Below are 115,343 nucleotides of genomic sequence, written 5' to 3'. Positions count from 1 at the left end.
CTGAAAAGGCTGACTTCAAAGGCATCTTAGATTCTTTAACTAAGAAAGAAGCTCCAAAGGAATCTTCTGAAGAAGTTAAAATGCCAGACAAAGAAGTTGTATCTGCAACAATCTCAGGAATTGATATTCTTGAAATTGAAGATGCTGTTCAAGCTTTATGGAAAGAAAATATATACGCTGAAAGCGGTATGGGCTGTACTGGTCCAATCGTTCAAGTGTCTGATGCAAACTTAGATAAAGCATCACAAATACTAAAACAAAATGGTTATATAGAATAATTCTATAGGCTTTTAAAAAGATGTGTGATTTTTCACACATCTTTTTTTTGAGCTGTTTTAAAATTTTTCCCTAATTGTTTTTTCCCTACTCTTCTTTCCCACTAAAAAAACCTCAGATTAAAAGTTTATTCAAACTAATAATCTAAGGTTATCTTCAATTAAATTACTCTATTATATTTCTCCATCTCCAACCGTATGTTTCACTTGCATTACATACAATAACGAAAGCTAATGGGTCTATTTCTTGGATGTATTTTTTTAACATAATAAAATCTCTGTTGCTTACAACTGTTTGAACGATTTCTTTTTCCATGCCTGAATAAGCACCCTTTGCTGTGTAAATGTTAGCAGATCTTGTAAGATTGTCTACTAAGAATTTGCTTACTTCATCAGGCTTTGATGTGGTAATCGTGCAAAGTTTTGATGTATTCATCCCATTAATAGTAAAATCTATTATTAAACCGTTAAGTACAGTACCTACAAGTGAGTATATAGCTATTTCTGTTCCGTAGGCATACCATGCTGATAATGTGATAAGGAAATCCACCATCAAACATCCTTTACCCAACTCAATTCCCAAGTATTTGTTCAATATCTTAGCGAATATGTCAGAGCCGCCTGTTGAGGCGTAATTATTAAGTACAATCCCTACTCCTGTTCCATAGATCATTACTGCTGCAATCAATTGAATCATTTTTCCTTCAAACAATGGTTTTTCCATCGGAAATAAAATATCCAAAATCCACACCAATAAACTAAGTCCCAATGAACAAATTATAGTTTTAAGTCCAAATGCCTTTCCAAGCATGATAAATCCTACAATAAATAAAACCGTGTTGATGATAATCAAAATAGGACCCGTCGAAATAGGAACGAAATTACTTATTACAATTGCCATACCAGCTGCCCCACCTAATGACAATTTATTTGGTGCCAAGAAAAAATGAATTCCCAATGCAATAAGGATTACGCCTACTGCCATCATAATCACGCTTTTTCTTTTATTTCTCTTTTCTAAAGCGTCTAAATCAATCATATTATCCCCCTAGTATTTTATGCAATAATATTATAACAATTGAATATACAATTTACAACGATATATTCATTGATTTCTAATAAATATTTGATAATTCTAAATTACAAAATATCTATAAATCTTTCTATTGGCAGTCCTCGTGCCTTGTCCCTAATATCCAATGAAAGCTTCAGTAGTTCTGTAGTCTTCAAACTAGCATACTTTGCCGATTCAAAAATCGATTTGTTTTCTGAATACTGACTTATGAATAACGCTGAAAACAAATCCCCCGTTCCCGCATAGGATGTGTCGATGTATTCATAATAGATTTTATCTGATACAAAATGCTCATCCATACAGAAAACAAAATGCTCATCATTTTCTTCTACGCTTGTAATAACGGCATATTTGGCGCCCATTTGTATAAGTTTTTCTGCCACATCGTTAATCGGTTCATCCATCTTACTAGTTATCATTCTAGCTTCAGTTTCATTTGGAATAATTACTGTAGCTACGTCGATAAGTTTTCTAAAATTTTCAATGTTATCTTCGTCCAATCCATTGTACAGTTTGCCATTGTCTGCCATAATAGGATCCACAATAACATCTGGTGAGTTTTTTTGTTTTGCGATAAAATCTTTGATTATGTCCACTTGTTCTAAACTATATAAAAATCCAGTAGCTATCAAATCAAAGCTAAAATCCAATTCTTCCCAAACTTTTGTAGCTTGTTTCATGTATTCTGTCGTATCTAATATAGCAAATTTGCCGTAATCCAATGTGTTACTTACAACAGCCGTTGGCAGATTAAAAACGCTTTTACCTTTGTTGCTCAAGACAGGAATCATACAACTAAGAGCGACTCTCCCATATCCTGGCATATCGTTGATTAGTAATATATCTTTCATCTTCTCTCCTCCATCTAATTATAACACTAAAAGCGTATTTGTATATCAAATAAATCTTAATCATTTTGTAGATTTTCAAGCTCTGAAAAGCTCAAATTTTCTCAATTTTTTGTGATATAATATCAGGTGGAAATAAGGAGGGGCTTATGTTCAATTTTAATATAGAAGAGCACAAATTTAAATATATACATTTTATAGGAATCGGCGGAATATCAATGAGTGGTATAGCTGAATTGTTGAACCATTACGGATACAAAGTTTCTGGGAGCGACAGAGAAGAATCCGACGAAACTAATAGACTAAAAAGTCTAGGAGTTGAAATATTTATCGGACAAAGAAGAGAAAATATCAAAAATCCTGACTTAATAGTATACACTGATGCAATCTTAGACGACAACGAAGAATTAATCGCTGCAAGAGAGCTTGGAGTAGACGTGGTAAGTAGAGGAGTTTTCCTTGGCGCACTTATGAGAAATTACAAGTACTCCATTGGAGTTAGTGGATCTCACGGTAAATCAACTACAACATCAATGATCGCGAAGATTTTAATCGATGCAAAAGTGGATCCATCTATACTTTTAGGTGGAAAATTAGACGAAATTCAAGGCAATGTTCACTGTGGAAATAGCGAATACATGCTTACAGAAGCTTGTGAATATAAAGCAAATATTCTCAACTACTATCCTTCAATGGCTATTATTTTGAATATCGATGAAGATCACTTGGATTACTATAAAGATTTGAACCACATTGTTGCAACATTCATTGGCTACATGAAAAACTTGGACGAAAATTCCAAAGCGATTATAAACATAGACGACAAAAACTGTGAACCATTACTGTCTCATATCAAAGGAGAAATCATAACATTTGGTATTGACAATGAAAAAGCTGATTACAACGTCCACGATATAACTTTTAATGAAAATGGCAATCCTACTTTTGTAATTTCATCTGAAAAATTCGACAAAGACGAAGAATTCTCACTTTCTATAATTGGACGTCACAACATATACGATGCAGCGGCTGCGATTATCGCATGTTACGAATTCCACATCGATATCGACACTATAAGAAAGAATATGAAAGAATACCAAAATCTTCATAGAAGAATGGAAACTGTAGGATTTTACAAAGGTTGTGAAATAAAGACCGATTACGGCCATCACCCTACTGAAATCAAAAATACATTGAAAGCATTAGATGAGCACAAAAAGGGTAAATTCTACTGCGTATTCCAACCCCACACTTACTCAAGAACTAAGATGCTATTGGATGATTTTGCCAATGCATTCTATGATTGTGATGAGGTTATAGTAACTGAAATATACGCTGCAAGGGAAAAATTTGACAGCAGCATTCATTCCACAGATTTGGTCGAAAAACTAGTTAAAAATGGCGTAAATGCAAAATACTACAAAACTTTTGAAGAAGCACGTGATTATATTCGTTCTAAAGTTTCTGACAATGACATGGTCTTGACTACAGGTTGTGGAAACCCTGATGTTCTTGCAAAGATGATTGTGGAATAATATGTGTACAACAATTATTGTAGACTATCCACAAGGCTCTGTGATGGCGCGTACACTTGATTTTGAAGTACCTTTGGAATACAACATGATTTATATTCCAAGAGGCTTTCATTATGCTGACGATTTGTATCACAAACCAATGCGTTCGAAATATAAAATGATGGGAATGTGTTTTAGAAATCTGTACCCTATCAAAGACGGTGTAAATGAATATGGACTGTGCGGATGTACGAATATGTTTATCGCGAATAATTTGTTCAGCAATCACCCAATTGAAGGAAAAATAAACACAAATTCACTACATTTCATGAATTTTGCGCTAGGAAATTACAAAACAGTTGAAGAATTGTTAAACGATTTGGACAATATTCACCTAGCTAACAAAGATATTGACGGAAATTCTGTGATATGTCCTGATTTCCACTTTATGTTTGTCGACAGAACTGGTGATTCAACGGTTTTAGAATACAAAAATCACAAATTGGTCCCATGTGGAGACAATCCTAAGGTGATGACTAATTCACCAAAATATTCTTCGCACGTTAAAAGATACGAAAAAGCAGTCGGTGATCTGTCCAAATTCAATCAGATAAAAGATTTGACGGGAGCTTATGATCCTGTAAGTAGATTCATCAGAGCAAAATACATCCTGTCAACTCACAAGAAATCCAATAATGTTAATGAAGCATATTCATCAGCATTCAGCATCTTAGAGCCTCTAAAAATCACTGAGGGCTTCTTTAAGAACGATTCACATGATTACTATACATTTACTAGGTATATCAGCGCATTCGACACACAGACCGCTTCTATGGCTGTTAGAACGCATTCCAATACTCAAACGTATCTGATAGATTTTGATGATATTCCTAATGAAAATGAAATATACTCATATTATTTTGAAAACAAATTAGAATTTAAAAGAATTAATAAAGGATAGGCTTGGCTGCCTATCCTTTTGGTTTAGCTTTCATAAAATACAACAATCTTCAAAAAAATAGAAGCTATTTTGTAATTAACAAAATGCTTCTACTTTTAATCAATTATGCATTATATTTTTCCATATCTAAATCGTGTTGCATAGCTGCTACCATAACACCAGTAGATCCACCTGCGTGAACGTTAGTTGAAGTACGTGCCATATCTGCAACACCTTGGATTGGGCTTAGTACTAAAATCATTTCAACTGGTAATCCCATTGTAGCAAAGATTGCTGTAGCTTGAATTGTTCCTGTTCCTGGTACCCCTACTGTTCCCATTGAAGCGAACAAGCATGAACCAACCATGATTAAATATTGAGTAGCAGAGAATGGAATATTAAGCGCATTGATTGTAAACATCGCTAATAAAATTGGCCATACTGCTGCACATCCTGGCATACCAAATGTAGTACCAATTGATGCTGCAAATGATGCAATTTCTGTTGGAGTTCCCATCTCTTCTTGTTCTTTAATATTTGCTGGCAAAGATCCAATTGAACTTTGTGTAGTGAATGCTATCAACCATGCCGGGAAGAATTTGCGTTGGAACTTGAATGGATTGATGTGTGCAATCAAGCTCATCATAGCTGATGTAGTGATGAATGTGTGGAACAAGCATGCTACATAAACCATTAATAATAAGAATAATAATGATTTAACAAATGATAAATCCAATGTAGCTACTTGGTTAGCTAATAAAGAAAGAACTGCATATGGAGTGAATTCGATGATTTCTCCAATAATTTTGTTCATTACTTTGTTACCAGCTTCTACAAAATCTAAGAATGGTTTGATTTCTTCTTTATTATTGTATCTAAGTACAACTATACCGATGATAATTGCGAAAATTACGATAGGTACGATTTTGTTGTGACTCATACTGTCAATAATGTTTTTAGGGAAGAAACTTACAAATACGTCTGCAAAAGGTGGAACTTCCTTAACCTTATCTGCAACATCCATTTTGATATTTGCATTCATTCCTATATTTACTAATTTACCTAAAATTATAGACAATATAGCAGCTAAAACATTGTGTAAAGCTAAAATTATAATTGTTTTGCCACCCATTGATCTTAATTTTTCTGAGCTTTCCAAGGATGCAACTGTAGTTATAATTGAGAATAATAATAGTGGAATTACAAATGCTTGTAATAAACTTGAAAATACACGACCAAATATTGCTACATAGTCAGTGCTTCCTTTGAAAATAAGTCCTACTATAGCACCCATTGCTGTAGCTAATAAAATTCTGATCATGAATGAAGTACCTTTTTTCTTCAAACGATCGATAACTACGCACAATGCGAAAGCTACAGCTAAAGCGATTAAGCTTTTAATCATTTCAACATCTCCTTTATATATTTTTGTCACACTAATCTTATCATATTGTCTTATATTAGACAATGATATTTAATTAGTGCTATCGTTTTCATTATTTTTTATTTATTGTATTATTCAATATATCAATTTTCCCTGTAAATTCAAACATTTATTAAATTTTTCCAAAATTTACAAAAATTTTAATTTGACAAAAATTTTAGAATAATTTTATAATTCTCACTTATTATCGTTAATATATCAACGTTTTTTGTTTGTTTTACTTAGAATTGACATTTCAAAATATTATTTCATTTTTGTAATATATAGGTTTTCTCAATAAAAAAGACCGATGTTAAACATCAGCCTTATCTTTCCCATCTACCTCGTTTGTAAATTATAAATCCCACAATTACTGTCAATCCATTTGACACTAACATCGATATCCAAATTCCTGTAGAGCCAAGATTAGTCAAACTCTTCAGTATCATAATAAGTGGAAGGCGAAGAACCCATAATCTTGCAAGTGACAAATACATTGTAAGTTTTGTTTTTCCAACACCTTGGAAGAAACCATTAATCGCTGAGAAATACCCCATGAAAAATGTAATTATCGCTGAGAAGTACATGTACTCACTCGCTTGTCTCCAAAGTTCAATATCTGAACGATCTTTTATAAATATGGATAGCAATTGATCTTTGAAAAGCAAAATAATAATCGCAGATGCAAGTGAGAAGAATGTTATGATTATATTTGCGCGTTTGAAAATATCCTTGCTTCTTTCTTTTTTTCCCGCTCCAATATTTTGTCCAGTGATTGATGTAAGAGCCATTCCAATTCCTATAGCGCCTTGGTTGAATATATCAGACAATCTGTTGCCCATTGAAAATGCAGCAAGTGTCGTTGTGCCGTATGATTGAATAAATCCATTAAGAACAGTGAATCCAATGGCCTCTCCACTTGATCCAAGCGAAGCTGGAATTGCAATCGAGAATATGTGTTTGATTATTCCCATATCAAGTTTGAAGTTTTTAAAATTAACTTCGATTTCAGATTCTTTTTTGACAACTCTTACAGCAAATACAACTAATAAAACTTTGGATAAAACAGTCGCCCATGCAGCACCTGCAAGTTCCATGTTAAGTCCTGGAATTCCCAAAACATTATCAAAAATAAAGAACGGATCTATAACGACATTTGTAACGGATGATATTGTCGATATAATCGTCATTGATTTAGTTCTTCCTTGAGAATTCAGTATAGATTGATATCCAAAAAATATCATATCAAACAAAAGCCCAACAGAGTTTATCGCAAGGAATATGTATGATTTGTACTCAAAGCTTCCTGTCGCTCCCATCCATCTTACAATAAATGGTGCGGTAATTACGCCTAGAATACTGAAAATTACTCCAAGTACTGTCGTGAGAATCAAAGTATGAACAGCATAAACTGAGCAGTCTTTTAATTTTCTTGCTCCAAGTCTTTGACTCATTAAAGAAGTAGCTGCCACACTTACTCCAAGGCCCACTGCTATAAACAAATAAAGCACCGGCCAAGTAAAAGATGTCGCAGCATAGTCTTCCGAGCTAATTCGAGCTACATATATTCCGTCAGTTATACCATAAAGGGTTTTGATTAGATTACTAATCATCAATGGGATACTTAATTTAAAAATCACATCCGTAATATTTCCGTTTGTAATAAATTCTATGTTACTTTTTTTGTTTCCCATCCACTCGCCCCCTATTAATTTATAATTTAAAATATCCTATTCCAAATAATCCTGGTCCAGTATGAATACTCAATGTAGGTGCAATTTGTCCTTCATAGTAGAACTTTGCTCCTTCAATTAAATCTTTCATACTATCCTTCGCTATTTCCATAGCATTTTTATTGTCGCCATTTAATAAAACCAAGTAATAATCCTTGATACCATTTAATTCTTTTTTCACTATATCAATAGCGTGGTTGATGTTTTTCATTGTACCACGATTTTTTTCTACTGTATAATATTCTCCGTCTTCATTACAAGATATTATAAGCTTCAAATTTAATAAATTACCAACGATTCCAGTGATTTTACCAATTCTACCACCCAATGTTAAGTATTTCAATGTATCCAAAGTAATGACTGGAACTGAATCTTTGATTTTGGATTTCATGGTTTCTATTATAGATTCTAACGAAAATCCTTCATCGATTAATTTTCTGGCAAAAATGGCAAAAAATCCTGTTCCGATAGAAATATTTTTTGAATCAAATACTTCCACTTCTACATCTTCCACTTGGTCTTTTGCTAACATAAAAGCATTGTACATCCCACTTAATTTTGAAGAAATTGAAATGCAGATTATCTTGTCAAATCCCTTATTTTTAATTTCATTTAATTTATTAACGACATCTCCAATTGATGGAATGGAAGTTTTTGGAACTTCTCTATCGATGTTTTCGTATATATATTTAGGTTCAACAGTGTAATCATCGTAGGAAACATCCGAATAGTTTATTTGAAGTGGCATCAATTCGATGCCGTATTCTTCAGCTATTTTTGGTGTGATTTCACTACCTGAATCTGTTAAAATTGCGATTTTTCCCATAATATCTCCTAATTAGTCAAGGCTATTAAAATATTCTCTTACTTCTTTTATTTTTCCACAAGTCATCTTGCCTTCTGGACAACTTCCTTTAACACAACCTGGTCCTGCTTTTTTGAAAATTTGTGGACACACTTTTTTCGCTTCGATAAGCATTAGTGTCGCCATTTCTCTGATTTCCCATTGTGCTCTTTGACAACATCTAGCTTCAAAGAAATGCAACAGTTCACGTGCATTCATTGTCATGACAATTTTTGTCTCAGTCGCATTTGAAAACACGTATCTTGCATCTTCAATGGAACTTTTTTCTGACATTGATTTTGCTTTTTTCTCATCAACTCCAGATTCGATTAATTTGTCGTATTCTTCTTGTATCAGAATTTCTGTAAGTTCATTGTAAGCATCAATTGTCTGTTTCATGTGGTTTTCGTAGATTTCTAAAGCCTTTGGATTGTTTTTTATTTTGGGAGGAATAATGTATTCGTAATTATTCGCTCTCACATATCGTTGTGATTTTTGAGAGAAACTCGCTAATCTGTGTCTGACCAATTGGTGGGTCAAAGTTCTAGATACACCCTCAATTGCAAAAGTAAAACTAATGTGTTCGACTGGTGACATGTGTCCCAAATCCATTAATTTATCTATGAAATTTTCTACATTTTCCTCAGTTAGTCCTTCTTCAATCTCCATAACAGAACTGTCTGAATAGCAAAGTTTTGCACTTGATGCGACAAGTTTTTGTGCATCAGGAGTGTATCTAATTAGATTAACCTTCATTAATTACTTCTCTCCCATATAACTCCATCTCTTGTGTCTTTCAACACAATTCCCATAGATAAGAGTTTGTCTCTTATTTCGTCTGCCTTTTTGAAGTCTTTTTCTTTTCTAGCAGCATTTCTTTGTTCAATCAAATCTTCAATTTCAGAATCCAAATCATCGTCATCTTCTTTGAATAAAATTCCCAAAACATAAGAAATATCATCCATCAATTTCTTAGCGTCAAGCAAGATATATTTAGATGTATTTTCATTGTAATTTTTGTTGATATATTTAATGAAATCAAACAATACACTAATTGCATCTGATGTGTTGATGTCATCATCCATAGCTTGTTCGAATTTTTCTCTGAATGTTTTTATATTATCATCTTTTTCTTCTTTTTCAGAAGAGTTTTCCAAAATTCTATTCAAAAATTTCTTAGCCGTGTACAATCTTTCAAGAGAATTTTTCGTAGCTACTAATGTGTCGTGACTAAAATCAATTGGATTTCTGTAGTGAACTGATAACAACCACAATCTGATAACTTCCAAATCAAATTCCTTTTCTATGTCCTTTAACAAGAAAAAGTTATTCTTTGATTTGCTCATTTTTTCCTTGTCTACAGTTATCATTGAGTTGTGTAGCCAATAATTTGCAAAGTGAGCCCCAGTGCATGTTTCTGATTGAGCGATTTCATTTTCGTGGTGTGGGAATTGCAAATCTTCTCCACCAGCGTGAATGTCAATAGTGTCACCCAAAATTGATTTACTCATTACAGAGCATTCCAAGTGCCAACCAGGTCTTCCCATTCCCCATGGACTTTCCCAAGCTGGTTCACTTTCTTCTTTTCTCTTTTTCCACAAAGCAAAATCCATTGGATTTTTCTTTTCGCTGTTGACATCAATTCTTGCACCGGCACGTAAATCATCTATATTTTTCTTAGATAATTTGCCGTAGTCTTTTGCTTTTGTGATATCGAAGTACACATTGCCATCGACATTATAAGCTGCACCTTTGTCTTCCAAAGTTTTAACGAATTTAATCATTTCGTCGATATATTCAGTAGCTTTTGGATGAATTGTGTCTTCTTCATCGAAATTAAGTCCCGATACATTATCCAAATAAGCTTGAATGTATTTCTTAGTGATTTCTCTGAAATCTATATCTTCGTCTTTTGCTTTATTGATAATTTTGTCGTCGATATCAGTGAAGTTGCTTACAAATTTAACATTATATCCTTTGTAAATAAAATATCTTCTCAAAGTATCAAATACCACAATAGGTCTTGCATTTCCAACGTGAATATAATTATAAACAGTAGGACCACATACGTATATACCGACATTTTTTTCTTTTATTGGTTTAAATTCTTCCTTTTTTCGTGTCAGTGTATTGTATAACTTCATATCTTCTCCTATCTATTTAAAGCTTTGTTTATCCTATCTAAAACTTCTTGTTTGCCTAAAACTACCATAATAGAATCCAAGTCTGGTCCATGAACATTTCCAGTAACCACAGCTCTTGTAGTCATCCACAAATCCTTACCCTTGATTCCTGTTTTCTTTTGAACTCTCTTCATAATTCCTGATGCAAATTCTTTTTCGATTTCATCAACTGATTCGACTTCTTCTTTTAATGCATTCATTAATTCGTCTAATTTTTCGTAGTTTAAGAATTCCTTAGCATCATCATCCATTTCGTAATCCTTGAACAAGAATTCAACTTTTTCAGTAATCTCTGCCAAATAATCCAATTCTTCTTTGAATAATGAAGCAATTTCTAATAATTTGTAATCTGGATAATCTTCAGAAATCACACCATCTTCAACCAAGTATGGTTTTAACATTGATGCTAATTTTTCGTTTTCTATTTCTTTAATATAATGTCTGTTGATCCAGTTTAATTTTTCTGTATCGAAAACTCCGCCAGATTTCGAAACTCTACTGAAATCAAATTTGTGTTCCAATTCTTCCATCGACATAATTTCTTGGTTATCTTCACTTGACCAACCTACTAGTGCTAGATAATTGTCGATGGCTTCTGGTAAATATCCTTTTGTACGGAAATCTTTAACTGCAACGTCATCATTTCTCTTAGATAATTTCTTACCTGATTTGTTCAAAACAACTGGTAAGTGAACGAATTCTGGAACATCCCATCCGAAACATTGATACATATACACATGCTTTGCTGTTGAAGAAATCCATTCATCACCACGAACAATGTGAGTAATTCCCATCAAATGGTCGTCAACTACAACCGCAAAGTGATAAGTTGGAAATCCGTCTGATTTTATCAAAACTTGATCGTCCATATCATTAGTGTTGAAAGTAATCTTACCTTTAATCGCATCGTTAAATGTGATTTCTTTGTTTTCAGGAAGTTTCAATCTAATAACATATTCTTCGCCATTTGCAATTCTTTTTTTAGCATCTTCAATGCTAATTCCTCTGCAAAGTCCGTCGTATTTTGGCATCAAGCCGTCTGCTTTTTGTTGTGCTTTTACTTGGTCCAATCTTTCTTTTGAGCAAAAACAATAATATGCGTAACCTTTTTCGATTAATTCGTCGATATATTTTTGGTACAATCCTTGTTTTACTCTGTCAGATTGAACGTAAGGACCACATTCACCAACTTCAGTTACTTTGCCTTCATCATCAAGGACAACACCTTCGTCTGGATCAAGCCCTGCCCATTTCAATTGTTCCAATAAATTTTCGATAGCACCGTCAACATATCTAGTTCTATCAGTATCTTCAATTCTCAAAAGAAATTTTCCGTTATTTCTTTTAGCATACAAATAATTATATAAAGCTGTTCTAAGTCCACCAATATGCAAAAATCCTGTTGGACTTGGAGCAAATCTTACTCTTACTTCACTCATAATATCCTCCATAAAAAATAAATTTAACTTATTTTATTATATCACAAATAGCCAAAATCAGCATTTATAAATAAACTCAACGCAATTATTTCGCCAAGTTTTTTACCCAAATTTTCTTTCCAACCAAATACAATCCCAAAACAACCTTGTACAAATCAATCACAGAAATTATCAAATACATCAACACGACATTTAAATCTGTAAATTTTGCCAATAAAAACGAAATTGGATACGAAATCAAAACTATTCCTACAGAATCAAAAAGTAAAGTCAGTACAGTTTTGCCACCGCTTCTGAGCGTAAAATATGACGCATTGTACAAAGCAGATATCCACAAAAATGCGCCACCAACCCTAAGCATATTTGTCGCCATCAATTTTACATTATCAGTTGTATTGTAAAATTCTGGAAAAAGCGGCGCCAAAATAATCAACACAATTCCAACTACAAGTGCCAACATAAATGAGAACACAATTAATTTCCTGTCGGTATCTACAGCCTCATCTACATTTCCACTTCCCAAAAGTCTACCTACCATAATCGAAATACAATCTCCCATCGCCAAGTTAAAAACGATGAAAAGTCCTATAATTGTTTGAGAAATATTGTAGGCCGCCAACGCTTCAATACCTCTTGTTGAATAAGATTGTGTAATCGCAGCAATCCCCAAAGAATACAAAACTTCATTGATAATCAAAGGAATTCCCGCAACAGTTATGTTTTTGAAAAGACCTGTATCTATGTGGAAATTCTTGAAAAAATTAGAATAAAATGTGAATCTAAATTTATTCTTGTTTGCAAAATAAATAAACAATGAAAGTTCAACAAATCTTGAAATAACAGTCGCAATCGCAGCTCCCTTTGGTCCCAATGCTGGAAATCCTAAAAGCCCAAAAATCAAAACCAAATTGAACGCAAAATTCACTAAAACAGTAATAATCGACGTTATCATCGGAAGTCTAGTTTCACCATTTACCCTCATTGAAGAAGAAATCGACTGGGAAAAAGCAAAAGGAATAAATCCAATAGTCATTGTTTTTGTATAATCAAGTGCAAATTTCATAGTTGTAGCAATGTTTTTTGCAGTATCTGTGTCTGGATTCATAAATAAATACAATAATTTCTCGCCAAAAACCCAGAAAATTAAAACGCTAATCACGGAAACTATAAAAGATAACACCACATCAAAATACAAACAGTTTTGTACGTTCTTGTAATCTTTTTTACCTGCAAATTGTGCCGCAAAAATACTAGCTGCTGACACGAGACCGAAAATTGCCAAGTTGAACACAGTAATCAATTGGTTTGCCACAGAGACTCCACTCATAGCAAAAGTTCCAGTCTGTCCAACCATAATATTGTCCAACATATTTACAAACGATGTAATAAGCTGCTGAATAATGATTGGAATTGCTAGTACCAATACTCCTTTGTAGAAATTTTTATCCCCAAAAAACTTACTTTTCTTTAATGCTAAATTCAATCTATCCCTCCTTCAAATTTTTAATATAATAATAATTGCAAAGCTTATTCGTTCCATCGAAGTTTTCATATAAATGTTCACCGTAAAATGTGAATCCACATTTTTCAATAACTCTTATACTTCTATTATTTTCAACAAAACAGCTGCAAGAAATATAATCGTAATCCAAATCCTCAAGCAAATGATTGGTAAAACTCTTCACAACCTTCGTCATAATCCCGCGATTCCAATAATTTTTGTTCAAACTATATCCGATTTCAACCCCAGTCTTATCTTCAAATTCTGGCTGTTCATACAAATAATCGTCTTCGTACACTCCAATCATTCCTATTAGTTTGTCTTCCAGAAAAATTCCGTATTCTAATTTTGAATTTATGAAATCTTTTAAAATTTTCTTAGATTGTTTGATGGATTTGTGTGGTTTCCATCCTGCAGATGGTCCCACCTCTTCTTGAATAGCGTATTCATGAAAATCATCCAAATATTTCATCTCCAACGCTTTTATTTCTATATCTTCACATTTTAAAATAAAATTTTCGTACTTCATTTGTATCTCCAAAATTTTTCAATCTATATAATAATATATCTTTAAAAATTTTAAGTCAATCGATTTTAAGCTCAATTCTACAATCAAAAAAGAGCCCTTTCGGACTCTTCATTTAACAAATTTCTAAGAAATTTTATTTTGTTTTAATTCCAAATTTTTCCATATCTTCATCAACTTCTCCTATTGGAGCAATTCCAAAATTTTCTACCAAAACATTGGCTACATTTGGAGATAAGAATGCAGGAAGAGTTGGTCCGAGATGAATATTTTTAACGCCTAAACTCAAAAGTGCAAGTAGTACGATTACTGCTTTTTGTTCATACCATGCAATGTTGTAGCTAATTGGCAAATCGTTGATATCATCAAGACCAAAAGCTTTTTGTAAAGCTTGGGCTATTACAACTAATGAATATGAATCGTTACATTGACCTGCATCTAATACTCTTGGAATTCCATTGATATCTCCTAGGTTTAATTTGTTGTATCTGTATTTTGCACAACCAGCTGTCAAAATAATTGTGTCTTTAGGCAATGCTTTTGCGAAATCTTCGTAATAATTTCTACCTTTTTGTCTTCCGTCACAACCAGCCATTACTACAAATTGTTGAATGTCTCCATTTTTAACAGCTTCAACAACTTTGTCTGCCAAAGCTAATACTTGATTGTGTGCAAATCCACCGACGATTTTTCCGTGTTCAATTTCTTTTGGAGATTCACATTTTTTTGCAAGTTCTATGATTTCTGAGAAATCTTTGTGACCATTTTCATCTGCTACAATGTGTTTCATTCCAGGATATGCTGCAACGCCAGTTGTAAATACTCTGTCTTTGTAAGAATCTTTAGGTGGAGTTATACAGTTAGTAGTCATCAAGATTGGACCATTAAATGATTCGAATTCTTTGTCTTGTAACCACCAAGAATTCCCGTAATTTCCTACGAAATTATCGTATTTTTTGAAAGCTGGATAATAATTTGCAGGTAACATTTCGCTGTGAGTGTACACATCTACTCCTGTGTTTTGAGTTTGTTCCAAAAGCATTTCCATATCTTTCAAATCGTGACCGGAAATCAAAATTGCAGGATTGTTTCTAACTCCGATGTTTACTTCTGAAATTTCTGGATTTCCGTATGCAGATGTATTTGCGCTATCCAAAAGTGCCATTGCAGCTGCACCATTTGATCCAGTTTCTAATGTAAGAGCTATCAAATCTTCTACGGACAAACTATCGTCCATTAACTTTGCTAACGTACTTTCCATAAATTCGTCGACATTGTCGTCAAATTTTCCCAAAACATTAGCGTGTCTATTGTAGGCTGCCATTCCCTTCAATCCATAAGTAATAAGTTCTCTAAGACTTCTTTTGTCGTCATCCAAAGTATTTAACACGCCGATAATTTGTGATTTCAATTTTAATTCATCATCGTTTTTTTCGTTATACAAAGCTGCCTTTGACAAATTTTCTTTGTCATCTAATCCTTCGATTAATTTTTGGTTCAAATCGATAGTTTCTTTTACTTTTTCTAATAAATCTTCGTAGTGGAAGTTTGCATTAGTTATCGTAGTAAACAAATTATTGTTGACATAAGAATGTAGGTTTTTGATATCCTTGTTTTCTTTTCTCATTCTAGTTAGGATTTCTCCCAATCCTTTTGTAACCCATACCAACAAATCTTCGATGTTTGCTACATCTGATGTTTTACCACACACACCTCGTTTTGTACATGCAATGTTTTTTGCAGTTTCTTGACATTGATAACAAAACATTTCTTCATTTTTTTCAATAGTTTTTTCCATTTTCTTTCCTCCTGATTTTTTTCTAACTTATGATTTAATTATAGTTAATCAAAAGTATGTGTTTCTGTAACATAAGTTACATTTGTTCATTACAATAAGTTTTCCAACTCAACTCTATCTTTAATTTTAATTTCAGATCCATTTAATTCAATAAGTCCACTATCTTCCATGTTCAATAATTCTCTTGATAACGAAGGTCTGGTCGTTGCCATAAAATCTGCCATCTGTTGTCTTGTCATTCCAGTGTTTGATACGTTCTCTTTTTCTGTTTGAATTAAAAAAGTTGCGATTTTTTGCCTCAAAGAAAAACTAGACAACAACCTCACTTTGCTATTTAAAAAAAATGCCTTTTCTGCAAGAATCGTTATAAGATTGGTCATAATTTTATTTTTAATCGGAGTTGAGCTTTCAGATATATCAAAAAAACTCACAGGAATTTCAAGAATTTCGCAATCAGTATTGCACACTAACGTAAAATCGCTGATTTTATTCAAATACGAATACACCTCAGCCATTACTTCTCCATGATTTTTGAAAATATTCACCACAGTGTTTTTCCCATTGATATCTGTCTTTTCAAGACTTAGCTTTCCACTTTTTAAAACGTAGATTTTATTGCAAATATCTCCTGGGGAAAATACGTACGAATTTTTGGTGTATTTATTTATTATCGAATTTGATTCAATGAGAAATTGTTCAAATTCTTCTTCTGTAAAATTTTTAAAAAGTTTTGATTTTATCATTTAATCACCATTATTTTTATACCCAATAATTTTATAAATACACTAAAAAACGCACCAGAATTTTCATTCTAATGCGTTTTGTTTTAAGCGTATGGTAAATATTTTTTGTCGTTTGAATTGTATTTTGAGATTTCAACTGCTGCAATTGGATTAATTCCCAACGATTTTATGGCTTCCAATGTGTTTTTGATTTCTCCTAATCTTGAATCGTCTTTCTTGTAAAGTACGATTGCGTTTTGAATGTCTTTTGTCAAATCTGTAAGGTCTACTTTTTCTGAAATTGGACTTACAGCGGTAATTTTCTTATCGAAATTTGAATTGTATGCCTTAGCTAAATTTGCTGTGTTTTGATCAAAACTAAATACACCAACATTATCAAAACTATCTATTCTTCTGTTCAATAAGCTCAATGCGCTATTTGAATTTTCGTTGTAATCATTTGAAAGTACGCTAACTGTTTCAAGTCCCAATTTGTTTTGCAATTGTTCTTTGCTGAAAATATTAGGATCTTTGTAATAAGAAGCGAATGCATATGCTAAACCGATTAACATTCCCAAGAACAATCCTATTGCTGTGTCAATTTTATTTACAAGTTGTTTGATTTTCTTCTTGGCATTAGGTGCATCAACGACTTGAATGTTATCTTTTTTCATCGTTTTTTTAGTCAAATCTGTAATAGCTTTTAATGATTCTTCCAATACTTTGTTAGTTTGTTCAGCGCTTTCACTTGAATATTCCATTTCAATAATTGATGTAGACGGAACGCTTTTTACTTTCAAATCTTTCCTTAAATCAGAAGAGCTAACACCATTTCCTACTTTTTCTGCTACTGTATCCAAAACAGAATTTGATTTAATCAATTGTTCAACATTTGAAACCAATTGTGTATTAATCATTGCGTCTACTTTGGAAACAACTGCTCCTTCTTTTTCAAAATCTTCTGGACTTCCCACCATTATTGAAACCTTAGATGAGTAAGAGTCCTTTCCCAAAACATTATTAAAAACATTTGTCAATAACGCACACACAAGCATTATTATTATAATGTGTGGCAATTTTCTAAGTATTGCTTGCCACGCTTCTTTTAAATTTAATTCTTCCAAGTTTATATCTCCTTAACTTTTTTATCTCTTTTACTCAATAACCACATTAAAAATATGCTCATTATCAATCCGTGATATAGAAGTCCTGTAAGTAAATCTACACTAATTAGATTGAACACAGGCACAATAGTTATTGCTATTGCTACCCATAAAGGCATTTTTTTGTATGAGATTTCATCCATAATTCCAATTACCCAACCAGTTATTGCAGAATAAGTTAACATTCCGTAAAAACCAAAGTTAGCGTATCCATTTGCAATGAATCCAGTATTTACCCAAGTATTTGGATGACCGTAATAAATCATCGAAATCAATGCTTGTATTGGATAATTATATGGATACAATCTTCCTCCAAATACCCAAGATTTGTCTGTCAAATACACGAAATCAATATTTTTGAATGCATCATAATATCTAAAATGATTATCTGCAGTTACCATGAAAACACGTCTTACAATTACACTTATCGGTTGCCAATTGTCGGTTATCATATAAAAAGCTAAGCACAAAAATGTAAGTCCTGCCAGTCCCATAGTCATTAAATTTCCAGTGTATTTGTTTCCCTTTACGATAGCTATGAAAATTACCAGTACTGGATAAAACAACATTGATTTATGTGAAGTAAATCCAAAGAAAAATACTTGGCAAATCAATGTGATTACAGTTCCTAATTTTTTTCTATCCCAAAGGCAGAACACCAATAAAGTTGGGTTGATAATTTTACCATACCAGTTCATAAAATATGCAAATGGTCCCGGAAAGATTACTTCCGCGATTTCCCTTCTAGTGTCGTAAACTTTTCTAAAATCGAAATTCAAATATTTTAGTCCGCCTCGCATTATTATCCAAGCAAACATCAATATTCCCACCAGTGCAAAAGCATAGACTATGAAATTTTCATTGATTTTTTTATCCGAAAAAGATAATCTCAATTTCGGTGAATAAGCGAAAATTTGCATAGTATAAAACGATGCTATCAACATGTACATATATAATCTGGAGAAATCCTTATAAGGATATATATTTAAACATGGTATGATTATCAAAACATAAAATAGCATCAGATAAAAATCACTGACTCTCTCTACTTTATGCCTTATCGTATAACACATTATCACAACCAAAGCGTATGATTCTATCAATTTGTAAATATTTAAATTGTTCACAAGCCCCATGTACGAAAACAACGGACTTATTGCATAAGAATAACTCAAATCCAAAAACAATTTAAACATCAATGATAAAAACACAAAAAACCCTTTTGATTGGAACAATGCTTTTATATCATCAGTCATAAATTCCCCTTTTCATTTTTTTACTAAATTAGTATACCATAATTAAACGCGATAATAAACTAATTTACTTTATTTTTAGGGATTTCTCCGTTTTTAAATTGCATAATATTGTTAAAAGTAAATTCACCCATTTGAACTCTGGCAAGTTTAGTTGCATTTCCCAAATGTGGAGCCAACAAAATATTCTTAGCATTTCTCAATTCTTCTGAAATTTTAGGTTCAAATTCGTATACATCCAAAGCACAACCAGAAATTTTCTCATCGTTTAATGCGTTTATCAAATCTTGTTCGCTAATAACTTTGCCACGTGATGCGTTGATAAGATATGCTGATTTTTTCATTTTTGAGAATGCTTTTTCATCTATTAAGTGATACAATTCGTCGCTATAAGCTGTGTGCAAAGTAATGACGTCGCTGTTTTCAAGTAAATAATCTAACTCTACTTGCTTTGCGCCTTCAACTTCTTTTTTGCTACGATTGTAGAATATCACATTCATATCGAAAGCTTTGGCTTTTCTCATAACTTCTGTCCCAATTCTTCCAAGTCCAATTATCCCCAAAGTTTTTCCTTCCAAAGTTTCTCCCAAACCGTACACGGGCTTCCATCCTTCAAATGAATCGTCATAGCAGTCAGAATTCATTTTTGTAATATTTCTTAGTAAATCTATAATCAAACCAAAAGTCAATTCTGCAGTTGATTTTGTCGATGCAGATGCAGGTGCGTTTGTAACAATTATTCCTTTTTCTTTTGCGTAATTAATGTCCACATTGTCAAAACCAGCTCCGTAATTTGCAATTATTTTCAAATTTTTCGCTGCATCGATGATTTCTGAATCGATTTTTTCACTCAAAGGACATACCAAGGCTTCTGCATCTTTTATTCTAGTTTTCAATTCTTCTTTTGACAAAAAATCCAAACTATCGTGATAATCTACTTCAAAATTCTCTTCGTACTTTTTAATAATTTCTTCAGGGATTCTATTAGTAATCAAAACTTTCATTACATATCCTCCATTCTTATCGTAGTCATTTTCCTATTTTCAAACATCGCCATATACTTTGCATCTACGCTTTTTAATAATTTGAAAGCATCATCAAAGTGATATCTGTAATAATTTTCATAGTGCGCATCGCTACCAACTGAGAATAATTTGCCCTTCATTTTTACGTATTTTTTGAGCGCAAATGTGTAATACTCTAAGTTGTCATATTGGTACACACTTCTTGTGTTAAGCTCCAATGCTTTTTCATCATTAATGAGTTCTGCAAAAACTTTTGTCAAATACTCATCCACAATATCCATATTTTTAGATTCCAATCTGTTAAGTCTCAATGCGTAATCAATGTGAGTTAGAACGTCAAAATCTTTGAAATTATTCACAGCTTCCAGCATTTTTTCAAAATAATTTGTAAGAAACTCCCTTTGAGAATAATCTTCTGGCTTTGGATTCATAAAATCTTTGTCATCGTATTGATGAACTGACAGAAGTTGAATGTCATAATCTCTGTTACTCACATTTTTTTTGATTTTCTCCAAGTTTTCTTTTGTGTAACCTATTTCTATTCCTTTTAAGATTTTTTGTGAACTTTTTTGGTTGTGTTCTTCAATCACTTTAACGTATTTGTCGTAATCGATGTCCACATCCTCAACTCTACCATCATTATAGGTAAATCCATAATCCAAGTGTTCTGTTGTGACGATGTCGCCTTTTACAAGTTTCAAATAATTCTCGAATTTTTCTTTACTATCAAATGAAAATTCTGTGTGACAATGTTGATCTCTATAATACATATTACTCCTTAAATTAATGAAAAGATGCTAAATTTAGCATCTTTTACAATTATCCTTCTACTATTTTAATACCGCTGGATGCTCCGATTCTCTCTGCTCCATTTTCTATCATAGATAAAGCTTCGTCTCTAGAATGAATTCCACCACTTGCTTTTACCATAGCTCTGTCTCCAACAGTATCTTTCATCAATTTGACATCTTCCACTTTTGCTCCACCTGTTGAAAAACCTGTAGAAGTCTTCACGAAATCAGCTCCACATTTTACAGAAATTTCGCAAACTTTTTTCTTTTCTTCATCAGTTAATAAACAAGTTTCGATGATTACTTTCAAAACTTTTCCTTTTGTAACATCTCTTACAGCTTGGATGTCCTTTTCGACATAATCGTAATCTTGTTCTTTTAATTTGCCGATATTGATAACCATGTCGATTTCATCTGCTCCATCTTCGATTGCTGTCTTTGCTTCAAAAGCTTTTGATTTTATACTCATAGCACCAAGTGGAAATCCCACAACAGTGCACACCAAAACGCTTGAATTTTCCAAAGACTTTTTAACGAAAGATGTATAGCAAGAATTTACGCACACGCTTTTAAAATCGTATTTGATTGCTTCATCACAGATTTTTTTGATGTCAGCTGATGTAGCATCTGCTTTTAATAAAGTGTGGTCGATATATTTATTTAATTCCATATTATTCACCTAATTCCAATGCTATTTCCATCATTTTTGTAAATGATGTTTGTCTTTCTTCAGGAGTAGTTTGCTTATCTGAATGGAATGAGTCAGAAATTGTCAAAATAGTCAAAGCTCTTGCGTTGTTGGCTTTTGCTGTCAAATACAATCCGTAACTTTCCATTTCAACTGCTAACACGCCCATTTTTTCCCATTTTTTCCATTCTTCTGATTTTTGGTTGTAGAAAATATCTGCAGAGAACACATTTCCAACGTGAACGTCGATGTTTTTTTCTTCTGCAACATTTACTGCTTTTCTCAACAAATCATAATCGCAAATCGCTGAAAAAGTTCCTTCCAAGTCGAATTGGTGAGCAAAATTTGAATCTGAACAGCTTCCCATTGCTATTACGACATCGTACAAATCAAGGTCTTTGCTATAAGCTCCAGCTGAACCGATTCTGATAAGATTTTCAACTCCGTATTCGTTGATAAGTTCGTAAGAATAAATTCCTATAGATGGAATTCCCATTCCAGTTCCCATAACAGAAATTTCTTTGCCTTTGTATTTTCCAGTGTATCCGAACATATTTCTAACTGCGTTGAATTGTTTTACATCTTCCAAGAAATTATCTGCGATAAATTTCGCTCTTAATGGATCTCCTGGCAATAAAACTGTTTTTGCGATATCGCCTTTTTTCGCTTCGATATGTGGTGTTGACATAATTACCTCCTAATAATTTACAATGACAACATCAAAAATTTTTCTTATATATTTTTGATTGCATTTTTCTTCTTAAACTGATTGTAACATTATTTCCACTTAAATAAGAGAGAAATCTTGTTTCTCTCTTATTATATCATCAATTTGAACATTTTTGCTATTTTTCAAATCCTGGAACTAATAATCCGTAGTTGCCATCTTTTCTTTTGTAAACTACATTTACATTATTAGTTTTAGAATCTAAAAATACGAAGAAATCATGGTCAATCAATTCCATTTGCATGATAGCTTCTTCCTTGTCCATTGGTTTTATTCCGAATTCTTTTGTTTTTACGATTGTACCATTTGGAATTTCTTTGTCGCTATTATCTTCAACGGCTTCAAATCTAATGGAGTTACTTTCTGTAAATCTCTTTTGTAATTTTGTTTTGTGTTTTCTGATTTGTCTAGCAAGTACATCTTCAACTTTGTCTATTGCAGTTTTGATATCTTCGTTGGATTCTTCTGCTCTTAATACAACTCCTTTATCTAAAACCATTGTGACTTCAACTCTGGCTTTGTCCTTTTCTTTCTTGAAAACTACACGAGCTTGTTGTTCATCGTGGAAATATTTATCTAACTTGTGTAATTTAGTTTCTGCCATTTGTTTCAAATCATCAGTCAATTTGATATCTTTTGTTACATAATTGAGTTTCATAAAATTCCTCCTGTTTTGCGAATTAAGAAATAATTTTCTTATTCTATATATACCCAATTTATGATTTTGCAAACGATACTAATCACTAAATCCAAAAAATCAAAAAAACTTCCCCTTACAAATTTTCATTTGCTCTGGGGAAGTTTTTGTTATTTGATATATTTGTCGATAATGTTGATTACTTCTTCGATTTTTTCATCTGCATTATCATTTTCTATTGCATGTTTAACGCATGTTCTCATGTGTCCATTCAAAATGTCGATGTTCGCTTTTTTCAATTGACCAATACAACTTAAAATCTGAGTGGAAATATCCACGCAGTATCTGTCCTCTTCAATCATATTTACAATCGCATCGAGTTGTCCACGAACTGTTTTGATTTTTTTGAGGGCTTTTTGTTTGTGTTCACTCATTATTTAACGGTAGCCTCAAATCCTATTTCATCAATAGCTTTGATGATATCAGCTTCATTAAAATCGCCTTCAACTACTACTTTTTTATCCTCCAAACTTACATTTACATCTGTAACTCCATCTACTGATTTACAAGCTTTTGTCACTGATTCTACGCAATGATTACATGACATATCCAATACTTCAAATTCTTTTTTCATTATTTTTCCTCCTTAAAATTTTTAATTCTCAACGAATTTGTAACTACAGTTACAGAACTAAACGCCATTGCAGCTCCTGCTATCATTGGATTCAAAAATCCAAACGCAGCAATTGGTATTCCAATAACATTGTAGAAAAACGCCCAGAACAAATTTTGTTTTATCGTTTTTATTACTCTGTGACTTAATCTAATCGCAGTGTTAACTTTATTCAAATCTCCATTTATGATTGTGATGTCACTTGCTTCAATCGCGACATCTGTACCAGTTCCAATCGAAAATCCAACATCACTTGTCGCTAACGCTGGTGCATCGTTTATTCCATCTCCAACCATTCCGACTTTTTTGCCCTTATTTTTCAATTCTAATACTTTATCTGATTTGTCTTTTGGCAAACATTCAGCAATAACATGGTCGATATTCGCTTTTTCTGCAATATGTTTTGCAGTATTTTCGCTATCACCAGTTATCATATAAACATCTATATTATCTTCTTTTAATTTTGCAACAGCTTTTGGTGAAGATTCTTTTATTTTATCTGCAATCAAAATATATCCGTAAAATCCGTCGTTTTTCCCAACAAGAACGACTGTATTTCCTTGAGATTGATATTTTTTAATATCCACATTGACATCAATATTATTGTCTCTCATCAATTTTTCATTGCCAATGTAGTAATTATCTCCATTTATTTTAGCTGAGAGTCCTTTACCAGTTATTGAATCGAAATCTTCAACTTTATAAAAATCGGAACCATTTTTTTCGAATTCTTTAACTACTGCATCTGCTAATGGATGCTCAGAATTTTTTTCAATTGAGGATACAATTTTCAAGAAATCCGCATCTTCTGATTTGTAATCTACAACTTCTGGCTTTCCATTTGTTATTGTTCCTGTTTTGTCCAAAATAACTGCATCTATTTTGTTCGCAGTTTCCAAAACTTCTGCGCTTTTTATCAAAATTCCTAGCTCTGCACCTTTTCCGCTTCCTACCATAATAGCCGTAGGAGTTGCAAGTCCCAATGAACAAGGACACGCTATTACAAGAACTGAAACCGAGTTTAATAATGCTCTGTCGAATTGTTTTGTCACAAAATAAGTGATGACAAATGTAATCACTGCGATTGCAATAACACTTGGTACGAAAATAGATGAAATCTTGTCTGCTAGTCTTTGAATTGGAGCTTTGTTGGATTGTGCATCTTCCACTAATTTTACAATTTGACTTAGAACTGTATCTTCGCCAATTCTTTTCGCTTCAAATACAAATGATCCGTTTTTATTAATCGTAGAACCAATACATTCATCTCCGACTTGTTTTTTCACTGGCATTGATTCTCCAGTAATCATTGATTCATCAACCGAAGAACTTCCCTCAACTATTATTCCGTCGACGGCGATTTTTTCTCCTGGTTTTACGAGAATTTTATCGCCGACCATTACATCTTCGATGTCTGTTTCCAAAGTTTCGCCATTTTTTATTACGTTGGCTTTTTTCGCTTGAAGTCCCATTAATTTACTAATAGCATCAGTCGTTCTGGTCTTTGCTCTTTTTTCGAAAAGTTTTCCGAGTAAAATCAAAGTGATAACAACAGCAGACGATTCAAAATAAAGTTGGTCGCTTCCGATTAATACATGATAAATAGAATAGAAGTAAGCTGCACTTGTTCCCAAAGCTATGAGAACATCCATGTTAGCGCCTCCACCTCTCAATGATTTGTACGCATTCACATAAAATCTTCTTCCAATGTAGAATTGAACAACAGTTGCCAACGCCCATTGAAAATATCCATTATTTAAAATCGTGTGAACTCCAGCCATGTGAAAAAACATCGCCGAGAACAAAGGAATTGAAAAAATTGCAGAAATTATGAAATCTCTTTTCAATTTTTCGTATTCAGTAATATTTTTTTCATTAGCTATTTTATTGTCTGTTTTTATTTCTGCAGAAAATCCTGCTTTGTCGACTAATCTTTTTACATCAGAATTGGTCTTGTATCCTTCATAAAAACTAACTGTAAGTGAGTTTTGTAACAAATTCACGTTGACATCTTTGAAATTATTTTTGTTCAAAACTTTTTCAATTCTAGCTGCACATGCTTGGCAGCTCATCCCTTCAATGTCAAACTTCGATGTCTTTATTGGAACATCAAATCCCGCGCTTTTTATTTTGTCTACGATAGTTTCTATATCGTATCCTTCTTTTAATTTTAAATATGCGTATTCTTGAAGCAAGTTCACGTTAACTGTGTCGACATATTCGTATTTATTTAAAACTTTTTCTATTCTAGCTGCACATGCTTGACAGTGCATGCCTTGTATTTTTAATTTTATTTCTTCCATTTTGCTCCTTTCTACCACCCTACTGGTGGTATGGTTATTGTATAATATTTAAAACTCTTTGTCAAAGATTTGGATTTGGATTATAATATTCATAATAAAATATGGAGGCAGATTATGGATTGGAAAAATTATGAAAATTTAAGCATGTTATCTGATTTCTACGAATTTACAATGATGAACGGATATTTGGAAAATAATATGGAATATGAGTATGCTTATTTTGATTTGTATTTTAGAAGAATTCCAGACAACGGAGGATTTGTTATCGTTGCGGGATTAGAAGAAGTGGTTAAATATATTCAAAATTTGAAATTTGACGAAAAAGACATCGAATATTTCAAGAGCAAGAATATGTTCAGCGAAAAATTCTTAGATTATCTTAGAAATTTCAAATTTGAATGCGATGTGTGGGCAATGCCTGAAGGTTCTGTTGCATTTCCTAATGAACCTTTGATGATAGTTCGTGGGCCTGCTCCACAAGCACAACTGATAGAAACTTTTGCGCTTTTGTCAATCAATCATCAATCATTGATTGCGACTAAGACGAATAGAATAGTTCACGCAGCTGAAGGAAGAGTTGTGATGGAATTTGGCGCAAGACGTGCACAAGGTGTGGATGCTACAGTTCTTGGTGCAAGAGCAGCTTTCATAGGCGGTGCTACTGCTACAAGCAATACTTTGACAGATATCACTTACGATGTTCCTGCTTTTGGTACAATGGCCCATTCATGGATTATGATGTTTGATTCAGAATACGAAGCTTTCAAAAAATATGCCGAAATTTTCCCAAATTCTTGCTCACTTTTAGTGGACACTTACAACGTTTTAAAATCCGGTGTTCCTAATGCGATAAAAGTTTTTGACGAAGTTTTGAAACCTCGTGGAATTAAAAATATGTCAATTAGAATTGACAGCGGTGACCTTGCTTATTTATCAAAACAAGCGCGTAAGATGTTGGATGATGCTGGATATGAAAACTGTCAAATCATGGCAAGTAATTCACTTGATGAATACACAATTTCTGATTTGATTGAACAAGGGGCAAAGCTAGATGGATTTGGCGTTGGAGAAAGATTAATCACAGCAAAATCAGATCCAGTTTTAGGTGGCGTATACAAATTATGCGCTGTGGAAAAACCTAACGGAGAAATCATTCCTAAGATTAAAATCAGTGAAAATATCGAAAAAATTACAACTCCTGCATTCAAAACAGTTTACAGAATTTACGACAAAGATTCAGGCAAAGCAGAAGCCGATTTGATAACTCTTCACGATGAAAAAATCGACGAATCAAAAGATTTGGAAATATTCCACCCTATTCACACTTGGAAGAGAAAAACATTAACTAACTTCACAACAAAAGAATTATTGGTTAGAGTGTTCGACAAGGGAGAATTGGTGTACGAACTTCCAACATTGGATAAAATAATTGAAAGAAAGAATGAACAAATTGATGAACAATGGGAAGAAGTAAAAAGATTTGAACATCCTCATTTGTTCCACGTGGATTTGTCTCAAAAATTGTGGGATATAAAATACAATTTATTAATGCAAAGCAAATAATCAATTCAGCACAACCATAAAATTTTGGTTGTGCTTTTTTGCAATTAAAAATCCACATGCATGACATGTGGATAAAATTTAGATATCGTATTGTACTAAAGTGTTGATGTAATATTTTTTGTTGACATCTCTTCCGCCAAGTTCAGTAAGTTCAATCAAAAATTCCATCGCAGTGATTTCGCCACCGTTTTTTTCGACTAACTTAGCTACTGCATTCACAGTTCCACCAGTTGCCAATAAATCATCAACGATTGCAACTTTGTCGCCTTTTTGAATTGCATCTTTGTGTACTTCTAATTTGTCAGTACCATATTCCAAATCATAAGAATATTCTGACACTTCTCCAGGAAGTTTGCCTGGTTTTCTTACAGGAACAAATCTTACTCCAAGAGCATACGCTACAGCTGAGCCAAACAAAAATCCTCTAGCTTCTGGAGCTGCAATCACAGTTATGCCTTTGCCTTTTAAATCTTCTACCATAAGGTCTACTGCGTGTTTGTAGGCATCTTTGTCGTTTAACAACGTAGTAATATCTTTGAATGAGATTCCTTCTTTTGGAAATCCGTCTATAACTCTAATTTTTTCTTTTAAATCCATTTTCATCACCGTTTCTTTTTTACTGTATTATCTACATCTATAGTATACCATATTGAGGGATTTGTTTGTTGTTAAATTATTTTTAGTTTTCTCAATTGTTATGTTTTTTATTTAAAAATTTTGTCAAAACAATTTATTTACAACTATATTTTTATATGTTACGATATGTTTGGAGAGTGATGTAATGGACAGTTCGAGTGTCTCGCAAATAATTGCGTTAGTGTTCTTGGTTACAATGTCCGCTGTGTTTTCTTCAAGTGAAACGGCGATAACATCTGTAAGCAAAATAAAAGTTCGACAATTAGACCAAAAGGATAACAAAAATGCACATTTGCTAAAGAAATTGCACGATAATATGCAAACTACCATATCTACTATTTTGATTGGAAACAATATTGTAAACATCGCAGCGAGTTCTATAGCTACAATTTTATTCACAAATATTTTTCATCAAAACGGAGCTTTGATATCGACAGTTGTAATGACTGTATTTGTGTTGATTTTCGGTGAAGTTATACCGAAAACAATTGCACAATATAAAAACAAATCCGTGGCGTTAAAATTTTCTAGGTTTATTTATTTCCTGACTTTAGTTTTCAAACCAATTGTAAAAGTATTAAACCTCTTAACTCGTTTGGTAATCAAACTTTTTGTTGGAGAAGACGAAGATAGTTCTACATTGACCGAAGAAGAACTTAAAACTTTGGTGGAAGTTAGTGAAGAAGAAGGCGTACTGAAAAATCAAGAAACTGAAATCATGATAAACGCGTTGGAGTTAAAGGAAACTTTAGCAGTTGATATTATGACTCCAAGAACTAGCATGGCATCAGTTGATATTGAAGATGCAGAGAGTGATTTGAAGGAAATCATCAAAAATATTACTTATTCTAGAATTCCAGTTTATGAGGACAGCATCGACGATATCATAGGCGTTCTTCACATAAAAGAATTAGCGCACAAAATTATCGAAGATGACCGCGATTTTAAAATCAGAGATATCCTGAAACCAGCATTCTATGCTTATGAATACATTCCAGTTGTTGATTTGTTCAAACAAATGCGAGCAAAAAATATTTCCATCAGTATCATTATCGATGAATACGGTGGAACTAGTGGAATTGTAACGATGGAAGATATTTTGGAAGAGCTTGTCGGAGAAATCGACGATGAATACGACAACGAAAAAGAAGTAACTAAAATTAGCGACAACGAATACTTAGTCGACCCTGAAATGAGAATCGATGAAGTAAATGAAAGGTTTGACCTTGACATTAAAAGCGACAAATTCGATTCCATAGGTGGATTCGTCATAGAATTATTGGACAGAATGCCAAAATCAAAAGATGAGGTTGAATTTGAAAACTTGAAATTCGTCGTAGTTAATGTTGATAAAAGAAAAATTACACAACTTATGATAATATTCAAATAATTTGCTCTCACGATATTCGTGAGAGTTTTTTTTTTGCAAAAATGTAATCTACTTTAATTTTTTTAAATACTTTATTATTTCCCTATTCCCAACGCTTGTTTCGCCAATTCATCAGCCATATCGTTATAAGTATCGTTGGAGTGACCTTTGACTTTTACGAAATTAATGTCGATTTGAGGTTTTATTTCATCGATAAATTTCTTGTAGCTTTTAGTTAGATTGTTGTTTGTTTTCCAGTCGCCATTAGCCCAGCTTTCAATTCCTTGATAATCATAAAAAATCGTGATTTTATCCATTTTAAGTTCGACTGCCTTTTTAATTGCAAACACCGACCCACTTACTTCTCCCGATACATTTCTGTGAGTTGAATATTCTGATTGAGGAAATTTCTGATTGAATTTGTCAATTTTACCATTGTGAAACAACACACAACCAAAACTATATTCTCCCGTATCTTTCTTAAATGATCCATCTACATAAGCCACGCATTCATTCTCATTTAAGTTATCAATTGACGCTACTTTTTTATTATCTTCGCCATTTATGAAATTATCTGCCTCTTCTTTTGTCTTAAAAGATTTGAAAATCGCTCCCTTAAAACTATTTACTTGTTGTTGACAATCTGCCCAACTATTGTATATCCCAGGATTTCTCCCAATTTTTACCGCATAAAATTTACTCATTACATACCCAACAGCTCAAAGTTCCAGCTCCCACTTCAAAATCTCCGAATCCTTCATCATCGATTTCAATTTCATTAGAATTTGTTCCAGTGATTTCAGTATACTTTTTACCTGCATTTTCCTTTCCTACATTCATTCTCAAAGTATTGATGTCGCCAGTGCTGATTACAACAGCCATTGGATTGTGAAAATCATCTCCGTGTCTAATCCAACCTATCAAATTTTCACTTTCCATATAATCTGTTTGATCTCCAAATGCGTAATGTTTTCTGATGTACATCAAATTATCTATAATATCCTTTTGCCCTTCGATATTAAATTCTCCACCTATTTTACAATAATCACCGTAAAACACGCAAGGATATCCGTCTTTTCTAAGTAGAATCAAACCGTACGCAATCTTTTTGAACCAAGGCTCTACAAATGATTCCAACGACTGACCAGGTTCGCTGTCGTGATTATCCACGAATGTAACCGCAATTGTGGGATGTTCTTTTACCAAAGTATTGTCGAAAATTTTTCTCATATCAAATTTATCGCCCATCTTCGATGCAGAATACATATTAAAATGAAGTGCCACATCGAACAAATCCACATCGTATTTCGTATCGTACAAATAATGATTAGTGTTATCATTATCTTGTAGCCAATATTCTCCGAAAAAATAAAAATCGCGATTTGCACCCTTTTGTATATGCTTTGTGAAATCAATTATAAATTCATCGTCAATGTGTTTAAGCGCGTCGTATCTGAAGCCGTCCACATTAACATAATTCACAAACCATTCTCCCCATCTAAAAAGCTCAGCTTTAACATCAGGATTTTTGTGGTCAATATCTGCAAACATCAAATAATCGAAATTTCCTTTTTCGTTGGAAACATTCTCGCTAAATCCTTTGTTTTCTCCAGCGATTTCAAAGATTCCTTTCTTTTGTTGTTTGTTATCAAAGTCAACTCCATTGAAATGTTGAAAATGCCACACGAACTCAGAATATTTTCCATTCCTACCCTTGAAATCAAATCCAGTCCATCCCTCAATATCATAAGCATCAGTAATTCTTTTCGTCCTGTCGTTAGGATCCACTTCATAAGCCTTAAAAGTTTCCGAGAAATCTGCTCCAGCTTTGTGATTAAGAATTACATCTGCGTAAACTTTTATATCATTTTCGTGCAAAACTTCAATTAATTTTTTCAATTCTTCTACAGTTCCGTATTTTGTACGCACAGATCCTTTCTGATCAAATTCTCCCAAATCGTACAAATCATACACACCATAGCCAACATCATTTGTCCCTGTCGCTTTAAACATTGGAGCAAGCCACAACGAATCAATCCCTTTTTCTTTTAAATTCTTCGCTTCTTTAGTCAAATTTTTATAATAATTTCCATCGTCTGGCAAGTACCATTCAAAAGCTTGCATCATTATTTCGTTTCCCATTTGTTCCCCCTATTAATTGTAAGAAATTGCTTTATATTGTATAATCTAATAAGATTATAACATTAAAACGATAAGAATAAGGAGAATAAATGCAATATTTAGTCGGTAGAAATCCTGTTATGGAAGCTTTGGAAATGGATATGGGAGTAACCAATATATACATACAAAAAGGCGAATTAAAAGGATTTATAAAAAAAATAGAAAAAAAAGCTTACGATATGGGAATAAAAGTCGAATACGTCGATAAAAAATACATCGAAAAATTCGCAGAAAACACTGCTCATCAAGGCATTATGGCAAAAATGCCAAGTTTCGGTTATTCAAGCGTTGATGAAATGATAATTTACGCCAAAAAAATAAATGAAGATCCATTTTTGATAATTTTGGACGAAATCACAGATCCTCACAATTTGGGATCCATCATCAGGACTGCAGAAGTTGCTGGATGCCACGGAGTTATAATTCCAAAACATCGCGCATGTGAAGTAAATGCAACTGCAATTAAAACAAGTGCAGGAGCTGTTTTCAATATCAAAATCGCACGTGTAACCAACATAACCACGACAATTAATTATTTAAAAGAACATAACATTTGGATTTACGGAGCCTGTGGAGAAGCTTCACAAACTCACACACAAGCTAACTTGAAAGGACCTATTGGTCTTGTAATTGGAAACGAGGGCAAGGGTATTTCGAGATTAGTCAGAGAAAACTGTGATCAGTTAATTAAAATCCCTATGTATGGAAAAACAGAATCACTCAATGCATCCAATGCTGCGAGCATTCTAATTTATGAAATCATACGCCAAAGGTATGAAAAATAAACAGATTTATCTTTATGTCGATGGTTATAATATAATTAACGCTTGGCCGAATTTGTACAAATTATCAAATGATGTAGACTTGGATAGTGCCCGTGAAGAGCTCATTGATATAATGAAAGAATATCAAAATCTAAGTGGCGAACAAGTTTATGTGGTTTTTGATGCCTACCTTGTAAAAGGTGGAATGAGCATAGAAGAAAAACGCGATAATTTGACAGTGGTTTATACAAAGGAACACGAATCTGCAGACCGATACATTGAAAGAAAAGTCAACGATATGAAAAAGCACGACAAAATGTATGTGGCTAGTAACGATGGAATGATCCAAAGAATTATTTTATCGCGTGGAGGTATCAGAATTAGCGCCAATGAACTCTGGAAAAATTATCTTACTTTGAAAGAAAACCTCAAAAGATCTAAGCTAAGAAAAAGAAAACAATCTACCGAAAATATTGTTACAATAGATAATGAAATTTATGAACAATTAGAAAAACTTCAAGATGAATTAAAAAAACAAAACTAGGCCATGTGACCTAGTTTTGTTTTTCAACATAAGGAGATACCCATTGTTAATGGATAAAATGAAAACGTTATTAACTGTTTTTATTATATCACCCTATATACAATTTGTCAAAATTTTAAAATTAAATTTTCAAATTTATTTTTGTTTATCTTCCTCTATCAAATTTTTGATTGCTTTGATTGCAACTTTAATGGCTACATCAGTGTCGTGGCACACAGGATTATCCAAGTGTTTCTTCTCACGTTCTTGGTTTGCCACAACTAAAAAGCAAGATCCACATCTAACGCGAAGATAACTTGCAACCACAAATAAGGCTGCTGATTCCATCTCACTTGCCAATGCGCCAAGCCTTTTCCACGCTTCCCATTTATTCAATAAATCGTATGACACAGGCATTTTTTCTGGTTCGTGTTGACCGTAGAAGCTGTCCTTGCATTGAACAACTCCAACATGGTAATTATGTCCCAAATCTTTTGAAGCTTTTACCAAGGAATTTGTCACATCTAAGTTTGCAACTGCTGGAAATTCTATCGGAGCGTATTCCTTCGTAGTACCTTCAGCTCTTATAGCAGAATTTGCTATTACTACGTCAGAGCTCTTAACATCTTCTTGAATTCCTCCACAAGTTCCAACTCTTATAAAAGTATCTGCTCCCGCTTTGACAAGCTCTTCCATTGCTATTGCTGCAGAAGCACCACCGATTCCAGTGCTTGTTACGGAAACTTTTTCTCCATTTATAGTTCCAGTGTATGTTACATATTCTCTATGATCTGCTATTAATTTTGCATCGTCAAAATATTTTGCGATTTTTTCACATCTTTTTGGATCTCCTGGTAAGATTACATACTTTCCAACATCTCCACTTTTAATATTCAAATGATATTGCACGCCTTCTTCTGCGTATTTCATAAAATCACCTCATTTTTATCTATATTACTAGTATATACTAATTTTAGACAAATATCATTATTGAGCGTTGATTTTGACGTAATTTGTACGATAAATTATTTTTTTGAAGAAAATTCCCACAATTGTGTTCAAAACTGAAGTTGGCAGACACACTGCAACAAACATTGATGGCAGTAACTCTTTAAAATTTTCTGTACCCATTCCCATTGGAATTGCAAGTGCCAAGAAAACAAATCCACTTATCAAAGTTCCTAAAGCGAATATTGAATTAGATTTTTTGCTGTTTTTGCCCATGAATTTGAACAAATAAAACACGATAATTCCAGAAACTAATTTGTCGATTATATTTGGAAGTTGTCCCATTGGAAAACTTGTTGTAAAAGCTGCAATTGCTCCCGCAAACAAACTCAACACAAAAGCTTCTTTTACATTATCCATGAATAATATTCCCAAAAACATCATTACTAATAAAAAATCCGGCTTAACTCCCATAAACAACGCAGGTGTAACGTAATGTAGCAATAATCCTACACTTAAAAATATCGAACTTACTGTTAATTTTTTTGAATCCATAATATCTTCCTTTCTTTTTCATAAAATTTTTCTCTTCTAAAATCATTTCATAAGTTCATTTCATTACACTCACCTGCCTTTATAATAAAAAAACACCTGTTCCCCAAAAGGAACAAGTGTCAAAACTCGCGTTACCATCCTAATTTATGTGCAAAAATGCACACATCTCCTTCAGATACTTTCATATCCTATCCCTGTAAAGTGAGAATCACTTTTTGAACTACTCAGTTTCATTCAAAATTCAGATAACCCCATTCATATAAACTTCCCTTAGAAATTCGCACCAACCATTTCCTCTCTTGAAGTTTCATTTATACTACTATCTTATCTATTGAATTTAATATTTTTAAATATTTTCTAATATTATATCACAAATAAAATAATTTACAAGTTATAAAACAGTTTTAAAATTAACATTTACCAAATCTTTTATAGAATTGTAAATCAAAGTTCTATCCAAAACTTCATCCAAAAACTCTTGTAGTTCTTCTCCTTCATAAAATGAGAAGAAATAAATGTCGATGTTGATTTTGTTGATAATACTCTTATCTTCAAAACCGATAACATTTAACAGATACATTGGATTGTCGATATCTAAGTTCACCTTAGCTTCGATATCTTGCAATATAGTGTTTCTTTTCTTCGCAACCCTCATCATAGTCAAAATCAATTCCGAAACAATAGAACTTACAAAGAAATCAATTGATGTAAATTCTTCTTTTTCTGAATCAAATGAAATAGATGAGTCCACAGGAATACATGATTTTTCGTTGTAAACTTTAACCAAATCATCGGATACAATAGCTCTGAAACTCTTTTGGAATGAATTTATATCATCATTCATATTCTTTCCTCAATTTATTTCTAGCATCAATCATCGATTGTAGTTTTTCTCTTATGTGGTCGTATTCATTTACTGGTCTATTGGAGAATGTTGCAAATCCACAGTCTGGGTTTAGCCACAATTTATCCTTGTCGATAAATGTAAGAGCTTCCTTGGCTCTTTTGTAAATTCCATCTGTGTCTTCCTTGTCATCCAGTCTTGGATTTAACACTCCAAGTCCCAAAATCATTTTGTTGTTGATTCTTTCATCAGCTAGTAATGCTTTCAGTTCTCCAGCTCTTGGTGTTGAAAATTCTAACGCCAACAAATCTGCATTAATATCTGCGAACAAATCCAAAAGCGGAGTATAAGGTCCTGTCAATAAAATACTTTCGTTTTTACTCCAATTACCACGACACACGTGAAGTGAACAGATAGATTTGTCCCTATCAACACTATCCATCACGCTTTTTATCAAATGTGTGGCAAATTTTAACTCTTCAGTTGGATCTTTTCTAGTAGACAAAGAGGCACACATGAAAGTTCTAGGTCTTCCTTCAGTGAACACAATTTCTGTAAGAACTGGTTCATCGAATTGAATTACGTCTACTCCGATTTCTTGAAGATTTTTGATTTCTTTTTTGTAAATGTCGATTACATCTTCTCCCAAATCTTCCTTACTGTCGTAGTATTTAGAACTAACATTTGCTAGCCACATACTTCTTGTAACCAAGTAAGGGCCAGGCATTGTAATCTTAACTGGTCTATCAGTCAATGATTTCAAAAGCTTTAATTCTTCTGATACAATGTCTCCTTTGTATTCCAATTTGCCTGTACAAATGGCGTTCTTGATAGATGTTGCAGGAACATCTAACGTAGTCAAAATATTTTCGAACTCTCTTTTATCGTCGACATAATCTAGCATTTCAGCCATGCTCATTTGAGTTACGCCACCAAGTTTTTCAGAAATAAAAGATACGTAATTGTCTCTCTCTATTTCTCCACTTGTGATTACATCTATGTCTAAATCTTCTTGTAATTGTACAACTTCTTTGGTCTTATCGTATACCAATTGTTCGTAGTCAGAAAGGCTAATCATATTAGCCTTTAACATCCTACGAGCTTTCATTATTTCGTCGCCTCTTGGCATAGATCCTATCAAAGAGGTATTGAATAATTTATTGTTCACTATTGAATTCCTTTAAGAAATTTCCTAAATATTCATTAGCTTCAGTAATTTGTTTGAAACCATCTCTTCTACCAGGAATCCATTGTTTTAATCCTTCAAGATCCATGATTTCTTTTTCTTTTTCGTTGTTGTAATCCATCTTGAACATAATGTCATCAAATGCTTTGATATCTTCATCAGAAACTTCAGGATTGAATGTAAATATGCAATGGTCAAAGTTATCAGTTTTATCTAAAACTTCAACTTCGTTTTTGTCTAGTGTACCATCACTAATCCAAGCATCATAATTTGTACTTAGGCAGAATGATGCATCAACTTCTCCATTAACCATAGCGATCATGCTGTCTTTTTCTCCACCAACGTGATCTCCATGTAAGCCAACACCGATATCAAATCTTTTTTCAGTGTAATCTTTACCATATTCTAAACCATTTTGGTGTAAATAGTTTATAGGAATAAGTCTTGCTTGTGGAGAATCAATAGCTCCAAATCCTATTGTTTTTCCTTTTAAATCAGAAACTTTTTCAAAATTTCCCTTTTTAACTACTAGATAAGTCTTCTTATCTCTATCAGTATCTCTCATGCATCCGATCTTATCTTTTCCTTCAGATCTCAAGTGAGCGTCTAAATGTGCTAATGGTGAATTCCATGCTCCATCAATTTCTCCACTCATTAAAGCATCTACTTGTAATTTGTAGTCTTTGAAGAATACTCCTTCGATTTCAGCTCCATTTTCCTTAAAAAATTCTTCAATCATTTCCCATATTACTGTAACTCTTGGAGCGTAAATAACTGCACCTATTTTTAATTTTTTCATTTAATTCCTCCTATTTTATTTACTTGATAAAGATTGTCCTAACATAACATGCAACACATCTAAAGATGGTGCCATGATTTGTCCAGCGTAAGCATCTCTCATCAACTTTTCAATTTCAGTCTTTCTATTGTAACTAATTCCTCCACCGACTCTCATTGCAAGAGTTGAGGATTCCATCGCATGTTCAATTGCAATAACTCTAGAAGCTATGATTTTTTGTAAAGCATCTTCATCATTTCTATCTAATGCTTCGGCTGCATCTTCTGCTAATGTTCTTGAACTTTGTGCTTTCGAATATATCTTGGATAGATACATTTGAACAATTTCTATATCTGCTAAACATCTTCCATCTGGATACTTTCTGTTTTTTGCATGATTTGTTGTGATTTTTGATAATCTAATATTTAAGCCAGAATATACACTAGCTAGACCTAATAGGAAAAACTTAGTAACTATTTTAGAAACTTCAGGACCTTCTCCTTCCACTCCTAATCTATTCATGTCTGTTAACTTAACCCCTTCGAGTTTCATTGGACATGATACATTTCCTCTCATTCCAACTCCATCCCAATATTTCATATTGAAACTCAATCCTTCAGATTCCAAAGGAACTGTCCAATAAGTAGTCTTACCCTCAAAATCACATGATTTACTCAAGAACAAATAATAACTAGCAAACGTAGCAGTAGTTACCATTGACTTTGTTCCGTTAAATACAAAATAATTTCCATCTTTTGTGCAAGTTGTTTCTGGATTACCAAAGTGAGTTCCTGTTCCAAATTCAGAATTAGCCAATGCCAAATACTTATTGTGATTGACTACATCATCCACAACTTTTTCATACAAATCTTTTTGTCCACATTTAATTACAGCATTCAATGCTACATTATGCATCATATAACATAATGCAGCTGACGGATTATACTCAGCAAAAGCCATAATTACTTTTTGGTGTTCTTTAGCTCCTTTACCAAGTCCACCCATTTCTTCAGGAACCAAAAGTTTTAAAAAACCTTCTTCTCCCATTTTTTCAAATGCTTCTTTTGGAAATGAACAATCCACATCTGAATTTTTTCCAGCCGTTTCTAAATATTTATTAGCAAACTCTTTTGCTTGTTCGTAAATATCCATAATTTCTTCCTTTTTATTGACATTTGTGTCCTATTTACTTGTTTTCTGTAGCTAAAATACCACCTAACATTACATGGAGAACATCCAATGATGGTGCCATAATTTGTCCAGCGTAAGCGTCTCTCATCAACTTTTCTATTTCAGTCTTCTTATTATAAGTGATTCCGCCGCCAATTCTCATTGCAAGTGTAGCTGAATTCATTGAATTTTCAATTGAAGTCACTCTTGCTGCAATAATTTTTTTAAGCATATCTTCGCTATTATTAACTATAGATTCTGCTGCATCTTCTGATAGTGTTCTTGCACTTTGTGCCATTGAATATATCTTAGACAAATACATTTGAACAATTTCAATATCTGCTAAGCATTTTCCATTTGGATATTTTCTACTTGTAGCGTATTTATTAGTAATGTTTGATATTCTAATATTTAAACCAGCATATACACTAGCAAGTCCAAGTAAAAACATCTTTGTTACAACACTTGCGACTTCATCTGCTCCGCCTTCTTCGCCTAATCTGTAATCGGATGTCAACTTAACATTGTCAAATTTCATTGGACAAGAAACATTTCCTCTCATTCCAACTCCATCCCAATATTCCATATTGAAACTCAAACCTTCAGATTCCAATGGAACAACCCAATATGTTGTTTTACCTTCAAATTCAGCTGATTTACTGTTATATTGATAATAACTTGCATAAGTTGCACTTGTTACCATTGATTTAGTCCCCTTGAACACATAGTCATCTCCATTTTTAGTACAAGTCATTTCTGGATTACCAAAATGTGTTCCACTACCAAATTCTGAATCAGCCAACGCCATAAATTTATTATTTTCAACGACATCTTTTACTATTTTATCAATTAAAGTTTTTTGACCATAATCCAACACTCCACTGATTCCAACATTATGCATCATATAGCATAATGCTGCAGATGGATTGTATTCAGCAAATGCCATTGTAACTTCTTGATGTTCTTTTGCTCCTTTGCCAAGTCCACCCATTTCTTCAGGAATCAAAAGTTTTAAAAATCCTTCTTCTCCCATTTTTTCAAATGCTTCTTTTGGGAAAGTGCAATCCTTGTCAGATTTTTTTCCTTCTTCTTCTAAATATTTTTTTGCAAATTCTTTTGCTTGTTCGTAAATCCCCATTAAACCTCCTATAATAGTGGTTGACCTGTTATAGCTTTTCCTAACCAAACGTTAAGAACGTCTAGTGATGGAGCCATGATTTGTCCAGCGTAAGCATCTCTCATCAATCTTTGGATTTCAGATGCACAGTTGTAAGTCTTTCCACCGCCAACTCTCATAGCATAAGTTGAAGATTCGATAGCATTTTCGATAGCGCAAACTCTTGCTGCGATAATCTTGCATACTGCATCAGCTTCGCCGTCAACTAAAGATCTTGCTGCTAATTCTGTAAGAGCTTTTGCGCTCATTCCGTTAGCGTAAATCTTAGCTAAGTGTAATTGAACTGTTTCAATATTAGCTAAGCATTGTCCTGATGGATATTTTCTCTTCAATGCATAATCATTTGTAACTTTTGATAATCTCAAGTTCAATCCAGTGTATACACTTGCTAAACCTAAAATGAAGTATGGAGCTACAACGTTGAATACTTGGTCAATACCTGAACCTTCTTCACCGATTCTGTTAACTTCGTCTAATTTAACATCTGTCATAGTCATTGGACATGAAACGTTACCTTTCATACCAATACCTTTCCAGTGGCTCATCTTGAATTCTAATCCTTCAGATTCCAATGGAACTAACCAGTTATTGATGTCTCCTTCTTTTTCAGTTGATGGAGTTAAAATTAAGTAATAACTTGCATGAGTTGCACTTGTTACCATTGATTTTGTTCCGTTGAAAACGAATTTTCCACCGTCTTTAGTTACTTTGATTTCTGGAATGTAGAAGTGAGTACCAGTTCCGAATTCAGAATAAGCTAAAGCCATGAATTTGTTGTTGTCAACTATATCTTTAACAACTTTTTTCTTTAATTCTTCGTTACCATGAGTAAGAACAGTCATTAAAGCTACGTTGTGCATCATGTAGCAAAGACCAGCAGTTGGGTTGCTTTCAGCAAATGCTAAAACAGCTTGTTGGTGTTCAACAGCAGTTTTTCCTAAACCACCCATTTCTTCTGGGATAATTAATTTGAAGTAGCCAGCTTTTCCCATTTCTTCAAATGATTCTACAGGAAATCTACCTTCTTCATCTGAGCTTTTTGCATATGGTTCAATGTGTTCCAATGCAAATTTTCTTGATTCTTCGTAAAAATTCATAAAACCCTCCTAAAGTTTATGTTTCATCTATATAATATCACCAATTCTATAATAAGACCAGAAATATTGTTAAATATTCTTCATTTATTGAAACTTTCTATAAATCCTACCAATTTCATTTGATTTTAAATAAATTAGAAAATTTCTTGATTTTTTTATTCGTTATATCATTGAAATATCAACGTTATAAATTTTTTAGTCATTTATAGAAAAAATCTATAAATGATTTTTCAAATTGTTAAAAATTTGCAATAAAAAACACTGCAAGATTTCTCTCACAGTGTTTTGTTATATTATCTATTTGTAGAATTTGGATTTACGACGTCTTCTTTCTTTGCGCCTTCTTCTTCCTTAGCTTTTTCTACAGATTCAACTTTTTTGCCTTCTTTTTCAAGGTTTTCTTCTTTATCTGCTGCATCTGTATCTTCTACTGAGTTAGAATAATCCATTTCTGCCATTCTCTTGTAAGTGTTGTATCTTTCCTTAGCATCTCTTTCAGCTTCTTGGAATAATTCTTCCGCTTGTTCAGGGAATGATTTTTGTAATGACAAGTATCTTACTTCTCCTCTGATGAAGTCTTGGAATGATCCAGTTGGTTCTTTAGAGTCTAATTGGAATGGATTCTTTCCTTCTTCTGCAAGAGTTGAATCGAATCTGTATAAGTGCCAATAACCAGCTTCTACAGCTAATTTTTCTTGACGTTGGCTCTTACCCATACCAGCTTTAATACCGTGGTTGATACATGGTGAGTAAGCGATGATTAATGATGGTCCATCATATTCTTCAGCTTCTCTAATAGCTTTTAATGTTTGATTTTGGTTAGCACCCATAGCGATTTGTGCTACGTATACGTATCCATAAGTTGATGCCATCAAACCTAAATCTTTCTTTCTAACTTTCTTACCACTTGCGGCAAATTGTGCTACAGCAGCTGTTGGAGTTGATTTAGAAGCTTGTCCACCAGTGTTTGAGTAAACTTCTGTATCGAATACCATAACGTTGATGTTTTCACCTGATGCTAATACGTGATCCAATCCGCCGTATCCGATATCGTAAGCCCAACCGTCTCCACCGAAGATCCATACAGATTTCTTAATTAAGAAGTCTCTGTCTGTTCTTATATATTTCAATAATTCTTCAGCTTCAGCGTTATTAGTGTCATCATCTAAGTGTTGTAAGATTTCTGCTGCACATGCTTTAGATGTAGCTACATCGTCCATGTTTTCAACAAATTTCTTGAATGGTGCATTCAATGGACTTTCAATGTTCAAGTCTAAGAATGCTTGCATTTTTTCTTTTAATTGTAATCTGATTTTCTTGATAGCTAAGTGCATACCATATCCGTATTCAGCATTGTCTTCGAATAATGAGTTAGCCCAAGCTGGTCCTTTACCTTCAGCGTTTGTGCAGTAAGGAGTTGAAGGAGCACTTGCACCCCAGATTGATGAACAACCTGTAGCGTTAGCTATAAGCATTCTATCACCGTATAATTGAGTGATTAATTTAGCGTATGGAGTTTCTCCACAACCAGCACAAGCTCCAGAGAATTCAAATAATGGTTGTTGGAATTGTGAACCTTTAACTGTTTTTTCTGCTGGCATTAAGTCTTCTTTGTATCCAACTTTTTCTACAGCGTAAGTCCAGTTATCTTTTTGTGCAAGATGTTGTTCTTCGAAAGGTTTCATGATTAATGCTTTTTCTTTTGCTGGACATACATCAGCACAGTTACCGCAACCTGTACAGTCTGCTGGTGAAACTTGGATTCTGAATGTTAAATCTTCAAATCCTTTACCAACTGCTTTTTTGCTTTCGAATGTTTCAGGAGCGTTCTTTCTGTCTTCTTCGTTTAATAAGAATGGTCTGATAACTGCGTGTGGACATACATAAGCACATTGGTTACATTGGATACATTTATCCATTTGCCATTCTGGAACGTTAAGAGCGATACATCTCTTTTCGTAAGCTGAAGTTCCCATTGGGAATTCACCGTTTGCTCTGTCTTTAAATGCAGATACTGGTAAATCATTACCTTGTTGTGCGTTCATTACACTTGCAACTTCTTTTACGAATTCTGGAAGATTAGCGTCATTTTCAACGTCTTCTTCAGCGTTTTTCCATTCAGCTGGAACTTTGATTTCTACAAGTTGATCGATACCTTGATCTACTGCAGCGTAGTTCATGTTTACAATGTCTTCACCTTTTCTTCCGTAGTTAGCAACTATAGATTCTTTTAATTTCTTGATAGCTTCATCTATAGGTAATACTTTAGATAATTTGAAGAATGCAGCTTGCATAATCATGTTAGTTCTTCCACCTAATCCTACTTCTGCTGCAATCTTAGAAGCGTTGATTGTGTAGAATTTAATGTCGTTTTCAGCGATATATTTCTTTAATTTACCTGGAAGGTGAGTATCTAATTCTTCTTCATTCCAGATACAGTTTAGTAAGAATGTACCACCTTTTCTTAAACCTCTTAATAAATCGTATTGATATACATAAGCTTGTTTTGAACAAGAAATGAAATCTGATTCATCTAATAGATAAGTTGAGTGAATTGGGTTGTTACCAAATCTTAAGTGAGACATTGTAACCCCACCAGATTTTTTAGAGTCATAATCGAAGTAACCTTGAGCGTACATGTCAGTACCATCACCTATGATTTTAATAGCTGATTTGTTAGCACCTACTGTACCGTCAGAACCGAATCCCCAGAATTTACATCTGATAGTTCCTTCAGGTGAAGTGTTTATAACATCTTTTACTTCTAATGATCTATGTGTAACATCATCTACTATACCGATAGTAAATTGTGTTCTTGGTTTATCTTGTTTTAAGTTTTCGTAAACTGTGTTAATGTGAGTTGGAGTTGTATCTTTTGAACCTAAACCGTAAATACCACCAACGATAACTGGTTTATTTTCATGATCATAGAAACAATCTCTAACATCTAGATATAGAGGTTCTCCCAATGAACCTTTTTCTTTAGTTCTGTCTAAAACTGCGATTTTCTTAACTGTTTTTGGAATAGCATTTAAGAAATGTTCTTTAGAGAATGGTCTGTATAAGTGAACTTTTAATACTCCGACTTTTTCTCCCTTAGAAACTAAATAATCAACAGTTTCTTCAATAGTTTCAGTTACTGAACCCATAGCTACTATAATATTTTCAGCATCTTCAGCACCATAGTAGTTGAATAATCCGTAGTTTCTGCCTGTAATCTTGTTAATTTCATTGATATAGCCTTCAGTAATACCAACGATATCTTCATAGTATGTATTAGATGCTTCCATACCTTGGAAATAAACGTCTGGATTTTCAGCTGTACCCATAGTCTTAGGGTTTTCTGGATTTAATGCGTTTCTTCTGAATTCATCAATAGCTTCCCAATCAACGATTTTTGCCAAATCTTCGTAGTCCATAACTTCGATTTTTTGAATTTCGTGACTAGTTCTGAAACCGTCGAAGAAATGTAAGAATGGAACTTTACCTTTGATAGAAGAAAGGTGAGCTACTGCTGCTAAATCCATAACTTCTTGTACTGAACCTGAGCATAACAATGCAAAACCAGTTTGTCTTGCTGCCATAACGTCTTGGTGGTCACCAAAAATGCTAAGTGCATGTGATGCCAAAGCTCTTGCTGATACGTGGAATACGCCAGGTAAGTTTTCTCCGGCAATCTTGTACATATTTGGAACCATCAACAATAAACCTTGTGATGCTGTGAATGTAGATGCCAAAGCCCCTGCAACTAAAGCCCCGTGTACTGAACCAGCTGCTCCACCTTCTGATTGTAATTCAGTTACTTGTACAGTTTCACCGAATAAGTTCTTACGTCCATCTGCTGCCCAAACATCAATTGCTTCAGGCATTGGTGATGATGGAGTAATTGGATAAATAGTTGCCACATCTGAAAATGCATAAGCTACGTGAGCAGCAGCTGTATTTCCATCCATGGTTTTCATGTGTTTTGCCATTTATTTAACCCCCTATATATAAATAAATAAATTGTTTAAATTAAAACGGACTAACTCCGCTCTATGAGTTATTATAACTCAATAATTTTTCCATTGCAAGAATAACAAACTTCATCAAAAAATTTTATTGTGAAATTATTTTTTGTTATTTTTTAACTGCTTTCTATGCTCCTCAGTATCTTTTTTCATATTTGCAATTAACTTATTATTTAACTCTTGTGCAGCATTATAACCCAAAAGTTTTTGTCTTTGATTTCTAACTGCAACTTCTACAATCATTGCGATATTTCTACCTGGTTTTACAGGAACTTCAAGATATGGAAGTTCAACTCCCAAAATTTCTGTAGTGTGTTCGTCAAGTCCAATTCTGTCGTATTCTTTATCGTCTTGCCATTTTTCTAGCTTTATAACCAAATCGATAAACGTAGTTAATCTTACTGAACCTGTACCGTATAATCTTTGAATGTCTAAAATTCCAAGACCCCTAACTTCCAAATAGTGTCTGATATTAAGAGGAGCTTGTGCCAACAATCCTTTTTCGATTTTTCTAATTTCAACCACATCATCTGCAACAAGTCTGTGACCTCTAGTAACCAAATCCAAAGCAGTTTCGCTTTTTCCTACTGAGCTGTCTCCCATCAACAAAACTCCCATACCAAAAACATCCAACAACGAAGCGTGGATTGTATCTTCCTCACTAAGGAAATATTCCAATACTTCATCCAAGGCTGAGATAAGTCTAGTAGTTGTTCTGTCCGAAATTAACAAAGTTTTGTCGTATTCTTCGGCTAATTTTCTAACTTCATCTGGAATTTGAGCATAGTGTGAAAACACAATACAAGGAATATCATATTCCATCATTGCCCTTACTCTTTCTTTTCTAAGCTCAATATCCATCGCCATATAATATGCAAGTTCAGCCTTACCGAACAATTGAATTCTTCTGTATGGAAATTCTTCCAAGAAACCAGATAATTGTAACCCCGGTCTGTTAATTTCAGAATTTGTAATCTCAATTGTTTCGTAATCAGAACTTGTTCTCACAACGTGCAAGTCTAATTTTTTAACGACCGCACTTAATTTTACTGTTTTCATAAGTTCCCTCCTTATTATATTTTATTATCTAATCTGTATATAAGCAAACAATCTTAGATAATAAACCACGAAATCATAAATCAATTGTTTCGTTTTTGTAATATTTAACGTTTTTCTAACATGATTTATTACAAAAAGGTTACAACAAGTTACAAATGTGTTACAATATATTATATTAAATTTGCAGATTAAAAACTTTTAATCGTAAAATTAGGAGGAAAAATGAACAATATAAAAAAACCATTGTTAGTGATGGGATTAATGTTTACCTTTTCTGCTTTAAATGCAACTTCTTCATTTGCTGATGTTGACAATACAAAGCTTGTAGAAGAAGTAAAACATGACGCTTTAAATTACACTACAAATTTGCAAAATACAATTAAAGATCAAGAAAATGTGAATACAGAGGATTCCATCAAATCCAATGGTGCACAACAAACTGAAAAAGTTAATACTGAAAATACTGAAAAAGAAGATAAAAAAGAAACTAGTAAGGAAGATTTGACAGAAGGCTTTGAAGATTCAAAAGAACTTTTGAAAAAACCTGCTGAAGTAAAAGCAGTTAAAAGAGCCGATGTGAAGAAAATCACTTCATCAAGTAAATACGAAACAGCTACTAATATAAGAGATGAATATTTTTCAGAATCAAACACAGTTATTTTGACAAATAGCTCAACATTTGTAGATTCACTATCTGCTGTTTCACTATCAAGAGGTAACACTCCAATATTATTTACTAACCAATCTTCATTAGATAGTAAAACATTGGCAAACCTAAAAGCTAACAAACCTAAAAAAGTTTACATCTTAGGTGGAGAAAAATCCGTTAGCAATTCAGTGGTTGAACAACTTAAAAGTTTGGGAATAATTGTTGAAAGAATTGCTGGACACGATAGATACGAAGTTAATTCTAAGGTTGCAGCAAAAACACATAATCCAAATACAAAACAAAAAACAAATATACTTATAACTTCAGGCGAAAATCATAGTGATGCTATATCATCTGCTATTTTAGCTCAAAACAAAAAAGCTCCTATACTTTTCGTTAGAAAAAATGAAGTTCCTACATCTATCAAAGGTTATTTATTATCTTTAAAGAGAAACAATGCCATAGGAAGTATAACAATCGTTGGTGGTAACTTATCAGTATCTCAACAAGTAGAATCATACTTAAAAACTTTTAGTAATAATGTAAGTAGAATTGCTGGTCGTGACAGATACACTACTAACGTAAAAGTTGCAAAACAAGTTAACCCTAATGCAAAAAGAGTAATCGTAACTGAAGGTAATGGTTACAACGATGCATTATTAATGACACCTGTTGCTACTAAGTTAAATGCTTCTTTAATATTGACAAAACCTAACGATGTAACAAGAACAAAAGATTATTCTTCAAACGACAAAAACTCTACTATGGAAGCATTCTTCAAAAACAACAAATCCATAGACCAAGTTATAGTTTGTGAAGGAAATCATTCAATTTCTGATTTCGTATCATCATCAATATCTGATTTGTTAGCAGGTAAAAATCTTAAAACTGCACCAAAAGCAGATGCATTATACAAAAAAGAAAAAGCTGAATTAAGAAAAAGTACAACTGAAAAATCTAAAAAGGTTGAAAAACCTGTAGATTCATTACAAGCTCAACTTGCAAAAGCAAAAAGAGTATTTACAGTAAGATCCACAGCTTACACTTCTGATCCTAGAGAAAATGGTGGATGGAATGTAACAGCAATCGGAACTAAAATTAGACGCGGTGTTATCGCAGTAGACCCAAGAGTTATTCCTTTGAGAACAAGAGTTTACGTAGAAGGATACGGATTTGCTACAGCAGAAGACACTGGTGGAGCTATTAAAGGAAATAAAATTGATGTAGTTATGGATACTAAAGCCCAATCACGTAACTGGGGAGTTAGAAACGTCAAAATCTACATTTTATAATATAACTACTATAATATAACTATTAAGCACTGATTAAAATCAGTGCTTTTTTAATGTAATTTCTTACAAAGATTTTGAGATACAATGTCAGTTTTCAGTCATTATCAAATAAATTTTAAGCGATTTTTCGTTAAAAGCCGTATTTGTTACATTTTTTTAATAATTAGCCTTTTGAATGGTGTTTTTTATGTTTTTGTACAAAAGTTACAAATTGGTTACAAACTATTCCCTATTTTATGCGAAGTGTAATTTTCAAGAGATTCACAAAATTTTGGATTTGTAAATAGTTTTGAGCAAATTTTACATAAATTCTAGCACATTGTGCAAATTAAACCAATAAATGTCAAATTTGTTTGAAACTTATGAAAAATTCTTGTAAACTATTAGAGTAATTTGAATAAGTTACAAATTGGTTACAAAAATAATGAGCAATTAAAATTAGCTCATTGAAGTATATTAGGAGGATACATGAATAATTTTAAGAAGCCACTTCTTGTAATGACTTTGGCTGTATCATTATCTTTGGGAGCAAATGTTTCATTTGCAGATAATGAAAATAACAAGTCAGAAACAAATGTTAAAGCTATATTAGATAATTCAAGTAAAACTGAAACAACAACTAAGATACAAGTAAAGCTAGATGAAAATAACAAAGTAATATCTAATAAAAATCAAGTTAATAATGAAGAAAAAGAAGCTGAAGTCAAATCACAAAAAAGTGCCAAAACAGAAAGAATTGACGCAAAAAACAGATTTGAAACAGCTAAGAAAATCAAAGAAAAAGAATTCAAAAACGCAGATACTGCCGTAGTTGTGAATTCTAACGAATTTTCAGACTCAATCAGTGCAACAAACATTTCAAATGGTAAATCACCTATTCTTTACACTGATTCTGACAAATTAGACAACTTGACAAAAGAAGCCTTGAAAGGTGTCAAAAAAGTCTACATAACTGGTGGCGAAAAAACTATTAGTTCAAAAGTAGTTGACGAATTAAACGGTATGGGAATTGAAGTCATCAGAGTAAAAGGCAAGGACAGATACGAAGTTAATGCAAAATCAGCTACTACGTCTCACCCAGTTTCTAACAAGAAACAAAACGTAGTTATCGCATCTGGTGAAAACTTTGCAGATTCGATTTCTTCTACTTCTTTAGCTAAGAAAAAGAACGCTCCAGTTCTATTAGTTAAAAAGAATGAAGTTCCAAAATCAATCAAAGAATACTTAAATTCTTTCAGCAAAAAAGGTCTTTTAGGAGACATCACTATAGTAGGTGGAGAAAATTCAGTTTCAAAAGCTGTTGAAAACGAACTTTCAAAACTTGCAAAAGTTACTAGAATTGCAGGACATGACAGATACCAAACATCTGTAAAAGTTGCAAAACAAGTCGGTGTAAATTCTGAAAGAACAATCGTAGCTAGTGGAGAAAAATTTGTAGATGTACTTGCTGCATCTCCTGTAGCTCAAAAATACAATGCACCAATAGTTTTGGTTAAGAAAATGGACGTTCCAAGAAACGAAGATTACAAAACACAAGAACAAAAATCAAACTCTGTGGAATCTTTCTTCAGACAAAACAAATCAAACATCATGTACACAATGGTATTTGGTGGCAAAAGCACTATCGACAATTTCGTAGTTAACGGAATTAAAGATTTGTTAGCTGGTAAATCACTACAAGCAAAACCAAAAGTAGATGCATTAGTAAATGTACCTAAAAAAGAACAACCAAAACAAACTAACAAATTAGACAAAATCGTAAATCTTGCTTACAAACAATTAGGTAAGCCTTACGTTTGGGGAACTCACGGTCCTAGATCATTCGACTGTTCAGGACTTACATCTTATCTTTACAAACAAGCTTATGGAATTTCAATAAGTCCAAGCTCAAGATCACAAGTTTCTTATGGACACAAAGTTTCCAAATCAAACTTGAAAAAAGGAGATTTGATGTTCTTCGCAACAGGTGGTGGCGGAATAAGTCACGTTGGAATTTACGTTGGTAACAACAAATTAATCCATGCTTCTACACCATCAACAGGAGTTATCTTATCAGATATCAACTCAAGTTATTACCAAAGAACATTCGTTACAGCAAGAAGATTATTAGGTTAAATTTAAAAGCAATGATTCATCGGAATCATTGCTTTTTTGATTGTCTATTTGAATTTTATAGTTTCATCATTGAAAACTCCGATTGAGTTTTTGATTTTCAAACTGTACACGCTATCTACTACTGGTACAATCATCGTGTCATCTTTTGCATCTTCAAAAAATACTAGCTTATCTTTTTCTAGATTATACGCAATTTTATTGTCCAACCAAGTCATATATTTCTTGGACACTTTAAATCTTTTCAATACATTTTCATAACCTTTTATAGTAGATTCCATAATCATCTTATCATTCTTGTACAACCTTGAATTTCCAGTCTTAAAATCGTACAAAGAATAGAAAACGTCCTTATTATTCATCACAACATCAATAGGATACTCATCCTCTTTCAAATCCCTACTGAAGATTTCCTTATCATCAATATCTTTGACAGTTAATTTGTCCTTTTCATAATGCATATACATTACAGACTTATCGTTTTTGATTAATTTCCCAATCTTGCCAGTAGATTCAAATGTGTCATTATTATTCTTGAATATTTCACATTCGAAAAATTTAATTGGAGAATCAGAACGCAAAACCATAGCGTACACATTTTTATCCAACAACTTAGCATCACTAATATGCTCTGTTGAAGTCAGATTTTTCATTTCCCCATTGCTTTTAATCATCAACTTAGAAGCAAATGATTCATCTGATTTATAAAGGAGATAACCTTTATTATCCACATCGTGTATTCCATATCCATCATCTAGTTGTACTAATTCATCCTTGGAACCGTCGTAAATAAAGTTCTTTCCGTCTTTTAACACGACAATTTTATCTCCATACAATTTCTGAATAAACTCAGAGTTCTTTAACTTATCTGTGTATTTGTTGTGAGAATCCATTTTTTTGATTCTGTCTACTTTTACGCTGGATTCTACGCCCTTGTACACTTCTTTTTTTCCACACGACACAAAAATCATCATACATAATGCAACCATCAAAAATTTCTTCATAAATTCCCTCCCATATTAATAAAATATTTCTACTAATATTTATTAATTAATATATACCCAGAATTTACAAAAAATACAATTAGCGTAAATTTTTATAAAACTTTTCGGTTTCTTTTACAGTTGGGAAATTAAACACAAGGTTTTTGTTATCCTTAGTCTTAATCCAAATAGCTCTTGGATTATCGTTGTGAATGTACACATCACAGTTTCCAATTCCCTTAATATTAAATTTACCATAGGAATAGTGTTTTAGTGATGTTCCATTTAATCTAACGCCATCTGTTTTGTTGATGTCTTCGATTAGCTCAACTTTTTCGATTGATTTTTTGTCGATTACAGTAGTGTAAACAGATTCAGTAATTGTAAGAGTGCTTGGCGTGTTATCTACAGTATACGTTTTTGGTAAACTCATATTTATCATCAAAAATTCAACTGAAATCAATAATACAGCAGTCAATGCGTAGAGTATTTTGCCTGATAATTTTGCCCTGTTAAATGTCATATTACCATTTCTCACGCTAATATCTTCAACCATAAGCCTGTCATCTTTCGGATTATAATAACCCCACGGATCAAAGAAGTCCCCATTGTACAAGTCGCTATTAAGCGCAGTTAAGTTTTTTGCTATGGTTTGGTATTTAAAAAGAGCCAATATTATCGCTAACGTGTACAAAACAATGTATGAAAGAATCGGAAAAATTCTGTAAACATCTTTTGATGAGTAATAAGCCACAACAAATCCTAAAACGATAAACATAATATATATCGCATACATTGTTTGTTGTACTTTTATGATGCTTTCTTCATTCAACTTTAAGTTTTCTTCAGAATTAGTCGAATAAACTTTGGTGTTTTTCCTTCCCAAAAACCATCCCGTTAATATTGTACTTACACTCATTGCGACTAACAACAAAATGTAGACGAAGAACATCTCGCTGGTTTTGAAAAAAGCTACCAACAATACGATTTGAACTACCAGCGGAATTATCCAGGCTTTTAGTTTGATTTTCTTTTTTTCAATATCTCTTGAAGTCTTCAAATCATACGTCAAAATACTACTCTCAGTCGATATATTATTGTCCTTTTTGTATTGTCGTATTACTTTCATTGCGTTGTATTCGATAATATTTGCACTCACAAGATAAACAACTATTAAATTGTAATACACAAGCATTATCCAATCATAATCAAGTAACACAAGAAAAGATAGAACAATGCTAACTGCAAATAAAATATTCAATTTTTTCTTCGTTTTTCCCAACAAATCGACGATGAATTCATCATCTTCATAACCTTTTGGAAAATTTGTAAACAACATAAATGTATCGTTTATTTTCAATGTATATATGTTCATTCTTCGCATGATAAACAAAATAAACACCAAACTAAAAAATAAAATAAATTGCCAAATCATTTTATAATTTCCTCCACTATATTTTTAATATCCTTTTGTGATTTGCCGCGAATTTTCGCTTCCATTAACAGTAGTTTCATTTCATCTTCAAATGAATTTCGTGAATAATCTTCGTCCACGCAAATCTTCGCCCCAACTCTTCTATCTATTACAATTATTTTTTCGTCCTTCAAAATATTATAAGCCTTGCTAATCGTCATAGGATTTATTCCCAAATCATTTGCAAATTGTCTAACAGAAGGAAGTTCGTCGCCATTTTGCAAATTTCCACTAGCAATTTCTCTGATAATTTCGTTTCGAATTTGAGTGTAAATCGGAACATCACTCGTCGTATTTATGTTAATCATTCTGTCCTCCTTGTATTGCTTATTATAATACAGATTAGACACAGATGCAATATTTTTTCAAAGAAAAAAGAGCGCATCGAAATGCACTCTAAATCATTACTCGTATTTAGTAGTAAACCAATCATACTAAGAATATCATACGGAAAAAATTGATTTGATTTCAAATCGAGAAATCCGTTAAAAATTGCACTGTTTGAGTGAAACGAGTTTGCAATTTTAGGATTTTGAGATTTAGAAATCAACAATTTTTGAAGTCTAGATATTCGTGTATGATGGTTTATCTACACAATAAATTTCTACGATAAAACTACATTGCACCGATTAATTTGTTAAACGTATCCTTGTCGATTTCCCACACTCCTTCGTATGGTTTTTCAATGTAGTATTTTTTGTTTTGATACAAATACAACGTCATTTTTTCGTCTTTTCCGTAGTAGATTTCCATTTTTCTAAAATCTTTTGTATTCGCAGGTGTATCATTGTTTGATTTTTTACTAGTTGGTTTTGCTTTTTCTTTTATCAATTTAATTGTGTCTACGATATCTTTTTTCGAAGTGATGGATGCCGTTGGTCCTTCCTTGTTTTCTTCGATTTTTGTAACTGTGATTACTTGTGAATCATTGGCGTTTGGAAGTGTTATTGGATCTGCTTTTTTGCAAGATACCATAACCAACATCAACACCATAACTAACAATACTAATTTAAATTTGTTTTTCATAATTACCTCAATTCTAAAATTTGTTTTGATTTTTCTAATAATCTGTGTGCTTTTTCTTGTGGATTGTCGTCATTCATCAACGCTCTTACGACTGCTATCCCACTTGCACCACTGTTTTTTAATACATCTATGTTATCCCCATTTAAACCGCCAATAGCGACAGTTTTTATGCTTATGCTATTGTTGATGTCTCTTAGAGTTTCAACCGATGTTATTTTCGTTTTAACATGGGTTTTTGTCGGATAAATAGCCCCAACTCCAAGATAATCTGCACCTTCTTTTTCACATTGTATAGCTCTGGCAACACTTTTTGCAGTTGCGCCAATAATGTAATTATCTCCAAGAATTCTTCTTGCATCTTTTATTTCCATGTCTTCATCTCCAAGATGAACTCCTGCACACTCGCTTGCCAGGCATACGTCAATTCTGTCGTCAATTAAAAGCGGCAAATCAAACTTGTCACAAATTATCTTCACTTTTTTTGCCAAGTCTATGTATTCTCTTGTAGAGATATTTTTCTCCCTTAGTTGTACCAATGTTACTCCACCTTTAAGAGAATCTTCAATTTTTGTTAAAAAATCTTCCTCATCTTTAACATTTGTCCTATCAGTAACCAAGTACAAGCTAAGATTCAATTTTTCTCGCATTTATATTCTCCTTTATTTGTTCCCATTTTATTTTGGATAAATTATCGTACAAACCGATTTTGAAAGAACTAAGTCCAACACTTTTATCCATCATTTCACAGCTAATATTCATCATGCTAATTGCTAGAACACATGCTTCTATCGATTGGGATACGCTAAGTGTACACGCTATCAAACTTCCCACAACACAACCTGTCGCAGTGATTTTTGAAAGCCTTTCATCGCCATTATTAAGCAGATAAATCTCATCTGAACACACAATATCCGTATGGCCTGTTGCCACAACGATTGAATGGTACTTTTCGTGCAAATTATTACAATAATTAATCACATCATTTACTTCCAGTTTTTTAGAATCCACACCTTTTGTACTTAAATCTTTAATAACCAGCGATTTTATCTCGCTGTAATTTCCTTTTATGCAAGTTATTGTGTATTTTTGCAAGATTTCTAGTGTGAAAACAAGCCTTAATCTTGACGCGCTCACTCCAACCAAATCCAATGTAATTGGAATGTTGTTTTCATTTGCAATTCGTAGGGATTTTTTGATTGATTCTATTCTATAATCCGTGATGTTTCCTAAATTTACCAACAGAGAATCAGAATTTTTCGTAACATCTTCGACTTCTCGTGGATTATCTGCCATAAACGGACTTTGGTTAACACTCAGAACTGCGTTTGCCATGTCATTGATTGAAATCGCATTAGTAAGGCAATGAATCAGATTATTACTGTTGTACAAATCAGAGTAAATCTCTGACATTTTTTGTATTAATTTATCCATTGATACTTTCCTTTAATTTATCTAGCATTTTATTTTTTTGCATAGCCTTTAAAAATGCGAATGCTACAGTCGCTCCCATTAAAGTCGCAAGTACAAATGATGGTGTGTAGAAAAACAAAGTCAAATTGCTTTTTCCGAAGAAAAACTTCATAACAGGAACGCTTACAATCGATCCTATTATTCCCGTTCCAATAACTTCTCCAATACAAGCCATAATTAATTTGTTCGTTCTTTTATACAAAACTCCCGACAAAAACGCCCCAAACACAGCTCCAGTCAATGCTAACGGTGGAATTGCCATTAGTGACATTCTGATTATCCCAATCAACGTCGCACACAAAAGTGCATACCATGGTCCCAAAAATACCGCACACACTATATTAACAAAATGTTGTGTCGGACAAAATCCAACCACTCTCAAAATTGGAGATATCACAACTCCTATTGCGACAAATATTGAAAGCATTATCATTTTAATTAAAGTAGAATTTTTTCTTGTCATAAACCATCCATCCTTCACTACCTTATATATTACCATCAATCAATATTTCTTTACAATAAAAAATATAGCAAATTATTGCTTAAAATAATTTACTATATTTTCTGCTGCTTTTTCATTCATTCCATCAACTTCGCAAAGCTCTTCTACACTGGCTTTTTTTATTCTGTCAAGAGTTTTAAAATGTTTCATCAAAGCTTTTTTTCTTTTTTCTCCTATTAAAGCTATATTGTCCAATTCAGATTTCTTGAAGTTTTTTTCGTGAAGTTTTCTGTGATAATTGATGGCAAATCTATGTGTTTCTTCTTGAATCGCAAACAACAACCTGTACAAAGGAGTGTTCACTTTCAATCTGATTTCGTCGTTTTCGTAAATTATTCCACGCGTCCTATGCTTATCGTCTTTTACAAGACCCAAAATCGGGATATCCAAGTTGAATTCGTTCAACACTTCTTTTGCGATGTTGACTTGACCTTTACCACCATCCATCAAAATAATAGAAGGCATTTCATCAAAGCTGTTGTCTTTTTTATCAGAATCCAAAAGTCTTCTGAATCTTCTCGTCAACACTTCCCTGTGCGATGCATAATCATCGGCACCTTCTACAGTTTTTATTTTAAATTTACGATAATCTTTGGAAGATTTAGCCCCGTTTTTGAACACAATCATACTTCCTACAGAATCCACGCCACTTGTATTAGAAATATCGTAGCATTCTATTCTATCGATCGGTTTTACTCCTGTGATGTCTTGCAAATCGAGTATTGCATTCTCACGATTACGTTCTCTTTTCAAATGTCTGGAAATGTATTTGTCCAATCCTTCTTTTGCATTAACTCTTACCATTTCCAAGAGGTCGGTCTTGTTACCTCTTCTAGGAATTTTAATTTCGACCTTGGAACCTTTCTTCTCAGTTAGCATTTCTTCGATAAGCTCTCTGTCTTCGATTTCAATATCGGTAAGGATTTGTTTAGGAACGTAAGTCAAATCAATGTAGAATTGTTTGAAAAATTCTCCTACGATGTGTTCGTTTGATTCTTCATATATATTGTCGATAATAAAATGCTGTCTTTCGATGATTTTACCATTTCTCATGAAAAACACTTGAACACATACAGTCTCAGCTTCTCTCGCCATGGATATCATATCCAAGTCCAATCCTTTGGTGTTGGTGATGTTTTGTTTTTCCAAAATCACTTGGATATTTGCTATAGAATCTCTGAGTTTCGCTGCCAATTCGAAGTTCAAATTCTTGGATGCAGCCATCATTTTATCGGTCAACTTCTTAGTTAATTCATCTTCACGACCATTCAAAAAATTTTCCACTTCTAATAATTCTTTGTTGTAATCCTCTTCGTCCACGTCATAAACGCACATTCCATCACAACGATTGATGTAATAATTCAAGCAAGGTCTCTTCAATGTTTGACCCTTATCAAAATTCAAATTACACGTTCTGATTTTGTACGTTTCGTGAATTAAATCTATAATATCATTAACTGCATAAGCATTAGGAAAAGGCCCAAAATACTTTGCCTTATCCTTCAAAACACGTCTGGTTTTCAAAACTCTTGGAAACTTTTCGTTCGTGATTTTGATGTAGGGATATTGCTTATCGTCTCTTAAAACGATGTTGTATTTCGGGCTGTTTTTCTTGATTAAGTTTGATTCCAGAACCAAAGCTTCACATTCATTATTTACGATAATATACTCAAAATATTCTACGTGACTTACCATTGCGGCGACTTTTGCAAGTTTTTTTGATGAATCAAAATATTGACCCACACGTCTTCTCAAATCAATCGCCTTGCCAACGTAGATTATCTCGTCGTTTTTATCGTGCATAATGTACACGCCTGGTTTGTGAGGTACTTTTTGCAGTTCTTTTTTAATATCAAACATTTCTATATTGCTTTTGTTTGTTGCTCAAGATATTCTAAATCTGATCCTTCCAAATAAGGTGATAATTTGTCGTAGCATTCCTTGTTGTAATTGTTCAACCATTCTAATTCGAAAGGAAGTAATTTTTCTTTGATAACAGGTCTTGTGTCGATTGGGCAGATAGATAACGATTCAAATCCCAAGAACTCACCGAATTCAGATTCTCCAACTTTGATGCAGTGCATAATATTTTCGATTCTAATTCCGTGTGAACCTTCGATATAAATTCCTGGTTCGTCACTTGTAACCATTCCTTCGTCCATGTCGATGTCGTTGTTCATTGAAGAAATTCTTTGTGGACCTTCGTGAACTCCAAGGTAGAATCCAACACCATGGCCTGTTCCGTGTCTGAAATCCAACAATTCTTGCCAAATAGGTCTTCTAGCAATTGGATCTAGGCTTGATGATTTTGTTCCCTTAGGGAAAATTGTAGTCATCAAATTGATGTGTGATTTTAATGTTAAAGTATAGTGTAGTTTTTCATCATCAGTCAATTCACCAAGAGCAACCGTACGAGTAATATCAGTAGTTCCGTCCAAATATTGCGCACCACTGTCAACCAAGTACAATCCTTTTGGTTGTAATGTCACTGGGTGATCAATAGATGGTTCGTAATGAGGAAGTGCCGCATTTTCTCCGTAAGCAGATATGGTTCCAAAACTCAAATCCATGAACAAATCGCCTTGTTCTCTGAAATATCTCAACTTATCCGCTGCACTCATTTCAGTAACATTTCCAGTTGGCGTACCTGTTTCTACCCAATTGAAAAACTTAACCAATGCAACACCGTCTTTGATGTAAGCATTTTTTTGATTTTTAATTTCTGTTTCGTTCTTGTGAGCCTTCATCAAAGTTGTAGGTTGAATTCCTTTTGAAATTCTAATATTTGAATTAATTGAATTGTAAATTCTAACATTTGTCTTAGAAGGATCCAAGAACAAAACGCTCTTTCCAGGAAGTCCACTCAAATCTTCGAACACTTTTTCGTAAGATTTTACAGTAACACCTTGTTCTTTCAACAATTCAACCAAATCGTTATCAATTTTTTCATCTTCAATGTACAAATTAGCAAAATCTTTTCCAACTAATGCGTAACTTATGATAACTGGATTGTACAAAACATCGTTACCTCTAATATTGTAAAGGTAGCAAATGTCATCCAAAGAACCGATAAAGTTATAATCACATTCATTGGAATCCATAAAATATCTCAACTCTTTTAATTTTGTCTTAGTATCTTTTCCACAGTATTTCACATCAAATGCATAAGCTTTTGAGTTTGGTTTTTCAGGACGATCTTCCCAAATATCACCAACAAAATCCACATCAGTGATTATCATTCTGTCGCCTAATTTTTCTAACCATTGATAGTAATCGTTATAGTCCAAAGTAAGACCGTCAACGCCGATTTTTCCGCATTCAGGAACATTTTCTTTCAAATATTCAATCAAAGTAGGAACGCCAGGTTCTCCCATCTTCATCAAATCTACAGTAGAACCTTCAAGTTCTTTTGCAGCTTGAATAAAATATCTTCCGTCAGTAAACAAAGCTGCTTTTTTCTTCAAAATCACAGCAGTTCCTGCACTACCACTGAATCCAGTAATATATTTTCTAGTTTTATAATAATCTGCCAAATATTCCGATGTATGAGGATCGCTTGACAATACAACATACGCATCGATATTTCTTTCGCTCATTTTTTTTCTTAGCTTTTCTAATCTTTCTGTAATCATAAATTACCTCCTCGTAGTTATAATAATTATATCACAAATTTTAACGATGTTTATTTTCACGCTAACAATAAAAAACTAGGTAAATTAATACCTAGCTTGTAAAATCTAACAATTTTTCATTATCTTCCAACAAAGTTTCTGTACTCTTGTAATCTGATAATACATTCTCCCAAAATTTTTGTGCAGTTGGATTATCCAAAGAATATTTTATTTGCCATTTACCTTTTCGTTGACTCAATACTTTCGAAATCGCTCTCTTACCCAATCCGTTTTTTCTGTATTTCGGAACAATACTAAATTCAGCCATTGAATAATCAATACTATTTTCATTAAATGAATGGTCGTTAATCATACAAAATCCAATTATTTTATCGTCATATCGAAAAATCAAAGCTTCTCTGTTCTCTTCAGGGTTAAAATAGTTTTCAAAATAATCATACGAATAATTGCCATCATCTTCTATATCATCACCATAAACGTCACTTAATTCGTACAAATATTTTTGTAACAAATTCCACAACAAATTTTTGTGTTCTATTTTTACTTCAATAAAATCTACATCCATTGTAAAATCTCCTCATTTAAAATAGCAAAATAAAAAGCTATGCGAACAAATCACATAGCCAAATTATTCTAAACATTAAATCTAAAATGAACCACATCTCCATCTTGCATCAAATATTCTTTGCCTTCCAATCTCATGAGGCCTTTTTCTCTGACTGCAGCCATGGATTTTAATTCGATCAAATCATCGTAGTTCACGATTTCTGCTCTGATGAATCCTCTTTGAATGTCTGTGTGAATTTTACCAGCTGCTTGTACTGCAGGAGTGTTTTTCTTGATAGTCCAAGCACGTGTTTCGTCTTCTCCTGTTGTCAAGAAACTCATAAGTCCCAATAAATCATAGCTTTGTGTAATCAAATCGTCGATTCCTGATTTTTCAAGACCGATTGCTTCCAAGAATTCTTTCTTATCTTCTTCGCTATCCAACGCAGAAATTTCCGATTCAATTTGCGCAGAGATTACAACTACTTTTGCATCTTCTGATTTCGCAAAATCTTTTACTTTTTGAACCATTTCGTTATTTTCGTAAGCATCTGCTACTTCATCTTCACTTACATTGCACACGTAAATTATTGGCTTAACGCTCAAAAGATTAAAACTTCTCATAAGTTTCATTTCATCTTCGTCCAAATCCAAGATTCTAATTGATTTTCCTTCTGATAAAACGTCGTAGATTTTTTCAAGAAGATCCACTTCTTCCTTCAAATCCTTATTACCTTTCAAAGCTTTTCTAGATTTTTCTAATCTTCTTTCAACCATTTCCAAATCAGATAAAATAAGTTCGTAGTTGATTGTTTCAATATCTCTAAGAGGATCCACTGAACCATCAACGTGAACTATATTTCCATCTTCAAAGCATCTTAGAACTTCAACAATGGCATCAGATTCTCTAATATTTTCCAAAAATTTATTTCCCAAACCTTCGCCCTTACTTGCGCCTTTAACAAGACCTGCAATGTCATAAAATTCGATTGTCGCTGGAATAATTTTTTTGGAATTAAAAAGTTCTGCTAATTTATACACTCTCTCATCTGGAACATTTACAAGTCCGATGTTAGGATCTATCGTACAGAATGGATAGTTTGCCATTTCTGCACCTGCTTTTGTTATCGCATTAAAAAGTGTGGACTTTCCTACATTTGGAAGCCCCACAATACCTAATTTCATATCATTCACTCCTTTTAACTAACTCAAATTTTACCATATACCATATTTTTTGTAAATTATACACATTAAAAAAAGAGCTCTTTTCAGAGCTCTAATTTAAAAATTATTTAGTTTGGCATCTTTGATAATCTTTGGATAGTTTTTGTAGGAATAGTTCATGTCTACTCCGCCTTCTCCAGTATCAGGAACGCCTTTTATTTTTGATTTATTTGTGAATTGCCACATTCCATAATCTGGTGTGAAACAGTTAGGACTTGTAACGTGCCAATGTGCAATCCAAATATCGTAATCTTTCAATCTTTCTCTTTCAAATTGATTGTTAATCCAAGATCCCGAACTATACAATCCAGTGTAGAATCCATTCTTTTCAAGAATACTCATGAAGGCAATCGCCATATCTGTTTTTGTTTTCTTAGGAATTTTACGTTGTGAAGGATCTTCAAAATCCAAATATACTGGGTATTCAAATTGTTTCTTGCCCAATATCTTCATGAATCTGACAGCTTCTTCCTTAGCTTCTTCAACATTTACAGCGTATGAATACCAATATGCTCCAACATTTAATCCTGCTGCTTTTGCATTGTTGTAATTTTGTTGGAATTTTGGATCTTCTCCGCTGTAACCAGATCCTGCTTTTAATATTACAAAATCCATTCCGTTTTGCTTAGCTAATTTCATATTTACATTGCGGTTGAATTTTGAAAGGTCCGCTCCTTGTTGGAATACTAATCTGTATTTGTTAGGGTTGAACATTCCAAAATCAGAAACTTTTGCATATCCTTTAAATCCATTTATATCCAATTGCATCCATCCATTATCTAAAATATTTATAACTTGCATAACTGTTGACGTGTTGATATTTCTCACAGATTTTGCAGAACTATTTGCAGCATTGTAAAGAGTTGTAGCGTGTTTTGCAACTACGAAATCGTGCAATCCTATCGCCTTGTCTTCTTCGATAATGTCTGATTGATCTTTTACAACTGGTGGTTTCGGTTTTGGTTGTGGTTTTGGTTGTGGTTTTGGTTTGGCAATTTGTTTTTTCAAAACATTTTGAACAGTACCATACACGTTGTTATCAATTGTTCTATATCCACCAACAATAAATACATCCTTGATCGAGTTCTTAAAATTATTCAAAAATGCAATTACACTTGTGTCTAATTTTCCTTTTGAACTCAATAAAATCGGTGCATTTAGCTTTTGTGCTAATGGACTTATAGCCAACGCATCTGCAAAATCTTCACCACTTGCGATGAACACTTTGTCCTTTTTCATAGAGTTTGCGACTTTTACAGACCCATCGTATCTGTTTCTTCCACTAATTCTACTAACATTTTTGCCAGTTACTGATTGAATATATCTAACTGTAGCTGATGAGATTGATTGTCCTCCACCAACAACTGTCACTTTTCCAATACTAGATTTATTTCTAAGTAAATAATCTCTTGTTTCTCTGGACAAAGTTTTTCCAGAACTCAACAAAATTTTAGCGTTGTTGGAATAAGCATAAGAAGATGCGTAAAGTGGGTCACTGAAGTTTTCTCCACTTGCAATAACTACGTTCTTTTTCTTGCTCATAGCTGCAACTTTTGCGCTAGTTTCGTATCTGTCTCTTCCGGCTATTCTAGTAACTTTATTTGAGTATTTCTTTAATATGTTTTCAATTCCAGCACTAATGGATTGTTGACCACCAAGAAGATACACTTCTACAGGGTTAAGTCTTTGAATTTCATTTCTTGTAGCTGTTGGAAGCGAGTCTTTTTCTGTGTACAAAATAGAATATTTTCCATCAGACAAAGTTGTCGCACTCAATGCATCGGCGTATTTTTGTGCATTAACAACAATAACTTTCTTCGCATTAGTAAATTGTTCTCTTGAAATTTTTGCAGCAGATTCGTATCTGTTTTTCCCTGCAATTCTTGTAGGGATAATTTGCCCAGCAGAATTTAACGCTTTTACTTCACTATCTTCTGATTCTTTTCCATCAGTTTCTTGTTCTTTTTCTTCAGAAGATTGTTCTTCTGAATTTTCCTTTGATACAGATTTTTCAGGTGCAACTACTTTTTCAGATTCTTCTTGATCTTTTGTAGAATCTGAAACTTCTGTTTTTTCTTCCTTTTCCTTAATATGTTTATTTAAATCTGTAGATTTTAAATCTTCACGATTCAAATCATCATTTTCCTTTTTTTCATTTTGTAAGTTGTCTACGTTAGCGTATCCCAATTTAGCTTTTTTAGTCAACTTACTTTGATTGTGTGTGCTAATCGATGTATATTTGGCACTAAGCTCGTTTTCTACATCTTTCTTGTCGTTTTCTGTTTGAGCCATAGATCCTGTAGAAATCATTAGTGACACAGACAGTGCAACAAACGAGACCTTAGCAATCTCTTTTAAGTTCTTCATAGATACAACCTCCTAATATACATACATAATATCATAAAAAGTTACAAAATGGTATCAAATTTGATAATTGTTGACATTCAAAGTAATTAATACTCCTTATTTCCCAAAAAAAATTGCCAAAGTAATCCTATCTTTACTTTGGCAAATTTTGAAAAATTATAGTAATTTTTAAATCACAAAACGCTCAACATACTCTAATTACTTCATTAAAAACTGATACATTTTTAAATTAAATTTAACACCTCGCTAATATCATTAATTATATAGTCTGCTCCTGCTTCTCTATAGACATCCTCTACTCTAGTTCTCTCTTTAAGTTTTTCTTTTTTGGATAACATATTATATTCTTCTTTTGAATATCCCATTGTAGAACTACCTTCGATTATTCCAACAGAAATAACTCCTGCATTTTTTCCTTCTTGAATATCAGAAACAGTATCACCAACTTTAATAACTTTATCTACAGATTTTATTTCAAATTTAATAATATTTTCGAAAATCATATAAGGATACGGCCTCCCGTAATCATTTACACTATTTGGAGTAATCCAAAAATCAGGAGTATATCCATTTTCTTTTGCTTTGGGCACAACTATATTCATCATTTCAGTTGTGTAACCTGTAGTAGATCCAATTTTAATTCCTTTTTTTCTTAGTTTTTCGACAGTTTCTATTACATTAGGCTTAATATCGCAGTAATTCGACAATATTTTTAATGTTTTCTTCTCCATAATATTATAAACTTTTTTGACATCATCTTCATTCCACCCTCTAGAATATTTACTTTCCCACAGATTGTTGATTCTTTCCATCCCCAGCATAGTTCTTATGTGATCAATTTTTAACATTCCCATCGGCTCTCTAATTTCTTCTTTTGTAGGGCAAATCCCAAATTCTTTAAACGCTTCACTAAATGCTTTTACTGGTGCCATACATCCGTAATCTACCGTAGTTCCTGCCCAATCAAAAATAATAGCTTCTATATTTTTCATCATTATCTCCCATGTATCTCCATAAATTCTTTAAATAAATTTACTACTTTCAAAATATCTTCTTCGTATATTTCTCCGATATTTCCAATTCGAAACGTATCACATTCTGTTACTTTACCTGGATAAATTGCATATCCTCTATCTTTCAAGTAATTATACGCCTCTTTAAATGAAAAATCACAATTTTCAGGATAATAGAATGTTGTAATAATAGGCCCTTGATGTTCTGAATCGATGTATGTTTTTAACCCAAGCTCTTTCATCTTTTCTATCAAAAGTTGATTGTTGTTCCTATATCTCTGTGCTCGTCTTGGAATTGAACCCTCATTTTTTAATTCTCTCAATGCTTGTCTAAATGCAAGCACAACATGTGTAGGTGATGTAAATCTCCATTTACCATCAACATTCATTGTTTTCCATTGTTCATATAAATTTAAAGAAAGACTTCTTGAATTTTGTTTACTTTTTTCAAGTTGATTTTTTTTACAGATTATGAACGAAAATCCTGGTACTCCTTGAATGCATTTATTTGCACTGCTTATGATATAATCAATTCCCAATTTTTTTACATCAATATCAATTCCTCCAAAACTTGACATCGCATCAACAATGAAAACTTTACCTTTTTCTTTTACAACTTTAGCAACTGATTGTATATCATTTAAAATACCTGAGGTAGTTTCACTATGTACCATAGATACATGAGTAATTGAGGTATCTTTTTCTAAGATATTTTTAATTTTTTCAGAAGAAGGAATTTTATTATAATCTTCATCATATAAATAATATTTTATTTTATTGTATTTTGCTATTTCTTCCATTCTTTTACCGTATGCACCATTAGACACAATAAGGAGCTTATCATTTTCTCCTATTACACTTGAAAGTACTGATTCTACTCCAAATGTCCCACTTCCTTGCATCAGGACAACTGTATATTCATTTTTGTCCACATGTGCAAGTTCTAATAGATCATCTCTAATTTCTAACGTTATCTTTTTATAATCATCATCCCAGGTACAATGGTCAAACATCATTTCTTTTTTTACTGAATCAGATGTAGTCAAAGGTCCTGGTGTCAATAATTTGTAATTATTCATGAATTTATTCTCCTTTGAATTCTATTTGCAATCTTCTGATAACTGTTGATGTTTTTTCAATAAATCAACCGTAAGAGCTTCTTTAAAAACTTTAGGATTTCCCGATTTATTATCTTGACTAACATTTTCTCCATTATATAGAGCAATTGGATATGTTTTAAGAAGTTCTTGTCTACCGTTCTTGATTATACATTCTGCCATTTTCATAGCTTCTTGATTTGATTTATTTCCTTTATCAATAACAGCAACAGATTCAGTTAATGTGAAATTTCCTTCAGTTGGATCTACATAACCAATTGGAAGCCCTTGTTCTTTATCTCTAACAGCTTGATGTCTTAATCCGAATCCTACTGCAACTTCTCCCGCACGAACTTTTTTGATTGGACCAGAACCGGATTGTTCAATATGTGAACCTGCATTTTTATAGATTTTCTTGAGAATATCTTTTGTACCATCTTCGTTGTACTCGCTAATCATTGCCTGAATCAATAACCAAGCTGTAGAGGAACTATTAACATCCGTTACAGAGATAAGATCTTTGTATTCTGGTTTGGTCAAATCTTTAATCGATTTAGGAATTTCAAGGTTATTTTGTTTAACAGCTTCAGTGTTATAAATTATCGATCCTTCTTGTGCTGTTATAGGAGTATAATACTCTGGGTACTTATCAATTGCTCCTGTATCAAATTCCAAATTTTTAAACATATGATGTTGATTTTCTGCACTATCAATGTAAAAAGAACTCATAGTAATTAAATCTGCTTCAATATTTTTCCCTTCCGCTACAATTTTGCCCCCAAGTTCAGAGGTTCCAAAAGTCTGTAGAATGTATTTATCCTTGTAGCCATTATTGTCTAAAGCGTTTTTCATTGCTGTAACCGCTTCGTCATCTGCATTTGTATAAAGTATAACCTTATCACCTATAGATGATTTTTTTCCACATCCTGTCATTGTAGTTGACGCCAATAAAATCAACATTAGAAATAAAATTGATATTTTTCTTAAATTTTTCATTTTAAACTCCTTTTAACTTAATTTAATTATTCTTTCTCTCCAATATTTTTACCAACATAGTAAAGACAATCTTCGCTAACAAATTTGTAAACAAAATAAGTAGCGATAGCACAAATATCTCGTTGAATTTTGCAAAATGTTGCAGTTCTTTTATCTTTGTTGTTATCACCATAGTTCTTGCTCCTGCCAAAAATACTACAGCACTAACAGTAACCATCGCATTAATAAAATAATAGCTAAATACTTCTAGTAACGATGTAAGTGCATTCGGCGTAATAATTCTTACGATTGTTTTGATCCAACTATCTCCCATAAGTTTTGCAGTTTTTTCCCAAGATAGATTCATCTTGGATAGAGAATTCTTCATCATCATGTAAGGCGTAGCAAAGAAATGAACTAAGTTACATATAATAATTATTATAAATGTGTTTTGAAGTGATGTTCCTATGAATGCTAACATAAATGAAATTCCAAGAACCATTCCAGGAATTGTATTAGTCACTGATGCTATTGACTCGATTACTCCTTTGGCTTTACTGTTAATAGATGATCTATCAGTCACAATAGCAGCACCGTAAACCAATATTGTTCCTAAAACTGATGTTATAATAGCAACTATGATTGAATTTTTGTAGACAAGCAATAGATCTGAATCCTCAATTACTTTATTTACATTATCCATTGTAAATACCATGTTGTATGGCCACCCCTTTACAAATGGAACAATAGCTATTACTGCAAAAATTGCAATTATCCCCAGAACTATCAATACGGAAAATATCCCACAGAAAACATCTCTTGATGTGTTTTTTTCGTTTTCCATTACTGAGATTCTGTTGTATCTGACATTAAATCTTTCGAGGTAGTTGATTATCAAAATACTAATTACAGATGGCAGTAGCATTATAACCGCAACAACAGCTCCATTGTTAAGATTAGGAACACTTCCAAGCATTTCTTTGTAAAGTACAGATGCGATAACTTCAACTTTTCCTCCTACTGATGCTGGAATACCAAAATCAGTAAAACATAAGAAAAAACATTGTATAAATGAAGCAGCAAAAGTTCCAGTCAATGGTCTGAGAACTGTTTCTATGAAAGTTTTTATAGTAGAATCGCCCATAATTTTTGAAACTATGGAAAACTTTTTGTCAACATACTTCATAGTATTATTTATCAACATAAATGAAATCGGCAAAGTATAGATTATATATCCAATTAACAATCCGTTTTTTCCGTAAACATGAAACAATTGCTTTCCTAATAATTTAGTAAATAATCCTTGCTTACCAAAAGAATATATTATTGCAAACCCATAAGTAATTGTTGGAAGCAACATTGGAAGAACTGCAAGGACTGAAATTATCTTTTTAAAAGCGGTATTCAAATTTGTGTAGTTGATAGTATAAGCTATTATAAAAGATAGAAATGTTGTTATTAAAGATGCAATAGCAGAAATTTCGAAACTATTTTTCATAGCCTGAACAAAACCATTACCAGACAATACTCTTGTAAAATTATCAATTTTTATTGACGGACCAATTTTCAATGATTTCAACAATATTAAAAACAAAGGATAAAATAAAAATACAACAAATATCAGAAAAATAACTGTCCAGATAATCCAGTTTTCAGTATTTTTCAGCCTCTTCATATTGCTCTCACCTTCGAAATATCTCCTTCGTATATTTCATTCTCAAACAAACTGTAAATATTGTTCTTCTTTATCTCTAACTGTCGTAAGATAAATTTCTTCACAAAATCATTTTTAGGAGCGGTTATAATTTCTTTTGGCATACCAAATTGTGAAATTTGTCCTTCGTTGATAATTAAAACTCTATCAGATAAAGTCAACGCTTCTTCCGGATCATGTGTTACGATAATAGTTGTAAGATTATATTGCTTGGCAATTGTCTTTATTCTATTATCTTTTATCGATTCTTTAATTACTCCATCTAACGCACTTAAAGGCTCATCTAAAAGTAAAACTTTAGGTTTCATAACCATCGTTCTTGCCAATGCCACTCTTTGCTTTTGACCACCCGAAAGTTGATCTATCTTTTTATCTAAGTGTTCTTCAAGAGCTAATAATTTTATTAAATCATTAACTTCTTCTTTGCTAGATATGTTAGGCTTATTTTTTAATCCATAAGTAATATTTTTATAAGCATTCAAATTCGGAAATAATGCATAATCTTGAAATACAATATTAAACCCTCTGTCTTCCATACTAACATCTGTTAAATCATTTCCATCGTAGACTATACTTCCCGTATCAACTTCCGTAAGTCCCAAAATAATATTCAACAAAGTTGTTTTTCCACATCCAGACGGCCCGAGTATAGATACTATTTCTCCTTTATTAATTTCAAGATTTATATTTTTTATAACTTCCTTGCCATCAAAAGATTTACTAATGTTTTTTAACTGCAGCATTCAAATCTCCTTTCAATATTTATTTTGAAATAAAAATTAAATTCATTTTTAGAACATCTAAATATTAACATTATATAATTCAATTACAATAAAAACCCAATTAAAATACCGTAAAAAAAAGACAAGATAAATCTTGTCTCCTTGTAAAAATTCTACTCAATTTCATAAATATTATTACTAATGCTTTTTGCATTGCTATCCAAGTTACTTGTATACTTATCATAATCAGATATGAGAACACCCATGTAAAGCATATCAACAATAGCAAGTTGGGATGATCTCGAAAATATTGCATTTCCATATAGAAACTGTTCATTACTTGTACAAATTACAACATCGGCATATTTTGTAACCGGAGCATCTTCAAAATTAGTGATAACAATAGTGTTTGCACCAGATTTCTTGGAAGCTCGAATCACCTCAACTGTATTCCTAGACCTTCCAGAATAAGAAATTCCAATAGCCACATCTCCTTGTTGCAAGCTGTTTGCTTTAATGTTTTGTATATAATAATCATCATATTTATCGCATTTAAGCCCTAGATATAAAAATTTCGTAACAAGATCACTTACAGCACATAGTGAATTTTCTACCCCAAATACAAATATACTTTCTGAGTTGGTTATCAAGTCAATAGCTTTTACAAACTCCTTCAATGAAATACTTTTTATGGTCTCTTTTAGTACATGTAAAGTTGTTCCAATTACTTTTGAAGGAACATCCGTTATAATATCTTCTTTGCCAATTGGAAATCCATACAAAGGATCTATAATCTCTTTGTCGATTTTTTTCCTGATTTTTTCTTCCAAAATGGCATTCTTCAATTCTTTAAATCCATGATACCCCATGCTTCTTGCAAATCTCAAGACAGTAGGTTGACTCACCTTAGCACTTGTTGCGAGTTCAACCAATGTGATATCACTCAAATCTTTTTCACAATGAAGCAAGAAATCTGCAACCTTTCTCTCTGATGGTCTTAGATTTCTGTAGTTTCTAGTAATTTCCCACTCTATAAAATTCATAATTCATCTTCCTTATTTGTAGTAAATCTACATATTTTGATTATTATACTTAATAATTAAACTCCAAAATGATAGTTGAAGTTTAATTCTTATTAAATATCACTCAAAAATTTTTCTTCATCAGCATTTTATCATATTAATATTGAAACAACTTTAAATACTTGTAAAGTCTACATGAATATGTAGTAAATTTACAAAATAAACAAAAAAATCCCCTGAGTAATTTTACTCAGAGGAAAATTTTTAGTCTAATTCAGCAATTGCTTCTATTTCGATTATAGCTCCTTTTGGAAGAGCTGCAACTTGAACTGCACTTCTTGCTGGTTTGTGATCTCCAAAAAATTCTGCATAAACTTCGTTCATATCAGAAAATTGTGATAAATCTTGCATGAATACGCCAACTCTTGCAATGTTTTCTACTTTGCCGCCTTCAGTTTCGATAATATGTAAAATATTATCTAGTGATGCTTTTGTAGCTTTTCTTATATCAGTTTGTAATTCTCCATCAACGATTGGAAGTTGTCCTGATACATAAATTGTTTTGTTAGCAGATGTTGCTTGTGAATATGGTCCAATTGCAGCAGGTGCTTTGTCTGAATGTAAAAATTTCATACTGTCCTCCTAATTCCACAATCTTTCTATATCGTAGAAAGAACGTGCTTCTTCTGTAAATACATGTACTATAATATCATTAAGATCTAGCAAAATCCAGTTACCTTCGCTGTAGCCTTCTTTTCCTAAAATCTCAAAACCATTTTCGTCGCACACTTTTTCCACTTCATCAATAATAGATTGAGCGTGGTTTGGTGCATTGGCAGTTGCAATCACAAAATAATCTGCAACAGCTGAATCTAATTTCAAAGTTACAATGTCTTTTCCAATCTTATCGTCTATCGCTTTTTGAACTAACTCTAATTCAGTCATCTATACTCCCTTCAATAAATAATTTCTGACGTTAACACTAGTGATAGATATTTCTCTCTCACCTTCTATAAGATATTTTATCGTATCATCTAGTGATTTGACAATTGCTTTATTCAAATTTATTTTGGATAATCTTCTTATTTCATCAACGTCATCATAATCTCTCTTGTCTTCGGTCTTATCAGCCAAGTAAATTATTTTTTCAAAATCAGTCATATTAATTCTTCCAGTTGTGTGAAATTCTATCGCATCCAAAATCTCTTCGTCATTCACGCCGTATTCTTTGTTAGCGACAATTCTACCCAAATAGCAATGCAACAATTTAGGATTTTCCATGTCGGGATTGTTTTTTCTTAAATTTCTAAGCTCTTCAAATTCTTTCTTGTACTTATCCAAATACATCTCTTCGTTGTTTTTTGCGCAGTCGTGAAGTAGTGCCGCTAATTCTATTTTTGTAACGTCTTGATTGTGAAGCTTTGCTAATTCAATAGCTTTGTCCCTTACTCTCAAAACGTGTTCGTATCTTGTTTTTTTGAGCATTTTGCTCAAATTATTTTCTATTTCTTTAACTTTCATATAATTTGTTTCTCACAATATATTCAAAAACTTGATTTGGCAAGAAATACCTAAAATCTTGATTTGATTGAACTTTTTCTCTGATTTTCGTAGAAGAAATATCGATAAAACTTGCAGGAATTTTTTCCACAAAATATCCCTTTGATTTCAATTCATCAATTTTTTCATCTAGTTTAGACATTTCTTCCTGTCTTCTAATACAAGCCAAAATCTTAGTATTTTTCAAAAAATCTTCTGCATTTTCCCAAGTTTCCACACTCATCAGCGAATCCTCGCCCATTATGAAATAAAAATCATGATCGTAATTTTCTCTCAAATATTTCATAGTTTCCCATGAATATGTCACGCCATTTTTGTTAATTTCATAATCACATACTTTAAACTTGTCGTTATCTTGTGTGGCAATCTTCACCATTTCAAATCTTTTTTGTTTGTCTGTGACATTTTTATCTTGTTTAAAATTCGGATTACCAGTAGGAATAAACCACACCTCATCCAAATTTTTGTAGTTAATAGCTTCCATAGCTAATATCAAATGTCCTATATGAATGGGATCAAAAGTCCCACCCATTATTCCGACTTTAATCATCTAAATCTATTACCTTGTTTTCAGATTCTCTGTAAATTGTTAGAATATTTCCCATATATCTTACAAATTCACAGTCAAGTTTTGTCAATATTTCATCTATCAACATATCTCTATCGTCCAAATTATTGTTGAGAATTTTTATTTTCATGACTTCTCTCTTGTTCAAAGTATCGTCGATTTGTTTCAAAGTGTTTTCTGAAATTCCACCTTTACCTATATTAACAAGTGGTTTGTAACCGTGAGAAATCTTTTTTAATTTCGCTCTTTGTTTTGGTGTTATCATTTTATCTCCTATTCATAAAAATCAAATTCTACATCTCCGATAATTACATTATCACCATCTTGTATTCCAAGATCTTTCAATTGTTGGATAACTCCCTTGTCTTCAAGAACTTTTTGCAAGTGGTTAACAGATTCGTACACTTCAAAGTTTGTTCTGTATATCAAGTTTTCAATCAATGGACCTTCGACAATGTAATTTTCGTTTTCTTTTCTAACTTTGAAATCAGGTTCTTTTTCTTCTTCAAAGTAAACGTATTGTTCATCCAACGTAGAATAATCATCTTCTATACTGTCCAAAGTATCTGCTATCAAATACATAAGCTTATCCACATTTTCAGTAGTAGCAGCACTTATCTCTACGATTTCATCAACTTTGTCAGAATATTTTTCTCTGAATTCTTTTATATTTTCTTCTGCTCCCAAGTCTGTTTTGTTCAAAACCACGAGCATTTTCTTGTCGTTTAATTTGATATTGTATGAAGACAATTCGCTATTTATAAGTTCAAAATCTTCGATTGGATTTCTACCTTCGCTTCCAGAAATATCCAACACGTGAACTAAAATTTTGGTTCTTTCAATGTGCTTTAAGAAATCATGACCAAGTCCCAATCCTTCGCTTGCTCCTTCAATTAATCCAGGAATATCTGCAAGGACAAAACTTTTTTCTCCAACTTTGCACACTCCAAGATTTGGTTCAAGCGTTGTAAAATGATAATTTGCAATTTTAGGTCTTGCGTTTGACATTATCGACAACAGTGTAGATTTCCCAACATTAGGAAGACCAATCAATCCAACATCCGCTAAAAGTTTCAATTCTAACTTAATTGTTTTTTCTTCACCTTTTGTTCCAGGCTCTGCAAATCTTGGCGCTTGTCTTATAGATGATTTAAAATGAACATTTCCTTTTCCGCCTTTGCCGCCTTTGCAAATTACAAATTCTTCCTTATCGTGTTTTACGTCGTAGATAACCGTATCTGTATCGTAATCTTTAACCAAAGTCCCTACTGGAACTTTAAGAATTAAATCTTCGCCTTTTTTACCAAATTGTTTTTTGTTTCTGCCGTCGCCACCACTTTCAGCTTTGTAAATGGATCTGTAACTATAATCCATCAAAGTTTTAATGTCTTTGTCGCCGACAATTATAATACTACCGCCATCTCCGCCGTCGCCACCTGCCGGGCCACCTGATGGTTCGTATTTTTCTCTTCTAAATGCAACAGAACCGTCTCCACCTTTTCCAGCTTTTAGTTCTATCTTCGCTACATCTATAAACATTTTTCACCTCTTTATTAATGCTCACTATACTTGTAAGTTTACATTATTTTCCACTAAAAAAGCAACACCTTACGATTATAAAAAGGAAATCCGATTTATAATCATAACAAAGGTGTTGCTAAAAAATTAAGCTTCTTTTGGATATACAGAAACTTGCTTTCTGTTTTTACCAATTCTTTCGAACTTAACTACTCCGTCAATTTTAGTGAAAAGTGTATCGTCTCCACCCTTTCCAACGTTGTTGCCTGGATGTATTTTTGTTCCTCTTTGTCTAACTAATATGTTACCAGCTAGAACGTATTGGCCGTCACCTTTTTTAGTTCCTAATCTTTTGGATTCGGAATCACGACCATTCTTAGTAGAACTTACTCCCTTTTTACTAGAGAATAATTGTAAATCTAATTTTATCATCATTACACCTCCCGATAGTTAATTTTCAAGTGTTTTATATTTTCGTTTCGTATTGATTCCAGCGCGAATACCAATGATTTCATCAAAATATCCACCTGAATCATTTCAGTCTCATTTAGTGAGTCATAGTTGATTTCAAAAAAAGCATCTCCGCTTTCAAAATGAAATTTCAACTTATCAGAGTCAAGCTTAAGTATTTCTGTAAATGTGTTGACAGTATTAATCAGATAAACACTGATAGCGCTGCACACCACATCATTTCCATAGGATCCATGATCAGCGTGACCTGTTGATTTGACTTTTACAATTTTTCCGTCTTTTCTAAAAATATCGACAGTTACCATTAAGCATCAATTTTTTCGATTTTAACTAATGTATATGGTTGTCTATGACCTTTTTTCTTTCTGTAGTTTTTCTTAGCTTTGAATTTGAAAATAACAATTTTCTTGTCTTTCTTTTGGTCTAAAACTTCTGCTTTAACCTTAGCTCCTTCTACTACAGGGCTTCCAACTTTAACATCGTCTCCAGCTACCATTAATACTTGATCAAATTCGATTTTGTCGCCTGATTTAGCTTCGATTTTTTCAACTTTAATGATATCTCCTTCAGAAACTTTGTATTGTTTTCCACCAGTTTTAATAATTGCGAACATTTAGTGCACCTCCTCATTTTTAAGACTCGCCAAATCAAGGTACTTTTGAAGTTTGAAAACCCGATTCGAGCGGTTACACACCAAATAATTGTACAGTAATTTAATTTATTTGTCAAGTTTTACTGTGAATTCTAATAGATTTAAATTGCTAAATCCATGAAATTTTATATTCGGTTCACAAAATTCATCTTTAATAAAATCTGATAACTTTTTGTTGTCTCTTTCTCTGACACAATCCACAATAACCATTCCCACCATTTTCTTCAAATAAATCATTTGATGGATTTTCTTCAAAGCTTTTGTGTTTAGTTCGTGAAAATAATCCTCTTTCAATATCATTTGAGAAGAATTCACATCCACAACCCACATCGCCTCAGTTTTTTGGATGACAATTTCTGCGTTATTGTCCAGTTTTATTATTTCTGAATTTTTATCTATTATATCACGACTTATCAAATTATCATAGTTAAAATCGTAATTTTCATCAAATTTTACATTTAAAATTCCCTTGTATTGTCTGTAAACTATTCTGTCATTAGTTATCAAATAATCCACATCTTCTTCTTCAATTATTTTGTCTACGGGATTTTTCTTGTACAAAAGTTTTGGAATTGGAAGGAATTTCTTCTCTGTCTCAATGTAGTGTAATTTATTTACAATGAAATTCATTTCTTTTTGTTGTTGTGATTTTTCTTGTTTGAAGAAATCTTCTCCCACAATTCCTGTAAATGTGTATTTTTGCTTGAAGTCATCGATATCTTTGTATTTTTGTTTGCCTTCAAATGTTAATTTGTCGCTGTTTGAGTATTTCAAATTTTCAGTTTCAATAGTAATTTTCGTTGTGAATTTGGGGTATTTGTCACCAATCGATTCTTTTGTCATCTGAACTAGTATTTCGTCTGATGGTTTCAAATCTTTTGTGAACTTCGTGTTATTTAGAAATCCTGTTTTATTTTTGTCGTATTCTATAAAAAACGCGTCGAGTTTCTTGTCGTATTTGGTAATTTTTGCTACATAAATGTTACCCAGTTCACTGTCGTAATCTCCTAATAATTTCAGCTCATCATCATAATATCCCCAAGTGTTTTTGTCTATGAATAGGTATTTCATCTTTTGAAAATCCTATCGAAAAATCCGATTTTCGCTTCTTTATCTTGTTTGTAATTGTCGATTATTTCAGTTAGTTTTGCATCGACTTCTTCAGAATACGAATTGATTTTCTTTTCATATTCTTTGGTGAACTCTAATTTTCCAATGTATTTGTAATCAGATTTCCTTTTAGATGATGAATCCGTAATTTGATACAATTTTTTTGCGTCAGATTTTTCTTCATTTCCCCACATTATTTCTTCATCAAATTCTATTCCAATATCTTCAGTGAATATTACAATGTCAAACTCACTTAAATTGTCTAGCAAATTTTCGTAATCATCAGTTGTTGCAGAATATTTGTCAGGTTTTATGGTTGAAGGGATGATGTATCTATCTTCTGTAATTTTGACCATGGATTTCTTGTAATCAACAACTCTACTCAACACATCCAATATGTCATAAACGCAGTAATCTTCCACTCCTAAAGCGTATTCTATTTGTCTTGAATTTTCCGAATTTACTATTAAAATTTTTCCGTCTACTAAATTACAAAGGCTTTGTATCAACAAAGCCTTTTTTTGTAATTGTGAATTAACGAGTACTGTTTTCATACATATCATTCTCACTCTCAGTATTTTCTTGTTTTTTGTCTTTTTCTTTTTTCAATTTCAACGCTTCTGCCATGATATCTCTTGTCATTGGCCCGTTGTTCGTGCTCGTTCCACCTTGCATAATGACTGTTACTACCGCAACTTTTGGATTTTCAACTGGAGCAAATCCAATCATCCATGCGTGGTTATCATAAGTTTCTCCAGTGACTGGATTAACACCTACTTGTGCTGTTCCCGTCTTCACTCCCGCAGAAACTGGGAAATTTTTGAATGTGTTTTTTTCGTAGCCTTCAGTCGTAGCCAAATGAAGTCCTTTTCTTATATATTCCAAGTTTTCGTAATTTTTTAATTTGATTCTTTCACTTTTCTTTTCGTTTTTAAATAGCGATGTGGAATTATCATTGGATTTTACTTCATTTACAAGCGATAATTTGTTCAAATATCCATTATTTGCAAATGCAGACATATATCTTGCCATTTGAAGCGGCGTGTATGCGTTTTGTCCTTGACCGATAACCACGTTCAACATATCACCGATATTCCACTTTGACTGGTTCAAATAATCGAATTTGATTTTATCGGCGAACGAATTTCTCTCTCCATCCAATTTCTTTTCTGCGTCAAATCCCAAACTATCCAATGTGCTTATAATATTGTTTCTTGTTTGAAGATTTTTGTCGTCAGCAAGTAACATTATTTTGTCGATTTTGGATTTCATTTCTTTTGCAGTAAATACTTCTCCTTCTTTGACGTATTTTTCTGCATTCTTTTCCAAAAATCTTCTGAATATTGCTTTGAAGTTATTTTCTTTTATTTGCGGATCTGGTACTGTTCCTGAATTTTCTGCTGGAATATTTATATCTATTCCCGTTTTACTACCAAGTCCAAGTTTTCTTGCAGTAGACACTAATTCATCAATACTCAATTGGTATCCCAAATCTATGGAACGTCTTTGATCTTTTCCAAGTGCTAGAGAATAGAAATAATAGTTACAACTGTCTCTTAGTGCTTTCATGACATTTTCATTGCCGTGAGTTCCTTTGTGTTCATTCCATATCCAACAGCCGAAAATAGAGCCGCCGACATCGACGTACCCTCCGCATTTTATTTCGTGATAAGGATCAAATCCACCTTCTAATGCTGCAAGTGAAGTGTTAAGTTTAAAAATAGAACCAGGTTGCATTGCTGCTTGCATTGGTATGTTATACAACGGTCTTGGAGATATTGGATCTTTCGGATCTTCTGCTTGTAAACTTTCCCAATCAGTTTGCGAAATCCCCGTTGAAAACAAATTTGGATTATAAGATGGGAATGAAGCCATTGCAAGTATTTCTCCAGTTTCAACATCTACTGCAACTGCTGCACCACTTTTTGCATTCTTATATCCAGCTAAAGTTTTGTCGCCCCATTCGGATACATAAGTTCCTCCAGAGCTTACGGCTTTTATAGATTTTTTCAAAGATTCTTCGGCAACTCTTTGAACATTAGTGTCAATACTCAAATACACATTGTCGCCAGGAATTGCCTTTTTCTCAGACAAAGTTTCAGTTCTATTTCCTTTGCTGTCGACCATAACCCTCAAAGATCCGTCTTGTCCTTTTAATGCATCTTCCTTGCTTTCTTCAATTCCAGTTTTACCTATCAAAGCATCCTTGCTGTAGCCTTTTTGTTTTACGTATTCTTCAATTTCTTTCTCAGTAGAAATCTTTCCAATATATCCCAATACATGACTTAGTTCTTCACCATTAGGATAATATCTAACTGACCTTGTCGCTACCTCTATTCCTTGGTTCTTTCCAAATCTTTCCTCGACGCTACTCACGGATTCTTCCGTTAAATTGTAGCTTAGAGCGATTGGCTCATAACCTTTTTGTCCTTTGTTTTTTAATTGATTGTAAATACTTACGATATTGTAGGCGTCGTATTTTGAATATTTTTCGCATTTATTATTCTTCAAAATTTCTTCATACAAAAGCTTAACATCTGAATTTATTTCCTTGTCGTAACTCTTGTAGAAATCTTCCATATTTTTTTGGTAAATGTACTTCCAATCATTAACACTAATCGAAGGATTAATGTTGTTTTCAGTGTTTACCGATTGAGCAATAAGTTTTATATCATCGTCTGTGATAAACTTATATGATAAATTATTCGAATTCAATAAATCTGCAACGTGTTTGTATGGATCTGTAGACTTTTTACTTTCTGTGACAAACTTAGCCTTAACTTTTGGATTTTGCTTGTCTTTTTCATCCAAACTAAACTCTACGTTTGTTTGTATTCCATTTTTCTTAAGTAAGTTCAGAGCTTTTTCCAACACAACAGTTTTCTTGTCATCTTCTACATCTACTTTTTTCAAAAGCTCAACCATCGTGTTGTCTTTTACAATATTTACAAAATCGTCCGCAGCTTCTGTTTTGAAATCAATTTTGTTGGACAACTTCATCATTTCAACTTTTTTCTCCAAAAGCTTTTGGTTGTCTTTCAGTTCCATATCTTTAAGAACGATATTGTCTTGAAGGTTGTCCTTTTCCAATTCCTTGTAAACCATCGACCTAATGACGCTATCATTCAAAAGTTTTCTGATAATTGATTTGTCTTTTTGGATTATCGTAGCAATCGCAGAATTCACATCTGAAGTTTCCTTTAATCCGTGTTTTTTAAGTAACTTTACAGTTTCTTTGTCATTGGTATCAAACTTTGTATTGTCTTTACGATCCAATTTCAAAGTCAAACCTTTTGAACGAAGTGCATTCAAACAATAATCTAGGACAGTTTTCTTATAAATTCCTTGATTTGTTTCTTGTGTGTAAGTCTTGTCGATTAGATTTGCCATTATGTTTTTATCCATGACAATTGATGCGACTTTGTCCAGTGGAGATTTGTCTTCTTTCAAATAATCGTCCGTATTTCTGTAAGTAAAAGCATTCAATGCTATTGGAAAATCTTCCGTGTTCATTGACCCATCTTTTTCCAAAATTCTAGACAAATTCAGCAACGCATCATTGCTATCATCAATACTCATTTGTTTGATTTGATCTTTGTACAAATTAGCAACGTACACATTTTTAGTCGTCGCTAACAATTCACCGTTTCTATCGTAAATATTTCCCCTAGGAGCAGGAATTTTGACTTCACGAAGCCTGTTATTCTTAGCAATATCTCTATAATAACTTCCTTTTACCAATGTCAAATGCATTAACTTCAAAGTAAGTACGGCCATCATTATCGCCAATACTACAATAATTATCGTAAATCTATCGTATTTTTCGAGTTTTTTCAAAAATTTATTGTCAAATTTCTTCATTTTGTACCTCAAATAAATTTAAATTTTGGAAATTTAAATATTTTTTTGAACAATTTGAACAAAACATAATACAATAGAACATTTAAAATCATTTCGATTAAAATCGGTCCTTTAAGATAAGCTACGTTGAACCCATTTCCTGTGATGTATATTACGAAATAATGAACTAAAGTATAATACAAAGTCACAAAAAACGTGAGTATCATACCACTTCTTGGGTCTTCTTTATTAATTCCAGCTTCACTATTTCCAATCAAAAATCCTGCTGTAAAATAGATCAACGCTCTTACTCCGATAACGGGGCTGAATATCGCATCTTCGATTAGCCCGATTATCATACCGTTTAATGAGCCTGTGTAAGCGCCAAATCCTATGGACAATAACACAACTATCGGTATGGAAATATTTGTGTACACGTTGAACACTGAAATTCTGGAAAGAAGTGTCGCTTGGATTATGATGTCCAACAAAACTATCAAAAATATTTTTAATTTGTTCATCTAATTCACTCCTTGTCCATCAACTATAAGAACGCGGTACATATTGTTGAAGTTGATTTGGGATTTGCATTTGACAATTTTGGTGAAATTATCCTTAGTTTTGATAACTTCTGTCACTTCACCGATTTTGATATCTCTTGGATACACTCCTCCAAGTCCCGAAGTTGTCAGAATATCTCCAACTTTTACATCTGCATTAGAATCGTACATATATCCTTTGAGAATATCTTGTTCTTTTTCATTCAAAATCCCAACATCTTCACTTTTTGCAAGTCTAAACCCAACGTTGTTTCCGCTATTCATAATAGTGTCCACTTTGCTATGGTTAAGTCCAACTTCTGTTACAACTCCAACCAAACCTTTCTCGATTCCATCATTTGAAGACACAGCTTCAATCACTATGTCACCTTTTTTGATTTTATCCATTGAACCTTTATCTATACTAAATCTCGTAAAAATATTTCCCGGATCTTTTCCAGTTATGAAAGCTTTTGTTTTTATTGTTCTATCTTTACTCAAAAGTTCGTATTCTTCTTGCAAATATCTTTTATCACTTATAACTTTGTTCAAATTATCTACGTTTTTTCGTAGTTTTGCGTTTTCAACAGTTAATCTTTGATTATCTTCACGCATTTTTTTTGTTCCAAAAACATAATGAACCGACTCTTTGAATTTGGAGCCTATCACATAAAACACTTTGTTTACAGGAGTAATCACTGTTCCTATCGCGTTTTCTCCAATAGACATGTAGGTTTTATTGTTGTTCGATATTGTAATCGTCAATATGAGAAACAAAGTCACCGCAAAGAAGAACACTCTTTTTCTAAGCTTATTATTATATCCAAACTTAGCCAATTATTTGTCTCCCTTCTTTAAGAATTTGCCAATGCCAATTCCCGTGCAATCCATAGCAGATTCTACCTTCAACACTTTGATTCCCAAAACATTTGTAATATATTCGTGAATGTAGTCGATAAAGCTCACTCCACCTACAATGTAAATTCCTTCAGCGATAATGTCGTTTGCAATATCTGGCGGAGTTTTCTCCAAAACTTTTCTCAAAGCTTCGATACACATATCTGCTATCGGCACAATCGCAGGTGTAATATCCTTAGCCCTAATCTCAACAGATTTTGGCATAGTCGATATCACATCAGTTCCTCCGACAATCATCGTGTTGTTTTCCCTATCAGAATTCAATGTCGCAATCTTAAACTTAATCGCTTCTGCTGTCGAAATTCCTATATTAACTCCAAATTTTTTCTTCAAAATTTGTATTATTTCTTGGTCAATATCTTCTCCACCGCTTTTGATGCAGTAACTTGTCACAATTCCACCCAAACTAATCACGGAAGCTTCTATTGTTCCCGCACCAATATTTAAAATAATGTGTCCCGTTGGTTCGTCCACATCGACACCCAATCCTTTTAGAGATGCGATGTTTTCTTCAACCAATTTTACACTTCTAGCTCCAGCATTTAACGCCAAATCTTCCACGCTTCTTCTCTCAACATCTGTCAAAGATGCAGACACAGATACGCAGACCTCCGGTTGGAAAACCGAAAAATTTGGTCTTGCTTTTTTAATAAAATACGAAAGCATACTAACAGTGGATTCAAAATCAGCTATAACGCCATTTTCAATCGGACTTATTGCTACGATATTGTCTGGAGTTTTTCCAATCATACTTTTCGCCTCAGTTCCCACTGCGACAATATCGTAATTATTTATATCTATAGCTACAACGCTAGGTTCGTTGATTATTATTTTCCCATATTCATCAGAAATAATGGAATTGGAAGTTCCCAAATCAATTCCCAAACCATCTTGTTGAAATTTAAATAATTTCATTTAAAAATACATTCCTTTCCTCATACTCAGACTATCGCTTGAGCTAACGATAATATGATCTAACACTTGTATTCCTACCAAATCTCCCACTTTATCCAACCTTTTTGTCACTTCAATATCCGCACTTGATGGAATAAGAGATCCCGACGGATGATTATGTACTAAAATAATCGAATTCGCTCCCTTTTTTATAGCAGATTTGAAAACTTCTCTAGGATGAACGATAGATTGATTGATAGTGCCTTTGCTGATAAGTTCTTTGGAAATAATTCTGTTTTTTGTATCTAGAAGTAATGCGTAGAAGTTTTCTACATCACAACTTCCAATCTCATTACAAAAAATCTCTGCAACGCTATCAGGATCGTTCAGACTGAAACTATCCATGGCTTTTCTCAAGGCAAGTCTCCTACCTATTTCAATTCCAGCCAAGATTGATGTAGCCTTTGCCATCCCAATTCCCTTTATCTTCATTAACTCTTCAACGCAAATATCCTTGTAATCATTTTCGTTAATGTAATCAACGACTCTTTTGGAGAGAATTTCCACTCCTTCTTCTTTGATTCCAGTCTTCAATATGATTTGCATCAATTCTTCGTCGCTCATTGACGAAATTCCGTTGATTTTCATTTTTTCTCTGGGTCTTAGGGACTCATTCATTTCCTTAACTCTCATTGTTATCTCCTGTTATTAAACAAATAATTTTTTTGCTTGGAAAGTGCATTTGTAAGGTAATTTGATGTAAGTCCCACAAAAACACCCGTAAATATACTCAAAAACACCAAAATTGGCAAATAAACAAAAATCCTAAGATTGTTTAGCATAATTGCACACACTAACACTTGCGATAAATTGTGAGTGAAAGCTCCAAACAAGCTAACTCCAATCAACGAAAAATATTTTCTCAAATACTTGTTGACCAAATACATCACAACAAGTGAGCTTACAGCTCCTGCCAACGAATAGAAAAAGCTTATAACAGCCCCTGTGATTAGCATTAGTAAAAATGATTTTAAGATTCCTATTACAAGAGAATCTCTAAATCCAAAAACAATTAAGCATGTCAAAATTACAATGTTGCTGAGCCCAAGCTTTGCTCCAGGCATTACGATTGGAAGTGGAATCATCGACTCAATCAAGCTTACAACTAATGCAACTGCCGTTAAAATAGGAATATGTAATCTTTTCATCAATAATTCACCACATCAATATCATCTTTGTTTTGCTTGTCAGCCTTCACTTCTACAACTAATTTGTTCGGCAAACAAACAATAACATCCCCCGGTTTATCTATCTTTCCTTTTAAGATACACAACTTGTCCGGACAATCTGATTCAGTAATAGCAACACTGTATCCATTAATATGAACGACGTTGTGACCGTATTTATTATCTATTTTATAATCATAATGATCGATTGGAAGTGTAATTTGTTTGATTTCTTTTCCATTTACTTGAATTGAAACGTATTTGTCTTGTGAATTTACATTATTAATATTCAAAATCACAAACAAAAAAGCCGAAAAACACAACAAAAATCCAATCAAAATTTTATCGTATTTAGTCATTAAATTCTCCTTTAAGCTACCTTATAGTTTATCATTTTATCGTGTATCTTTTCAAGATTAAACAAAAATGAAAATTCATTTGCAAATAAAAAAAGAACTTCGAAACTCAAATGCTTCGAAGTTCTTCAATCAAAATTTTTATGATTTTAAATCAAATTTAATTTTAATGAGTTTTTCCACCTGTAACTTTGATGTCCTCATCATTATCAATTACAGCTTCAATCGCTTTTTCCAATGCTTTTACAATTGTATCCAAGCTCATAGATGCAGTGTGAGCTTTATTCAACACTTGTTCTGGCAAGAATGGAATGTGAATAAATCCAGTTCTCATGTTTGGATATTCAGTAGCTCTTAAATGTGCCATTCCATAAGCAACGTGGTTACAAATAAATGTTCCTGCAGTATTTGACACAGATGCTGGAATATTTGCTGACTTAATATTTTCAACTATTGCTTTGATTGGCAATGTCAACAAATATGCATCAGGACCATCTTCAGCGATTTTTTCGTCGATTGGTTGGTTTCCTTCGTTATCTTTAATTCTGCAATCATCAACGTTGATTGCAACTCTTTCTACAGTGATGTCTTCACGTCCACCAGCTTGGCCTACAGAAATTACAACATCTGGTTTAACTTCTGCGATTTTTTCTTTTAATTTATCTACACTTTTTCCAATAACTGTAGGAATTTCTATTTTGATAACTTCGTTTCCCTTGATTTCATCAGATAAAAGTTTAACTGCTTCAATAGCAGGGTTGATTTTTTCTCCTCCAAATGGATCGAATCCAGAAACTAAAATTTTCATAAATTACCTCCTAAAATGCTAATATCATTAATAATACAACATGAACAAATACTAGAGCCAAAGCTACAGGAAGTTGTGCTTTGATAACTCCATTTTTATCTTTCATCTCTAAGATTGCAGCAGGAACTATATTAAAGTTTGCCGCCATTGGTGTGATTAAAGTACCACAGTATCCAGCAGTCATACCAAGTGATGATACCACAGCAGGATTTGCTCCTTTTGCCATTAACAATGGAACACCAATTCCTAGAGTAATAACGGTAAATGCAGCGAATGCATTACCCATTATCATCGTAAATACAACCATTCCTACAATATATGCAACAGCTGCTGCAAACACACCAGCATCTCCTACAATACCAGTAGCTATGGTTCCTATAAGTTTACCTACACCTGCAGATGCAAATATAACTCCCAAACCACCCAATAATTGTGGTAGTAATGATGAAGATCCAACTTGCATCAACATTTTCGTAGTATCTTCTGCAGTTTCTTTTGCTTTTGGCTTAGCGATAATTATAGCTATAATTAAAGCTAGTATTGATGAAATTGTAAGAACTTGAGCAGCTGACAATGAGAATATCCCATCAGTATTTTTCAATGGAATCTTGAATGATTTCATTTGCGATAGAAGCATCGCACTAATTCCCATCACTAAAGCTGGAATGAAAATTTTACCTCCAACTTTCTCAGCATTCTTCAATCTTTCTTCTTCAGTTATTTCCTTAAATTCTGATGGCTTGATTTGGTTTGCGATTGATAAAATCCCCAAGAACAAAAGTACAACACCTACGATTATTCCTCCAGATTCTACATGTCTTACCAAAAATCCTCCACCAGCAAACAATACTCCTAGTAATATCCAGAAAAGCATTGTACCAATCTTTGCTTCTTTGTTGAATCTTGCACGGATACCTGTCATTATGCAGATAACTCCACATAAGATGTATGCTATCTCATCAAGAACAACTTGGTTATCTACAAAAAAATCAAACATTTTTTATATCCTTTCTAAGTTTCATTTCAAAAACAGCACATTGTATAAGTGCAATAATCAACATACTAACACCTGCAAATATGGACCACTTGGCAATGTCTGCAGTATCCAATGGGTAACCTGCATCCTTCAATGTAGTTTGCATTAAAAGCACGCCTGATGCCAATGGAAATATATTTTGTCCGTAAAAGTTACCGTAGTTTTCAACAGCAGCAGCTAATCCTTTTAATTCGTCTAGTCTAACTTCTGTCAAATCAACTTTCTTTCTTGCAGCACCTTCTGCCATAGGTAAAATCAATGGACGTATAAATTGAACGTGTCCACCAAGTCTTAAAGAAAACGCAGCAGCTATCCATCTAATGAACAAGTAAATCCACAAAACAGAACCTGCACTAGCCATTTTGAATTTCGATATAAAATCTCTAGCCTTTTCCTTAAGTCCGTATCGTTCCATAATCGCAATTACAGGAAATGAAATCAAGAACAAACTCATTAGCCTATTGTTGACAAATCCTTCTCCCATAATTTTTAGAGTTCCCGTTAATCCAAGACCCCCCGCAAGTCCTGTAACCAGACCGGCTAAGAGAACTATTCCCAAAACATCTAGTTTTAGTGCGAACCCAACGACAATAATTAATATTCCTATGAAAACTAAATATTCTCCCATATTGCTCTCCTTAATTTTTATTAGCCAAATAGATTTTAGCTTCTTAGAATTATACCCGATACTTTTTTATTTTAAACTTTTAATTACATTATGTTTTCAATTTTGATGTTGTGAGGTCTTTGTTTGTTAAATGTATGATAATTAATAATGCCTTTCTATTTTATATTAGCTGTAAAAATGATAAATTCTCAGATGATTCATAAACTAATTAATTAGCGTTCTTATAATTATTTTGATAATTTTTCCTCTCATAAAAAAACGGAATGTATCCTGTGATTTAAAGATTACATTCCGCTTAATATAGTATTAAACTATTCCATTTTTATGAATTAATATCAATATTTGTTTGTTCTTTTTTCTTTTTTATACTCTTAAGGTCATTGAGAACATATACGCCATCACTTAAATATCCGCCATCAGGTAAATACGGTATTTGAAGTGGCAATATAGTGAAATATAATGTAAACATCACAATTTGTATAGTTCTTAATATAGCCATAGGCAGTATTTTTGAGTTCATAATAGTTATAACTTCTGGCTTTTTATTTACCAAATAAATCAAAGGAATCAAACATATAAGATATAGAATTGTTCCTAATCCTCCAGAAATATGCGTTATCAATGATCGAAATGTCCCTTCCTGAAATTTATTCCCGTATGTTATCTTACTCAAAAAAGGAATTCTTCTAATTGACCATCTTTTTGTTTGTATGATTTTTTTCCCATATCCTATTGTTATTTTGTAGTTATCATCTTTGAATAGTATTTTATACATTACTAGATGACCTAATTCTTTAAAAATTCTAGATAGCAATAGTAGTATGTAGATAATAGGTATTGCTATTATTACATTAATTAATATCGATTTCATTAATTCTCCTCTTTACATTTATGTTAATCATCACTAATTGCATTATTACGAGCATATCTAATTTCTTATATTTTTCTAATTTACATTATCTTCTGTTGATTTTATGGTATTTAAAATACGCATTCCATCGCTTGGTAAATTTAAGTATTTTATAGGTAAAATTGTACTTACAAAGCAAATAGCATTATATAAAATCACATACCTTATTATTTTACTGTAAAACCCACTATAATTATTTCTTGATATTAAAATAAATCCTAAAGCTATTAATAAGCTAACTAGTGGCCCTCCAAGACTAGGCATAATTTTTCTTAATTTGCTTGATTTTTTATAACTATCGAAATCTTCTAATTCCCAGTATGCATGTCCATATACTGGTAATGCATTTACAATAATTTTTTTAATTTAAGTATATTTTTCCCTTTTCCTATTTCTATTCTAGAATTTTTAACATTATAAAATATTTTAGCCATTACTATGTGACCCAATTCATGTGCAAAAGTAGAAAAGAAAATTAGGATATATAACATAACTATTTTTATGAACATTCCAAACCTCTTAAAGTTTTCTTCTAATTTACATTATCTTCATCTTCTGTTGGTTTTAAGATATTTAAAATAAGCATTCCATCACTACTACAATTTAGATATTTTATAGGTAAAATAGTTGCTACAAGAAAGCTAGCATTAGTCACTATTGAATATATCACCATATGGTTTACAAATTTATTAAGTTCGCTATTTTCTTTATATAATATTATTAATAAAACTGTCATTAAAAGACTAAATAACGGACCCTCAAGAGTTGGCATAATCTTTCTCAATGTATTAGACTTATTATATCTATCCAAGTCTTCCAATTCCCAATATCCATGACCCGCTATGGGTATAGATTTAATAGAAAAATTTTTTTAATCAAAAGCATATTGTTTTTTATATGTTTACGATTTCATTCTACTCCCCCCCCCATTACTTTGTCAAGCATTTTTTCAAAAATTTATCAACATTTTACATAAAAAACATTTAAATTTATAACTTGAATCAAAAAATGCGGATGTATAGTTAATTTGTCAAAATATTAGGAAGAAATAATAAACGTTACCGCTCATTAAAAACGCAGACTAATGGTCAAAAACGAAGTAGGAGTTGAACTTATTATCTACCCAAAATAATGGTTGTATAATAATTATCCCTTGTGGTAGTATGGTTACCCCATAAAATTTGACCTAGTACCGGAGTTAGAACTAATCTATCTCTTGTACTTCTTTATCCTTTTTCTACTCCTAGGGGTAGAATTTTTCCTTTTTATTTTTATTCCTTCATAGCTTTGAGAATTGTATGCGCATACCCATTTTCTTACCATTATTTTATCCGTTATACAATATTTATTTACTCAATTTTGATATGAACTGTTAGATTCTAAATATACTTTTATTATTTTTACTTTAAATTCTGCACTTTATTTTTCTATTAAAAAACTGACCTCCTTAAGTTAGTTATTAGGTCTAACTTTTGGGGGTCAGTTCACATATGCAAGCCGTTTTTTATTTTATTCTATTTTGTAACAGTACATGTAAAATATTAAGCTTCTTTAGCAGGTGCTTCTTGAGCTTTTGCTTTAGCTTGTTCTTCTTTTATTTTTAGTCCTGGATAAATTGCTTTTGTAGGACATTTGTCTACTGCTTTTTGAACTTGTTCTGGATCTAATCCTTCAGCGTTGTTGAAGTGTGCTAAGTTATCTTCTACGCTGAATCCATCTGGACACATTTTAGCACAAATTCCGCAAGAAATACATCCAACTTTACAGTATTGTCTTACATCTTTACCTTTATCGTGACTGTTACATCTTACGTAAACTTCTTGATCGTAATCTACAAGTTTAATGATATCTCTTGGACAGATTTCAATACATTTTTTACAAGATGTACATTTTTCTTTGTCTACTAATGCAATGTCATTTACAATGTGAATTGCATCGAAATCGCACACATCTACACAGCTTCCGCAACCCAAACATCCGTTAGGACAAGTTTTGCTTCCGCCTTGAAGATTGTGGTTAACTCTACAATCCATAATACCTTTGTATTTGAATTTTTCAGTAGCGTATTCTGGTGTTCCTTGGCACATTACACAAGCAACTTGCTTTGCAGAATCCACTGCATCAGCTCCCATAAATGCTGCTAATTTGTCGGCAGTTTCTTTTCCACCAACTGGACATGAATTACAAGGTGCTCCTTTGTTTACGATAGCATCTGCAAGTCCATCGCAACCTGGAAATCCACAAGCACCGCAGTTTGCGCCTGGTAACATTTCTCTTACTTTAAGTACTCTTCTATCAACTTGAACTTCGAATTTTTTAGATGCAAAACCCAAAAGCAATGCAAATAAAATCCCTAGTGCTCCCAAGATTATAAATGGAGTTAAAATTGTCATTTATTACCTCCTATACCAATCCGCCGAATCCGAAGAATGTCATCGCCATTAATCCAATAGTAATAAATGCGATTGGTACACCTTTAAAACTTTCAGGAATATTTTTATTCAATGCGATTCTTTCTCTGATTGCAGCTAATAAAGTTATCGCTAAAATGAAACCTAGTGAAGCACCAATAGCACTTGCTAATGTTTCAATTAAGTTGTATTTTTCTTTTACGTTTGCTAATGCAACACCCAATACTATACAGTTTGTAGTTATAAGAGGCAAGAACACACCAAGTGCTGAGTACAAGTTTGGACTCATTTTCTTCAATGCCATTTCTACGAATTGTACCAATGTTGCAATAACCAGTATGAACACTATTGTTTGTAAGTATTCAATGTGAAATCTTTCAAGTATTTGGATTTGTAGAACATAAGTTACGACAGACGCTATTGTGATAACGAAGAATACTGCCATACCCATACCAATAGCTGTTTCTGTTTTAGAAGAAACACCTATTAATGGACAAAGCCCTAAGAATTGACCAAATACGTAGTTGTTTACTAATAAATAAAGAACTATTATTTTAAATATACTCGCTAACATTAGTCTTCACCTCTCATATTGTTCTTCTTTCTTTCTTGTTTTGATAAGAAATAATTGTAAGTAGCTAACAATATTCCAAGTACCATGAATGCTCCTGGAGCTGCTGACATGATACCAATTGGAGGAATATTTCCTATTACAAGTTTTCCTAAGATTTTACCAGAACCTAATAACTCTCTGATGAATGCAACCAATACGATTACAACACCATATCCCAAACCATTTGAGATACCATCTAACAATGATAAGAATACACCATTTTTAGATGCGAAAGATTCGGCTCTAGCTAAGATTATACAGTTTACTACGATTAGAGGAACGAATGCTCCCAAAGAACTGTATAGTGCTGGAACAAATGCTTGAAGCATCATTGAAACTAATGTTACGAATGTTGCGATTACAACGATATATGCCGGAATTCTAACTTTATCCGGAATAAAATTTCTAAGTAATGATATTACTATGTTTGAACAAATCAAAACGAATGTGAACGCCGCAGCCATACCAATTGCGTTTTCTACTGATGTTGATACACCAAGTACAGAACACAAACCTACCAATTGGATTAAAACTGGGTTGTTCTTAATAATGCTGCTTTTGAAAACTTTAGCCGCTTTACCTTTTTCCATAATTTCCCTCCTATTTTAATCCCGCATTAGCTTTTTGAGATACGTTCAATGCGTTTTTGGCTGCTGTAGTGGAGTATGTTGCACCACTTAGAGCTTGAATTTCGTTGTCAGCTTCAGGTTTTTTAACAGCTGATAATTCTTTTTCCATAGATTTTCCAATAACTGAATTTACGAATTCAGGATCTCCAATTCTACTTCCGATTCCTGGAGTTTCTTGTGATTCAAGAATTGAATATCCAACGATTTTGTTTTCATTGTCTACACCAACTACGAAAACAACATTTCCTGAATATCCACCAGCTCCAATTGCTTTGTATACATGACCTACAGGTTTTCCACCTTTGATAGCTTCTTGTACGTCATCTAAGTTTTCGTCTTTTGCTTTTAAATCTTTAATTTTTGCTTCATCAAGTGGTTTAAAAGATTCCGCTTCAGGAAAAGCTACTTTTAAAGATTTTTGATAATTTTCTAATCTCTTAGCTTCTATTATTGGTTCAGTAACTTGGTTTGCAAATGCAAGTACTACCGCACTAATTGCTGTGATTATAAACAATCTAATAGCTAAATTTATTGAACTTCTCATATTCCTTGTTTACCTCCTCTACCAATTGGTGTTGGAACTGTATATTGATCGATAAATGGTACTGCACAGTTCATGAAGATTATCGCATAAGATACACCTTCTGGAAGGTTACCAAATTGTCTTATGATAGCTGTAAAGAAACCACAACCAATCGCAAATATAATTTGTCCTTTTGGAGTAACTGGACTAGTTGAATAATCTGTAGCCATGTAGAATGCACCCAAGATTAAACCACCAATAAATATGTTCATGCATGCATCTTGAATTCCTACGCCACAAATAAGTAATGTAACAAATGTTGTTGCGATGTAAACTAATGGAATTCTAAGATTGATTACTCTTCTGTATAATAGATAAGCTACACCGATAAGTAATGCTATTGCACTTACTTCCCCGATTGTACCACCCATGTGTCCTATGATGGCATTCATAAATCCAACTGGTTGACCACCTGATAAAACTGTCGCATAACTTTCAGCGTCCACTGCTTTTTGTGTTAGTGGAGCAGTGTAGTTACTCATTGCTTGTGCCCAACTTGCCATCAAGAAAGCACGTCCTGCTAATGCAGGGTTCATGAAGTTTGAACCAATTCCTCCAAATAATTGTTTTACAATTATGATTGAAAATACCGATCCTATAACAATCATCGGAATTGGCAAAGTAACTGGAACGTTGTAAGCCAAAAGCATACCTGTTACAACAGCTGATAAATCGCTAATTGTAGAAGGTTGTTTCATTATTTTTTGATAACAATATTCTGATAATACACAAGCTATAACTGCTGATAATACCAAAACTAAACTTCTCATTCCGAATTCGTAAACACTCACTATCAAAGCAGGAATTAAAGCGATGATAACATCAAGCATAATTCTTTGAATAGATACTGCACTTCTTTGATGAGGAGCAGCTTCTACGATTAAATGAGATAAGTCGTATTCTTTTTGTACAATTTCTTTATTTTCCATAGACTATCCCCTTTTCCTTTGTTGTGCTTTTAATTGAGTCTTTGCGTGTACAATTGCTTCAACTAATGGTCTGTTTGATGGACAAACATAGCTGCAAGTACCACATTCTATACAATCATTCAAATGCATTTTTTCTGCTCCTTCAAAATCACCATTCAATGACTTTAATTGCAAGAACAATGGCAATAAGCCGATAGGACATACATCCACGCACTTAGCACATTTAATACAAGGTTCTGGAGAAGCAAGAGTTGCATCTTTTTCATTCATGAAAATAATTCCGCCTGTTGTTTTAACAGTTGGAGCATCCAAATTGTATTGACAAGCACCCATCATAGGTCCACCAACTACAATCTTGTATGGAGTTTCTTTGAATCCGTCACAATAATCAACTAAATCTTTGAATTTAGTACCGATTGGAACGTAAATATTCTTAGGTTCTTTGATAGCTGAACCTGTCATTGTAACTATTCTATGAGTCAAAGGAATCCTATGAACTACAGCATCGTAAATCGCCATAGCACTTGAAATATTCAAGCCTTGAACTCCTCTTTCATTTGATCTTTGAGCCTTCGAAATCTTCTTACCAGTAATTGCATTGATAAGTCTTCTTTCGTCACCTTGTGGGTATTTAGTTTTAACAGCGCAAATCGAAATATTTGTTTCATCCTTTGAGGCATTTTTCAAAATTCCGATAGCTTTTTGTTTGTTATCCTCAACCCCTATGTATCCTTTGTCGCAATCCATCAATTTCATGATAATTTTCAATCCACCGATTGCCTTTTGAGGATATAATTCCATATTAAGTTGGTCACTAGTTAAATAAGGTTCACATTCTGCCCCGTTTAAGATTACTTCCTCGATTTTTACATCTGGTTTTTTCTTCATCTTAATGTGAGTAGGGAATCCTGCTCCACCCAAACCTACTATACCAGCTTCTTTTATTCTTTCTAGGATAACTTCTTTTGATAATTGTGTGAAATCATCATTAGTTTCAGTGTATCCTAATTCGTTTAAACCGTCTGATTCGATTACTACAACTTCACCTTTTTGACCATTTGACAATACCATCTGCTCAATTTTCATAACCTTTCCACTAACTGAACTGTGAACAGGTGCTGAAATAGTCGCTTTAGATTCACCAATTTTTTGGCCCACTTTGACCTCATCTCCTACTTTTACTGTAGGTGTACAAGGCGCACCAATGTGTTGATGCAATGGGATATAAACCATTTTAGGTTCAAAATTTGTATCTAAAGGACAGTTTTGAGTGTAGGATTTATGATCATCCATGTGAAATCCGCCTTTAAAAGTCAGATTTTCTAAACTCATTTTTTCACCCCTTTAATAAAATAAAAAATGGTGCAGAGAAAGAGACTTGAACTCTTACGGGATTATTCCCACTGCCCCCTCAAGACAGCGTGTCTACCATTCCACCACCCCTGCGTGATAAAGACCTTTTTTACAAAGGTCTTTTAATATTTGTTAATAATATTTTTGATTAATTTAATGTAGTTTTTAGCCCAAACTTTGAAATTCTTGTGCATATTTTCTTCAAGCTTAGTATCTTCGTAGAAAATTTTGTAAATATTGTATTGGTTTTCAACTTTTACAACGTAATATTTAGTCTCAGAAGACGGAATATCGTCTAAAGTTTGACCATCTTTTGAAAAAGATTCGTTCGACAACCATTCTTTTACATTGCCAATTCCGCCGTTATAAGCTGCAATCGCCAAATCGTGATTTTTGAAATGGTGCAATAAATATGACAAATAAGCCGTACCCATTTCAATATTCTTGTCAGGTTTTTTCAAATCTTCCACTGTAAAGTGAGTATTTCTCATATTGTTAATACTTTCAGCAGTGTCTGGCATCAATTGCATAAGCCCCAAAGCTCCAGCTTTTGATTTTACACTTGGATCAAAGTTAGATTCAACTTTAATTACACTCATAACCAAAAGAGGATCCACGTTGTATTCTTTTGCGTATGTATTAACCAAATCGACATATTTCACTGGTCTTGTCATAGTTGAATATGCGCTCACGCCAAATCCAACTAAAAACACAATCACAATAATAGAAATAATCGTGATTAAAAATCTTTTAATAAATTTCATAATTTTTTCCTATCTATTAGTTCGTCAACCGTAAGTATTAGATCAGCTTCAGTCGTATTGTTTACAATAACTTCGTCAAACTCACTAATTTTTTTCTCATAGTCTATTTGAGAATTAATTCTTGTAACTGCAGTATCGTAGTCAAAGTTATTTCTATCCATAATCCTTTGAATTCTGATATTTCTATCAGCTACAACTACCCAATCTTCGTCGACATCGATATATTTGTCAATCAAATTTTTGCTTTCCAAATACATAGAAATTTCCAGAAAAATCAAATCAGATTTTTCCTTCTTAATTCTTTTTACTACTCTTAATATTATATCAGTATGTGTCAATTCTTCAAGTTTTTTTAGTAATGTTTTTGAATTAAATACAAGTTTGGAAAGTTTTCTCCTATCTATGTCAGAATTTTCGTCCAAAATTTCTTCGCCAAACTCATCTATAAGCTTGTAATAAAGTTCTGTACCTTGTTCATAGATTTGGTGAGTAATCTCATCCAAATCTATTACAACAAAGCCTTTTTCTTTTATTCTTCTGCAAACCGTACTTTTCCCGCTGGCGATATTGCCACAAACTACGATGATTTTTTTATTTTGCATCATACCAAGTATCTGCACTGTTAACATCAATCTTCATATCGACTTTCAAATCAACAGCATGTGTCATGACATCTTTCATTATTTCTAGAACTTTTTCTCTTTCATCTTCTGGACAATCAACAATAAGCTCATCGTGAACTTGCAAGATTAACTTTGCTTTTAATTTTTCTTCGTTTAATCTATTGTAGAATTTCACCATCGCAACTTTTATAATATCCGCTGCAGATCCTTGAATTGGCGTGTTAAGCGCCACACGTTCTCCAAAACTTCTTACATTGTAGTTTTTGGATTTCAATTCAGGGATGTATCTTCTTCTCTTCATAATAGTTTCAACGTAGCCTTTTTCTTTGCCAATTGCAACTATATCTTCCATGTATTGTTTGATTCCCTTGTAAGTGTCCAAATAATTTTCGATGTATTCCTTGGCTTCTTTTCTAGTTATGTGCAAATCTTTGCTCAAAGAATAATCACCAATTCCGTAAACAATACCGAAGTTTACAGCCTTTGCGTTGGATCTTTGAAGTGAAGTTACCTTGTCAAAATCAACCTTGAACACTTCACTGGCAGTTTTTCTGTGAATATCTGCACCATTTTTGAATGCATCAATCATCACTTCATCATTCGCCAAATCAGCCAACACTCTAAGCTCTATTTGAGAGTAATCCGCATCCAAGAGAACACTTCCTTCGCTTGGAACAAATGCTTTTCTGATAAGTCTTCCTTCTTCAGTTCTGATAGGAATGTTTTGCAAATTAGGATTAGTGGAGCTAATTCTTCCAGTTTGTGCGATAGTTTGTTGGAATGTAGTGTGGATTTTGCCGTCTTCTTTGATCAAATCCACCATTCCGTCGATATACGTTGTTTTAAGTTTCGCGATAGTTCTGTATCTTAAAATGTAGTCGATGATTTCGTGTCTACCGCTTAAAGCTTCCAAAACTTCTTGGTCTGTAGATGGACCCGTTTTGTTCTTCTTTATTACAGGAAGTTCCAAATCCTCAAACAACACTTCTGCCAATTGCTTTGATGAGTTGATGTTGATTTTCTTGCCGATGAGTTCTTCAACGCTGTCTTCGATTGATTTTATCTCATCTTCGAAAAGCTCTCCCATCTCAACCAAAGTTTCTTTCTTGACACAAACTCCAGTAAATTCCATATCGCATAATACTTTTATCAAAGGAATTTCAACATCTCTGTAAAGATGCATCATATCCTCTTCTTCGATTTCTGAAATCTTTTCGTATAATTTATTCGTGAACATCATGTATTTAACAACATAATTGTCGATTTCTTTTTCGTCTGATTCCAAAATAGTCTTCTTGGATCTGCCTTTGCCTGTAATATCTTCAAGCGGCTTGAAATCATATCCTATGACTTTAGGGTCAGATCTTTCCATACTATAACTTGTTTTGGATGGATCGAGCAAGTATTCTATGATGACAACATCATCGTAATTGTACGAAATGTCGATACCATAACGCATCAAATGATAAATACATGGTTTGATATCAAATGAAAGTTTGTTGACATCTTCTGATTCAAATTCTTCCTTAAATGATTTTACAATGTCAACATTTCTTGTGATGTACACCTTATCAGTGTAGATTGCAAAAATCACAGGCTCATTGTCCACATAGTAATCATCGTTGAACAATGCAAAAGTAAACTTTTTATTTTCTTTAATATAAGCTTTAATTTCCTCTACATTTTCATCCAAGTTTTCATATTCGAACTTTTCATTGGATTCTTCATTTGGAAGTTTTTTGATAAAACTATTGAATTCAAGTTTTGTAAGAACTTCAATCAAATGTTCATTGTCAGCTTCTTTTATCGAACAATCATCGATTACAAATCCCATCAAATCTTTTGGAACATCTGTATTAATCGTTCCAAGTTCTCTACTTAAATATGCAATTTCCTCGCCATCAATGACTTTTTGCTTAGTTTTCTTGCCAGAAATTTCATCGACGTGTTCGTACAATCCCTCAATACTTCCGTATTTTTGAATGTATTTAAGAGCAGTCTTTTCGCCGACTCCATCAATTCCTGGAATATTGTCCGATTTATCTCCCATCAAGCCTTTCAAATCAATCATTTGTTGAGGCGTAATTCCGTATTCTTCCTTTAAAGCATCTACATCATAGATTTTTGTTTCAGTAATTCCTCTTTTTGTAAGAACAACTTTTGTATTGTCATCGATTAGTTGAAGATAATCCTTGTCACCAGTCAACAAATACACATCGTAGTTTTTTGATGAAGCTTGTTTTGCCAAAGTTCCTGCAATGTCGTCTGCTTCATATCCTTTCAAATCAATGTATGAAACTCCCATAGCTTGTAACAATTCTTTTAACATATCGAATTGTACGATAAGCTCTTCAGGAGTTTCTTGGCGATTGCCCTTGTATTCAGAATATTTTTCGTGTCTGAAAGTTGGCTCTTTTCTATCAAAACACACAACCACAAGATCTGGTTCGATTTTTCCCATAACAGAATAATACATATTCATAAATCCAAACACACCATTAGTGTGAATGCCGTCTTTTGTAGTCAAATCTCTGATAGCGTAAAAACCTCTGAATAAAAGCGAAGAACCGTCAATAATTAAAGCTTTTTTTGACATTTTATAATCCCTTGTTTTCTTTTTCGAAAGCCATTATCTTGTCAACTCTTCTTTGATGACGACCAGCTTCGAATTCATTTTCCAAGAAAGTTTTGATGATTAGTTTGGCAACTTCATCTCCAATTACACGTGCTCCTATGCAAAGCACATTTGCGTTGTTGTGGTTTCTGCTCATTTTCGCGCTGTAAACATCAGACACACATGCTGCTCTTATTCCTTCAAATTTGTTTGCTGCCAAGCTCATGCCAATTCCTGTTCCACAAATTAAAATTCCCAAATCAGAATTTTCTTTTTGGATTTCTTCGCAAACTTTTTTCGCATAATCTGGATAATCAACAGAATCAGCAGAATTTGTTCCCAAATCCACTACTTCATTTCTCAAACTTTTTATATATTCAACCATTGAATCTTTTAATTCAAATCCACCGTGATCGGCTGCTATTGCTATTTTCATAAAAACCTCCAAATATTTTATTAATTACATTTTATAATATGTTCATGTATTTATCAATTATTTGAAGAATTACACATTTTATGGTAAAATATAGTTACAAAAATATGGGGATGTCTTGGTTTCGACAGGGATATTGAAGTTTGAATAGCGAGTCGTTTTCGTCTACAAACGTAAAAAAAGGACAACTAAATATAAACGCTGAAGATAATAACTTCGCATTAGCTGCCTAATAACGGCGGCCGATTCAAAAACTAGAAAATCGTCCTGCGTTTTCTTTTTGAATCTCAACTAATGAGCAGGAACATCTCGTATATTTTCCTCTGGTATATGAGATTATTTAAGAGGATATATCGATCATAGTTTTGTCAATTAAATTTTGGTCGACGAATAAAACTTAATTGACTGCACTCGGAGAAGTTCTTAGGGATATATTTTTGGACAGGAGTTCGAATCTCCTCATCTCCACCATATATTTTAAAATTAGCTCATTACAACTCAAAACGTTGATAAATGGGCTTTTTTATTTTCTTAATGTCGGTATTTTCATCTAAATATCTCAAGTTTTTTCAAAATTTTTCGGTAAAACTTTCGGTAAGAATTTTTCTGCACTGATTTTATACAGTTTCTTGTATATTCAAGTCTGATTTTGAATATAAAAAAAGAGAGTCGCTAAACTCTCTATTTCTAAAATTTAATACCAAAATTTTATTATTTCAATTCATTAATTATTACCGTCGAATTATCCCCCGCAAACACGTTGTGTTTTAAATTGGTTTGCGTATCGATGTATTCTATGCATTTGTCATCGTATGTAAAATCAAATTTTCCTGCTTTTTTGAAAATTTCTTTTCCTTCTGCGTTGTAAATTATGATTTCTCTTTTGATTCCACCGCTGTACTCACTTTTTACATTTTTCTTAAATCTTTGAAATCCTGCTGATTTGAACACCAATGCACTGCACGACGCCAAAAATATCAGTACAACTACCAAAATAATCCATATTTTTTTCTTCACGTTTTTTGTTTTGTTTTCTTCTGACATTTTATTCTCCCTTTTTTATTTGTCCAAATTTTAAGAAACGCTTTTCAAATTCTCAAACTACGTTTTAAAATATCGTTGTTATTTGTCACGCTAAAATACTTTAATATAATACGTTTTATTCGTTAAATATTTTGTATTTTGTTTGACTAAACGATTCCAATATTGATATAATATTATTATAGCAGAAACGTATAAGTTTTTGTACAAATTACAAAAGGAGTGATTTATTATGGCAAATGGAGTACTTCATATTCCAGGTTTTATTCACTTTGGAGAAGGAGCTTTTTCAAAATTAAGTGAATTAAAAGGTAAGAAAGCAATCATAGTTACAGGCGGAAACTCTATGAAGAAAAACGGTTTCGTAGACAGAGCTTGTGAAGAATTGAAGAAAGCAAACATGGAAGTATGTGTTTTTGACGGCGTTGAAGAAAATCCATCAGTTACAACTGTTGAAGCAGGCGCTAAGAAAATGCAAGAATTCCAACCAGATTGGATTGTAGCATTAGGTGGCGGTTCTGCAATGGACGCTGCAAAATGTATGTGGGCTTTTTATGAACATCCTGAATTAAAATTCGAAGATATCATCGAACCAGGATCTCTTCCAGAACTTCGTAAGAAATCAAAATTTGTCGGCATTCCATCAACTTCAGGTACAGCAAGTGAAATCACAGCATTCTCAGTAATCACTGACACAGAAAAACACATCAAATACCCATTAGTATCTGATCATATCGTTCCAGACATCGCTATAGTAGATCCAGTTTTACCATCTAAAATGCCAAAATCTGTTACAGCAAACACTGGAATGGACGTAGTTGCACACGCAACTGAAGCATTAGTTTCTAATATCGCTAACGATTATACTGATGCACTTGCAATTCACGCATTGAAATTGGTATTTGAATATTTGCCAAAAGCTTGTGAAAATCCAGATGACATGGAAGCTCGTGAAAAAATGCATAATGCATCAACAATGGCAGGTATCGCATTCACATCAGCTTCACTTGGTTTAGTTCACTCATTAGCACACAAAATTGGTGGAGAATTTGGAATTACTCACGGACTTGCTAACGCAATTCTACTTCCATACATCACACAATTTAACAGAAAAGCTACTAACAAAGTTGATTGGATTGAAAAAGAATTAAACGTTGAAGATTATCCAATCGCTGTTAGAGAATTAGCTAAAAAAGTTGGCATTCCACCAACATTGAAAGAAGTTGAAGAAAAATTCGGATTTAACAAAGAAAAATTTGACGAAGTATTAGATGAAATGAGCAAGAACGCTTATGAAGATCCATGTACTTTGACAAACCCACGTGAATCAAATCCAGAAATAGTTAAAATGATATATACTCACGCTTACAACGGAGAAGATATAACAGAATAAATTTAATAGCAAAATAATTTATGTAAAAAAATGAACTGACCTCAAAAGTTGGACCTAAAAACTAACTTAAGGAGGTCAGTTTTTTAATGGCAAAATATAGAACAGAATTTAAAGTAAAAGTAGCAAAAGAATATTTAAAATTTATCATATCATATAAATATTTACCAGAAAAATATTGTATACCTGATAAAGGTTTAATAATAAGATGGGTAAATGACTTTAGAGAAAAAGGCATAGAAGGACTAAAACTCAAAAAGAGAGGAAAACCTCCAAAAATGCTAAAGCCAACAAAGATATCAAAAGATATCAAAAAAGATTCATCATAAAACTTAACTAATTTAGAAAATAATTCATTAACACAGTCACAATTAAAATAAAAAATGAAGAAATTAGAAGAAAAAAACTATTGGCTTCAATTAGAAAATGATGCATTAAAAAAAAGATAGAATTGTCTCAAATGACAGATGCAGAAATAAGACAATTACTGAAACAATCTAGATTTTAAGAAATAAATACAAATTAAAAGACTTGTTAAAATACTTTAATCTTCCAAAATCAACATATATGTATTGGCAAAAACGCTTAAATAGACCAAATAAAGATATGGAAATAGAAAACAAAATACCCAAAATTAGAAAAAAAAATCCAAACTATGGATACAGAATAATAACTGCGATGTTAAAAAGATTAGGACTAAAAATAAACAAAAAGAAAGTACAAAGATTAGTTCAAAATCTAAAACTTCAAGTAAAAAATTTTTCAAGATAATCAAGAAAATACTTATCCTACAAAGGACAAGTAGGAAAATAGCAGACAACAAAATAAAAATAAACTTTAAAGTAGAAAAACCATACACACAAAGAACAACTGACACGGGTAGGGTATGTGAAAAGTTTTGTATATCAGATCCTCCTGATAGGTTGTGAGCTGATATTTTTTTGATTTTAAAAAAAATATACTTTTATTACTAAAATCTGAAAGTTCAGATATTTGTAACCTAATTTTGGCACAATTAAACTAAAAGGTCAAGATTTTTATAAAAATCTCCATTTTTGCCTAATTTTATTTCTTAAAAATTTGAAGATTTCTGTCAAGAGCTGGTCGTCAGCCCAGGGCTATGCCTTTAGTCTTGATTGAAAGATTCAAATTTTTTATTATTTTTATGGCAAAATTTAGATTCTGCCTTCAAAAAATATTGATAGTTGTGACAATATTTGATCCCATCCTCTTATTCTACTCGTCCATTTACTTGAAGCATCTACCATTGCTAGATACAAGCTTTTTTGTAGGGCGTAGTCGCTTGGAAATATTGTTTTGTTTTTTGTTACTTTTCTAAGTTGTCTATTAAAATTTTCTATGCTATTTGTTGTATATATTAGTTTTCTTATTCCTTCTGGATATTTGAAATACGTTGCTAATTCAGCCCAATTGTTTCTCCATGAATGTACGCACATTGGGTATTTTTTGCCACATTTTTCTTCGAGTATATCTAGATTACTTAGTATTAGTTTTTCTATTGATGCTTTGTATACTGTTTTAAAGTCTTTCATTAGCTCTTTTATATCTCTATATGATACGAATTTTGTTGAATTTCTTATTTGATGGATTATGCATTTTTGAATTTCTGTTTTTGGATATACACTTTCTATTGCTTGGCTAAATCCTGATAAATTATCTGTTGAAACTATTAATATATCTTCTAATCCTCGTTCTTTTAATTGATTTAATACCAATAGCCAGTATTTACTTGATTCATTTTCTCCAACCCACATTCCAAGAATTTCTTTGTATCCTTCTCTATTGTATCCTAGCGCTATATATACTGCTTTTTTTACTACTATGTTATTTTCTCTTACATGATAGTGCATTGCATCTAAAAATACAAATGGATATACTTTTTCTAAGGGTCTATTTTGCCATTCTTCAATAGTTGGTAGTATTTTATTTGTTATTTTGCTTACCATGGATTCTGATATTCCAATTCCATAGATTTCTTTTATGTGTGTTGATATGTCTCTTGTTGTCAGGGTCTGCCCCAGCCAATAATATCCAACGAATGAAATGAGTTTATGATATTATTAGGCGAGGGTATTCCTTTTGCATACATAGATATTATTTGGTTTTCTATGTTTGATATGTCTTTTTGATAATTTTTCAATGCTTGTGGCTCAAATGATCCTTCTCTGTCTCATGGGATGTTTAGGTCTATGTTTCCGTATGATGATTTAACTGTTTTTTTTACTTAATCCATTTCTTGTGTTTAATGACAGTGGTTTTTTACCATATTCATAATCTAGATGTTCATCTAACTCTTTTTTTACATTGCTCCATTGTGTCTCCTAGAAGATCTTTCAAAGCTTCTTGGAGATCTTGTACTGTTTCTGGTCTTTTTCTTGGCATTTTAAAATCCTCCTGATTTCTATTATATCAGGAGGATTCCATACACAAACTATTTCACAATCTCTACTAAGAGCTGATACGCAAATTATCCTACACTCTTTCTAATATTAAAAACTAAAACTTTTGTATTGCTATACTATTATTTCTCTTCGTTTTTGTCTTTTTTCTTAAATCCAAAGAATGCACCTGCTACTGACATAAATCCTGCTGCCGACATCATTAAGATTTCGCTAATATTCCCAGCTTTTGGTAATATATGCTGATTTTTTCTAATCGCATTACCTTTAATATTTCTGCTTTTATCAATTTTATTAGGTGAATTTGTTTTGTCAGTAGTCTTGTTGACTTCAACTGTTGTAACGGAGTCTTTTTCACCTAATTTATAAGCTTTGTCGTTCTTTTTGTTTGAAGATTTACTAGTCTTTATTTCTTCTTTTTCATTTATTTCAGACTTATCAACATTAACATTTTTTTGGCTTTCAGAGCTATTTTTTTTATCATCAGAAATTTTAACTTCAGTATCATTAGCTAAATCCGAATGGTTTAAATTATCATCACTTGATACGTCTGTTGAATCTTCTGTTTCTTTTGGTTGGCAAGGATTTTCTTGAGGCGTTTCCTTTGTTTCAGACTTTTCAACATTAACATTTTTTTTGCTTTCAGAGCTATTTTTTTTATCATCAGAAATTTTAACTTCAGTATCATTAGCTAAATCCGATTGGTTTAAATTATCGTCACTTGATACGTCTGTTGAATCTTCTGTTTCTTTTGGTTGGCAAGGATTTTCTTGAGGCGTTTCCTTTGTTTCAGACTTTTCAACATTAACATTTTTTTTGCTTTCAGAGCTATTTTTTTTATCATCAGAAATTTTAACTTCAGTATCATTAGCTAAATCCGATTGGTTTAAATTATCGTCACTTGATACGTCTGTTGAATCTTCTGTTTCTTTTGGTTGGCAAGGATTTTCTTGAGGCGTTTCCTTTTTCTTATTAATATCGAATGTAGGTTTGTTTTCTTCTTGTTCTTTTACCTTAATTTTCTTAAAAGTTGGATTTATTGTTGTTGCTTCTGTTACGAACAAAACATAACCTGATTCTTTTTTGTCCTTTACTCCTGAAATTTCCCAGCCATCAAATTGATATCCTTCTGCTACTTCTCCCTTATAAGCTGGAAGAACGAAATCTTCACCTTTTACTAGTTCATTTTCCTTATTATCTATAGTAAGCTTGACTTTTTCTGGCTTGATAGGCGCTACCGTTCCAGTATTTTTGTTTAAGCTAAATTCTTTTACTGTAGTATTTCTTGCGAAGTCTTTTACTACAAATTTGATTTTTAATTCATTATCTTTGATATCTTTAATATCATCTAGTGATTTGTATTCTTTTCCATTTACATAGATGTGTTGTTCTTGTATTTCTCCATCTTTGTTATTATCTCTTTTATCAAATATGTTAAATTTAATAAATTTATTTTTTGCATATTCAATAGATATTTTACCATCTTCGCTCATCTCAACTGTAGGTTTTACATTATCATATAAGAATTGATAGTGAACTCCTACCGCCTTTGCGTTCATTGAAGAATAACCTGTTTTTAAGAATACATTTCCGTCCATATCTTTAACTTCATCTGGGAATCCATTTGCCTTATAATCTTTCATTCCCCAATCCATGATATCCCCATCTTTTACATCAAGTTTTATATTAAAGTCTCTTGTATTGTCAATGTGTAAATCACCATATATTAAATAATTATCTACAACTGACTCATTAACTCTCATTTCCCAGTTAAATCCACCTTTATCAGAAATTTTTCCTTTTAGATAAAATTCTGGATTTCTTACGTAAATCTTATTAGATTTAGAAGGATTAAAGTAATTTTTATCCATTGATAGATTCACAGGCTTTGTATCGATAAATAGCATTGCACCGTCTTCTTTAATGGCTTCAACGTTTGATTTATCATCTCCGATATATTCCTTGCCATCTTTGCCAAGAAGAACTAGTTTAGAAGGATCATCTACAAGCTTTCCATCCTTATCTATAGCCTCTCCCTTATCATTAGTTTTGAATTTGAATACTTGGTATCTAACTATATTAAAGCCATCCAATGCTGACATAAGAACCGATTGAGCGCTTCTTCCATCTTGAACATTTCTACTATCACAGTAGATTGTTTTTTGTGATAGGACCTTGATGTTAGGGGCAGTCTTTTGGATTTTTTCTATATCTGCCTTGCTATAAAGACCATTGCTATCAAGCATGTCAGTTTTTCCTGGGTTAAATGTAGTAACTCTTAGGGCATATCCCTTTCTTACAATCATATTATCATTTAATATATATTGACCCTTTTCTTGATCGAAGAACATCTTGTTTGTATCCATCTTGCTTGGATCTTGTGGTTTTTGTTTTGTAAGCTCACCTTCACCTAGTTCGATAATATTTCCGTAGCTTGAAGCATATGGTGAAGCTTCCTCTGCTTCATCCTTCTTTTCTGGCATCCTTATTATAGTTTTAGCTTTTGTTTGATCCTTATCTTTTACGATAATGTTCATATCTCCTGTAAAGGATAGACCATCGACTACATCATTTGTGTTTGCAAATAAGTCAAAGGTTAGAGTTTTTGTTTGTGGGTCGTATTTACTTGCCTTAATTTCTATTAATTTAAAGTCATTACCATAGTAAGCCTTAGCATCTTTTGATACATTACTTACTCTTCCAAGAATTTCAAAATGACCATCCTTAGATGGGCTTAATACTCCACCAAGCTTTGATTTAACATCATCAAGTTTCTCAGTTTCATATTCTAGAGCACTTCCATCTTCATAGGCTTTTATATTTCCATTTTCATCATATTGATAATCAAGTTCTACTGTTCTTTTTCCACCATTTACATAGTCGTCTTCTTGCTTATATTTCTTTTTAACTAGTTTCTTTAGGTCTTTATCTTCAAAGCCTCTAACAGTAGAGATTTCTTTGTTTAACTCTAGATTTGAAGGTCCCTCTATAGGATTTTCCTCAACAGTATCTTTCTTTTCTTCTGCCTTATTTGAAGCTTCTGGACTTTGAGCATTTTTAAGTTTTTCTTCAGAAATTTCACCTAGTTTTTTGTAAGAAGAAGCATCTGTCTCAGGATCTACTAGGTAATAAGAAATCATTCCTTTTGCGTCAGCTTTATTATCAAATTTAATCCTATGGATTTTTGTGAAGTTGCTTGCACCATCTAGGGCGATTACTTCTATGATTTTTCCTCTTAAATCTCCAGCTCCTTTAATTTCGTAGATAGTATTTCCTTTTTCATCAAGCTTTCTGTGTCTTCCTTCGCCTTCTCCTGCATATTTAACATCAAGGTTTCTTTCAACATCACCATTCTCGTCAACTATAGCTGCACCTGCATACCATACTTCGTTGGCTACTTCTTCAAATTTATCTGGATGGTTTTTTTGATCTCTTACAAACAAGGTTTCGTTTTTATACTTATCTTTTACCTTGTGGTAGGTATCTTTTGCTATTAATTTGATTTTGTCTGGATTAGAGAAATCAACATCAACAATTGTTGGAGCTGTATTGTCAATTTTTACTGGTATATAAGAAACTTGCCATGGATAATCCTTGGTTAATCTATATTTGAACTTGTAGAAGTATTGACCCTCAGCTATTGGTTCAAATTGACCCCTAAGTTTTGTTTCCAAGTCTTGGTTATTATTATCATCATTAGCGCCTTCTTCTCTTCCTCTTGGGTTGTAGATTAATCCATCCCATTTTAAATCTCCCATAACTTTTAGCTTAGAAGATTTTATACCCTTAGCGTCATTTCTCTTAGAGTTTAAGATACCTCTAATAAAATGCTCTTTAGTTATTACTTTAAGATCTTTTTGACCTTCTCCTTCTTTATCGGTATTTACGATTGATATTTGTCCTTCTTTTGCACTTCTTAGAACAAGTGGTGAAGGGGTTAGCCCTCTTTCTATTTGTACTTCTTGATTTTGTCCTTTAGAATCGAGTGGGTAAACTCTTGCTACTTTTGAGCCGCTATTAGATGCATCAGTTAATCCTTGGTTGTTATTTAATGCAAATAAGTCAGGGTCTTGATCAAGTGATTTTGTATTTCCATCTTTTCTGTTTTGGATAACGGCAGCTGGATTGAATTTATCGATGTCGTGTTCTCCACCTATACCCTTATTCAAGGTTCCAGGTATTTTTGGTTTACCATCATCATCATAACCTTCCATTGTCTTTGATTTTGAACCTTCTTCCCAAGCCCACTTGTCAAGGATTGGCTCCTTGTTCCAATTTCCAGCAAAGCCCATAAGTGGCATTGATAGAGATGGTTGAAAAACTGTCTTGTTTCCCTTACCGCACATTGCCTCAACTTCTTCTTTAGATTCAAATCTAATGAAGGATTCTACAAATTTATTTTTATCTTTAGCATCTCCGACATCTATTACAGCATTTAAGTCAAAACTTGAATTTGGTTTTATGGTAAATGTATCGTATTCGAATGTTATCTTTGCTCCATTAATTACTTCAGGATGGATTTCTGGAACAATTTGTTTTCCATCTTGAGATTTTTCATCCTTGTAAGTTTCATCAAGTTTTAGTCTATTGGTTAAGGAATCTGTTGTGATTGCAGATGATGAAGCTTTAAATGTTAGAGGTCTATCTGATGTATTAATTAATTTAATTGTGAAATATTTTTTATCGCCCTTAATTTCTTTAAGTGAAATAGATCCATATGAATTTACCAAACCTTCAGAGTCTAAATTCTTAAAGCTAGCTATAACGTCATTTCTTAGTGCATTAGCTACGTTAATAAGACCAGCGCCTTGTTGTCTTGGTGAAGCATAATATAGTGATTTCTCCTTCCAACCTGTTGGATCCATCATAGGTCTTGCTGTGTTTTGTAAGGCAATCTTTGTAAGAGTAGTTAAGTCGATTTTATCGTCACCTGTTAGGTTTTTTAAGACAGGTTTTGCGAGCATCTCTTTTAGTTTTGGTCTAATCAATACTGTTGATGCTGCAACTACTGGTGTTGCCATACTTGTTCCTGACATATAACCATAGGTTGATTTGCCATCAATTACATTTAGAGTTGATTTGATGTTCTTTCCTGGTGCTGATACATCTGGCTTTAAGAGGAGGTCAACCCTTGGACCCCAAGATGTAGAAGCTGCTGGAACTATTACTCCTTCCTTGTAAAGTTCCTTATCTGTATCAGGAGCAAAGTTAAAGGCTAGCTCTTTCTCATCACCAAGCTTTGGACGGTTTTTGTTGAAGCTTTCCATATCAATTGGATAGTATTGGTCAAGCTTATCTTTGAAGTCTTCCTTTTTATTTCTTTTAACCTCTGTTTTATTTGTTGGATTAATCATATTCCAAATCTTTAGACCATCATCACCAGATACTGAGAATACTTGGCAAGTTGTTCCTTCATCTTCTTCGTAGCCCATGGCTGGAAGCTCTGTCCAGTTATCCCTGTTGTAGTAGTTAACAGTATTTACAACCATGATTGCACGAGCACCCTTATCGGCAGCTCTTTTGAAGGCATATTTTAAATCCTTGGTATAGATTCTATCCATAACGGCAATTTTGCCTTTAAGATTAAGACCAACTAGATCTTCATCTTGACCCTTGCCTATATAAACAAATTTGACTTTGTCAGATAGCTTGCTTCCGTCTTCATTTGTGATAATCTTATCCTTATCGAAGAAGGTACCGATATTTCTATACTTGAAGCTTTCGCCACCAATATTTACCTTATCAAACTCTACTATTTGGTTTTTAGCTGATGCTACAGCTATGGCATCTTCATGGGCAGCAGTTCTAGTTACATTTCCTGTATCGGTCATCCTTAGTTGGTTATTTGCTGCCAAGTCCCATGATGAGCTTGATGCAGCTGTTGCGTAGTTTCCAGTTGCTACAACCATAGGAATGCCAGCTTTTCTCAAAGCTCTAACAGCCTGCCAATATTTTTCTCCTACAAGTCCTGTTCCTGTAAAACCTGATGATACAGATACTACATCAACCTTATGTTTGATTGCATCTTCGATAGCATGAAACATTGTTTCATCACCAGCAAATCCATCACCTGAATCTGAGTACATCTTATAAGAAAATATTTGAGCGTTTGGAGCAATCCCGTCAATACCATTATAATTAGCTATGTCCTCATCAGTATCATTTCCAGCAAGAATTCCTGCTATATGCATACCGTGTGGATCATGATAATCTGAACCATCGTCATATTTTTCGACAGTGATTTTTCCACCATTATAATAGTTAAAAGCGTGAGGTATTTTATCGCTCAACCAAAAGTCCTTGTCAGTTCCTTGTAAATCATCTTTCTTATATTTCATCGATGATTTCGCATCTTCGTCAATTCTCATGGCTTTGTGTCTGTAATCAGTTCCAGTATCAATATTTGCAATTACCATTCCTCTACCATCAAAGTTTTTGCCAAATTGAGCATTGATTGCTTTTAGGTAATCTATGGATTCATCAACTCCTATTTCCTTTCGAGCATTGTTCATCATCGGTTGAATTTTTTGTGATTTTTCGACTGATGAAATGCCTTCAATAAGTTTAATTTTGTCCAAATTATCTCGATTAGTTTCTATAGCACAACCATTGAAAATCGTATTATAAGTGTACAAAACTTTAGTATTTTTAAAATTAGATAGTTCTTTAATTGCTTTCTGACCATCCTCCTTATTCCTAAATTCAGCTATGTATACAACTCTATCCTTTTCTTTTTTAGAAATGTTTAGAATTTCATCTGCTTTATACAATTCATTTCCATTTGATACTTCTTTGTTTGAATATTTGTTATCAGAAATATTTTTATTATCAATTACAGAATCCTCTTTAATATCTTCTTTGGTAATTACTGATAACTTTTCATCGTTTGTATTGTTCGAAATTTCTTTATTGACTTTTAACGTTTCATTCGTAACCTTATTTTCATCCTGCTTATATTCTATAGATTTTTTATTATCAATAATATTTTTAGTATCTTCAGTTTTTGCAAAAACTGTATCACTACACATAAATGAAACTGATGAAACTGATAAAGCTGCAACAAGAGTTGCCTTTATAATATCTTTTTTTTTCATAAATTCTCCTAGATTAAAAAATATTAATTTTATTCATGGTATAAATTGTAAATATCGATATTGAGTCCCATTTTCAAAAATTACGTTTTAAATTTTACTACTTTTTTTTTATTTAGTCAACATTTATAAGACCTCTAATATATTTATTTTTTTAACTTTATATACATAAACACATAATAAAGATATATTAATAATTAGAAGATATATTAATAATTTTAAAAATATATATTACGTTAATAATTAAAATATAAAACTTTTATCCTTTTCCTAAATATGTATTTTGAATAAATAGTATATTTATAGTTATGCTTTAAGTATAACTTTTTATGTATTTTTGACATATTAAAATCCTCCTGATTATTGTCTTATCAGGAGGATTTCTCATACAAAAACTATTTCACAGTCTCAAATAAATACATTCAACTAATTTATATTTTATTTCGATCATCATTCACATTTCCGTCGCACAAATACTTTATAAATTCATCTAACACGTTTCTTGTCCTTTCATCTAAAATAGCTATCCATCTTTTAGGAATTGTAGAATATCCATGAATTGAGCCGCTGATACTCCCTGCAATTGCAGCTATCGTGTCGGAGTCTCCCCCGTGATTTACAGCATTTATAATACAATCTTCAATTGAATTTTCCTTCGCCCAATGAATCGCATTGTTAAAAGTGTTCACGATATATCCTGATGGTTTCAACAATTGGGTATCTTTTAGCTCATGATTTTTTCCATTGATATTATCTCTGATAATTTGTGTGTATTCTCGTAAAATATTATCGCACATTTCGTTATTGTGAGTAAGTCGTCCTTGTTTTATATTCAAATCTTCAGAAGTTTCATTATCCAATAATGCACAAGGAAGTGCTCTCATCAAACTTCCATTTCCAAGAGCTGTATCGTCTTCTTCGATGAATATTTCGTACTGAATATAGTGTTCGATTGCACGTCTACATTGATTGCCAATACCTCTTGGATGAGTGTTGTACCAATCCACGAAATTTTTCATAGTATTTTTTTCAAAATTATCAATGTCATTTTCCATCAAAGAATTCATGACACAAATACTCATATCGGTGTCGTCTGTACATTCTCCTGCTTTCAAGCCAAGCCATCCCCCACCGACAATATCTGTAATCCTGCCGTATTTTTCAGAGATTTCCACATCTGTCATAAATTCCGTCGTAGCGCCCATGCTATCGCCTATCGCAAATGCATACAATGCTCCTTTGATTCTGTCTTTGTAATCAGCGTTCATTTTTTCATCCCCTTTTGTATATTTTATTACAAATTAAAACAAAAAAATATCCCCAGAAGTTGATTTCTAGGGATACTAATAAATCTAGATCAAATTATTTTCTTTTAACATTAATTCGATATCAGTGTCTTCTATTTTCTTTCCAATACTATGAGCTAACAATTTTGGAATTGGTAGGTCAGGTTTTTCGTAATCATTAAGTGCACTAACTGCATTTAATAAATATCTCAAATCGTATCTTGAAGCGTAAACTTCTGGAATTCCCTTTTCAACATGACACAATGCATATACAGCTTCCATCGCTGTTCTTCCAGAATATTCTGTAGTGAATACAGTATCTCTGCCAGGTTTGTCTAATGTTTCTGCAAATTGTCCAAGGAACGCAAAGTTTACAGCTCCTTTAGGAACTACGTATGGTCTGTCGCCAAATTCACGAGGTTCAAAATGACTTGTAATATATGGCATCATTACAGGAATTGCTGAACAATCTTGTGATAATTGATCGATTTCTGCTTCAGGAACACCGATATGATACAACCATTCTTTTGTGATTTCTTTTCCTGTACAATCTCTCATAGGTTTTTTGATATAATTTCCGTCTTTGTCAGTAAATAATCCGTAAACCCAAACGCAAATATCTTCTTTTGGTTGACCAACATATTGTGGTTGTCTGTTAATTGTCCAGCTCATCAACCAATTTGAATCCTTAACAGTCACGATACCACCTGTAACTACTTTTCCTGTGTAAGGATTTCTCTTAGTAATATTTTCGATATAGTCGATAACTTTACCACCATGAACAGTTACTGTACAAGATTCCCAGTTAGTTCTTTCAACATTTTTACAGAATTTATCAGGTTTGCCGAATTCATCTGATTTTAATGCAATGTTTCTCCACAAATCCCAGCTTCCGCCAAGATCAGCACTCAAAGTTGCAGGAGTTTCATCGTCACCGTAGCTTGATGATTCAGTCATTGATCCATTAGTTATAAACACCAAATCATTTTCAGTTAAATCAATTGATTTGTCTTCACCTTTACTTGATTCCATTACCAATTTTGTAGCAACTTTCTTGTCAGAAGTTATATCAAAATCAACATCTTTTACAGTGATTCCGTATTCAAATTTAACACCTTTTTCTTCTAACCATTTAACTATCGGTTTAACGATAGATTCGTATTGGTCGTATTGAGTAAATTGAAGAGCTGAAAGTGTAGGAAGTCCTCCAACATGGTGGATAAATCTGTTCAAATACAATTTCATTTCCAAAGCACTATTCCAGTTTTGGAATGCAAACATTGATCTCCACAAAATCCAGAAATCACTATTCAAAGTTTCCTCTGAGAAAACTTCGTCTATTTGCTTATTTTGCAAATTTTCATCTTTTGTAATTGTAAGCTCTGCAATTTCCTTCAAAGCTTTGTCTGATAAGTTGAATTTTTCTTCATCATATCTTTTACCATTTTCATGAGTTATACGACATTTACTGAAATTTGGATCGTCTAAGTTAGTGTAGAAGAAATGATCTAGTATTGATTCCTCTGGATTTTCAGATGATGGAACCGCACTGTACAAGTCCCACAAAGTTTCAAAATGGTGACCCATTTCTCTGCCGCCTCTGGCAACATATCCTCTGTGTTCAGCCTTAAATTCTCCATCCAAACTTCCACCAGGCAATTCTAATTGTTCAATAAAAGTAATATTTTCACCTTTCATGTGAGCATCTTTTACTAAAAATCCACCCGCAGCCAATGCAGCAATACCAGTACCTATAATGTAGGCTTTCTTATCATCTATATCTTTTGGTTTTCTTGCATGAACTAAAGAGTGATAATTTCCATTAACAAATTTGACTCTTTCATCATAACTATTATTCATTAAATAACATCTCCTTTTCTTTGTAAGAAAATTTTAAGCTGGTGGAATCATCAGTTCAAATCTCTTACATTTTTTATATACCCACTTTTTTTATTTTACTAACACCATTCCCTATATTTTTTTATGGTTTTTTCTTAGAAATATTTATCAACCATAAAAACATTTACATAGTATAAAAATATGATAAAATAATTTTAGAGGTGAAAAAATGAAATTTACAGAATACAAATACACTAGACCTAACTTTGAAGAAGATAAGAAAAAGGTCGAAGATTTTATTACAAGATTTAACGATTCCACAACTTCCGATGAACAAATCAAAATCATGGAAGAAATGGATAAATACAAGAAAACACTAAGCACTAATGTCAACCTTGCATACATTCGTCACACAATCGATACAAACGACGAATTCTACAAGGAAGAACAAGATTTCTTGGATGAATACATGCCACATTATTCAGTGCTTGACACTAAAATGTACGAAGCTATCGACAACTCCAAATTCAAAGACGATTTGGTTGAACATTTTGGTCAACATTTGTTTGATTTGATTAGCTGCCAATTGATTTTCAACGAAAAAGCAGTTCCATTCAAACAAAAAGAAAACCAATTAACTACAAAATACAACAAATTAATCGCATCTGCTCAAATCGAATTTGACAATAAAACTTTGACATTGTCACAAATGGCTCCTTACACACAATCAAAAGATCGTGACGAAAGAAAAGCAGCTACAAGAAAAATCTCAGAATTTTTCAAACAACACGAAAAAGAAATCGACGATATCTACGATGAAATGGTTCACGTAAGAACAGATATGGCGAAAGCTTTGGGATTTGATTCATACATCGAATACCAATACAAATCATTGATGAGAACTGATTACGACAAGAATGACGTTGCAAAATACAGAGAATTTGTCAAAAAATACGTAACACCAGTTTATCTGGAATTACGAAAGAAACAATCTAAGAGAATTGGCATCGAAGATATGAAAGCTTACGATAACAACGTAATGTTCACTGATGGTAACGCAAAACCTCACGGAGGAAAAGACTTCTTGGTAGATAACGCTAAGAAAATGTACTCTGAATTGTCACCAGAAACTAAAAAATTCTTCGATTTTATGTATGAAAGAGAATTATTCGATTTGGAAAGCAAAAAAGGTAAAGAAGGTGGCGGATATTGTACTACAATTGAAGATTATGAATCTCCATTCATCTTTGCCAACTTCAATGGAACTACTCACGATGTCGAAGTAATGACTCACGAAGCAGGCCACGCATTCCAAGCATACACTTCAATGGACGGAAGAATTTTCGAATATATTTGGCCAACATTTGAAGCTTGCGAAATCCACTCAATGAGTATGGAATTTTTGACATGGCCATGGATGGAATTGTTCTTCGAAGAAGAAACTAACAAATTCAAATTCTCTCATTTAGATGGAGCTATCAGTTTCATTCCTTACGGTGTAACTATCGACCATTTCCAACATTTCGTATATGAAAATCCTGATTGCACACCTGAAGAAAGAAAAGCAAAATACCACGAAATAGAATTAATGTATCGTCCAAACTTGGATTATGATGATGAATTCTTGGAAAAAGGAACTTGGTGGTACAGACAAGGTCACATCTTCAACAATCCATTCTACTACATTGATTACACATTGGCTCAAGTTTGCGCATTCCAATTCTTATTGAAATCAAGAAAAAATCGCGAAGAAGCATTCAAAGATTACCTTGAAATCTGTAAAGTTGGTGGAAGCGAATCATTCTTCGGAATAATGAAGGCTGGTAACATCAAAAACCCAATGAACGATGGTGTTCTTGAAGAAATCCTTCCACAATTATTGGAAATATTATACGAAATAGAAAAAGAATTATAAATTTTAAGGGTGGACATTGTCCACTCTTTTTTTGTTTATATGAATTGTTTTTTCTTAGAAAACGTTTTATAATTAAGATAAATAAACAGTTGGGAGGATTTTATGAAACGTAACAAATTGCTTGTGATTTTATTATGTACAGTGATGATGTTTTCATTCTCAATGTGCAAAAATAAATCTATGAATACTTACAATTCGTATTCTGAAAGATACGGCATTGGTTCTGATGAAGATTTGAAAAAAGCTATGCAGTCCATGAAAGAAAATGAAGATTATCCAATTTACAAGGATGGTAAGGAAGAATCCAAAATCCACAGACAATATTTATTGGATTTGTATGAGAAAAATGATTTGTCAGCGATAAAAACCTACATTGACAATAACAAATTAATATTAGGAAAGAATCATAACCACCAGCTTAGCTGGTGGTTTGCTCTGCCCCTATAAGGGGCTGTTGCCTGCAATGCACCTTGTGCATATTGAATGTCCGACAGCTGCACTACATTCTCAATTGACGCTAAAGCGCCTCTTTCTTCTTTTTATTTTTTATTCTTTTTCCCAGTAAATGGGTCTATATACTCTTTCAAACTTATTTGGTCCGCTATATAATCTTC

General features: G+C 32.8%; 104 protein-coding genes, 1 tRNA gene, 1 other RNA gene, 2 pseudogenes and 1 other annotated feature (1 of these 109 running past the window's edge). Of the genes and pseudogenes, 15 read left to right on the top strand and 93 right to left on the bottom strand.

Going from position 1 to position 115,343, the window contains the following annotated elements; all coding sequences use genetic code 11:
* On the top strand, positions 1–278 hold the end of the coding sequence (gene grdD, locus B9N53_RS01310; protein WP_002835450.1) for a glycine/sarcosine/betaine reductase complex component C subunit alpha. 868 nt of this gene lie to the left of the window's left edge; the window shows 278 of its 1,146 coding nt (coding positions 869–1,146); the start codon falls outside the window, past its left edge; its stop codon occupies positions 276–278.
* Positions 279–441: 163 nt separating this feature from the next.
* Here grdD and B9N53_RS01305 read toward each other — a convergent pair whose 3' ends face one another.
* Both B9N53_RS01305 and B9N53_RS01300 read right to left on the bottom strand, forming a co-directional pair.
* Positions 442–1,314, bottom strand: a complete 873-nt coding sequence (locus B9N53_RS01305; RefSeq protein WP_094203368.1) for a YitT family protein — start codon at positions 1,312–1,314, stop codon at positions 442–444.
* 101 nt (positions 1,315–1,415) lie between these two features.
* Entirely contained in the window at positions 1,416–2,201 is a 786-nt protein-coding gene (locus B9N53_RS01300; RefSeq protein ID WP_094203367.1) for a PfkB family carbohydrate kinase, read from the bottom strand.
* Positions 2,202–2,347: 146 nt separating this feature from the next.
* Here B9N53_RS01300 and murC point away from each other — a divergent pair, with 146 nt between their 5' ends.
* Positions 2,348–3,733, top strand: a complete 1,386-nt coding sequence (gene murC / locus B9N53_RS01295; protein ID WP_094203366.1) for a UDP-N-acetylmuramate--L-alanine ligase — start codon at positions 2,348–2,350, stop codon at positions 3,731–3,733.
* Position 3,734: 1 nt separating this feature from the next.
* On the top strand, positions 3,735–4,673 hold the full coding sequence (locus B9N53_RS01290) for a linear amide C-N hydrolase (protein WP_094203365.1): 939 nt from the start codon (positions 3,735–3,737) through the stop codon (positions 4,671–4,673).
* Positions 4,674–4,776: 103 nt separating this feature from the next.
* On the opposite strand, the gene B9N53_RS01285 is transcribed toward B9N53_RS01290, so the two are convergent.
* The 20 genes from B9N53_RS01285 to B9N53_RS01190 form a co-directional block, all read right to left on the bottom strand.
* On the bottom strand, positions 4,777–6,057 hold the full coding sequence (locus B9N53_RS01285; RefSeq protein WP_094203364.1) for a dicarboxylate/amino acid:cation symporter: 1,281 nt from the start codon (positions 6,055–6,057) through the stop codon (positions 4,777–4,779).
* 344 nt (positions 6,058–6,401) lie between these two features.
* The gene (locus B9N53_RS01280) at positions 6,402–7,769 is read right to left on the bottom strand and encodes an MATE family efflux transporter (protein WP_094203363.1); all 1,368 of its coding nucleotides are present in this window, start codon (positions 7,767–7,769) and stop codon (positions 6,402–6,404) included.
* 19 nt (positions 7,770–7,788) lie between these two features.
* Positions 7,789–8,634: a DegV family protein gene (locus B9N53_RS01275; RefSeq protein ID WP_094203362.1), complete on the bottom strand. Its 846-nt coding sequence runs from the start codon at positions 8,632–8,634 to the stop codon at positions 7,789–7,791.
* 12 nt (positions 8,635–8,646) lie between these two features.
* Positions 8,647–9,408: an FAD-dependent thymidylate synthase gene (thyX, locus tag B9N53_RS01270; RefSeq protein WP_094203361.1), complete on the bottom strand. Its 762-nt coding sequence runs from the start codon at positions 9,406–9,408 to the stop codon at positions 8,647–8,649.
* A complete protein-coding gene (cysS, locus tag B9N53_RS01265) occupies positions 9,408–10,796 on the bottom strand; it encodes a cysteine--tRNA ligase (RefSeq protein WP_094203360.1) in 1,389 nt (462 codons plus the stop codon). The genes thyX and cysS overlap by 1 nt, the downstream gene beginning before the upstream one ends.
* 8 nt (positions 10,797–10,804) lie before the next feature.
* A complete protein-coding gene (gene gltX / locus B9N53_RS01260) occupies positions 10,805–12,274 on the bottom strand; it encodes a glutamate--tRNA ligase (protein ID WP_094203359.1) in 1,470 nt (489 codons plus the stop codon).
* Positions 12,275–12,359: 85 nt separating this feature from the next.
* A complete protein-coding gene (locus tag B9N53_RS01255; RefSeq protein WP_094203358.1) occupies positions 12,360–13,757 on the bottom strand; it encodes an MATE family efflux transporter in 1,398 nt (465 codons plus the stop codon).
* 1 nt (position 13,758) lies between these two features.
* Positions 13,759–14,304, bottom strand: coding sequence for a GNAT family N-acetyltransferase (locus B9N53_RS01250; protein ID WP_094203357.1), 546 nt, complete (start codon positions 14,302–14,304; stop codon positions 13,759–13,761).
* 133 nt (positions 14,305–14,437) lie between these two features.
* Positions 14,438–16,099: a hydroxylamine reductase gene (gene hcp / locus B9N53_RS01245; protein WP_094203356.1), complete on the bottom strand. Its 1,662-nt coding sequence runs from the start codon at positions 16,097–16,099 to the stop codon at positions 14,438–14,440.
* Positions 16,100–16,188: 89 nt separating this feature from the next.
* Positions 16,189–16,842 carry a Crp/Fnr family transcriptional regulator gene (locus B9N53_RS01240; protein ID WP_094203355.1) on the bottom strand — a complete coding sequence of 218 codons (654 nt, stop codon included), beginning with the start codon at positions 16,840–16,842 and terminating at the stop codon, positions 16,189–16,191.
* 83 nt (positions 16,843–16,925) lie between these two features.
* Positions 16,926–17,945 carry a YveK family protein gene (locus tag B9N53_RS01235; protein WP_094203354.1) on the bottom strand — a complete coding sequence of 340 codons (1,020 nt, stop codon included), beginning with the start codon at positions 17,943–17,945 and terminating at the stop codon, positions 16,926–16,928.
* A gap of 2 nt (positions 17,946–17,947) precedes the next feature.
* Positions 17,948–19,240: a hypothetical protein gene (locus B9N53_RS01230; RefSeq protein WP_094203353.1), complete on the bottom strand. Its 1,293-nt coding sequence runs from the start codon at positions 19,238–19,240 to the stop codon at positions 17,948–17,950.
* A 59-nt stretch (positions 19,241–19,299) separates the two neighbouring features.
* Entirely contained in the window at positions 19,300–20,241 is a 942-nt protein-coding gene (locus tag B9N53_RS01225; protein ID WP_094203352.1) for a 2-hydroxyacid dehydrogenase family protein, read from the bottom strand.
* Positions 20,241–21,032, bottom strand: a complete 792-nt coding sequence (locus B9N53_RS01220) for a PHP domain-containing protein (RefSeq protein WP_094203351.1) — start codon at positions 21,030–21,032, stop codon at positions 20,241–20,243. The genes B9N53_RS01225 and B9N53_RS01220 overlap by 1 nt, the downstream gene beginning before the upstream one ends.
* 49 nt (positions 21,033–21,081) lie before the next feature.
* Complete coding sequence (deoC, locus tag B9N53_RS01215; protein WP_094203350.1) at positions 21,082–21,723, bottom strand: deoxyribose-phosphate aldolase; 642 nt, start codon at positions 21,721–21,723, stop codon at positions 21,082–21,084.
* Position 21,724: 1 nt separating this feature from the next.
* A complete protein-coding gene (deoD, locus tag B9N53_RS01210; protein ID WP_002835475.1) occupies positions 21,725–22,429 on the bottom strand; it encodes a purine-nucleoside phosphorylase in 705 nt (234 codons plus the stop codon).
* Between the two features lie 157 nt (positions 22,430–22,586).
* Positions 22,587–23,126 carry a ribosome hibernation-promoting factor, HPF/YfiA family gene (gene hpf, locus B9N53_RS01205; RefSeq protein ID WP_094203349.1) on the bottom strand — a complete coding sequence of 180 codons (540 nt, stop codon included), beginning with the start codon at positions 23,124–23,126 and terminating at the stop codon, positions 22,587–22,589.
* A gap of 149 nt (positions 23,127–23,275) precedes the next feature.
* On the bottom strand, positions 23,276–23,539 hold the full coding sequence (locus B9N53_RS01200; protein ID WP_002835479.1) for a metal-sensing transcriptional repressor: 264 nt from the start codon (positions 23,537–23,539) through the stop codon (positions 23,276–23,278).
* Complete coding sequence (locus tag B9N53_RS01195; protein WP_094203348.1) at positions 23,539–23,739, bottom strand: heavy-metal-associated domain-containing protein; 201 nt, start codon at positions 23,737–23,739, stop codon at positions 23,539–23,541. Before B9N53_RS01195 ends, B9N53_RS01200 begins: the two co-directional genes overlap by 1 nt.
* On the bottom strand, positions 23,739–26,081 hold the full coding sequence (locus B9N53_RS01190) for a heavy metal translocating P-type ATPase (RefSeq protein ID WP_094203347.1): 2,343 nt from the start codon (positions 26,079–26,081) through the stop codon (positions 23,739–23,741). Before B9N53_RS01190 ends, B9N53_RS01195 begins: the two co-directional genes overlap by 1 nt.
* A 114-nt stretch (positions 26,082–26,195) precedes the next feature.
* Here B9N53_RS01190 and B9N53_RS01185 point away from each other — a divergent pair, with 114 nt between their 5' ends.
* Positions 26,196–27,644 carry a nicotinate phosphoribosyltransferase gene (locus tag B9N53_RS01185; RefSeq protein WP_094203346.1) on the top strand — a complete coding sequence of 483 codons (1,449 nt, stop codon included), beginning with the start codon at positions 26,196–26,198 and terminating at the stop codon, positions 27,642–27,644.
* A 78-nt stretch (positions 27,645–27,722) separates the two neighbouring features.
* Here B9N53_RS01185 and B9N53_RS01180 read toward each other — a convergent pair whose 3' ends face one another.
* Positions 27,723–28,241: an adenine phosphoribosyltransferase gene (locus B9N53_RS01180; protein ID WP_094203345.1), complete on the bottom strand. Its 519-nt coding sequence runs from the start codon at positions 28,239–28,241 to the stop codon at positions 27,723–27,725.
* 184 nt (positions 28,242–28,425) lie between these two features.
* Between B9N53_RS01180 and B9N53_RS01175 the strand changes: the two genes are divergently transcribed.
* Positions 28,426–29,670, top strand: coding sequence for a hemolysin family protein (locus B9N53_RS01175; protein ID WP_094203344.1), 1,245 nt, complete (start codon positions 28,426–28,428; stop codon positions 29,668–29,670).
* A 74-nt stretch (positions 29,671–29,744) separates the two neighbouring features.
* Here the strand turns inward: B9N53_RS01175 and B9N53_RS01170 are convergent, their stop codons facing one another.
* Together B9N53_RS01170 and B9N53_RS01165 are read right to left on the bottom strand one after the other, a co-directional pair.
* The gene (locus B9N53_RS01170; protein WP_094203343.1) at positions 29,745–30,353 is read right to left on the bottom strand and encodes a viroplasmin family protein; all 609 of its coding nucleotides are present in this window, start codon (positions 30,351–30,353) and stop codon (positions 29,745–29,747) included.
* On the bottom strand, positions 30,346–31,791 hold the full coding sequence (locus B9N53_RS01165) for an alpha-amylase (RefSeq protein WP_094203342.1): 1,446 nt from the start codon (positions 31,789–31,791) through the stop codon (positions 30,346–30,348). The genes B9N53_RS01170 and B9N53_RS01165 overlap by 8 nt, the downstream gene beginning before the upstream one ends.
* A gap of 89 nt (positions 31,792–31,880) precedes the next feature.
* Here B9N53_RS01165 and rlmB point away from each other — a divergent pair, with 89 nt between their 5' ends.
* Positions 31,881–32,615: a 23S rRNA (guanosine(2251)-2'-O)-methyltransferase RlmB gene (gene rlmB, locus B9N53_RS01160; RefSeq protein WP_094203341.1), complete on the top strand. Its 735-nt coding sequence runs from the start codon at positions 31,881–31,883 to the stop codon at positions 32,613–32,615.
* Positions 32,605–33,138 (top strand): NYN domain-containing protein, encoded by a 534-nt coding sequence (locus B9N53_RS01155; protein WP_002835489.1) that lies wholly within the window; start codon positions 32,605–32,607, stop codon positions 33,136–33,138. Before rlmB ends, B9N53_RS01155 begins: the two co-directional genes overlap by 11 nt.
* A 135-nt stretch (positions 33,139–33,273) precedes the next feature.
* Here B9N53_RS01155 and udp read toward each other — a convergent pair whose 3' ends face one another.
* The 10 genes from udp to hprK all read right to left on the bottom strand — a co-directional run bounded on the left by udp (position 33,274) and on the right by hprK (position 45,941).
* Positions 33,274–34,047, bottom strand: a complete 774-nt coding sequence (gene udp / locus B9N53_RS01150; protein ID WP_094203340.1) for a uridine phosphorylase — start codon at positions 34,045–34,047, stop codon at positions 33,274–33,276.
* Positions 34,048–34,104: 57 nt separating this feature from the next.
* Positions 34,105–34,620, bottom strand: coding sequence for a tryptophan transporter (locus tag B9N53_RS01145; RefSeq protein WP_094203339.1), 516 nt, complete (start codon positions 34,618–34,620; stop codon positions 34,105–34,107).
* A gap of 391 nt (positions 34,621–35,011) precedes the next feature.
* Positions 35,012–35,464 (bottom strand): OsmC family protein, encoded by a 453-nt coding sequence (locus tag B9N53_RS01140; protein WP_094203338.1) that lies wholly within the window; start codon positions 35,462–35,464, stop codon positions 35,012–35,014.
* Entirely contained in the window at positions 35,457–36,632 is a 1,176-nt protein-coding gene (locus tag B9N53_RS01135) for a cobalamin-independent methionine synthase II family protein (protein ID WP_094203337.1), read from the bottom strand. Before B9N53_RS01135 ends, B9N53_RS01140 begins: the two co-directional genes overlap by 8 nt.
* Positions 36,622–37,449, bottom strand: coding sequence for a phosphate/phosphite/phosphonate ABC transporter substrate-binding protein (locus tag B9N53_RS01130; protein ID WP_094203336.1), 828 nt, complete (start codon positions 37,447–37,449; stop codon positions 36,622–36,624). Before B9N53_RS01130 ends, B9N53_RS01135 begins: the two co-directional genes overlap by 11 nt.
* Positions 37,450–37,464: 15 nt before the next feature.
* Positions 37,465–38,580, bottom strand: coding sequence for an acyl-CoA dehydrogenase family protein (locus B9N53_RS01125; protein ID WP_094203335.1), 1,116 nt, complete (start codon positions 38,578–38,580; stop codon positions 37,465–37,467).
* Between the two features lie 34 nt (positions 38,581–38,614).
* Positions 38,615–39,736: an acyl-CoA dehydrogenase family protein gene (locus B9N53_RS01120; protein WP_002835498.1), complete on the bottom strand. Its 1,122-nt coding sequence runs from the start codon at positions 39,734–39,736 to the stop codon at positions 38,615–38,617.
* A gap of 8 nt (positions 39,737–39,744) precedes the next feature.
* A complete protein-coding gene (locus B9N53_RS01115) occupies positions 39,745–40,872 on the bottom strand; it encodes an acyl-CoA dehydrogenase family protein (RefSeq protein WP_094203334.1) in 1,128 nt (375 codons plus the stop codon).
* Positions 40,873–41,165: 293 nt separating this feature from the next.
* Positions 41,166–44,846 carry a pyruvate:ferredoxin (flavodoxin) oxidoreductase gene (nifJ, locus tag B9N53_RS01110; RefSeq protein ID WP_094203333.1) on the bottom strand — a complete coding sequence of 1,227 codons (3,681 nt, stop codon included), beginning with the start codon at positions 44,844–44,846 and terminating at the stop codon, positions 41,166–41,168.
* A 135-nt stretch (positions 44,847–44,981) separates the two neighbouring features.
* Complete coding sequence (gene hprK / locus B9N53_RS01105) at positions 44,982–45,941, bottom strand: HPr(Ser) kinase/phosphatase (RefSeq protein ID WP_094203332.1); 960 nt, start codon at positions 45,939–45,941, stop codon at positions 44,982–44,984.
* A 222-nt stretch (positions 45,942–46,163) separates the two neighbouring features.
* Here hprK and B9N53_RS01100 point away from each other — a divergent pair, with 222 nt between their 5' ends.
* On the top strand, positions 46,164–47,882 hold the full coding sequence (locus B9N53_RS01100) for a cell wall-binding repeat-containing protein (protein WP_094203331.1): 1,719 nt from the start codon (positions 46,164–46,166) through the stop codon (positions 47,880–47,882).
* Between the two features lie 468 nt (positions 47,883–48,350).
* Positions 48,351–49,997, top strand: a complete 1,647-nt coding sequence (locus B9N53_RS01095) for a cell wall-binding repeat-containing protein (RefSeq protein ID WP_094203330.1) — start codon at positions 48,351–48,353, stop codon at positions 49,995–49,997.
* 44 nt (positions 49,998–50,041) lie between these two features.
* On the opposite strand, the gene B9N53_RS01090 is transcribed toward B9N53_RS01095, so the two are convergent.
* The 52 genes from B9N53_RS01090 to rpiB all read right to left on the bottom strand — a co-directional run bounded on the left by B9N53_RS01090 (position 50,042) and on the right by rpiB (position 97,750).
* Positions 50,042–50,998, bottom strand: a complete 957-nt coding sequence (locus tag B9N53_RS01090; protein WP_094203329.1) for a hypothetical protein — start codon at positions 50,996–50,998, stop codon at positions 50,042–50,044.
* 79 nt (positions 50,999–51,077) lie between these two features.
* Positions 51,078–52,412 (bottom strand): PH domain-containing protein, encoded by a 1,335-nt coding sequence (locus tag B9N53_RS01085; RefSeq protein ID WP_094203328.1) that lies wholly within the window; start codon positions 52,410–52,412, stop codon positions 51,078–51,080.
* The gene (locus B9N53_RS01080) at positions 52,409–52,759 is read right to left on the bottom strand and encodes a GntR family transcriptional regulator (protein ID WP_094203327.1); all 351 of its coding nucleotides are present in this window, start codon (positions 52,757–52,759) and stop codon (positions 52,409–52,411) included. The genes B9N53_RS01085 and B9N53_RS01080 overlap by 4 nt, the downstream gene beginning before the upstream one ends.
* 307 nt (positions 52,760–53,066) lie before the next feature.
* Positions 53,067–53,477, bottom strand: a complete 411-nt coding sequence (locus tag B9N53_RS01075) for a DUF5301 domain-containing protein (RefSeq protein ID WP_094203326.1) — start codon at positions 53,475–53,477, stop codon at positions 53,067–53,069.
* Between the two features lie 2 nt (positions 53,478–53,479).
* Positions 53,480–54,124 (bottom strand): thiamine phosphate synthase, encoded by a 645-nt coding sequence (gene thiE, locus B9N53_RS01070; protein WP_094203325.1) that lies wholly within the window; start codon positions 54,122–54,124, stop codon positions 53,480–53,482.
* Positions 54,102–54,908 carry a hydroxyethylthiazole kinase gene (thiM, locus tag B9N53_RS01065; RefSeq protein WP_094203324.1) on the bottom strand — a complete coding sequence of 269 codons (807 nt, stop codon included), beginning with the start codon at positions 54,906–54,908 and terminating at the stop codon, positions 54,102–54,104. The genes thiE and thiM overlap by 23 nt, the downstream gene beginning before the upstream one ends.
* On the bottom strand, positions 54,901–55,410 hold the full coding sequence (gene thiW, locus B9N53_RS01060) for an energy coupling factor transporter S component ThiW (protein WP_094203323.1): 510 nt from the start codon (positions 55,408–55,410) through the stop codon (positions 54,901–54,903). The genes thiM and thiW overlap by 8 nt, the downstream gene beginning before the upstream one ends.
* A 72-nt stretch (positions 55,411–55,482) precedes the next feature.
* Positions 55,483–57,309 carry an excinuclease ABC subunit UvrC gene (gene uvrC, locus B9N53_RS01055; protein ID WP_094203322.1) on the bottom strand — a complete coding sequence of 609 codons (1,827 nt, stop codon included), beginning with the start codon at positions 57,307–57,309 and terminating at the stop codon, positions 55,483–55,485.
* A 2-nt stretch (positions 57,310–57,311) separates the two neighbouring features.
* Positions 57,312–59,081, bottom strand: a complete 1,770-nt coding sequence (locus B9N53_RS01050) for an aminopeptidase P family protein (RefSeq protein ID WP_094203321.1) — start codon at positions 59,079–59,081, stop codon at positions 57,312–57,314.
* 91 nt (positions 59,082–59,172) lie between these two features.
* Entirely contained in the window at positions 59,173–59,646 is a 474-nt protein-coding gene (locus B9N53_RS01045) for a GNAT family N-acetyltransferase (RefSeq protein ID WP_094203320.1), read from the bottom strand.
* Between the two features lie 68 nt (positions 59,647–59,714).
* Positions 59,715–60,812, bottom strand: coding sequence for a redox-regulated ATPase YchF (gene ychF / locus B9N53_RS01040; RefSeq protein ID WP_094203319.1), 1,098 nt, complete (start codon positions 60,810–60,812; stop codon positions 59,715–59,717).
* Between the two features lie 96 nt (positions 60,813–60,908).
* On the bottom strand, positions 60,909–63,218 hold the full coding sequence (locus B9N53_RS01035) for a cell wall-binding repeat-containing protein (protein WP_094203318.1): 2,310 nt from the start codon (positions 63,216–63,218) through the stop codon (positions 60,909–60,911).
* Positions 63,219–63,442: 224 nt separating this feature from the next.
* A complete protein-coding gene (phnX, locus tag B9N53_RS01030; RefSeq protein ID WP_094203317.1) occupies positions 63,443–64,210 on the bottom strand; it encodes a phosphonoacetaldehyde hydrolase in 768 nt (255 codons plus the stop codon).
* Positions 64,211–64,212: 2 nt separating this feature from the next.
* Positions 64,213–65,310 carry a 2-aminoethylphosphonate--pyruvate transaminase gene (locus B9N53_RS01025; RefSeq protein ID WP_094203316.1) on the bottom strand — a complete coding sequence of 366 codons (1,098 nt, stop codon included), beginning with the start codon at positions 65,308–65,310 and terminating at the stop codon, positions 64,213–64,215.
* A gap of 21 nt (positions 65,311–65,331) precedes the next feature.
* Positions 65,332–66,324: an ABC transporter substrate-binding protein gene (locus tag B9N53_RS01020; RefSeq protein WP_094203315.1), complete on the bottom strand. Its 993-nt coding sequence runs from the start codon at positions 66,322–66,324 to the stop codon at positions 65,332–65,334.
* 22 nt (positions 66,325–66,346) lie between these two features.
* The gene (locus B9N53_RS01015; protein ID WP_094203314.1) at positions 66,347–67,978 is read right to left on the bottom strand and encodes an ABC transporter permease subunit; all 1,632 of its coding nucleotides are present in this window, start codon (positions 67,976–67,978) and stop codon (positions 66,347–66,349) included.
* A complete protein-coding gene (locus B9N53_RS01010; protein ID WP_094203313.1) occupies positions 67,975–68,760 on the bottom strand; it encodes an ABC transporter ATP-binding protein in 786 nt (261 codons plus the stop codon). Before B9N53_RS01010 ends, B9N53_RS01015 begins: the two co-directional genes overlap by 4 nt.
* A 152-nt stretch (positions 68,761–68,912) precedes the next feature.
* Positions 68,913–69,782, bottom strand: coding sequence for a MurR/RpiR family transcriptional regulator (locus B9N53_RS01005; RefSeq protein WP_094203312.1), 870 nt, complete (start codon positions 69,780–69,782; stop codon positions 68,913–68,915).
* Positions 69,783–70,025: 243 nt separating this feature from the next.
* A complete protein-coding gene (locus B9N53_RS01000) occupies positions 70,026–70,394 on the bottom strand; it encodes a RidA family protein (RefSeq protein ID WP_002835519.1) in 369 nt (122 codons plus the stop codon).
* A gap of 9 nt (positions 70,395–70,403) precedes the next feature.
* The gene (rsfS, locus tag B9N53_RS00995; protein WP_002835520.1) at positions 70,404–70,706 is read right to left on the bottom strand and encodes a ribosome silencing factor; all 303 of its coding nucleotides are present in this window, start codon (positions 70,704–70,706) and stop codon (positions 70,404–70,406) included.
* Complete coding sequence (yqeK, locus tag B9N53_RS00990; RefSeq protein WP_094203311.1) at positions 70,707–71,282, bottom strand: bis(5'-nucleosyl)-tetraphosphatase (symmetrical) YqeK; 576 nt, start codon at positions 71,280–71,282, stop codon at positions 70,707–70,709.
* Positions 71,272–71,871 (bottom strand): nicotinate-nucleotide adenylyltransferase, encoded by a 600-nt coding sequence (nadD, locus tag B9N53_RS00985; RefSeq protein WP_094203310.1) that lies wholly within the window; start codon positions 71,869–71,871, stop codon positions 71,272–71,274. Before nadD ends, yqeK begins: the two co-directional genes overlap by 11 nt.
* Positions 71,864–72,154 (bottom strand): YhbY family RNA-binding protein, encoded by a 291-nt coding sequence (locus B9N53_RS00980; RefSeq protein WP_002835523.1) that lies wholly within the window; start codon positions 72,152–72,154, stop codon positions 71,864–71,866. Before B9N53_RS00980 ends, nadD begins: the two co-directional genes overlap by 8 nt.
* An 8-nt stretch (positions 72,155–72,162) precedes the next feature.
* A complete protein-coding gene (gene obgE / locus B9N53_RS00975; RefSeq protein ID WP_094203309.1) occupies positions 72,163–73,428 on the bottom strand; it encodes a GTPase ObgE in 1,266 nt (421 codons plus the stop codon).
* A gap of 126 nt (positions 73,429–73,554) precedes the next feature.
* Entirely contained in the window at positions 73,555–73,839 is a 285-nt protein-coding gene (rpmA, locus tag B9N53_RS00970) for a 50S ribosomal protein L27 (RefSeq protein ID WP_035109683.1), read from the bottom strand.
* A 2-nt stretch (positions 73,840–73,841) separates the two neighbouring features.
* Positions 73,842–74,183: a ribosomal-processing cysteine protease Prp gene (locus tag B9N53_RS00965; protein ID WP_094203308.1), complete on the bottom strand. Its 342-nt coding sequence runs from the start codon at positions 74,181–74,183 to the stop codon at positions 73,842–73,844.
* Positions 74,183–74,491: a 50S ribosomal protein L21 gene (gene rplU, locus B9N53_RS00960; RefSeq protein WP_094203307.1), complete on the bottom strand. Its 309-nt coding sequence runs from the start codon at positions 74,489–74,491 to the stop codon at positions 74,183–74,185. Before rplU ends, B9N53_RS00965 begins: the two co-directional genes overlap by 1 nt.
* 12 nt (positions 74,492–74,503) lie before the next feature.
* Positions 74,504–74,576, bottom strand: a sequence feature (ribosomal protein L21 leader region).
* 20 nt (positions 74,577–74,596) lie between these two features.
* On the bottom strand, positions 74,597–75,601 hold the full coding sequence (locus B9N53_RS00955; protein WP_094203306.1) for a ribonuclease E/G: 1,005 nt from the start codon (positions 75,599–75,601) through the stop codon (positions 74,597–74,599).
* Positions 75,598–76,194: a cell division inhibitor gene (locus B9N53_RS00950; protein ID WP_094203377.1), complete on the bottom strand. Its 597-nt coding sequence runs from the start codon at positions 76,192–76,194 to the stop codon at positions 75,598–75,600. The genes B9N53_RS00955 and B9N53_RS00950 overlap by 4 nt, the downstream gene beginning before the upstream one ends.
* The gene (locus B9N53_RS00945) at positions 76,175–79,501 is read right to left on the bottom strand and encodes a penicillin-binding transpeptidase domain-containing protein (RefSeq protein ID WP_094203305.1); all 3,327 of its coding nucleotides are present in this window, start codon (positions 79,499–79,501) and stop codon (positions 76,175–76,177) included. Before B9N53_RS00945 ends, B9N53_RS00950 begins: the two co-directional genes overlap by 20 nt.
* 8 nt (positions 79,502–79,509) lie before the next feature.
* Positions 79,510–80,001, bottom strand: coding sequence for a rod shape-determining protein MreD (mreD, locus tag B9N53_RS00940; RefSeq protein WP_094203304.1), 492 nt, complete (start codon positions 79,999–80,001; stop codon positions 79,510–79,512).
* The gene (mreC, locus tag B9N53_RS00935) at positions 80,002–80,856 is read right to left on the bottom strand and encodes a rod shape-determining protein MreC (RefSeq protein WP_094203303.1); all 855 of its coding nucleotides are present in this window, start codon (positions 80,854–80,856) and stop codon (positions 80,002–80,004) included.
* A complete protein-coding gene (locus B9N53_RS00930; protein WP_094203302.1) occupies positions 80,857–81,852 on the bottom strand; it encodes a rod shape-determining protein in 996 nt (331 codons plus the stop codon).
* Positions 81,853–82,524: a RadC family protein gene (radC, locus tag B9N53_RS00925; RefSeq protein WP_094203301.1), complete on the bottom strand. Its 672-nt coding sequence runs from the start codon at positions 82,522–82,524 to the stop codon at positions 81,853–81,855.
* A 2-nt stretch (positions 82,525–82,526) separates the two neighbouring features.
* Entirely contained in the window at positions 82,527–83,039 is a 513-nt protein-coding gene (locus B9N53_RS00920; RefSeq protein WP_094203300.1) for a Gx transporter family protein, read from the bottom strand.
* On the bottom strand, positions 83,039–83,416 hold the full coding sequence (locus B9N53_RS00915; RefSeq protein ID WP_094203299.1) for a NusG domain II-containing protein: 378 nt from the start codon (positions 83,414–83,416) through the stop codon (positions 83,039–83,041). The genes B9N53_RS00920 and B9N53_RS00915 overlap by 1 nt, the downstream gene beginning before the upstream one ends.
* 163 nt (positions 83,417–83,579) lie before the next feature.
* The gene (pcp, locus tag B9N53_RS00910; RefSeq protein ID WP_094203298.1) at positions 83,580–84,221 is read right to left on the bottom strand and encodes a pyroglutamyl-peptidase I; all 642 of its coding nucleotides are present in this window, start codon (positions 84,219–84,221) and stop codon (positions 83,580–83,582) included.
* A gap of 10 nt (positions 84,222–84,231) precedes the next feature.
* A complete protein-coding gene (locus tag B9N53_RS00905; RefSeq protein ID WP_094203297.1) occupies positions 84,232–85,218 on the bottom strand; it encodes a DUF979 domain-containing protein in 987 nt (328 codons plus the stop codon).
* A complete protein-coding gene (locus B9N53_RS00900; RefSeq protein WP_094203296.1) occupies positions 85,211–85,885 on the bottom strand; it encodes a DUF969 domain-containing protein in 675 nt (224 codons plus the stop codon). Before B9N53_RS00900 ends, B9N53_RS00905 begins: the two co-directional genes overlap by 8 nt.
* Before the next feature lie 322 nt (positions 85,886–86,207).
* Positions 86,208–86,756 carry a hypothetical protein gene (locus tag B9N53_RS00895; RefSeq protein ID WP_094203295.1) on the bottom strand — a complete coding sequence of 183 codons (549 nt, stop codon included), beginning with the start codon at positions 86,754–86,756 and terminating at the stop codon, positions 86,208–86,210.
* Between the two features lie 571 nt (positions 86,757–87,327).
* The gene (locus B9N53_RS00885; protein ID WP_192867299.1) at positions 87,328–87,615 is read right to left on the bottom strand and encodes a hypothetical protein; all 288 of its coding nucleotides are present in this window, start codon (positions 87,613–87,615) and stop codon (positions 87,328–87,330) included.
* Positions 87,616–88,336: 721 nt separating this feature from the next.
* Positions 88,337–89,188: an RnfABCDGE type electron transport complex subunit B gene (locus tag B9N53_RS00880; RefSeq protein WP_094203294.1), complete on the bottom strand. Its 852-nt coding sequence runs from the start codon at positions 89,186–89,188 to the stop codon at positions 88,337–88,339.
* Positions 89,189–89,198: 10 nt separating this feature from the next.
* Positions 89,199–89,780, bottom strand: coding sequence for an electron transport complex protein RnfA (locus B9N53_RS00875; protein ID WP_094203293.1), 582 nt, complete (start codon positions 89,778–89,780; stop codon positions 89,199–89,201).
* On the bottom strand, positions 89,780–90,409 hold the full coding sequence (gene rsxE, locus B9N53_RS00870) for an electron transport complex subunit RsxE (RefSeq protein WP_094203292.1): 630 nt from the start codon (positions 90,407–90,409) through the stop codon (positions 89,780–89,782). The genes B9N53_RS00875 and rsxE overlap by 1 nt, the downstream gene beginning before the upstream one ends.
* Before the next feature lie 10 nt (positions 90,410–90,419).
* Positions 90,420–90,992 (bottom strand): FMN-binding protein, encoded by a 573-nt coding sequence (locus tag B9N53_RS00865; RefSeq protein ID WP_002835547.1) that lies wholly within the window; start codon positions 90,990–90,992, stop codon positions 90,420–90,422.
* Positions 90,989–91,960, bottom strand: a complete 972-nt coding sequence (locus tag B9N53_RS00860) for an RnfABCDGE type electron transport complex subunit D (protein WP_094203291.1) — start codon at positions 91,958–91,960, stop codon at positions 90,989–90,991. Before B9N53_RS00860 ends, B9N53_RS00865 begins: the two co-directional genes overlap by 4 nt.
* Before the next feature lie 3 nt (positions 91,961–91,963).
* Positions 91,964–93,292: an electron transport complex subunit RsxC gene (gene rsxC, locus B9N53_RS00855; protein WP_094203290.1), complete on the bottom strand. Its 1,329-nt coding sequence runs from the start codon at positions 93,290–93,292 to the stop codon at positions 91,964–91,966.
* 28 nt (positions 93,293–93,320) lie between these two features.
* Positions 93,321–93,406: transfer RNA gene (locus B9N53_RS00850), tRNA-Leu, on the bottom strand.
* A gap of 29 nt (positions 93,407–93,435) precedes the next feature.
* Positions 93,436–94,077, bottom strand: coding sequence for a lytic transglycosylase domain-containing protein (locus B9N53_RS00845; protein ID WP_002835551.1), 642 nt, complete (start codon positions 94,075–94,077; stop codon positions 93,436–93,438).
* Complete coding sequence (coaE, locus tag B9N53_RS00840; protein WP_242432380.1) at positions 94,074–94,682, bottom strand: dephospho-CoA kinase; 609 nt, start codon at positions 94,680–94,682, stop codon at positions 94,074–94,076. The genes B9N53_RS00845 and coaE overlap by 4 nt, the downstream gene beginning before the upstream one ends.
* On the bottom strand, positions 94,669–97,296 hold the full coding sequence (gene polA / locus B9N53_RS00835; RefSeq protein WP_094203289.1) for a DNA polymerase I: 2,628 nt from the start codon (positions 97,294–97,296) through the stop codon (positions 94,669–94,671). Before polA ends, coaE begins: the two co-directional genes overlap by 14 nt.
* 1 nt (position 97,297) lies before the next feature.
* Positions 97,298–97,750: a ribose 5-phosphate isomerase B gene (rpiB, locus tag B9N53_RS00830; protein WP_094203288.1), complete on the bottom strand. Its 453-nt coding sequence runs from the start codon at positions 97,748–97,750 to the stop codon at positions 97,298–97,300.
* A 106-nt stretch (positions 97,751–97,856) separates the two neighbouring features.
* Here rpiB and ssrA point away from each other — a divergent pair.
* Positions 97,857–98,218, top strand: a transfer-messenger RNA (tmRNA) gene (gene ssrA / locus B9N53_RS00825).
* Positions 98,219–98,458: 240 nt separating this feature from the next.
* Here ssrA and B9N53_RS00820 read toward each other — a convergent pair.
* The gene (locus B9N53_RS00820) at positions 98,459–98,791 is read right to left on the bottom strand and encodes a hypothetical protein (protein ID WP_094203287.1); all 333 of its coding nucleotides are present in this window, start codon (positions 98,789–98,791) and stop codon (positions 98,459–98,461) included.
* A 229-nt stretch (positions 98,792–99,020) separates the two neighbouring features.
* On the opposite strand from B9N53_RS00820, the gene B9N53_RS00815 reads away from it, so the two are divergent.
* The 3 genes from B9N53_RS00815 (at position 99,021) to B9N53_RS00805 (ending at position 100,949) form a co-directional block, all read left to right on the top strand.
* Entirely contained in the window at positions 99,021–100,181 is a 1,161-nt protein-coding gene (locus tag B9N53_RS00815) for an iron-containing alcohol dehydrogenase (RefSeq protein WP_094203286.1), read from the top strand.
* 86 nt (positions 100,182–100,267) lie between these two features.
* Positions 100,268–100,507: a helix-turn-helix domain-containing protein gene (locus B9N53_RS00810; RefSeq protein ID WP_094203285.1), complete on the top strand. Its 240-nt coding sequence runs from the start codon at positions 100,268–100,270 to the stop codon at positions 100,505–100,507.
* Positions 100,508–100,745: 238 nt separating this feature from the next.
* Positions 100,746–100,949, top strand: coding sequence for an IS3 family transposase (locus B9N53_RS00805; protein WP_094203375.1), 204 nt, complete (start codon positions 100,746–100,748; stop codon positions 100,947–100,949).
* A gap of 404 nt (positions 100,950–101,353) precedes the next feature.
* Here B9N53_RS00805 and B9N53_RS00800 read toward each other — a convergent pair.
* The 4 genes and pseudogenes from B9N53_RS00800 to B9N53_RS00785 form a co-directional block, all read right to left on the bottom strand.
* A pseudogene (locus B9N53_RS00800) lies at positions 101,354–102,581 on the bottom strand (IS256 family transposase).
* Positions 102,582–102,720: 139 nt separating this feature from the next.
* Positions 102,721–109,692 carry a S8 family serine peptidase gene (locus tag B9N53_RS00795; RefSeq protein WP_158520785.1) on the bottom strand — a complete coding sequence of 2,324 codons (6,972 nt, stop codon included), beginning with the start codon at positions 109,690–109,692 and terminating at the stop codon, positions 102,721–102,723.
* Between the two features lie 428 nt (positions 109,693–110,120).
* Positions 110,121–110,957: an ADP-ribosylglycohydrolase family protein gene (locus B9N53_RS00790; RefSeq protein WP_094203284.1), complete on the bottom strand. Its 837-nt coding sequence runs from the start codon at positions 110,955–110,957 to the stop codon at positions 110,121–110,123.
* An 84-nt stretch (positions 110,958–111,041) separates the two neighbouring features.
* Complete coding sequence (locus B9N53_RS00785; RefSeq protein ID WP_094203283.1) at positions 111,042–112,835, bottom strand: oleate hydratase; 1,794 nt, start codon at positions 112,833–112,835, stop codon at positions 111,042–111,044.
* Positions 112,836–113,043: 208 nt separating this feature from the next.
* Here B9N53_RS00785 and B9N53_RS00780 point away from each other — a divergent pair, with 208 nt between their 5' ends.
* Together B9N53_RS00780 and B9N53_RS00775 are read left to right on the top strand one after the other, a co-directional pair.
* Complete coding sequence (locus B9N53_RS00780) at positions 113,044–114,729, top strand: M3 family oligoendopeptidase (protein ID WP_094203282.1); 1,686 nt, start codon at positions 113,044–113,046, stop codon at positions 114,727–114,729.
* A 102-nt stretch (positions 114,730–114,831) separates the two neighbouring features.
* Positions 114,832–115,176 carry a hypothetical protein gene (locus tag B9N53_RS00775; RefSeq protein WP_094203281.1) on the top strand — a complete coding sequence of 115 codons (345 nt, stop codon included), beginning with the start codon at positions 114,832–114,834 and terminating at the stop codon, positions 115,174–115,176.
* A 92-nt stretch (positions 115,177–115,268) separates the two neighbouring features.
* On the opposite strand, the pseudogene B9N53_RS09540 reads toward B9N53_RS00775, so the two are convergent.
* Positions 115,269–115,343, bottom strand: a pseudogene (locus tag B9N53_RS09540) (IS200/IS605 family transposase); the annotation flags it as partial.

Origin of the sequence: Finegoldia magna, assembly GCF_002243175.1 — a bacterium.
In the GTDB taxonomy this organism is placed as follows: domain Bacteria; phylum Bacillota; class Clostridia; order Tissierellales; family Peptoniphilaceae; genus Finegoldia; species Finegoldia magna_J.
This window is presented reverse-complemented; position numbering and strand designations above follow the sequence as displayed.

Excerpts from the sequence above, each read along its gene's own strand:
- B9N53_RS01305 (WP_094203368.1), bottom strand. The coding sequence starts at position 1,314 with ATGATTGATTTAGACGCTTTAGAAAAGAGAAATAAAAGAAAAAGCGTG.
- B9N53_RS01300 (WP_094203367.1), bottom strand. The coding sequence starts at position 2,201 with ATGAAAGATATATTACTAATCAACGATATGCCAGGATATGGGAGAGTC.
- murC (WP_094203366.1), top strand. The coding sequence starts at position 2,348 with ATGTTCAATTTTAATATAGAAGAGCACAAATTTAAATATATACATTTT.
- B9N53_RS01290 (WP_094203365.1), top strand. The coding sequence starts at position 3,735 with ATGTGTACAACAATTATTGTAGACTATCCACAAGGCTCTGTGATGGCG.
- B9N53_RS01285 (WP_094203364.1), bottom strand. The coding sequence starts at position 6,057 with ATGATTAAAAGCTTAATCGCTTTAGCTGTAGCTTTCGCATTGTGCGTA.
- B9N53_RS01280 (WP_094203363.1), bottom strand. The coding sequence starts at position 7,769 with ATGGGAAACAAAAAAAGTAACATAGAATTTATTACAAACGGAAATATT.
- B9N53_RS01275 (WP_094203362.1), bottom strand. The coding sequence starts at position 8,634 with ATGGGAAAAATCGCAATTTTAACAGATTCAGGTAGTGAAATCACACCA.
- thyX (WP_094203361.1), bottom strand. The coding sequence starts at position 9,408 with ATGAAGGTTAATCTAATTAGATACACTCCTGATGCACAAAAACTTGTC.
- cysS (WP_094203360.1), bottom strand. The coding sequence starts at position 10,796 with ATGAAGTTATACAATACACTGACACGAAAAAAGGAAGAATTTAAACCA.
- gltX (WP_094203359.1), bottom strand. The coding sequence starts at position 12,274 with ATGAGTGAAGTAAGAGTAAGATTTGCTCCAAGTCCAACAGGATTTTTG.
- B9N53_RS01250 (WP_094203357.1), bottom strand. The coding sequence starts at position 14,304 with ATGAAGTACGAAAATTTTATTTTAAAATGTGAAGATATAGAAATAAAA.
- hcp (WP_094203356.1), bottom strand. The coding sequence starts at position 16,099 with ATGGAAAAAACTATTGAAAAAAATGAAGAAATGTTTTGTTATCAATGT.
- B9N53_RS01240 (WP_094203355.1), bottom strand. The coding sequence starts at position 16,842 with ATGATAAAATCAAAACTTTTTAAAAATTTTACAGAAGAAGAATTTGAA.
- B9N53_RS01230 (WP_094203353.1), bottom strand. The coding sequence starts at position 19,240 with ATGACTGATGATATAAAAGCATTGTTCCAATCAAAAGGGTTTTTTGTG.
- B9N53_RS01225 (WP_094203352.1), bottom strand. The coding sequence starts at position 20,241 with ATGAAAGTTTTGATTACTAATAGAATCCCTGAAGAAATTATTAAAAAG.
- B9N53_RS01220 (WP_094203351.1), bottom strand. The coding sequence starts at position 21,032 with ATGTATTATAGAGATCAACATTGTCACACAGAATTTTCATTTGATAGT.
- deoC (WP_094203350.1), bottom strand. The coding sequence starts at position 21,723 with ATGGAATTAAATAAATATATCGACCACACTTTATTAAAAGCAGATGCT.
- deoD (WP_002835475.1), bottom strand. The coding sequence starts at position 22,429 with ATGTCAACACCACATATCGAAGCGAAAAAAGGCGATATCGCAAAAACA.
- hpf (WP_094203349.1), bottom strand. The coding sequence starts at position 23,126 with ATGAAACTCAATTATGTAACAAAAGATATCAAATTGACTGATGATTTG.
- B9N53_RS01200 (WP_002835479.1), bottom strand. The coding sequence starts at position 23,539 with ATGAGTGAACACAAACAAAAAGCCCTCAAAAAAATCAAAACAGTTCGT.
- B9N53_RS01195 (WP_094203348.1), bottom strand. The coding sequence starts at position 23,739 with ATGAAAAAAGAATTTGAAGTATTGGATATGTCATGTAATCATTGCGTA.
- B9N53_RS01190 (WP_094203347.1), bottom strand. The coding sequence starts at position 26,081 with ATGGAAGAAATAAAATTAAAAATACAAGGCATGCACTGTCAAGCATGT.
- B9N53_RS01185 (WP_094203346.1), top strand. The coding sequence starts at position 26,196 with ATGGATTGGAAAAATTATGAAAATTTAAGCATGTTATCTGATTTCTAC.
- B9N53_RS01180 (WP_094203345.1), bottom strand. The coding sequence starts at position 28,241 with ATGGATTTAAAAGAAAAAATTAGAGTTATAGACGGATTTCCAAAAGAA.
- B9N53_RS01175 (WP_094203344.1), top strand. The coding sequence starts at position 28,426 with ATGGACAGTTCGAGTGTCTCGCAAATAATTGCGTTAGTGTTCTTGGTT.
- B9N53_RS01170 (WP_094203343.1), bottom strand. The coding sequence starts at position 30,353 with ATGAGTAAATTTTATGCGGTAAAAATTGGGAGAAATCCTGGGATATAC.
- B9N53_RS01165 (WP_094203342.1), bottom strand. The coding sequence starts at position 31,791 with ATGGGAAACGAAATAATGATGCAAGCTTTTGAATGGTACTTGCCAGAC.
- rlmB (WP_094203341.1), top strand. The coding sequence starts at position 31,881 with ATGCAATATTTAGTCGGTAGAAATCCTGTTATGGAAGCTTTGGAAATG.
- B9N53_RS01155 (WP_002835489.1), top strand. The coding sequence starts at position 32,605 with ATGAAAAATAAACAGATTTATCTTTATGTCGATGGTTATAATATAATT.
- udp (WP_094203340.1), bottom strand. The coding sequence starts at position 34,047 with ATGAAATACGCAGAAGAAGGCGTGCAATATCATTTGAATATTAAAAGT.
- B9N53_RS01145 (WP_094203339.1), bottom strand. The coding sequence starts at position 34,620 with ATGGATTCAAAAAAATTAACAGTAAGTTCGATATTTTTAAGTGTAGGA.
- B9N53_RS01140 (WP_094203338.1), bottom strand. The coding sequence starts at position 35,464 with ATGAATGATGATATAAATTCATTCCAAAAGAGTTTCAGAGCTATTGTA.
- B9N53_RS01130 (WP_094203336.1), bottom strand. The coding sequence starts at position 37,449 with ATGAAAAAATTAAAAATAGGTGCAGTTATTTACGCTCCAAGAGTTACA.
- B9N53_RS01125 (WP_094203335.1), bottom strand. The coding sequence starts at position 38,580 with ATGGATATTTACGAACAAGCAAAAGAGTTTGCTAATAAATATTTAGAA.
- B9N53_RS01120 (WP_002835498.1), bottom strand. The coding sequence starts at position 39,736 with ATGGGGATTTACGAACAAGCAAAAGAATTTGCAAAAAAATATTTAGAA.
- B9N53_RS01115 (WP_094203334.1), bottom strand. The coding sequence starts at position 40,872 with ATGAATTTTTACGAAGAATCAAGAAAATTTGCATTGGAACACATTGAA.
- nifJ (WP_094203333.1), bottom strand. The coding sequence starts at position 44,846 with ATGGCAAAACACATGAAAACCATGGATGGAAATACAGCTGCTGCTCAC.
- hprK (WP_094203332.1), bottom strand. The coding sequence starts at position 45,941 with ATGAAAACAGTAAAATTAAGTGCGGTCGTTAAAAAATTAGACTTGCAC.
- B9N53_RS01100 (WP_094203331.1), top strand. The coding sequence starts at position 46,164 with ATGAACAATATAAAAAAACCATTGTTAGTGATGGGATTAATGTTTACC.
- B9N53_RS01095 (WP_094203330.1), top strand. The coding sequence starts at position 48,351 with ATGAATAATTTTAAGAAGCCACTTCTTGTAATGACTTTGGCTGTATCA.
- B9N53_RS01090 (WP_094203329.1), bottom strand. The coding sequence starts at position 50,998 with ATGAAGAAATTTTTGATGGTTGCATTATGTATGATGATTTTTGTGTCG.
- B9N53_RS01085 (WP_094203328.1), bottom strand. The coding sequence starts at position 52,412 with ATGATTTGGCAATTTATTTTATTTTTTAGTTTGGTGTTTATTTTGTTT.
- B9N53_RS01080 (WP_094203327.1), bottom strand. The coding sequence starts at position 52,759 with ATGATTAACATAAATACGACGAGTGATGTTCCGATTTACACTCAAATT.
- B9N53_RS01075 (WP_094203326.1), bottom strand. The coding sequence starts at position 53,477 with ATGAAAAACAAATTTAAATTAGTATTGTTAGTTATGGTGTTGATGTTG.
- thiE (WP_094203325.1), bottom strand. The coding sequence starts at position 54,124 with ATGCGAGAAAAATTGAATCTTAGCTTGTACTTGGTTACTGATAGGACA.
- thiM (WP_094203324.1), bottom strand. The coding sequence starts at position 54,908 with ATGGATAAATTAATACAAAAAATGTCAGAGATTTACTCTGATTTGTAC.
- thiW (WP_094203323.1), bottom strand. The coding sequence starts at position 55,410 with ATGACAAGAAAAAATTCTACTTTAATTAAAATGATAATGCTTTCAATA.
- uvrC (WP_094203322.1), bottom strand. The coding sequence starts at position 57,309 with ATGTTTGATATTAAAAAAGAACTGCAAAAAGTACCTCACAAACCAGGC.
- B9N53_RS01050 (WP_094203321.1), bottom strand. The coding sequence starts at position 59,081 with ATGATTACAGAAAGATTAGAAAAGCTAAGAAAAAAAATGAGCGAAAGA.
- B9N53_RS01045 (WP_094203320.1), bottom strand. The coding sequence starts at position 59,646 with ATGGATGTAGATTTTATTGAAGTAAAAATAGAACACAAAAATTTGTTG.
- ychF (WP_094203319.1), bottom strand. The coding sequence starts at position 60,812 with ATGAAATTAGGTATTGTGGGGCTTCCAAATGTAGGAAAGTCCACACTT.
- B9N53_RS01035 (WP_094203318.1), bottom strand. The coding sequence starts at position 63,218 with ATGAAGAACTTAAAAGAGATTGCTAAGGTCTCGTTTGTTGCACTGTCT.
- phnX (WP_094203317.1), bottom strand. The coding sequence starts at position 64,210 with ATGAAAAATATAGAAGCTATTATTTTTGATTGGGCAGGAACTACGGTA.
- B9N53_RS01025 (WP_094203316.1), bottom strand. The coding sequence starts at position 65,310 with ATGAATAATTACAAATTATTGACACCAGGACCTTTGACTACATCTGAT.
- B9N53_RS01020 (WP_094203315.1), bottom strand. The coding sequence starts at position 66,324 with ATGAAAAATTTAAGAAAAATATCAATTTTATTTCTAATGTTGATTTTA.
- B9N53_RS01015 (WP_094203314.1), bottom strand. The coding sequence starts at position 67,978 with ATGAAGAGGCTGAAAAATACTGAAAACTGGATTATCTGGACAGTTATT.
- B9N53_RS01010 (WP_094203313.1), bottom strand. The coding sequence starts at position 68,760 with ATGCTGCAGTTAAAAAACATTAGTAAATCTTTTGATGGCAAGGAAGTT.
- B9N53_RS01005 (WP_094203312.1), bottom strand. The coding sequence starts at position 69,782 with ATGAATTTTATAGAGTGGGAAATTACTAGAAACTACAGAAATCTAAGA.
- B9N53_RS01000 (WP_002835519.1), bottom strand. The coding sequence starts at position 70,394 with ATGAAATTTTTACATTCAGACAAAGCACCTGCTGCAATTGGACCATAT.
- rsfS (WP_002835520.1), bottom strand. The coding sequence starts at position 70,706 with ATGACTGAATTAGAGTTAGTTCAAAAAGCGATAGACGATAAGATTGGA.
- yqeK (WP_094203311.1), bottom strand. The coding sequence starts at position 71,282 with ATGAAAGTTAAAGAAATAGAAAATAATTTGAGCAAAATGCTCAAAAAA.
- nadD (WP_094203310.1), bottom strand. The coding sequence starts at position 71,871 with ATGATTAAAGTCGGAATAATGGGTGGGACTTTTGATCCCATTCATATA.
- B9N53_RS00980 (WP_002835523.1), bottom strand. The coding sequence starts at position 72,154 with ATGATAACACCAAAACAAAGAGCGAAATTAAAAAAGATTTCTCACGGT.
- obgE (WP_094203309.1), bottom strand. The coding sequence starts at position 73,428 with ATGTTTATAGATGTAGCGAAGATAGAACTAAAAGCTGGAAAAGGTGGA.
- rpmA (WP_035109683.1), bottom strand. The coding sequence starts at position 73,839 with ATGATAAAATTAGATTTACAATTATTCTCTAGTAAAAAGGGAGTAAGT.
- B9N53_RS00965 (WP_094203308.1), bottom strand. The coding sequence starts at position 74,183 with ATGGTAACTGTCGATATTTTTAGAAAAGACGGAAAAATTGTAAAAGTC.
- rplU (WP_094203307.1), bottom strand. The coding sequence starts at position 74,491 with ATGTTCGCAATTATTAAAACTGGTGGAAAACAATACAAAGTTTCTGAA.
- B9N53_RS00955 (WP_094203306.1), bottom strand. The coding sequence starts at position 75,601 with ATGAAATACCTATTCATAGACAAAAACACTTGGGGATATTATGATGAT.
- B9N53_RS00950 (WP_094203377.1), bottom strand. The coding sequence starts at position 76,194 with ATGAAAACAGTACTCGTTAATTCACAATTACAAAAAAAGGCTTTGTTG.
- B9N53_RS00945 (WP_094203305.1), bottom strand. The coding sequence starts at position 79,501 with ATGAAGAAATTTGACAATAAATTTTTGAAAAAACTCGAAAAATACGAT.
- mreD (WP_094203304.1), bottom strand. The coding sequence starts at position 80,001 with ATGAACAAATTAAAAATATTTTTGATAGTTTTGTTGGACATCATAATC.
- B9N53_RS00930 (WP_094203302.1), bottom strand. The coding sequence starts at position 81,852 with ATGAAATTATTTAAATTTCAACAAGATGGTTTGGGAATTGATTTGGGA.
- radC (WP_094203301.1), bottom strand. The coding sequence starts at position 82,524 with ATGAGAGTTAAGGAAATGAATGAGTCCCTAAGACCCAGAGAAAAAATG.
- B9N53_RS00920 (WP_094203300.1), bottom strand. The coding sequence starts at position 83,039 with ATGAAAAGATTACATATTCCTATTTTAACGGCAGTTGCATTAGTTGTA.
- B9N53_RS00915 (WP_094203299.1), bottom strand. The coding sequence starts at position 83,416 with ATGACTAAATACGATAAAATTTTGATTGGATTTTTGTTGTGTTTTTCG.
- pcp (WP_094203298.1), bottom strand. The coding sequence starts at position 84,221 with ATGAAAATTTTAGTTTCTGGATTCGATCCATTTGGAGGAGAAAAAATC.
- B9N53_RS00905 (WP_094203297.1), bottom strand. The coding sequence starts at position 85,218 with ATGTTTGATTTTTTTGTAGATAACCAAGTTGTTCTTGATGAGATAGCA.
- B9N53_RS00900 (WP_094203296.1), bottom strand. The coding sequence starts at position 85,885 with ATGGGAGAATATTTAGTTTTCATAGGAATATTAATTATTGTCGTTGGG.
- B9N53_RS00895 (WP_094203295.1), bottom strand. The coding sequence starts at position 86,756 with ATGAAATCGATATTAATTAATGTAATAATAGCAATACCTATTATCTAC.
- B9N53_RS00880 (WP_094203294.1), bottom strand. The coding sequence starts at position 89,188 with ATGACAATTTTAACTCCATTTATAATCTTGGGAGCACTAGGGATTTTA.
- B9N53_RS00875 (WP_094203293.1), bottom strand. The coding sequence starts at position 89,780 with ATGTTAGCGAGTATATTTAAAATAATAGTTCTTTATTTATTAGTAAAC.
- rsxE (WP_094203292.1), bottom strand. The coding sequence starts at position 90,409 with ATGGAAAAAGGTAAAGCGGCTAAAGTTTTCAAAAGCAGCATTATTAAG.
- B9N53_RS00865 (WP_002835547.1), bottom strand. The coding sequence starts at position 90,992 with ATGAGAAGTTCAATAAATTTAGCTATTAGATTGTTTATAATCACAGCA.
- B9N53_RS00860 (WP_094203291.1), bottom strand. The coding sequence starts at position 91,960 with ATGGAAAATAAAGAAATTGTACAAAAAGAATACGACTTATCTCATTTA.
- rsxC (WP_094203290.1), bottom strand. The coding sequence starts at position 93,292 with ATGAGTTTAGAAAATCTGACTTTTAAAGGCGGATTTCACATGGATGAT.
- B9N53_RS00845 (WP_002835551.1), bottom strand. The coding sequence starts at position 94,077 with ATGAAATTTATTAAAAGATTTTTAATCACGATTATTTCTATTATTGTG.
- coaE (WP_242432380.1), bottom strand. The coding sequence starts at position 94,682 with ATGATGCAAAATAAAAAAATCATCGTAGTTTGTGGCAATATCGCCAGC.
- polA (WP_094203289.1), bottom strand. The coding sequence starts at position 97,296 with ATGTCAAAAAAAGCTTTAATTATTGACGGTTCTTCGCTTTTATTCAGA.
- rpiB (WP_094203288.1), bottom strand. The coding sequence starts at position 97,750 with ATGAAAATAGCAATAGCAGCCGATCACGGTGGATTTGAATTAAAAGAT.
- B9N53_RS00820 (WP_094203287.1), bottom strand. The coding sequence starts at position 98,791 with ATGTCAGAAGAAAACAAAACAAAAAACGTGAAGAAAAAAATATGGATT.
- B9N53_RS00815 (WP_094203286.1), top strand. The coding sequence starts at position 99,021 with ATGGCAAATGGAGTACTTCATATTCCAGGTTTTATTCACTTTGGAGAA.
- B9N53_RS00810 (WP_094203285.1), top strand. The coding sequence starts at position 100,268 with ATGGCAAAATATAGAACAGAATTTAAAGTAAAAGTAGCAAAAGAATAT.
- B9N53_RS00805 (WP_094203375.1), top strand. The coding sequence starts at position 100,746 with ATGTATTGGCAAAAACGCTTAAATAGACCAAATAAAGATATGGAAATA.
- B9N53_RS00795 (WP_158520785.1), bottom strand. The coding sequence starts at position 109,692 with ATGAAAAAAAAAGATATTATAAAGGCAACTCTTGTTGCAGCTTTATCA.
- B9N53_RS00790 (WP_094203284.1), bottom strand. The coding sequence starts at position 110,957 with ATGAACGCTGATTACAAAGACAGAATCAAAGGAGCATTGTATGCATTT.
- B9N53_RS00785 (WP_094203283.1), bottom strand. The coding sequence starts at position 112,835 with ATGAATAATAGTTATGATGAAAGAGTCAAATTTGTTAATGGAAATTAT.
- B9N53_RS00780 (WP_094203282.1), top strand. The coding sequence starts at position 113,044 with ATGAAATTTACAGAATACAAATACACTAGACCTAACTTTGAAGAAGAT.
- B9N53_RS00775 (WP_094203281.1), top strand. The coding sequence starts at position 114,832 with ATGAAACGTAACAAATTGCTTGTGATTTTATTATGTACAGTGATGATG.